Source organism: Caldimonas mangrovi (assembly GCF_023721835.1).
GTDB classification, from domain to species: Bacteria; Pseudomonadota; Gammaproteobacteria; order Burkholderiales; family Burkholderiaceae_C; genus Caldimonas; species Caldimonas mangrovi.
Genome location: NZ_JAMKFE010000006.1, coordinates 1 through 112261, shown reverse-complemented (window position 1 = coordinate 112261; position 112261 = coordinate 1). Strand labels below are relative to the sequence as shown.

Sequence of the window (112261 nt, the reverse complement as noted above, 5' to 3'; positions counted from 1 at the left end):
GCACCTTGGCCGGCGGGGCGTCGCGCCGCACCGAGACCAGCAGCTCCCGCCAGTCCCCGTGCAGCGGATCGCGGCCTCTCGGTACCTCCGCCCAGGCCCGGTTGCACCACACCACCCGACCGCCCGGGTCGGTCACCAGCACCAGGCTGCGGCTGTGCTCCAGCGCGCGCAGGACCGGCACGTGCGGCAGCACCGACGTCGAAGCTTCGGGCGGCACGGGAATGGGTGGCGGCGTGGAGATCACGATCGGGGCCGGCCTCGCGGCGCGGACAGGGCGCGGCGGGGTGCGGCCTTTGTAGCACCGCCCCCTGCACAAAGTGCGCACCTACCCTCAACGAAGCGTGTCGAAGTTCCCACAAACCCTCTCCTTGTTGCGGCGCAGCAGCACCGCCAGCCTCTTGCTAGACTGCCTGCCAAGGTACTCCACTGCCGGTCGGACAACAACAAGCAAAGGCCCCTACATGGCTGCTCCCCTCCCCCAGCGCCCCCGCGTCGTGATCGTCGGCTGCGGTTTCGGTGGGCTGGAAGCCACCCGCGCGCTGGCGCGCACCGATGTCGACATCACGCTGATCGACCGCACCAACCACCACCTGTTCCAGCCGCTGCTGTACCAGGTCGCGACCGCCGGCCTGGCTGCACCGGCAATCTCGGCGCCGATCCGCCACATCCTGCGGCGCCAGATGCAGCGAGGGCAGTTGACGGTGTTGCTCGGCGACGTGACCGGCATCGACGCGCAACGGCGCGAGGTGCAACTCGACGACGGTGCCTGCATCCGCTACGACCACCTGATCGTCGCCGCCGGCGCCACGCACAGCTACTTCGGGCGCGACGAGTGGGCGCGCCACGCCCCCGGCCTGAAGACGCTGGCGGATGCCTTCGAGTTGCGCAACCGGGTACTGAAGGCCTTCGAGCGGGCCGAGCGCTACCCCGAGCAGCGCGAGCACTGGCTGACCTTCGCCGTCATCGGCGCCGGCCCCACCGGCGTCGAGATGGCCGGCACGATGGCCGAGATCGCCCATCACACGCTGCACGACGAGTTCCGCCATATCGACTCGCGCCAGGCGCGCGTGGTGCTGATCGAGGGCGCCGACCGGGTGCTCGGCGCCTTCCCGCCCGACCTGTCGCGGCGCGCGCAAGAGCAACTCGAGAAGCTGGGCGTCGAGGTGCGCACCGGTTGCCGGGTGACGCACATCGATGCGCAGGGCGTCACCGCGCAGATGCAGGGCCAGGACGCGCCTTACGTGCTGCCGGCGCGCACCGTGGTGTGGGCGGCCGGCGTCGCCGCCTCACCGCTCGGCCAGGCGCTGCAGGCCAGCACCGGCGTGGCGCTGGACCGGGCTGGCCGGGTCGTGGTCGAGCCGGATCTGAGCCTCGCGGGCCACCCGGAGATCCAGGTGATCGGCGACCTCGCGGCCGCCAAGAGCCATCCCAAGCGCGGCGAACCGACACCGGTGCCCGGTGTCAGCCCCGGCGCCAAGCAGATGGGCCGCCATGCCGCGGCCAACCTCGTACGCCGGCTGCGCGGCGAGGCGACGCGGCCCTTCCGCTACATCGACTACGGCTCGCTGGCGACCATCGGCCGCAAGGCGGCTGTGGCGCAAGTCGACGTGCCGCTGATCGGCAACCTGCGTTTCAGCGGCTACTTCGCCTGGGTGTTCTGGCTGTTCGTGCACATCTATTTCCTGATCGGGTTTCGCAACCGGCTGATGGTGTTGATGGATTGGGGCTGGGCGTACTGGACGTTCCAGCGGCACGCGCGGGTGGTGGTCGAGCCGCCGCGGCATCGCACGGAGGAGGCGCCATGAATGACAGCATCGCGGCCTTGCAGCAAGGGCTGGACGCCACGCGCGGCGGCACTTTGCCGGTGAACGAGTTGGTGGGGCTGTTCCGCAGCCATGCGCCCCGGCTCGAAGGCCTGCCTGACAGATTCGGGCAGGTACTGGAATCGCTGTTGATGCAGCTTGAATCCGGCAGTCTCTTCACCGAAGAGAGTTGTTCGTTCAGTCAGCAGGATTTGCTGGAGAGCCTTTCGGTGTGGGTGGATCAGGCACAAGTGCGCCTGGGGGGGTGACCTGCTTCGTGCCTTTCGCGGTGGCTTTCGTGGCGGCTTTCGTGGCGGCTTTCGTGGCGGCTTTCGTGGCGGCTTTCGTGGCGGCTTTCGTGGCGGCTTTCGTGGCGGCTTTCGTGGCGCTTTTGATGATGTGTGCTCCGTTGGGCTGCCGCGCCGGGAGTCCGCCCCGGCGGGCGGGTAACTTTCATTTGCTGGCCCAAATGAAAGTCACCAAAGCAAAGGGCCCAAATGCAACACCATGCACTCTCACCGTTGCCCTTCTTCCCCTCGGCCCAGCGGGCGGTCGATCCCTGCCGAATGAGCTAGAACCACCTGCTCGTCCAACGCTACGGGTCCGCTGCGCGTGACCCTGGAGAAAGTCAGGATCGGCCAGGGCGATGCGTAGCGAGCCCGAGCAGGGCTGGCGCCGTTCGTCTTGTCTTCGGTCCCGGTATTCGGTCCGCTTCGGACCGAAACAACAGGTGTGCGGCTCATCGAGCCAGCACGGCTCTCACAGGCCGCCCGCTGGACCGAGTGCAAGAGGCACAACGGTCAGAGTGCATGGTGTTCTTCTTCAGGCCCTTTGCTTTGGTGACTTTCATTTGGGCCAGCAAATGAAAGTTACCCGCCCGCCGGGGCGGACTCCCGGCTCGGCAGTGCAATGTGGCACTTGACCACAAGAAGCAAGCCAAACAAGACGCCGCAGCGCAACGGAGCACATCAAAGGCACCTACCTCACCCCTTTGATGAAATCGACCACCCCCCGTATCGTCCCTTCGTCCTCATCGAACGCCCCATGCGTCGTCGCCGCACTCAAGCCCCCCGGCGACGCATGCACGGTCACGTTCGGCACCCCGGCCAGCACCCGGTCGGCATACTTCTGCATCCCCAGCAGCGGTACCGCCGAGCCCCCTTCGAACGCCTCGGAGACCAGGTAGAGGATCGACCGTCGGTACGGCCCGCAAGTGCCGTCGTCCAACTCGGCCCGATCGGTGAGGTGGAACTGCTGGTACCGCCGCACGGCCCCGCTCAGCAGGTGCGGCCGCACCAGTTGCTCGAAGGTGTCGACCCGCACTCCCGGCGCCATGAAACTGAGCGACTCGAACTGCATGCCGCGCTTCACCAGCCGCTGCACGATGTGGCTGTGCACGACGGCACCTGCCGAATGGCCGGCGAGGTGCATGCGCACCCGCCCGTGTTCGACCGACTGCCTGAAGTGCTGATACAGCAAGGTGCCGCCGACCTCGGCGTCGTGCTCGCTGCTGATCGCCTCGGCGTTCTGCTTGACCTCGCTCCACAGCAGCGTGCCGGGCCGCGCCAGCAGGCGCTCGAGGCGCTCGTTCCACCAGCGTTTGAGGCTGTCACCGAGACCGCCCGTCGTGCGGGGGATGCCCTTGACGGCGTCTTCGAGGGAGTTGATCACCGTGGTCCAGAAGTCGGTCTCCCACATCAGGAAGATCGGGAAGATGCGCTGCTCGTAAAGGCGCGGAACCCAGCGCGCGGCGACCGCGGACGCTTCGGATTCGCTGACGATGCCGCCGTGCGCATAGACGCAGACGTCGACCGGCTCGTTCTCGAGGCCCCAGCGCCGGCGCGCTTCGGCCAGGTGCACGTCGATCATCGCGCGCACGTCGTCGGGCTGGGTGCGGAACACGCCGCTGTTGCTCAGGCGGCCGTTGTTGCCGACGTTGAGGATGAAGGGTGACAGCTCACGGTCGCGCAGCACCTGGCTCGCCGCGAGCTGCACCTTGCCCTCGTCATCGGTGCGCAGGGTCGAGGCACGCGAGATCGCCCGATGCTCCTGTGTCACCACGCCGAGTTGCCCGACCCAGCAATCCATCGCATTGGCGAGCCAGTCGTCGTAGGTGAGGATCGCGTAGCCGTGCGTGCCCCACTCGGTGCCCCACGAGTTGTGCACCAGGAAGCCGTCCTCGTCGTAGCCGACGATGGCGAACGCATGGCCCGGGTGCGCTGCCTTGCCGCCTTGCAGCGGGATCGTCCAGATGCCGCGGCACGACGTCGGCCGCTCGGCACGTGGGGCGAGGTCGAAGCCGTCGTCCCAGCCGGCATGACAGCCGGCGCTCGCAAAGAGAATGCCGACCTCGTTGAGCGCGGCATGCATGTCGCTGATGTTGTCCGGTGCCACGCGGTAGTACGCGCCCAGCGGGCGCTTCACCGCGTCGAGCCACCAGTCTTCGCTGGGGTCGTTCGGCACGTTGGGCATGTCCAGCCGCGGCCCCCACAACGCATGCGAGCACACGCCGTGCTTGAACCAGCCTTTCAGCGCGCCGCGCAGGCTGGACCCTTCGTCCTGCGACGAGCCGGGAAACTCGTCATAACGACGCGCCATCGAGTACAGCATGAAGGGCGACACCTCGATCTGAGATTCACGCTGCGAGATCTTCAGCAGGTGCTCGACCACCGTCGACAACGCAAAACCGGTGCACGCGTTGGTCTCGCCCTGGTGCTTGATCGGCAGGCAGATCCCGGGGAACAGCCGGGCTTTCGGGGCCACCGAGATGTTGGGCGCGAACAGCCGGTCGCGGAAGTCGAGCGCATCCGGCCGGGCCATGCGCATGATGCCGCGCGGGCCGTGGCGATCGCCGGGAGTGACAGGAGAAGGTTCGCGGTCACCCGAGTGGCCGGCAACCATTGGGTCGGGCGTGGTGTGCATGGGGCGCTCCTCTTCGGTCGATGCATGGCATCGTGAGAAGCGCAGCTCGGCGCGTCAATCCCCTCCTCTTCGGGGCGTCGCAGGCCCGAATGAGCCTTGACAAACAAGTGCCCGTCGACAGGTGCTCTGCGCCGCGGACAGTCGCTTCGCCCCGTCCGCGTGCCCTTCGGATGCCGGGGCTCGCACGCCGTCCCTCAGCGACAAGGTGCAAGCCCGATCGCAATGCCCCTGCAGAGTCTTCGAAATGCGGATATTCCGACGCATCGCTTCCTCGGCCCCGCCTGCCAGGGCCGATGGCGGCCCCTCCGAACCGGACACCCGCACGCACCCGTTGGAAATGCAACCCCTCGCCCAGCGCCCGCGCCGTGGCGGTTCGACGGCACGGGACGTCTCGCGACAGCCTCGCAGTGCGACACCTTCCCGGCATAGCGTGGCGGCGTCCGACGGCCCGGACGCGGCCTACCGGCCGTCACCTTCCAGTGCAGTGCCGGAACCACCAGCCCCCTCGTCCCAACAGCGTGCGCCCGCCTCGACGCCGCAATCCGCAAGCTCCGTGACGTCCGACGCGCTCGACGCCAGGCGGTACCCGTTCGATCAAGCCACTGCGGCGTACATCACAAGGTTCTCGAGGTCGGACGAGTCCACCTCCTTTCACTCGGTCATGCAGACCGTTCGGCTGCTGGACCCGACGGACCGGGCGCCACCGATCCCGGGCCCGGCCCGCGTGGGCGGCGAGCTGTCGCTGTCGAGCCTGGGCACTGCGCTGCTGGGTCTGGGCCGGGCCGTCGTCCTGCGCGGCGACGATCAATGGCCGGAGCAGGTCACGCAGATCGTGCAGGCGGCCCGGGAACAACTGCCCCTGGACCAGCAGCACCACGTGATCGATGCCCTCGTCAAAGACGCCGCGCAAAAGGCCCCCAGCGATCGGGCGCTCGGCCAGTGCAGGCAACTCGCCCCCCGGTTGCCCGAACCGTACGGGGCGCACCTGCTGGCCGCATCGCCGCAAACCTGGGTCCACCAATACCCGGCAGGGTCGCTGTACGAACGCGCGTCTGCGGACCTGCTGCGCGAGATCCGGGAGTGCCGCGTTGCCTTCGAGGGTCTGCGCAATCAGGCGGCCGGGGCCGAAGGCGCAGCCAACAACGGGGTCCAGTCGTTCAAGGCGCAGGCGAAGCTCGATCTGATGAGCCGGCTCGGCATTGCGAACGTGCCGCCAGTACCGGACCTGCCACTGCGTTTCAAGAGCGCGGCTGCGGCCACGAACCGGCCCGACGACACCTGAACCGCCCAGCCGTCATGGCCCCGTCACCCGTGGCCTTGACGGCCACGGGTGGGACACGCGCAAGCGGCTTGCCTGAAGCGGCTCACCGCGTGATCGGCTTGTAGCGCAGGCGGTGCGGGCGCGCGCCCTCTTCGCCCAGGCGCTTCTTCTTGTCGGCCTCGTATTCCTGGTAGTTGCCGTTGAAGAACACCCACTTCGAGTCGCCTTCGGCCGCCAGGATGTGCGTCGCGATGCGGTCGAGGAACCAGCGGTCGTGGCTGATCACCATCACCGAGCCGGCGAACTCCAGCAGCGCGTCTTCCAGCGCCCGCAGGGTCTCGACGTCCAGGTCGTTCGACGGCTCGTCGAGCAGCAGCACGTTGCCGCCGGTCGCCAGCGTCTTGGCCAGGTGCAGCCGGCCGCGTTCGCCGCCGGACAGGTTCTTGACCAGCTTCTGCTGGTCGTTGCCCTTGAAGTTGAAGCGGCCGAGATACGCGCGTGACGGCATCACGAACTTGCCGACCGTCAGGTTGTCGAGCCCGCCGGAGACGTCCTCCCACACGGTCTTGTCGCCCTGCAGGTCTTCGCGGGTCTGCTCGACGGCCGAAACCTTGGCGGTGCGGCCGATCGCCACCTCACCGGAATCGGGTTGTTCCTTGCCCAGGATCATGCGGAACAGCGTCGACTTGCCGGCGCCGTTCGGGCCGATGATGCCGACGATGGCGCCGGCCGGCACCTGGAAGCTGAGGTCGTCGATCAGCAGGCGGTCGCCGAAGCTCTTGGAGACGTTCTTGAACTCGATCACTTCATTGCCCAGGCGTTCGGCCACCGGAATGAAAATTTCCTGCGTCTCGTTGCGCTTTTGGTATTCGAAGTCGGACAGCTCCTCGAAGCGGGCCAGACGCGCCTTGCTCTTGGCTTGGCGGCCCTTGGGGTTCTGGCGCACCCACTCCAGTTCCTTCTTCATCGCCTTCATGCGGGCGTCTTCGGACTTCTGCTCCTGCTCCAGGCGCGCTTCCTTCTGCTCCAGCCACAGGCTGTAGTTGCCCTTGTACGGAATGCCGTGGCCACGGTCGAGTTCGAGGATCCACTCGGCGGCGTTGTCGAGGAAGTAGCGGTCGTGGGTGATCGCCACCACGGTGCCGGGGAAGCGCCCGAGGAACTGCTCCAGCCAGTCGACCGACTCGGCGTCCAGGTGGTTGGTCGGCTCGTCGAGCAGCAGCATGTCGGGCTGGCTCAGCAGCAGCCGGCACAGCGCGACGCGGCGCTTCTCGCCACCCGACAGGTTCCGGATCGTCGCGTCCCAGGGCGGCAGCCGCAGGGCGTCGGCGGCCAGCTCCAGCTTGACGTCGGTGTTCTCGCTGCCGGAGGCGGTGATGATCGCTTCCAGTTCGGCCTGCTCGGCCGCCAGTGCGTCGAAGTCGGCATCGGGCTCGGCATACGCGGCGTACACCTCGTCGAGGCGCTTCTTGGCGGCCAGCACGCCGCCGATGCCCTCCTCGACCGCTTCGCGCACGGTCTGCTCGGGGTTGAGCTGCGGCTCCTGCGGCAGGTAACCGATCCGGATGCCCGGCATCGGCGTGGCCTCGCCCTCGATCTCCTTGTCGATACCGGCCATGATCTTCAGCAGCGTCGACTTGCCTGCGCCGTTGAGGCCGAGCACGCCGATCTTGGCGCCGGGGAAGAAGCTGAGCGAGATGTCCTTGAGGATCTGCCGCTTGGGCGGGACGGTCTTGCTCACGCGGTTCATCGTGTAGACGTATTGAGCCATCGCGTGTCCTGAGAGAGATTGGAATGCTGCCGGGAAGCCGCAGCCGGGAGGCCGGGCGAGGCGGCGGGAGCCGCCGAAGGGGGCATTATCGCCAATCGGCGCGGCCCCCCGCCGCGGCCGGGTCCAAGCCCTTGCGCGCTGCTCGCCCCAAGCACCGGCGCGGCCTGGGGTCTTCGCCCTCCCGGCCGCCACCGCAGGAACAATGAGCGCCACCATCTTCAGGAGGCATACGATGAAAACCAAAGCTGCCGTGGCCTGGAAGGCCGGCCAGCCGCTGACGATCGAGGAAGTCACGCTGGACGGCCCGCGCGAAGGCGAGGTGCTGGTCGAGGTGAAGGCGACCGGCATCTGCCACACGGACTACTACACGCTGTCGGGCGCCGATCCCGAAGGCCTGTTCCCGGCCATTCTCGGCCACGAAGGGGCCGGCGTCGTGCTGGAAGTCGGTCCCGGGGTGACCAGCCTGAAGCCGGGCGACCACGTGATCCCGCTGTACACACCCGAGTGCCGGCAGTGCAAATTCTGCCTGTCGCGCAAGACCAACCTGTGCCAGGCGATCCGCGCCACGCAGGGCAAGGGCCTGATGCCCGACGGCAGCAGCCGGTTCTCGCTGGGCGGCCAGCCGCTGTTCCACTACATGGGCACGTCCACCTTTGCCAACCACATCGTCGCCCCGGCCATCGCGATGGCGAAGATCCGCCAGGACGCGCCGTTCGACAAGGTCTGCTACATCGGCTGCGGTGTCACCACCGGCGTCGGCGCGGTGATCTTCACCGCCAAGGTGGAGGCCGGCGCCAACGTCGTGGTGTTCGGGCTCGGCGGCATCGGCCTCAACGTGATCCAGGGCGCCAGGATGGTGGGGGCCGACAGAATCATCGGCGTCGACCTGAACCCGGACCGCGAAGCACTGGCGCGCAAGTTCGGCATGACGCATTTCATCAACCCGAAGAACGTCGACAACGTGGTCGACGCCATCGTGCAACTGACCGACGGCGGTGCCGACTACAGCTTCGAGTGCATCGGCAACACGACCACGATGCGCCAGGCGCTGGAATGCTGTCACAAGGGGTGGGGCCAGAGCATCATCATCGGCGTGGCCGAAGCCGGCGCCGAGATCAGCACCCGGCCGTTCCAGCTGGTCACCGGCCGGGTCTGGAAGGGCTCGGCCTTCGGCGGCGCGCGCGGGCGCACCGACGTGCCGAAGATCGTCGACTGGTACATGGACGGCAAGCTCAACATCGACGACCTGATCACGCACACCTTGACGTTGGAGCAGATCAACGAAGGCTTCGACCTGATGAAGCGGGGTGAGTCGATCCGCTCAGTGGTGGTCTATTGAGCCTCCCCCTACGGCCTTTGGCCGCCCCCTCCCGAGGAGGGGGCGCCACCAGCGGACCGGCGGAGCCGGATCCGCGGTGGCTGTTGGGCCGGCGCAAGCCGTGCGCAATGGATCGAGCACATCGGTCGCCTCGTGTGCACATGGAACCGACCTTGAACCGCTCCCGGGATGGCTGCGATGACGGAATTTGAACTGCTCAGCGAGCACCGCTGCTTCGGCGGGGTGCAGCGCTTTTATCGACAGGCATCGCAGGTGATCGGTCTGCCGATGCGCTTCGGGGTCTATCTGCCGCCGCAGGCCGAATCCGGGCCGGTGCCGCTGTTGACCTATCTGGCCGGGCTGACCTGCACCGAGGAGACCTTCGCGATCAAGGCGGGGGCGCAGCGGCATGCGGCTCGCCTGGGTCTCGCGCTGCTGACGCCCGACACCAGCCCGCGCGGTGCCAACGTACCGGGCGAGGCGGACGCGTGGGACTTCGGCGTGGGCGCGGGCTTCTATCTCGACGCAACCCGCGAGCCGTGGCGGCGGCACTGGCGCATGGAGAGCTGGTTGCTCGACGAATTGCTGCCGAGTGTGGCCGCCGAGTTGCCGGTCGACGTGCAGCGCAGCGGGTTGTTCGGCCACTCGATGGGCGGCCATGGGGCGTTGACGCTGGCGCTGCGCCACCCGGGGCGCTTCCTATCGCTGTCGGCCTTCGCGCCGATCGCTGCGCCCTCTCGCTGCCCCTGGGGCGAGAAGGCGTTCTCGGGCTACCTGGGCGACGACCGCACACAGTGGGCCGAACACGATGCCACCGAGCTGATGGCCCGGCAGATGCAGCCGCCCTACCCCGGCGGCATCCTGGTCGACCAGGGCCTCGCCGATTCCTTTCTTGCGCAGCAGTTGCACCCGCATCTGTTCGAGGCGGCCTGTGCCGCCGTGGGTCAGCCCTTGACGCTGCGCCGGCACGCCGGCTACGACCACGGCTACTACTTCATCGCAAGCTTCATTGACGATCACCTCGCGCACCATGCCGAGGCGCTGCACCGCTGATCGCACACGAGCGCACCGCAACGAGGCGTGCCCGTACCCAGTGCGGTGCACCCTGTGAATTCACCCGGCGCCGTTCTCAAGTTCTCCGTCGTCCACCCGATAGGACTGCATGCCGCCGGCCTCGCATCGCCCGCGGCCGGTCGCGTGTGAAAGGCAGGCATGAGCAGCAAGAGAACGGTCAAGGGCATCGCGTTCGACAGTCACGTCGCGGAGCTGGTCGGGCACATGGAATCGGTCGGTGACTACCGTGAGTCGCTGCAACGGCTGCAAGACGTGTGGGACCAGCTGACGCTGCTCGGTGAAACCAGCGGCATCGCGGCCGACATCACCGCCACCGGCGGCGAGTTCCGGTCGCTGACCGACACGCTGCTCGATGCGCTGGCGCGCCGCCAGCTGGACAACACGCTGCGCCAGCTGCGTGGCCGTGCACAGGTGGCGATCGACCTGCTGGTGCGCAACCTGTTCGAGCGCACCGCCGACGTCGGTTTTCTGGCCGTCGATGCGGTGGTGCGCGCGCACGTGGAAGCGCGGGCATCGCAACGGCACACCGAAGCGATGCGCGGGGAGCTTGAGGCACGCTTTCGGGCCTACGTCGCCAAGTACTCGGTCTATGACGACGTCGCGGTGCTCAGCCGCGACGGCGAGGTGCTCGCCCGGCTGGACCGTTCGTGCCGCGCCACGCACTGCGCGCATGCGCTGGTGCAGCAGTCCCTGCAGGGCGAGGCCGGCTTCGTCGAGAGCTTCGGCGCCATCGATGTGCTCGACGGCCGTCGCGGGCTGGTGTACTCGGCGCCGATACGGGGCGGCCACAACGAGCGCGCACTCGGCGTGCTGTGCCTGTCCTTCCGTTTCGACGACGAGATGTCGCGGGTGTTCGAGCAGGTGGCGCCGGCCGGGCAGAGCGCCTGTGTGCTGGCGCTGCTGGCCGAAGACGGTACGGTGCTCGCGAGTTCGGACCCGTGGCAGATCCCCGCGAACGCTCGGCTGCAGGGCGGCCATGACCATCCGCATCTGCTGCGTTTCGCCGGCCGCGAGTACCTGGCGGTGCGCACCTCCGCCCATGCCTACCAAGGCTATGCGGGTCCCGGCTGGCAGGTCTGCGCGCTGGTGCCCTTGGCGCTGGCGTTCGGCCGCACCGGCACCACGCAGGCGAGCGACGTGCACATGCCGGCCGAAGCGCTCGACCACAGCCCGCTGTTCGACGAGGAACTGCGCCGCATTCCGGCACAGGCGCATCGCATCCAGCGCGGGCTGGAGCGCTCGGTGTGGAACGGTCGCGTGCGAGGGCGTGCCAAGGAGCACGGCGCAACAAGCCCGGGCCGCTTCGCGGCGGCGCTGCTGCGGCAGGTCACACAAACCGGCGAGCGCGTCGAACGCGTGTTCGAGCGGGCCATCGGCGAGCTTCAACAATCCGCCGTGGCCGGGTTGACCGAGGAGGTGCGCGCCAGCGCGGCACTGGCCGTCGACATCCTCGACCGCAACCTCTACGAACGCGCGAACGACTGCCGCTGGTGGGCGCTCGACCCCACGCTGCAGCAGGCGGCCGCAGGGCTCAGGCCGGCCGCGGAAGCGACGGGAGTGCTGGTACACATCAACAGCCTCTACACCGTGTACTCGCAGCTGGTGCTGCTGGACCGCGACGGGCAGTTGCTGGCGAGCTCAAGCACCGGCCAGCCCGACGACCGCGCCCGCCAGACGATCGAAGGCCGCTGGGTGCGCCCCGCTCTGGCGCTGCCCGACGCCCAGGCCTGGGCCCGCTCGCGCTTCGAGCCGCACATGCTCTATGGCAGCCGCCCCACCTACATCTATGCCGCAACGGTGCGTCATGACCAGCAGCCGTGCGGTGCGGTTGCCATCGTGTTCGACAGCGAACCGCAACTGCACGCGATGCTCGCCGATGCGCTGCCGCGCGACGCGAACGGCGCGCCGCTCGCGCAGGCCAGCGCCTTGTTCGTCACACGCGAGGGCCGGGTCATCGCGAGCACCGACCCCGCCTTTGCAGTGGGGCAGGACGTGCCGTTCCGCGACCAGCTCGCCACGCTGGCGCGCGGTGCGTCGCGGCAGCTGGCGCTCGAACTGTCCGGTACCTTGTATGCGGTGGGCTTCGCGATGTCCGCAGGCTACCGCGAATACGACAGCAGCCTGGAATGCGGCCCCGACGACGTGGCCGGCGTGATGCTGCTGCGGGTGTGCGCCCAGGCCTCGGCAGCGGCGCCGGCCCTGCCGGCAGGTTTCGAGCCGCCGCCGCCGGCACCCGGCGCCGCCACATGCGAGATCGCCAGCTTCCGTTGCGGCGGTCAATGGCTCGGACTGAAAACGGCCGACGTGATCGAAGCGGTCGAGGTGCCGCGCATCACGGCGCTGCCCGGCGATGCGCCTCACCTGGCCGGCGTCGTGCTGCGCGACGGCGAGCCGGTTCCGGTGGTGCAGCTGGATGCGCTGCGCGGTGCGGCGCAGCCGCAGCGCAGCGGACTGGTGGTGGTCTGCAGGACACCGGCCGGGCCGCTGCTCGGGCTGCTGGTCGACGAACTCGGTAGCGTCATCGAAGTGGGCGCCACCGCCTTGCAGCCCTTGCCTGCCTATCTCGCCGCGCACGATCCGCTGGCCACGGCCATCGTGCGAGGCGCCGACGGCCGCCAGCCGATGCTGACGCTGCTCGATCCGGCACGCATCGCCGCCGGCGCCTGCGCCCCGGCCACCGCCTTGCCGGGCAGCGCAGCGCTGCCGGCACAGGCTTGCGTCGTCGCCTGATGCTGCGAGCGGGAGCCCGGCAGAGGTCTCGCGTCAGCAGGTTTTTTCGCTTGCTGCTAGGGTGAGCGGCCTCGCCCTTTTTTCGCATCGAGCCTCGCATGCCTCGCCTTCTGCTGCTGTTTTCGCTCATCAACCTGATCATCGGCACCGGCGCCTTCGTCGTCGGCGGCATCCTGGGGCCGATCGCCGAGTCGCTGCAGGTCAGCGTGCCTGCCGCCGGCCAGGCCGTCACGGTCTACGCGCTGTCGACGGCGGTGCTGGCGCCGGTGATGCTCGTGCTCACCGGCGGCTGGCGGCGCAAGCGGGCCATGCAACTGGCGCTGCTGCTGTTCGCACTCGGCAACGCGGTGTGCGCGCTTGCGCCCAGCCTCGGCATGCTGCTCGCCGGGCGCATGCTGATGGGCTTGGGCGCGATGTTCACGCCGATCGCCGCCGGCATCGCGGTCGCGTCGGTCGAGCCGGCACGGCGCGGGCGTGCGCTGTCGGTGGTCTTTCTCGGCATCAGCCTCAGCTACGTGATCGGCATCCCGCTCGGCGCCTGGCTGGGCTTTCGCTACGGCTGGCATGCGCCGCTGTGGGTCGTCACGGCGCTGTCCTTCGTGATGCTCGCAATCGCCAGTCGATGGGTGCCGGCAGACATCGACGCGCCGGGCGCCAGCTTCCAGGGGCTGGGCCGGCTGCTGGCACGCGGCGTGGTGGCCTGGCCGCTGGCGCTGACGCTGCTGTACTTCACCGCCATCTTCTGCGTGTTCTCGTACATCGGCCCGGTGCTGCAGGCGCTGCTGCCGATGTCGAGCGAGCGGTTGTCGTTCACGCTGATGCTGTTCGGGCTGTCAGGCGTGGCCGGTACGCTGATCGGCGGCTGGGCCAACGACCATTTCGGGCCGCGCCGTTCGCTGCTGGTGCAGTTGACGACGCTCGGCACGATGATGGCGCTGGTGCCGCTCACCGAAGGCAGCTATGCGGCGGTCGTCACCGTGTTCGTGGTCTGGGGCATCGCCGGCTTCGGGATGATGACGCCGCAGCAATCGCGGCTGGCGGCCGCGTCACCGGCGCAAGCGCCGCTGCTGTTGTCGTTGAATACCTCGATGCTCTATTTCGGCACGGCCTTCGGCGCGGCGCTCGGCGGCGCTGCCAGCACGTCGATCGGCTTCGAGCGGCTGGCCTGGATCGGCGTCCCGCTCGCGCTGCTGGGTCTGTGCACGCTGGCGTTCGGCCGCGCCCACGCGCCGCAGCCGCTGCAGCCCCGGTCCTCAGCGGGCTGAGGCCGCAGCCTGCATCGACTCGCGCAGCAAATAGCCCAAGCCGCGCACCGTCACCAGCTCGACGCTCGCACCGGTCAGCTTGCGCCGCACACGATGGGCGACGACGTCGAGCGCCTGCGGCAGGATCTCGCATTCGAGCGCGAACACGGCCCTGAACAGCCGGTCCTTGGGCACCACGACACCGGCTTTGGCAATCAACGGGCGCAGGAAGGCCTGCTCGCGCGGGCTGAGTTCGAGGATGGCACCGCCGAGGTAGAACACGCCCGAGTCGAGCTCCAGGCGCAGTTCGCCGCACTGCTGGTGTGTCGCCCGCCGGCCGCTCGAGCGGCGCAGCAGCGCACGCAGCCGGGCTTCGAGCTCGTCCATGTCGAAGGGCTTGGACAGGTAGTCGTCGGCACCGGCGTTGAGCGCCTGGATGCGGTCGCCGACGCCACATCGCGCCGTCAGCACCATCACCGGCACGGCGCACTTCAGCGTGCGCAGGCGCCCCAGCACCGCCAGCCCATCCAGCCCCGGCAGGCCGAGGTCGAGCAGCATGGCGTCGGGCGCCTCATGGCGCAAACGCTGCAGCGCCTCGACGCCGTTGCCGCACGATTGCACCGTGTAGCCGCGCTGCTCCAGCGCCGCCTGCATGCCCTGCGCCAGATGGCGATCGTCCTCGACGACCAAGACTTTCATCACTGCGTGCGCCCCCGTCGCCTCCGTGAATACCGTGCCGTGATGGTGTCCGGCTGGCCACCGCGTCGCATCGGGGATGGTGCGGGGGCAAGGGCGGCAAGCTGTCGGCCCGCTGTCGCTCGCCGCCTCTGTGTCTTTCGAAAAGCTGTCGCGACAAAAAGCTGCCGGCGGCACGCCGCCGGCAGCAACCCCAGGAGCAATGGTCGGGATTCAGAAGGTGTGGATGACGCCGATGTCGTATCCGCTCTTCTGCTCGTCGAACTTCTTGTTGTCGTACCCGATGTCTGCGTACAGCTTGGTGCGCTTGGACAACGGGTAGCGATAGCCGACGCCGAACTTCGACGACGCCGTCTCACCGTCCACACGTGCGCGGCTGTAAGCCGCCAGCAGGTTGCCGCCGCCGAGCGGCACGTCGACGCCTGCGAGGTAGCCGCGCACCTTCACGTCGGCGGCATGGCGTCCGTCGCTGACGCCGCCCGACAGCGTCAGCACGCCGAAGTCGTAGCTGGCGCCGGCCGTCAGCAGCCGATCCTCGCTGTCGGCCGGGTTCTCGAACGACAGGCCCATCCACAACCCACCGGTCTTGTAGCCGCCCGCGAGCGCGAACGCGCGGTCGGACTTGTCGCCGGCATTGTCCGAACCCTTCTCGACGCCATAGGATGCGCCGACGTCGAAGCCCCCGCCGCTGTAGCGGTAGAGGATGGAATCGTTGACCCGGATCTTGCCGGTCCCGAGCAGCAGGTTGGAACGCGACTCGCCGACCGTGTCGCCGCCGAACGGGTCGATGTTGTTCTGCACGATGCTGAACGCCGGGTTGTATTGCCGCCCCAGCGTCACTTGACCGAAGCCGCCCTTCAGGCCGACGTATGAGAGCCCCTTCCAGAACGGCCCCTGCGCCTCGCCGGTGTCGGGGTCGAAGCGGTGTTCGATGCCGAACAGCGCCGATAATCCACCGCCCAGGTCCTCCGCGCCGCGAAAGCCGAGCCGGCTGCCGCTGGCGTCCATCATCGTCTTGGTCTTCGTGCCCAGGGCCTTGCCGAGCCCGAGGTCGAGCTTGCCGTACACCGTGGCCGTCGACTGCGCACCGGCGACGCCGGCCCACAGGCTCAACGCCGCCAGGGCGAGAAGCTGCTTTTTCATTGAATGTCTCCTTGGTTGAACTCACGGACCGGGGCTCACCCTCCCCGGCCGGCCCGCATGGCGCAGGCTGGCGGTATTGCAGCGACGCAGGCAGCACAGGACAAGGAAACGAGGCGTTTGACAGCGATCGGAAACCCAGGCGCCGGCAAACGACAGGTCCACGAAATGTGGGTTTGCGTCGCGGCAAACGGCACCGCGCGGGCAAAGCCGCGTAGAATCCGACCCGCGGCGCCACTTCCAGTCACGGCGCCGCAGTCGTTTTTGACCTTTCCGACACCCATCTGCCTACGACTGGTGCCCTCCTGATGAGCGGCAGCAGGCCGATCCGCAGCTCCTTGGCAGGAGCGACTTCCCACAATGACATTCGCTGAACTCGGCCTCGCCGAGCCCATCGTCCGTGCCGTGCGCGAGCAGGGCTACGAAACCCCCACCCCCATCCAGGCCCAGGCCATTCCCGCCGTCATCAGTGGCGGCGACCTGCTCGCCGGCGCGCAGACCGGCACCGGCAAGACCGCCGGCTTCACGCTGCCGCTGCTGCACAAGCTGAGCGCGGCCAAGCCCGTGCGCGACGCCAAGGGTCGCGTCGCGATCCGTGCGCTGATCCTCACGCCCACGCGTGAACTCGCCGCGCAGGTCGAGGAAAGCGTGCGCACCTACGGCAAGTACCTGCCGCTGAAGAGCATGGTGATGTTCGGCGGCGTCGGCATGGGCCCGCAGATCGACGCGCTGCGGCGCGGCGTCGACATTCTGGTCGCCACGCCGGGCCGCCTGCTCGACCACCACCAGCAGGGCACGCTGGACCTGAGCAAGATCGAGTACTTCGTGCTCGACGAAGCCGATCGCATGCTCGACATGGGCTTCATCCACGACATCAAGAAGGTGCTGGCCATCGTGCCGGCGCAGAAGCAGAGCCTGCTGTTCTCGGCCACTTTCTCCGACGAGATCAAGGCACTGGCCGACCGGCTGCTGAACAAGCCGCAGATGATCGAGGTCGCGCGCCGCAACACCACGGCCGAGACCATCGCGCAGAAAATCCACCCGGTCGACCGCGACAGGAAGAAGGACCTGCTGGCGCACCTGATCAAGCAGAACGACTGGCACCAGGTGCTGGTGTTCACGCGCATGAAGCACGGTGCCAACCGCCTGGTCGAGGCGCTGCAGAAGGACGACATCACCGCGATGGCGATCCATGGCAACAAGAGCCAGGGCGCACGCACGCGGGCGCTGTCGGAGTTCAAGTCGGGCGAGCTACGGGTGCTGGTCGCCACCGACATCGCCGCGCGCGGCATCGACATCGACCAGCTGCCGCACGTCGTCAACTACGAGCTGCCCAACGTGTCCGAGGACTACGTGCACCGCATCGGCCGCACCGGCCGCGCGGGGGCACAGGGCGAGGCGATCTCGTTGGTCTGCGTCGACGAAGAAGGCTTCCTGCGCGACATCGAGAAGCTGATCAAGCGCCAGATCCCGCGCGAGGTCATCGCCGGCTTCGAGCCCGACCCGCACGCGAAACCCGAGCCGATCAAGCTCGGCCGCATGACGCTGCATGGCGGCATCGGCGGTGGCGGCGGCAAGGGCCGCGGCGGCAACGGTGGCGGACAGCGCTCGAACGGCGGCTCGCGCAACGGCGACCGCCATGCCGAGCGCAACGGCCAGGGCCGGCCGGCATCGGCACAGGGCCCGCGCGGAAACGCACCGGCCAAGCCTCAGCAGCCCCAGGGGCAGCAACGCGGGCCGCGTCCGCCAGCACCGGCCAGCGCCACGCAGCGCCATGGCCATGAGGGCCGTCATGCCGCGCAGGGCGCCCGCCCGCAGCAGCCGACGTCGCCGGCCGGCAAGCCGGCGCAAGGCGGTGCCGCGCTGCTCGGAGGCAAGCCGCCGCGTCGCTGAAAACCGGTCCGGTGGTCCCAGGGTGGGCTCCGGCCTGCCGGTCGTCTTCGGTTTCGAAGCGATCGGCGGGCCGGAGCCCACCGTGCTTTGGGCAACGCCCACAACACGTTAAGCTCGGGCTGCCTCGAAAGGAAACGCAGCCGATGCCCGCCTCCTCCGCACGACGCGCCCTGCTCGCCGGTGCCACCGGTCTGGTCGGCCATGCGTTGCTGCCGCTGCTGCTGGACGACCCGGCCTGCACCGACGTGCATCTCCTGTTGCGGCGTCCCTGGAAGGGGCCTGCTCATCCGAAGCTGCATGCGCACGTGGTCGACTTCGACCACCTGGGCGACCTGCCGGCGGTCGACGACGTCTACTGCTGTCTCGGCACGACCCTACGCGCCGCCGGCTCGCAAGACGCTTTCCGGCGCGTCGACGCCACCTATGTGTTCGAACTCGCGCGCCGCGCCCGCCAGGCCGGTGCCTCGTGCTTCACCGTCGTCTCGGCGCTGGGCGCCGACGCCCGCTCGCGTGTCTTCTACAACCGGGTCAAGGGCGAGATGGAAGCCGCGGTGGCTTCGCTCGGCTATCCGAGCGTCGTGATCGTGCGGCCTTCGCTGCTCGTGGGCGACCGCCACGCGCTCGGGCAGCCTGCACGCTTTGCCGAGCGCCTCGCGATGCGTGCACTGGGGCCGCTGCAGGCGCTGCTGCCCGCCGGCGTCGGCCCGATCGAAGCACAGGCCGTCGCACGCGCGATGCAGGCCGCCACGCACGACGCCGGGCCCGGCGTGCGCTCGATCGGCTCCGCCGAACTTCGTCGGCTGGGCCGCGCCGCGCCAGGCACCGCGGCCGCGTGATGACGCTGCAGGAAGCCTGGCCCGGCTTGGCCGTTGCAGCGGGCAGCGGCCCGCAGCGTCAGCCTGCAGGCATCCGCAGCTTCACGCTGGCGGCTCTCGCGGGCGCCATGGCGCCGGCCCACGGAGAGCCGCTGCTGGTGGCCGCCGGCGCGCTCTCGGTGCTGGCCGATGCGCATGCACCGGTGGCGTCGACCGGCGCGCTGTTCGCCGCCGGCCGCCTCGACGACACCACGCTCGTGTGGTGCGTGCTGCTGGCCTGGAGCAGCAACGCCGCGTCACGAACGATCACCGCTGCGGTCGCCGGCGGTCCGCGCTACGCCGGTCTGATCGGCGCGAGCCTGCTGGCCAGCACCGGGCTGGCATGGGGCTTGGCAGCGCTGGCCGGCCACCTGCCTTGAGCCACAGAAAAAGTACAGGAACGATGGAGACCCTCACGAACTCCGCTGCGCCGAATGGCGCGCCGCCGAACCCCGCATGGGCCACGTTGACGATGGCCACCTGCAACCTGCTCAACCTGGCCCTGCCGGGACGCCTTTTCTACGAGAACCAGGAGCCGTACGACGCCGAGGAGTACCAGCGCAAGATCGCCTGGCTGGGCCTGCAATTGCGGCGGCTGAGCGCCGATGTCGTCGCCACGCAGGAAGTCTGGGACCTGGCGGCCCTGAGGGACGCCGTCACCGAAAGCGGGCTGCGCTATCCGGCGGTCATCGCGCCCGGCGCCGAGCAGGGCGCGCTCGGCACGCCGCGTGTCGGGCTGCTGACGCGGCTCGAGGTGGTGTCGGTCCGGTCGATCGCCGAGTTCCCGCCCGGCGCGGCGGTCGACGTGCCGGAGCTCGGGCCGCATGCGCATTTCGAACGGCCCGTGCTGCACGCCCTGCTGAGGCTGAAGCACGGGCAACCGCTGCACGTGCTCGTCGCACACCTGAAGTCCAAGCGGCCGAAGTTCCTGCAGAACGCACGCGGTGAATTGATCGAGGACCGCGACGACCCGCGCGTTGCCGCGCGCGCAACGCTGCGCTCGCTGGTGATGCGCGCTTCCGAGGCGGCCGCGCTGCGCGGCCACCTGGTCGAGCTGCTGCACCGCACCCGCGACCCGGTGGTCCTGATGGGCGACTTGAACGACGCGCCGCATGCCGTGACGTCGCAGATCGTCGCCGCCACCTCGTCGGTCGCCTACGACAAGCAGGCGCGCGACACCGCGCTGTTCCATGCCTACGAGGTGCAGAGCGAGCCCGCGCTGCGGCGAGACGTGGCTTATTCGCACGTGCACCAGGGCTGGCCCGAGACGCTGGATCAGATCTGGGTGTCGGAGGAATTCGTCAGCGGCTCGCGCTTCGCGCTCGGCGACGTGCGGCGCGTCGAGTATTTCAACGACCACCTGCACGAAAGCCGCGAACGCGTCCGCTCGGACCACGGCTTCGTGCGGGCGTTGCTGCGCGTGGCATTGCCGCCTTTCGAGCGCCTCCAGGGCCAGGCCGCCGCCGGCCCGCCCCCCGCGGGTGCCCAGCAGACCCGAGCCGGCCCTGCGCTTGCCTGAGAGCCCTCAGCGCCCTGGGCGCAGCAGCGCCTGGGCGACTGCGTCCAGCGCGGCCGGCTCCAGGCTGGGCAGATGCAGTTCTTCCGCGCGCTCGCCATAGTGCGCGCGGTGCGACCGCGCATAGCACGGGTCATAGTGGTTGTCGACGAGACGCTCAAAGAGCTCGTCGATCCTGCCGGCTTGCGCCAGCTCGCGCCACAGAGTCAGTTCCTGGCCGCCCACGAGCGGCTTCAAGGGCTCGAGCAAAGCGATCATGCGCAGCGGCTCACGGACGAAATGCTGGTATTCGTCACGGCACAACCTGACCCGCTCGCCCATCGGCGCAGAGACGAGCAGCGGGGTGGCCGCATGCATGGCGTCGTGCAACGCCTGCGGCAGTTGCAGATTGCCGATCTTCTTGCTTTCCGCCTCGACCCAGATCGGCTGCGCGGCGTCGAAACGGCGCATCACGTCGAACAACTGGCTGTCGAACCACTTCTGCGACGGCTGGGGCTCGTCGGGCAGTGCACCGATCAGGGAGCCCCGGTGCCTGGCCAGCCCCTCGAGGTCCAGCACCTGCGCCCCCGCTTGCTGCAGCGCCTGCAGCAAGCGCGTCTTGCCGCAGCCGGTCGGCCCCGCCAGGACCCGGAACTCGAACCGCGTGGGCAACTGCTCCAGCCCCTCGCGCACCCAGCGGCGGTAGTTCTTCCAGCCACCGGGCAGCACGTCGATCTTGAAGCCGATGCCGCGCAGCGGCTCGGCCCAGGCCCGGCTGCGCTTGCCGCCCCGGAAGCAGTACACCAGCAACCTGTCGGTCGGGCGGAAGTTCGAGATCACGTCCTGCACGTGACGAGCGATATTGTTCAGTGCATAGCGAGCGCCGACGAGATACGCCGCATGCGGATCCGTGGCATGCAGGGTGCCGACTTCCGCGAACTCGGCGTCGTCCGCGACCGGCAGATTCATGGCCCCGGGGATGTGGTCCTCGGCGTACTCGTGCGGGGTGCGTGCGTCGATGATCAACGCGTAGCGGCCGAACGCCTGCACGTCGAGCTGTGACTCCGTCGGCAACGGGAGGGATACGACTTCGTTTTCCGGCATGGGAGAGATTGTCGCCAAGTTCGGCGCCCTTGTCGGCGGCACAGGGGCCCTCAACCCCGTGACTCCGTGTCGTGCGTTGACAAGGCCAGAGCCCCCCGAAGGAGTCCTGCATGCCCCGCCTGTCCTCTGCCGCACGTCTTGCCGCCGCCCTGCTGCTCACCGTCCTGCTCGCGCCTGCCGCCTTCGCTGTCGGCCACTTGGTCGAGCTCGACATCGTCGACCGCGACAGCGGCGAGGTCTTGCCGGTCTACCGCCATGAAGGCAGGCACTACGTCGCCGGCCGGCCCGGCACGCGCTACGCCGTGGCGGTGCGCAACCGCACCGGCGAGCGGGTGCTGACCGTCGTCTCGGTGGACGGCGTCAACGTCGTCAATGGCGCGACGGCGTCCTGGCACCAGTCCGGCTACGTGCTGGCCCCGTGGCAGCGCTACGAGATCATCGGCTGGCGCAAGAGCGTGAAGCAGGTGGCTGCCTTCGACTTCACTTCGCTCGGCGACGCCTACGCGACCCGAACCGGCCGGCCTGCGCAGGTGGGCGTGATCGGAGTCGCGGTGTTCCGCGAGCACCGGCCCGAGCCGCCCCCGCTGGCGCCGCAGTGGAGCGAAAGCGAACGCCGCGAGGCCCCAGCAGCGGCCGACGCCGCCGGCACCACTGCTGCGCGATCTGCACCCGCACCGGCCGAAAAGCTCGGCACCGGCCACGGCCGGCGCGAGTCGTCGCGGGTGACGCACACCGGGTTCGAGCGGGCGCAGCCCCAGCCGGACGAAGTGATCACCCTGCACTACGACAGCCGCGAGAACCTGGTCGCTCTGGGGGTGATCCCCTCGCCCCACCCCGCGCCGCCGCGTCCCTTCCCCGATTCGCCCGATGAACGCCTCGGTTTCGTGCCCGACCCGCCTCGTCGCCGCTGAAACGCCGCCAGGCCCGTCTTTGCACCGCTCGCCACCGCACGGCCGCATCCGAGCACAATGGCGCTCCATGCAGGAGCGCCAAGCCATTGCCGAGCCGGACGCAGCCCCAGTGACCGACGAGTCGCTGATGCTCGCCTATGCCCGAGGCGACCTGCAGGCGTTCTCGCAGCTGTACGAGCGGCACGAAGGCGGGGTGTACCGCTTCATCCTGCGCTGCGTGGGGCAGCAGTCCGGCAGCGGGGTGGTCGACGAGTTGCACCAGGAAACCTGGTTCGCCGTGACCCGGCAGGCCGCACGCTACGAGCCCAGCGCGCGCTTCACGACCTGGCTCTACACCATCGCCCGCAGCCGCGTCATCGACCATGTGCGCCGCCAGCGGACGGCCGGCGGGCCGATGCGCTCGCTCGACGAGGACGACGCCGACGGTGCGACGCTGGCCGATGCGCTGCCCGCCGACGAAATGCACGAGCCGCTGCGGCAGCTCGAGACCCGCGAGCAGGCACGCGCCTTCCTGCAGGCGGTGGAGCAGTTGCCGGCCGATCAGCGTGAGGCCTTCCTGCTGCAGGCCGAGGGCGGCCTCAGTCTGGAGGAGATCGCCGCTGCCACGGGCGTGGGGTCGGAAACTGCCAAGAGCCGGCTGCGCTACGCGCGCACGAAACTGCGCCAGGCCCTGGCCGCCTGGTTGTGAAGGACTTGCCGTGAAGACCGTCCCGCCCCATCGCCCCGCCGACGACCCGCGCAACGCGCTGGCCGAGCGCTATCGCGAAGCGATGCGGCTTGCCGGCGACGACGAGCGCCGGCCGAGCGACGCCGTGCGCGCAGCCATCCTGGCGCAAGCCGAAGCGCAAGCGCACCTGCGCGAAGAGCCGGTGCAGCCGGTCGCGCCTGCGCACGTGCCGGCGGCCAACGACGGCCGGTGGCGAGCGAGCGCCGTCGCTTCGGTGATGGTGATGGCATTGGCGGGCCTGCTCGCGTGGCAGGTCGAGCGTGAACCGCAGAGCGACGTCCCGCAGGTGGCCATGGCGCCGGCGCCCGCCGCGGCGCCTCCCACCGGCGAAGCCGCCGTGCCCGCCCCGGCTGCGCCGGCACAAGCGGGCCGGGAGACCGCGCGCGAACGTGCCTTCACGCGGCAAGAGCAACGCGCCGCTGCAAAGGCCGCGCCGGAAGCCCAGCGCCGCGAGCGCGAGCCGGCGCGGGAGCGCTACGCGCCGCTCGCGGCGGCCGGCCCCCAGGAGGCCGAGCGCGCTGCACCACCCGCCGCCGCCGATGCGCAGGCGGGTTCGTCGGCAGCGGCACCGATGCCGGCACCCGCTGCGGCACCGATGCCGGCACCCGCTGCCGCACCGCCCGCGCCTGCCGTCGAAGAAGGCCTCTCGCGCCCGCAAGGCATGGCCGCCGACCGCGCGCTGCGCGCGCCGGCCCCCCGGTCGGTGCAGGCCCCGGCCAGCTTGTCGCAGGCCGCGGCGCGCGGCGACGTGCAGCGCGTGCAAGAGCTGCTGGCCACCGGGGCGTCCGCCGACACGCGCGATGCGCAAGGCCGCACGCCGCTGCTCGAGGCCGTGCTGCTCGGCGACGGCAGCCGCCGGTATGTCGACGCAGCACGACTGCTGCTGGAAGCACGCGCCGATCCGAACGCCGCCGATCGCGACGGCGTGACCCCGTTGGCGCATGCGCGCCGGCTCGGGTACGACGAACTGGCGCGACTGATCGAGTCGCACGGCGGCCACTGAAGCGGCACACCCGCCCGTCTGCGGTGTGCCGATCTGCCTGCGCTTTGGCATAGTCGCGGTTCTGCTGCCACCCGCAACGCCATCGTGATGTCTCCGCTGTCCGCCGCCGCCCTCGTCGCGCTGTCCGCCGCCAGTTTTGGTGCAATGGCGATCTTCGCGCGCCATGCCTATGCCGAAGGCGTGGACCTCTACGGCATCTTGCTGCCGCGCTTCGTGATCGCCGCGCTGGTGCTGTGGGCCGTGGCGCGCCTGCTGCGCACTCCGTGGCCGGGCCGCGCACGGGTGCCTGGCCTCGCGCTGATGGGCGCCGGGTACGTCGCGCAGTCGCTGTGCTTCTTCGCGGCGCTCAACTACATCCCGGCCGGCATGGTGGCCCTGCTGTTGTACCTGTACCCGCTGTTCGTGGTGCTGCTGTCATGGGCGGTCGGGCATGAGCGCCTGGGCGCACGCAAGCTGCTCGCACTGGCGATCTGCTCGGCCGGTACCGTGATGACGCTCGGCTGGGCCGATGTGGGTGCGCAGGCGTCGCTCGACTGGCGCGGCGTGGCGCTCGCGATCGGCGCCGCCGCTGTCTATGCGCTCTACATCGTCGGCGGCAGCCGGGCCACGCGCGGCGTCGAGCCGCTGGCAGCGACGGCCACCATCCTCGGCAGTTCGGCGCTGCTGCTCGCGCTCATCGTCGGCGCGCGCCTGGCGCTCGGCGCACCGGTCGCGTTTGCGCACGGCGCCAGCGCCTGGTCGGCGGTGCTCGCGATCGCGCTGGTCTCCACCGTCGTCGCCGTGCTGTTTTTCGTCGTCGGCTTGCGCCATCTCGGCGCGTCGAAGACCGCGCTGATCTCGACGCTGGAACCGGTCGTGACCGTCGCGCTCGCCGCCGTCTTCCTCAGCGAGCACCTGGGCGGTTGGCAGTTGGCGGGAGGCGCGCTGGTGCTCGCCGGCGCCCTGCTGCTGGCGCTCGAGCCCGCCGCCGCCAGCCCGCAGCAGCTGCCGGCCTGAGCGGGGGCGATACCCCGGGCTGGCGCAAGGCCGCAGTTTCGGGCACAATCTCGCCTCTTGAGTGCCGCAGTCTCCTGTATTGCAGGACGGCGGCACTTCTCGTTCATCCCCTCTGACCCTTTCAAGCCGGGCACCGCCGCAGGTGCAACACGCCGCGTCTTGAGTCCTGGTTGGCGGCGATGCCGTCGCGCCACCGACGCGGCCTTGAGCGGAATCCTTCACGGTTCCCCCTCGCCGGCCTTCCTCGATCAGCGACTTCACCCGAACGTCTCGGGCGACTTCTGTCGTGCCCGGCGTTCAAGCGGTGCCATGCCGTGGCCATTTGGCCACCGGGCGCCGTGCTGCTTGAAAGACTGTGATGACTTTTGCTTCCCTGGGCCTCAACCCCGCCATCCTGCAAGCCGTCGAAGCCGCCGGTTACACCGAGCCGACCGACGTGCAGGCGCGCGCCATTCCGCTCGCGCTCGAAGGGCGGGACCTGATGGTCTCTTCCAGCACCGGCAGCGGCAAGACCGCGGCCTTCGTGCTGCCCGCGCTGCAGCGCATCCTCGCGGCGCGCGGCGACAACGCCAAGCGGCGCGAAAAAGGCGTCGTGCACGGCCCGCGCATTCTGGTGCTGGCCCCCACGCGTGAACTCGCCATGCAGGTCGCCAAGGCCTTCGTCACCTACGGCCGCGACGTGCAGGGCCTGCGCGTGACGACGGTCGTCGGCGGCGTGCCGTACGCGGCGCAACTGAAGGCGCTGCGCGGCCCGCTCGACGTGCTGATCGCCACGCCCGGCCGCCTGCTCGACCACCTCGGCACCGGCGCCGCCGTGCTCGACAACGTCGAGATGCTGGTGCTCGACGAAGCCGACCGCATGCTCGACATGGGCTTCATCGACGACATCACCGCGATCGCCGAGACGGTGCCCGCCGGCCGCCAGACCGTGATGTTCAGCGCCACCTTCGCCGGCCACGTCGGCGGCCTCGCGCAGCGCCTGACGCGCGACCCGCAACGCATCGACGTCGCTTCGCACACCGACACCCACGCCAACATCGAACAGCGCCTGCATTGGGCCGACAGCATCAGCCACAAGAACTCGCTGCTCGAGAGCATCCTGGCCGAGCGCGGACTCGACCAGGCCGTGGTGTTCACCAGCACCCAGCGCGACGCCGACTGGCTGGCCGACCGCCTGGCCGAGATGGGCCACGCCGTGGCCGCACTGCACGGCGGCATGCCCCAAGGCCGCCGCAACCGGGTGCTGCAGGGCTTGCGCCAGCGCCAGCTGCGCGTGCTGGTCGCCACCGACGTGGCGGCACGCGGCATCGACGTGCCGACCATCACGCACGTCATCAACTACGGCCTGCCGATGAAAGCCGAAGACTACGTGCACCGCATCGGCCGCACCGGCCGTGCCGGCCGCGACGGCCTGGCCATCACGCTGGCCGAACGCCGCGACACCGGCATGATCCGCCGCATCGAGCGTTTCACGACGCAGCGCATTCCGGCCGCGACCATCGTCGGCCTGGAGCCCAAGTCGCCTGCACCGGTGGAACGCAAGAAGCCCGAGGGCTGGAAACCCGGCATGGGCAAGCCGACCGGCTTCAAGCCGAAGCGCGACTTCGCACCGCGCGGCGAGCAGCGCCCGTTCGACCGCACGCCCTCCGGCAGCGGTGCACCGCGCGATCGCAACCCGTTCGACGCGCGCGCCCAGGCGCCGCGACGCCAGCACGACGAGAACTGGTTCGAGCCGGCACGCAGCTTCGACGCGCCGCCGCACGCCCGCGACGCCGCTCGCGGCCATGGCCACAAGACGGCCGGCTTTGCCGGCAAGCCGCAAGGCGACCGCGGTGCGCGTCCGGGGGCACCCGGCGCCAAGTTCGGCAAGCCGGCCGGGCAGAAGTTCGGTGGCAAGCCGTTCGGGTCCAAGCGGCGCGAGGGTTGATGGGCAGGCCCATCCTGCGCTGAAAAAGGCCGGCTGCTTGCCGGCCTTTTTGTTTTCGCCCTTGCAGGCCGTGATCAAGCCGCCGCAAACAGCGGATGCCTCATCGCCTCCTCCATCCGCAACACCGGCGTCACACAACAGTCCGCCGGCTCGAACAGCGCTGTCCAGTACGCCTGCGTTTCCTGCGCGAACACCGCCGCCACCTCGGCCTGCAACGCCAGCGCATCGGCGCCGCCCACCTCCTGCCCCAGCATCCAGTGCTGCTCGCCCCACTCGGGGTGCCCCAGCACGCCGCAGCACATGCGCCAGAACTTCAGTTCCAGCGCGCCCACCGCCATCCAGCGTGCGTCGCGCGTGCGATAGACGTTGTAGCAAGGCACGCCACCGGTCAGCAGGCCCCGCGAAGGCGGCGGGCTGCGCCCGTCCCGCGCCACGCTCAAACGGGCCAGCAGGTTGTGCTCGTGCACCACGTGTGTCATCGAGATGTCGACGTGCCGCCCGCGCCCGGTGCGCTGTGCGGCGAACAGCGCGGCCAGGACGCCGCTGACGGCCGCCTGCGTGCCGCCGAACAGGTCGCCGATCTGGAAGTTGGGGATCACCGGCTGGCCATCGCGCGTGGCGATCTGCTCCAGCACACCGGCATAGCCGATGTAGTTGATGTCGTGGCCGGCCCGGCGCGCATGGGGTCCCTGCTGCCCGTACCCGCTGATCGAGCACATCACGAGAGCCGGGTTCACCGCGCGCAGTTCGTCCCAGCCGACCTTCAGCTTGTCCATCACGCCGGGGCGAAAGCCTTCGACCAGCACGTCGGCCTCGCACGCCAGCGACAGCAACTCTTCACGCCCGGCCTTCTGGGTCAAGTCGATGCGGTGCAACTGCTTGCCCTGGTTGAGCAGGCGGAAGAACAGGCTGGGCTCGCCCTGTGCCGCTTCGCCGGGGGTCTGCATCATCGTGCGGGCGTAGTCGCCGTCGCCCGGGTCCTCGATCTTCAGCACGTCGGCACCCATCCAGCGCAGGTGCAGTGTCGCGAAGGGGCCGGGCAGCAAGCGCGTCAGGTCGATCACGCGCACGCCGGCCAGCGGCAAGTCCTCCTGGGATGTCATTCGGTGGCTCCGACCATTTCGTTATCGATTTGCACAGGCCACTCTGACCAAGTGGCGCCGACGATCCGGCTCCGCCGGTCGGCTGGTGCCGCCCCCTCGGGGGGGTGCCGCAAGCGTTACGGGGCGGATCATTCAAATTGGCCTTCACGCAGCCACTTGGTCGCCACCCATTTCTCGCCTTCGAGCACCGGGGCGCCTCCGTGCAGCGTGCGCGTCACCGGGTGCGGCCGGTCGTAGCTGAAGAACACCGCGTTGCCCTTGACCGGCGCGACCTCCAGCTTCACGTCGGGGAAGGTGGTCGCTCCGCCCTTGGCCGGGGTGTTGAGGTACATCACCAGCGTGCCGACGCGCTGGCCGCCGCGCTTCAGGATGGTCGGCGTGCCGGGCTGCGCCGGGTCGAAGTAGTCGTAGTGCGGCTTGTACTCGGCGCCGGGCCGGTAGCGCAACACCTGCAGCCCCTCGCCGTTCTCGATCGGCCAGCGCAGCAGCGCAGCGATGCGGCGCTCGATGCGCTCGCACAAGGGGTTCTCGCCGCGCTGGAAGAACATGCCGTCGCTGGTGCGGGCCTCGTTGACCTCGCTGGTGCCGGTGTCGGTCTTGACCGTCTCGGACCGCGCCAGCCGCACGCTGGCCAGCGCCATCAGTTCGTCGCATTCCTCGTCGCTGAGCAGGCCGCCGAAGACGACCACGCGCGGGTCGTGCAGGGTCATCACGATCCGGACGTCGCGGTCGCCGGCGCGCACGGTGCACGGGGCGTCCGCCAGGTCGGGTTCGGGCAACGCCTTGCCGGCCGCCAGCGCAGGCGGCACCGGCAGGTCGCTCGCCGAGACGCCGCGCTCGTCAAGGTAGCTTTTCAACGTCTCTTCCATCGCCTGCGCGGCCACGTCTTCGTGCCAGCCGCTGTCGACCATCGCCTGCAGCACCGCACCGGCGGCGTGGCCGGCCGTTGCCTGGTCGATGATCCACTGGCGGAGTTCGGGGGTGATCTGCTGCGTGCTCATGGCGAGAGGGGGCAGGAGGGTCGCGGGGTGACAGACCGCAATTCTGCCGGACGGCTCACACGATCTTGCGCCGGAACACCAGACGGTCAGGCTGGGAGGCGGCCGCATCGTAAGCGTAGCCGTCCACCGTGAACCTCTGCAGCAGCGAGGGCTTGGACAGCCGCTTCTCGATGGCGTAGCGGGCCATCAGGCCGCGCGCGCGCTTGGCATGAAAGCTGATGACCTTGTAGGCGCCGCCCTTCCAGTCCTCGAACACGCACTGGATCACGCGCGCCTTCAGCGCCCGGCGGTCGACAGCCTTGAAATACTCCTCCGATGCCAGGTTCACGACCACGGGTGCCGGGTCCTCGGCCAGCCGCTGGTTCAGGTACGGCGCGATCGTGCTGCGCCAGTAGGCATAGAGATCCTTGCCCTTCGAGTTGGCGAGCCGGGTGCCCATCTCCAGCCGGTAGGGCTGCATCCGGTCCAGCGGGCGCAGCACGCCGTACAAACCGCTGAGGATGGCGACGTGCTGCTGCGCCCAGTCGAGCTGCTCGGCGCTCAGCGTGCCGGCGCCCAGCCCGTCGTAGACATCGCCGTTGAAGGCCAGCACCGCCTGCTTCGAGTTGGCCGCGGTGAAACGCGGCGACCACGCCGCATAGCGCGCGACGTTGAGCTGCGCCAGTGCGTCGCTCAGGCTCATCAGGCTGGCGACCTGGGCGGGCGACTGCTCGCGCAGCACGCCGATCAGCTCGGCGGCCTGCTTGGCGAACAGCGGTTTGGTGTGGGCAGCCACATGGGCCGGGGTCTCGTAGTCGAGCGTCTTGGCAGGGGACAGCAGAAACAGCATGGAACACGGTGTCGTTCAGAAACGGCGCAAGGTTACCAGCGGGCGCTGCGGCCCGGCGGCGTGGCGGTTTTGCAGTTACTTGCTTTTGTCAAGTAATATGGCGCGACTTCGGCAGAAGGAGGCCCGCATGTCCTTGTCGCCCACCCTCGAACGCCGCATCGACCGGGTGCGCGCCTTCAACCGCTTCTACACCCGCGCGATCGGCGTGCTCGACGAAGGCCTGCTCGCCAGCCCCTTCTCGCTAACCGAGGCGCGCGTGCTGTGGGAGCTGGCGCACCGCGCGCCGCTGACAGCCACCGCCCTCGGGCGGGAGTTGAAGCTCGACGCCGGCTACCTGAGCCGCCTGCTGCGCAGCCTGCGCGAGCGCGGCCTGGTGCGGGCACAGACTTCGCCCGACGACGCCCGGCAGCAACTGCTGTCGCTGACCCCCAGGGGCCAGCGTGCGTTCGCGCCACTGGATCGCCGCTCGCACGAGCAGACGGCCGGGCTGCTGCACGCGCTGGGCGAGACCGGGCAACAGCAACTGGTCGACGCGATGCAGCGCATCGAGTCAGTGCTCGGCACCCCGGCAGCGCCGGCGACCTGGTCGCTGCGAGCGCCGCGCCCCGGCGACATCGGCTGGGTCGTGCAGCGCCACGGCGAACTCTATGGCCAGGAGTACGGCTGGGACTGGCGCTTCGAGGCGCTGGTCGCACGCATCTGCGCGGACTTCGTCGACCACCACCGGCCCGAACGCGAAGCATGCTGGATCGCCGAGCAGGACGGGCGGCGCATCGGCTGCGTGTTCCTCGTCCAGGCGACTCCCACCATCGCGCAGTTGCGCATGCTGCTGGTCGAACCCGGCACGCGCGGGCAAGGCGTCGGCGCGGCGCTGGTGCAGCAGTGTGAGGCCTACGCGCGCCGGCAGGGCTACCGCAAGATCCGCCTGTGGACCAACAGCGTGCTGACGGCCGCGCGCCGCATCTATGAAAAGGCCGGCTATCGGCTGGTGAAGTCCGAGCCGCACGAGAGCTTCGGCCACCGCCTGGTCGGCGAGACCTGGGAGATGAAGCTGTGAACGTTGCTGCCGAGCCCTGCCCCTGCGGCACCGGCGTGCCCTATGGCCGCTGCTGCGGCCGCTGGCACGACGGCCCCGACCACTTGCAGGCCTCCAGTGCCGAAGCGCTGATGCGCTCGCGCTACAGCGCCTTCGTGCGGGGCGACGCCGCCTACCTGCTCGCCACCTGGCACCCGAGCACGCGGCCGGCGTCGCTGCCAGCAAACGAGCCGGGGCTGCGCTGGCTGGGGCTCGAGGTCAAGCGCCACGCGCTGCAGGACGCGAGCCACGCGACGGTCGAGTTCGTCGCCCGCAGCAAGCTCGGCGGGCGTGCGCACCGCCTGCACGAGCTGAGCCGCTTCGTGCGTGAAGACGGCCGCTGGTACTACGTCGACGGCGACGTGCGCTGACCCTCGACGCGAGGCCACCACACGGCCACCCGCAGCCCGCTGCCGGACTCGCGCCGCTCGATCTGCAGCACGCCGCCGTGCCGCTCGGCGATCGAGCGGGCGATGGCCAGGCCCAGCCCGGAGCCGCCGGCCGCCGTCTGGCTGCCGCGCACGAAGCGCCGTCCCAGCAGGTGCAGCTCGTCGTCGGACACGCCCGGGCCGGCATCGACCACGGCGACGCTGCAGCCGAGGCGGTCGGCCGCTGCACTGAGCGTGATCTCGCCCCCCTCGGGCGTGTAGCGAATCGCGTTGTCGGCCAGGTTGGTCAGGGCTTCGCGCAGCAGTTGCCGGTCGCCCTTGGCCTGCGCCAGCCCGGCCGGCACGTCGATGCCGAAGTCCTGCCCGCGGGCGCGGGCGCGCGGCAACAGGTCCATCGCCACCTCGCGCACCAGTTCCCCGATGTCGAAGCCGGTGCATTGCAGCGCAGCCGTGTCGGTGCGCGCCAGCGCCAGCAGCTGGTTGGTGCCGCGCGTCGCGTGGTCGATCTGCAGCGACAGCGCCTGCAGCGTCCGACGCAGCTGTGCCGGGTCAGGCTCGCGCAACGCGTAGTCGACCTGCGTGCGCAGCGTCGCCAGCGGCGTGCGCAACTGGTGCGACGCGTCGTCGAGGAACTGCCGTTGCTGGCGCACCAGCGCCTGCGTGCGTTCGAGTTGCTGGTTGATCGCATCGACCAGCGGCTGAATGTCGGCCGGCAGCCCTTGCGCTTCCAGCGGCGCCAGGTCGGTCGCCGTGCGTCCCCTCACCTGCTCGGCCAGCCGCGACAGCGGCCGCAGCCCGAGCGCGACCATCGCCACGATGGCCACGGCGGTCAGCAGCAGCACGACGCTGTCGCGCACCGCCGCCCGCGCGACGAAACTGCGCGTGAAGGCCTCGCGCGACTGGATGCTCTCGGCCACCTGGATCACCAGGTGTTGCGCGCCCGTGGCCGACAGCGGCCGGTCGAGCGCCCGCATGTAGGCACCCAAGCGCACGGCGTCGCCGAAGTAGCTGGCGTCGTAGAACACCGGCACGCCCAGCTGCAGCGGCCGGGGCGGCGGCGGCAGGTCGGCGCTGCCGATCTCCACCAGGCCGTCGACGGTGGCGACGCGAAAGTGCACCGCGCCGCTCGCGGTGAGCTGGAAGAACTCGAACTGCGCATACGGCAGCTCCACTGCCAGCCCGCCGGACGCGGTGGAGACGTTGGCATCGATCGACTTGATGGCGCCGAGCAGCGAGCGGTCATAGGCGGCGTTGGCCGCCTCCAACGCGTCGCGCCGGGTCATCCACAGCTCCACGGTCGTCACCGCGGCGATGGTGGGCAGAAGCAGCAGCAGCAGGCTCTGCCGCAGACTGAGACGGAAACGCATCAGCCCTCGAGCGCGTAGCCGAGCCCGCGCAAGGTGACGATGCGCACGCCGGTGTCCTCGAGCCGCTTGCGCAGCCGGTGCACCAGCACTTCCACGGCCTCGGGCAGCACGTCCTCTTCGTCGGAGAACACGCGGTCGAGGATCTGCTGCTTCGACAACGGCTCGCCGCTGCGCTGTATGAGCGCCTTCAGCACGGCCTGCTCGCGCGGCGACAGCGCCAAAGGCTCGTGGTTCAGCGTGAACTGGCGCGTGACGGTGTCGAACACCAGCGGCCCGCAGGCGAAGCGCGGGTGCTCGACGCCGCGCGCACGGCGCACCAGCGCCGTCAGCCGAGCCTCCAGCTCCGCCAGCGCGAACGGCTTGGCGAGGAAGTCGTCGGCGCCTTCGTTGAGCGTGCTGACGCGCTCGGCCAGCGAATCGCGCGCGGTGAGGATCAGCACCGGCAGGCGCCGGTCCTCGGCGCGCAGGCGCTGCAGCAGTTCGTGCCCGCCGCGGCCGGGCAAGCCGAGGTCGAGGATCATTGCGTCGAAGTCGTGCTCGGCGAGCGAGCGCTCGGCCAGGCGGCCGTCATCGACCCACACGACCCGGAAGCCGGCCTGCTCCAGTGCCTTGGACAACCACTCGCCCAGGGCGTGCTCGTCTTCTGCCAGAAGGATGCGCATGGCCATTCGCCCGTCGTTCATCGGAGACCCGGGAACGCACTGTACCCCTGCCGCGCGCCGCGACAATGCGGGTCGACATGGAACTGCCCCTCCTCTTTCGCGACGAGCACCTGGTTGCGGTGAACAAGCCGGCCGGCATGCTGGTGCATCGCACGCCGCTGGCCGCGCGCGACGAGCGCTTCGTGCTGCAGACGCTGCGCGACCAGCTCGGCCGGCACGTGTTCCCGGCGCACCGGCTCGACCGCGGCACCTCGGGCGTGCTGCTGTTTGCGCTCGATGCGCTCACGGCCCGGCGCCTGACCGCCCGCTTCGAGGCCAAGGCCGTGCACAAGCACTACGTGGCGCTGGTGCGCGGCTGGCCCGACGTGGCCGGCGACATCGACCACCCGCTGGCCCGGCTCGACGACGAGCTGCCGCAAACCGACCGTGGCGTCAGCGACGCGCCGCAGCCGGCGCTGACGCGCTACCGGCGGCTGGCGACCATCGAGCTGCCCGTCGCGCTCGGTCCGCACCCGACCAGCCGCTACGCGCTGCTGTCGCTGTCGCCCGAGACCGGCCGGCAACACCAGCTGCGCCGGCACCTGAAGCACGCGAGCCATCCCATCATCGGCGACGCGACCTACGGCAAGGGTGTGCACAACCGCTGGTGGGCCGACCAGCTCGGCGTCGCGAGGCTGTGGCTGCACGCCTGCCGGCTGCAGCTGTGCCACCCGGTGAGTGACCAGCCGCTGCACATCGAGGCACCGGAAGGCGCCGAGTGGCAGGCGCTGCGTGCGATGCCCGGCTGGCATGAAGAGGCTTCGGCGGCCGTCACGCCACCTTGAGCCGCAGCGCGCGCCGGCGCAGCAGCGGCGGCAGCAGCACCACGCCGAAGGCCAGCGCCCACAGCGCCAGCGTCACCGGGCTCGACCACAGGATGTGCAGCTCGCCGTTGGTCATCGACAGCGCACGGCGCAGGTTCTGCTCCATCATGTCGCCCAGCACCACGCCGAGCACCAGCGGCGGCATCGGCACGTCTAGCTTGCGCAGGAAGTAGCCGATCACGCCCACCGCCACCATCATCAGCAGATCGAAGGTCGACGCACTGATGGCATAGACGCCGATGAAGCTGATGCACAGGATGCCCGGCACCAGCAGCCAGCCGGGAATCGACAGCATCGCCGCGAACACCCGCACCATCGGCACGTTCATCACGAACAGCATCACGTTGGCGACGAACAGCGACGCGATCAGACCCCACACGAGTTGCGGCTGCGAATCGAACAGCACCGGCCCGGGCGTGATGTTGTAGAGCGTCAGCGCACCCATCATCACCGCGGTGGTGCCCGAGCCCGGCACGCCGAGCGTCAGCATCGGGATGAACGAGCCGGTCGCGGCGCTGTTGTTGGCGGATTCGGGGGCGGCCAGCCCACGCAGGTCGCCGCGGCCGAACTTGGCGTCCTGGTCCTTGCTTTCGCACAGGCGCTTTTCGTTCGCATACGCCACCGCCGAGGCCACGCTCGCCCCCGCACCGGGCAGCACGCCGATGGCAAAACCCATCAGCCCCGCGCGCACCGTGCTCCACCACGTGAAGACCAGTTCCTTCAGGTTGAACAGCTTGCGACTGCTCGGCGGCACCTCGACCTTCTGGCCGGTCAGCAGGTTCTCGAGCATCTGCATCATTTCGGCCACCGCGAACAGGCCGATCACGATGACGACGAAGTCGATGCCGTCGGCGAGTTCCGGAGAGTCGAAGGTGTAGCGGTAGACGCCCGAGTTGGCGTCCACGCCGACGGTCGAGATCGCCAGGCCGATCGCCGCAGCCAGCACCCCCTTGACCGGCTTGTCGCCCAGCAGGCTGGTCAGCGCACAGAAGGCGAACACCATCAGCACGAAATATTCCGCCGGGCCGAAGGCCATGGCCCACTTGGCGAGAAACGGCGCAAACGCCACGATGCCGACGATCGCGATGGTCGAGCCGACGAAGGACGACCACGCCGACAGCGACAGCGCGACGCTGCCCAGCCCCTGGCGCGCCAGCGGGTAGCCGTCGAGCGTGGTCATCACTGCGGCCGCCTCGCCCGGCACGTTGAGCAGGATGGACGTGATACGCCCGCCGTATTCGGCGCCCACGTACACCGCGGCCAGCAGGATCAGCGCGGTCTCCGGCGGCAGCCCCATCGCGAACGCGATCGGCAGCAGCATTGCGACGCCGTTGATCGGGCCCAGCCCCGGCAGCACGCCGACGATGGTGCCGAAGAACGACCCCAACGCCGCCACCAGCAGGTTGACCGGCGTGAAGGCGACGCCGAAGCCGATGCCCAGGTGTTCGAACACGTTCACAGCAGGCCTCCCAGGATGCCGGTAGGCAGCACCACGTCCAGCAGCTTGTCGAACAACAGGAAGAACAGCACCCCCATCGAGACGCCGCCCACGACACAGTTGCGCCACGTGCCGCCGAACAGCCGCCCGACGACCGTCACCATCAGCGCCGTGGCGATCACGAACCCGAGCCACTGGAACAGCAGCGCATACCCCGCCACCAGCCCCACCAGCAGCGCGATGCGCCCGTTGGCCCCCGGCGGGTTGCCTGCAGCGACAAAGCGGCCCTTGACCAGCAGCCACGCGCCGCACAGCGCGATGACCAGCGCCAGCAGCAACGGAAAGGCACGCGGCCCCACCGGCTCATACGCGAAAGGCGCCTGCAACCCCCAGCCCTGCCAGGTCAGATATGCGGCCAGCAGCAGCGCCGCGGCCCCGAGCACACGATCGTTCAATGTCATGGGAATCTCCACGGCGCACCTCGACGAGCAGCCGCATCACGAGGACGAGAGGGGTGCGAACAGCCCGGCGAAGCCCGGGCCCCTTCGAGTGACGCCGCGGATCCGGCTTTGCCGGTCCGCTGGTGTCGCCCCTCGAGGGGCGCGCGAAGCGCGTAGGGGTGGTCTTATTTCATCAACCCGAAGGACTGCGCCAACTCGGCATAGGCCTTGGTGCGCTCCTTCACGAACGCATCCAGCTCCGGCCCGGTCTTGTTGAACGGGAACAGGCCCTGTTGCTGCTGCAGTTGCGCAAAGCCGGCACTGCCCATCGTCTTGCCGAACGCGTCGACCCACCACTTGTAGTCGGCATCCGTAACCTTCGGCCCGACATAGAAGCCGCGGATGATGGGCCACTCGATGTCGAAGCCCTGCTCGGTGGCGGTCGGCACATTGGCCAGCTTGCCCGGCAAACGTTCCTTGTGATACACGGCGAGTACCCGGATCGGCGCGCCGCCTTCGAGCATGGTTGCCGCTTCGGCCGCATCGCCCATGTAGGCCTGGATGTGGCCGCCGCGCAGTGCGGTCACGGCTTCGCCACCGCCTTCGAAGGCGACGAAGCGCATGCGCTTGTAGTCGACGCCTGCGGCCTTGGCCGTCAATGCCGCCTTCATCCAGTCCTGGCTGCCGATGGAGCCGCCGGCGCCGAGCACGATTTGCGTCGGGTCCTGCTTGAACGCGGCCATCAGGCTCTTCAGGTCCTTGTACGGCGAGTCGTCGCGCACCACGGCCACGCCATAGTCGGCGCCGATCGCGGCCACCCAGCGCACGTCGTCGACCGTGTACTTGCCGAACTTGCCCTGCGCCAGGTTGAGCAGCGAGCCGCCTGAGAACGCAACGATGGTGCCGGCCTCGCCGGGGCGTTGCGTGACGATGTTGTTGTACGCCACGGCACCGATGCCGCCCGGCATGTAGACGATGCGCAGCGGGCTTTTCAACGCGCCGCTGTCCTTCAGCGCGCTTTGTGCCAGACGGCAGGTCAGGTCGAAGCCGCCGCCGGGCTTGGCCGGAGCCACGCATTCGGGCCGGGCCGGTTCGGCCGCAGCGGCCAACGGGCCGAATCCCGCCAGGCCGGCGGCGACCAGCACCGCGGCGCCGAAGCGCAGGGTCGAGCGTTTGTTCATTGCCTTGTCTCCTTTGAGTGCAGGTGCGGCCGCTACCGGGCAGCCGCCGAAAGGCCGTCGAAGCGGCTTGCTGCGGAGACTACGAAAGCGCTGCTTTCCGATTCCTTTCAGTGGGGCACGCCGGATGCGCGAAGGGCCGAATCCCAGGGTAAACACTGAGATTCGGCCCTGCTGGCGAGCCCGAAAGAGCCGGCACGGCTTACTGTGCGGCCAGCACCTGCGACGCCGCGTTGACCACCGCCGCGATGCGGCCGATGTCACGCAGTTGCTGCGTGCTGTAGCCCTCCTTCTTCAGCAGGTCGTAGTGCGACTTCACACAGAAATGGCACTTGCCGACGATGGAAGCGGCCAGCGCATAGGCCTCGAACTTCTTCTTCTCGACGCCGCCGCTGGTGGCATAAGCGTTCATGCGCAGTTCGGCGCGCACGGTCTTCAGCTCGTCGTCGCCGGCCATCTCGATATACGGGTACCACGCGTTGTTCATGCCCATCAGCGCGGCAGCCGTCAGCGCGGCGTTGCCTTCGGCTTCCGGCGTGTTGGCCTTCAGCACGTCGATGATGGGCTTGCTCTTCGCCGCGAATGCCGCCGCGAGCGCACAGCCCAGCGCGTCTTCAGCGGGCAGGCTCGAGCGGGCGATGACCGCGTCGATGTTCAGGCGGATGTCCTTGGCGTAGTCGGGAATTTGGTCTTTGATCGAAGACAGAAAGTCCATAGATTTCTCCTAATTCATTGGGCCGAAAAAACCCGCCGCAGCGGGTTTCTCGCAAGGTGCTTACAGCGTCGAGCCGCCGACACCACGGTTGCAGGGGCACAGCTCGTCGGTCTGCAGGCCGTCCAGCAAGCGCAGGATTTCTTCCGGCGAGCGGCCGACGTTCAGGTTGTTCACCGAAACGTGCTGGATGTTGTTGTCCGGGTCGACGATGAAGGTGGCACGCAGCGCAACGCCGGCTTCACGGTCGCGCACGCCGAGCTGGTCGACCAGCGAGCCGGTCACGTCGGCAAAGCTGTAGTGGTTCAGCTTGGACAGGTCCTTGTGCTCACGGCGCCAGCCGAGCTTGCAGAACTCGTTGTCGGTCGAGCCGCCCAGCAGCACGGCGTCGCGGTCGGCGAAGTCCTTCTGCAGCTTGGCGAAACCGACGATCTCGGTCGGGCACACGAAGGTGAAGTCCTTCGGGTAGAAATAGATGATCTTCCACTTGCCGGGGAAAGACTGCTCGGTGATCGTCTCGAACGCGGACTGACCGTTTTCTTCGTGGTTGTTGAAGCCAGGCTTCACGGCCACCACGGAAAAAGCTTCGAGCTTGTCGCCAATCGTTTTCATCAATAACTCCTTGTTTGTCGGTAGAAGGAAGCGATCCACGAATGATAGGCCATGCGTGGGAACCCTCGCATTGGTTTTCCCTAACAGCCTCATTGGATGCGCCAACCGGTGACGTCTTGTTGACGACCGACACGCCCGTCGCGGCGCCGCGCCTGTGCGGCAAGCGCCGTGCCGCGCTCAGTTCACGCCGGGCAAGGACCGCAGGTAGAGATGCAGCGCACCGACGTCGGTGTCGTTCAGCTCCTTCAGCGCCAGGAAGGGCATCACCGGGCTCACCGGCGTCCCGTCGGGTCGCTTGCCGGAGCGCATCATCTCCGCGAACCGCTCGACGCTTGCATAAGCAGACATGCCCCCGCCCGCCACCGCGGTGAGGTTGGCCGCGGGCGGCCAGTCGGGCGGTGCGCCGGGAATCTTGCCGCCGGCGAGCGACGCGCCATGGCAGCCGATGCACATCTGGGCGACATAGGCGCCATGCTCGACGCTGCGCCCCTCGGCCACCGGCTGCGGCGGCGGCAGGCGATGGTCGATCTTCTGCGCAGCGTCCTTCAGCACATGGAACCCGTACAAGGCCTTCACCGGCAGCGGCAGCGAGATCACCGCCGGCCTGCCCTCGGCCGGCGGCATCTGGCGCAGGTAGGCCACCATCGCGGCCAGGTCGGCGTCGGTGAGCCGGTTGTAGTCCTCGCTGGGCATGATCATCGCCGGCCGGCCGTCGGGCTTGACCCCATGACGGATCGTGCGCACCCAGTCTTCGGGCCGGTAGGCGGCCACCGAGCTGCGCGGGCCCGGCGTGATGTTCGGCGCCCGCAGCACCAGGCCCTTGCCGTCGTTGACGAACTCGCGGCCGGCGCCGTCGACGCCATGGCACTCGGTACAGCCGCGCGACAGGTAGAGGTAGCGCCCGCGCTCGACGGTCGCCGCCGTGGCCGGCTGCTCCAGCGCCGGCAGCCCGGGCACGTCGAGCTGCACGACGCGCTGCGCCTTGCGCTCCCCCAGGTAGACGCCCAACCCCAGCGTGCCTGCGGCCAGCACGGCCAATGCCGCCACCACGACGGCACCGATCTTCAACATGCGTTTCATCCCGTACTCCGGTGTCCCCGAAGCACAGGCTTGCGGGCGATGCAGGGCGGGATGCTAGGCGGCGGGCGGGCGTGTCGCCACCCCCGCAAGGGCGTCTCTCCCTAGGGCTGGGGAGCGGTTTCCGGCCGCTGTCCCTCCTTCGCGGGACAGCGGCGGCTCAGGGCAGCAGGTCCGCTCGCAAGGCCTGCAGCGTCTCGGCGGCCAGGCTGATCTCGGCCAGGTACTCGGGATGGTCGACGCCCAGCCTCACGCCGGCACCGGCCAGAACCGCCGCCTGCATGTCGGGGGTGAATTCGAAGCGCAGGAAGTGCACCGACGACGTCTTGTCGGCGCGCTCGCGCGGCAGGTCTTCGTCGGCCAGGGCATACATGCGCGAATAGTCGCTGACCTGCACGTAGACACGATCCTCGATGCCGATCAACCGGCCCAGCGCCAGGCGCCGCTGCTCGACGTCGGTGTACTCGAGCATCATCGTCGCCTTCCAGTTGCTGCCATCGGGCACCAGCGGCAGGTAGGCGTCGAGCTCGTCCTGGATGCCGGTTTCCTCGAAGATCTTCTCGATGCGCAGCATCTCCTGGATCTGGTAGCGAATGGTGGTCTCGTCCTCGAACTGCAGCATCAGGTGTTCACCGAGACAAACCGAGCGCAGGCGCCGGTGCGGGATGACCTGCGCCTTCATCGCGGCTCGCTGCCTGGCATAGGCCTCCAGTGTCAGCAGGCTGTCGCGGGTGATCTTGGGTGCGGTGCTCATGCCTCAATCCTCCAGGCCGTAGGCGATGCGAACCAGGCTCAACGGATGCCTGAGCGGTGCGGCCGGCAGCGCGTTGCGGGCCATGCCCTGGGCGAGGTGATGGCCCGCCAGCGCGCAGTCGGAGCTGATGTAGTCCGGCCCGCGGCCACCGTCATCGGTCTTGCCCATGGCCTTGAAGACCGGCCGGCCGATCTTCATCGCAACCTCGTGGTAGGGCTTCTTCACGCCGTAGGTGCCGGCGTGGCCGGAGCAGCGCTCCACCGTGTTCAACTGCACGTCGACCCGGGTGCCGACCAGCTTCAGCAGCTCTTCGGTCTTGCGGCCGATGTTCTGCACCCGGCCATGGCAGGGGATGTGGTAGCTGACCCGCCCCAACGCCTGCGTGAAGTCGATCTTCAGCAGCCCGTCCTTGTGGCGCGCGACGAAGTATTCGAACGGGTCCCACATCGCCGCCTGCACCTGCTTCACGTCGGGGTCGTGCGGGAACAGCAGCGGCAGCTCCTGCTTGAACATCAGCGTGCACGAAGGAACGGCGCTCACGATGGCCCAGCCTTCGCGCGCGTACGTCGCAAGCACCGGGACGTTGGCGTCCTTGTGCTTCTCGACCGCCTGCAGGTCGCCCAGCTCCAGCTTGGGCATGCCGCAGCACGCCTCCTTGTCGACCAGCTCGTACGGGATCTCGTTGTGATCCAGCAGCTTCAGCAGGTCATGCCCGATGCCCGGCTCATGGTAGTTGACATAGCAGGTCGAGAAGACGGCCACCTTGCCCGGCGTGCGCGCCCCGTTGCGCACCGGGTGGGCTGGCGCGTGCGCAGCGCTCCACCGGAAACGCCGGCTCGCCAGTGACGGCATCCACGCATCGCGGTGCACGCCCAGCGTGCTTTCCATTGCCGTGCGGGCCACGCGCGTGCCGTTGATCGCATTGACCATCTGCACCACCACCGGGATGCCGGCGAACTGCCCGTGCACGTCGGTCGACGCGAGAAACCGCTCACCCGCCTTCACCTCGCCCTTGCGGAACTTGACCGCCTTGGCCCGCAGCATCGTGTGCGGGAAGTCGAGGTTCCATTCGTGCGGGGGCACGTACGGGCACTTGGTCATGTAGCACAGGTCGCACAGGTAGCACTGGTCGACCACCTTCCAGTAGTCGCCCCGGTCGACCCCGTCGAGTTCGCCGGTCTTGCCCTCGTCGATCAGGTCGAACAGGGTCGGAAACGCGTTGCACAGGCTCACGCAGCGGCGGCAGCCATGGCAGATGTCGAAGATGCGCCCCACCTCGGCCAGGCAGGCTTGCTCGTCGTAGAACCCGGGGCTCTTCCAGTCCACCGCGTGACGGGTGGGCGCCTCCAGGTTGCCCTCTTTCGGACTGGGCACGCTCATCGTTGTCTCCTGTGGCTCGCGGTGCTGGCGAGTGTGCTGTCCCGCAGGTTGGTGGAACCAATGTCGAGCGCAGGCAGCGGGTTGCGAAGTTCTGGCGAAAACGGCTGCAGGCTAGGCGCAGCGCACAGCCGGGTGGGGCCACCCGGCGAGCACTGCAACGACGCATGCAGGTGTTTCTCGCCTGAACTTCTTCCACGAACTTGCGGGGCAGCACACTAGGGTGGCGCCCGGCCAGCGGGCACACGCGACAGCCCCGCCGGAGCTGCCGTTCGACGTCGATGGGAAGGCCTCAGTCCTCCAGTGCGTCCAGCGCCTTCTGGTAGCGGTTCGCATGCGAGCGCTCGGCCTTGGCCAGCGTCTCGAACCAGTCCGCGATCTCTTCGAAGCCCTCGTCGCGAGCCATGCGCGCCATGCCGGGGTACATGTCGGTGTACTCGTGGGTTTCACCCGCCACCGCGGCCTTCAGGTTGTCGCGCGTGGCGCCGATCGGCAGGCCCGTGGCCGGGTCGCCCACCGTTTCCAGGAACTCCAGGTGGCCATGTGCATGGCCGGTCTCGCCTTCGGCGGTCGAGCGGAACAGGGCCGCCACGTCGTTCTGGCCTTCCACGTCGGCCTTGTTCGCGAAGTACAGATAGCGGCGGTTGGCCTGCGACTCGCCCGCGAACGCGTCCTTGAGGTTCTGCTCGGTCTTCGAGCCCTTCAGTTGCATGTTCGTCTCCTGTGTGGATCAGCGTGGGATGCGCGCCGCGTGTAGCTCTTGCGAGGCGCGTGTAAAAACTACTCCACGCCGCCGGGAGCGTCCAATAGCCCGCTGCTATACGCCATATAGCAGCGGGCAATCCCTGAGTGCGAGACGATGAAGGCTTGGGGCGTCAGCGCTCGCCCAGCAGTTCCAGCGCCACGGCATGCAGCCGCGAACCCGGCTCGCCCAGGGCGTCGAGCACATCGAGGTGGTGCCGCCCGGGGACGGCCTCGCACACCGGCACCGCACGGGCCCCCCAGGCCTCGCGGATCAGTTCGTTCTGCCGCAGGAACTCCTCGCTCTCGTCGCCTCCGACCAGGGCCGCCAGCGGCACCTGCGGGGCAGGGAATCCCGCCGGGCTGAGCTTGCGCACGGCGTCCGGCGTCAGCCGCAGGTCGGCCTGCAGGAATGGGGTCTGCCGCACCGGCTCCAGGTCGAACAGCCCGGAGATCGCCAGCGCCCCCTGCACCGCCCGCTCCGGCAGGTCGGCGCCCGCCTGCTGCCATCGGCAGCACGCGAGCATGGCCGCCAGGTGCCCACCGGCCGAGTGGCCCGCCACGACGATACGCCGCGGGTCGCCGCCATAGGCCGCGATCTCGCGCACCGTCCAGGCCACGGCGCGCACCATCTGCAGCGTGATGTCCTCGATCGTCGCCGCCGGGCACAGCGTGTAGTTCGGCACCACCAGCGTGACGCCCGCCTGCACGAACGCCGGTGCCAGGAAGGAATGGTCCGCCTTGTCGAGCGCCCGCCACCAGCCGCCGTGGATGAACACCAGCACCGGCGCCCGCGGACCGACGGCGGCAAAGACGTCCAGCGTTTCTTCGGCGGCGGGGCCGTAGCGCACGTCCAGCGCCGGCGACAACGCCTGCCGTGCCCGGCGCGAGTCCTCGGCCCAGCGCGCGAAGATCTGGGGGTGTTCCGGGATGCGCGCGCGGTTGTTGTACTGCGCGTCGAGCCAGGCCGGGTCGAAGGTGGGGGGCATGCGATGTCTCCTGCTGGGTGTGTCAGTGGTCGAACGACCGCATGGTTTCTATACTGCAAGCCTCCAGTCCGCCAGAGGGGCACCCACGATGAACGTCACCGTGCTTGGCATCGGCCTGATGGGGCTGCCGATGGGCAAACGCTTGCGCGAAGCCGGTTTCGCCGTCACGGCCTGGAACCGCACGCAGGAAAAAGCGTTGCGCCTGGCTTCACATGGCGCGCGGGTGGCGCACACGGCCGCGCAGGCCGTGCGCGAGGCCGATGTCGTCATCACCATGCTCGACAACGGCGACGTCGTCGAAAGCGTGCTGTTCGGCCAGGGCGTGGCCCAGGTGCTGAAACCCGGCACGCTGGTGATCGACATGAGTTCCATCAAGCCGGCACAGGCCCGCCACCACGCCAAGCGTCTGGCCGACTACCACGTGGCCCACCTCGACGCGCCGGTGTCCGGCGGCACCGTGGGCGCCGAGGCCGGCACGCTGGCCATCATGGCCGGCGGCGACGCCGCCGACTTCGAGCGCGCCCTGCCCGTCTTCGCCCCGCTCGGCCGCGCCACGCACGTGGGGCCGCACGGCGCGGGCCAGCTCGCCAAGCTGGCCAACCAGATGATCGTCGGCATCACCATCGGCGCGGTCAGCGAAGCCTTGCTGCTGGCAGCCAGGGGCGGCGCCGACATGGCCAAGGTGCGCGAGGCCATCCGGGGCGGCTTCGCCGAAAGCCGCGTGCTGGAAGTGCACGGCCAGCGCATGGTGGAGCGCGACTTCGCGAAGCGCGCCGCGCTGACGGTGCAACTGAAGGACATGCGCAATGCGCTGGACACCGCGGGCGAACTCGACTTCCAGGCGCCGATCACCCAGCTGTTCGAAGACTTGTATGCCAGTGCGGCAGAACACGGCTACGCCGAACTCGACCACAGCGCGCTGTTCCGCGAACTGGCGCGACGCAACGGCATGCCGTGAGCCTTTGAAGCGGCTTGGGAATTTACGTTAGAATGCCGGTCTTTCTGGGGACGTAGCTCAGCTGGGAGAGCGTCGCGTTCGCAATGCGAAGGTCGGGAGTTCGATCCTCCTCGTCTCCACCAGACACTGAAAAGGGCCGCTCTGTGGAGTGGCCCTTTTTCTTGCTGTCGCCGCCCGTCGGCATGCAGCGGCCATCTTGACCGTTGGCGCGCACAGAGAACTGTCGTTGTCGTCAGCCGAATGCAGCCAGCCGACTTGAAATTCTTCAACCACCACGGGTATCTGCGGCTGGAGGGATTCCACCCCAGGCATCGGATGGCGGCCATCAGGCAGAAGCTGCTCGACGAGTTGCAGCGCCTCAGGATCTGGGTCGCCGGCAAGAAGCTGCCGGGCCCAGTGCACAACCTGCCCCCGTTTCAGCAGATCGCCAAGCTGTCCACGCTCGTGAAGCTGCCCCATGTGCATGAAGCCTGGATGACGCCCGAACTGCTGACCGGCATCGGCCGGCTGTGCGGGCGCCCGGCATCCCTGCTGCAAGGGTCGCAGTGGCTGCTGTCCCTGCCGGGCCAGGGCGACTGGACGCTGGACGGTTTGAACTGGCACGTCGATGTGGCAGCGCGGCCCCCCGACGCACTGCCCGGCATCCAGGCCTTCGTGTTGATCGACGACGTCGCGCCCCGCGGAGGCGCCACGCTGGCGCTCGCCGGGTCGCACCGCCTGAGCGGCGCCCGGGCTTCCCTGCGCGAAGTGCTGAACGCGTCGACCCACCTGGAGACCGACCTTCGGGCGCTGGGCGTCACCGTCCTCGAGATGTGCGGCCGAGCCGGCGACGTCTTTCTGATGGACATGAGGCTGCTGCACACGCCGTCCGTCAACTCGACGAGCCGGCTGCGGATGATGGCGACGTCTCGTGTGCTCCTGCGGTCCTGAGTACGCCCCGTGCAAGCCATCGGCCGTGCGCGGATCAGTGCGCGAACCGCCGGCCGCGCCGGTTCGGATTCAGTCCTCGATCGCCTCGACACCCAGTTGCTCGAGCCGCGCAAGGTGGTCCTTCATGGCCTGGAGCTGCTCGGGGGTATGCCCCGTCCACGCCGCCACCTCGCCGATCACCCGCAGCGGGTCTCGGGAGCGGTACGACTTCGTCGGGTTGCCGGGGAATTTCTTGTCTGTCAGATTGGGGTCGTCGGCGATCGGGCCGGTCGGCTCCACGACGTAGATCCTGCCCGGCCCTGCGCCTTGCGCCAACTCGGCGCCCCAGATCGCGGCCTCCAAAGTGGCGGTCAGGTAGACGTAGGCCGCCTTCTTCCTGCTGCCGTAGTTGGAGTCGAAGCCTGGCCGGATCAGGTCACCGGGTGTCAGGTCGGCCTTGGTGCCGTGGTAGTAGCGCTGCGAGTTCGGTTCAACGGTTGCCATCGGTTCTTTCGTCATGCCGTGAGTGCGGGGTGACGCGCCGCGAGAACAACAAGGACCCAGAGCCCGAGCACGGCCAGGAAGTTGACCATGAACACGATGCCCCTGAGCCGGACGTTCGGCGTCAGGATCTGAACGGCACTGTGCACCCCCCTGCCGACGACGAAGATCCACGCCAGCACCACGGCAGCAGGGTGAGTTTGAAACTGCGCAAGTATCAAACAAGCCACGTGGAAGAACAGCGGCCACTCGAACTGGTTCGACAGGTTGGCGCTGATGCGTGGCTCGACGGCGGCCCAAGGGTTGCTGCCATCCGGGCGGCGGCCGATGCCCCACACGCCGGGGGCGCGTGCGAGCGTGAGCAGGGCATAAAGGCAAGCCGCAAGCGCGACGTGCGCTGCCATGGGAAGGATCAGGACTTGCGACATGCCACGCGCATTTTGCCGTGCAACACGAGCGAGCCGACGTGCTTGCGCCAGCGAACGCGCCGCTACGCCCGCCCGATCGGCATCTGTTCGCTGGCGCTTTCCGGTGCCCCGAGACGGAACATGGCCACCATCTCGCTCAGCACCCCGGCCTGACTCTTGAGGCTGTCCGCCGCGGCGGAAGACTGTTCGACGAGCGCCGCATTCTGCTGCGTCATGCTGTCCAGTTGCCCGACCGCATGGTTGATGCGATCGATCCCGCTGGCCTGCTCGCTCGACGCCGCGGTGATCTCGCCGATGATCTGCGTCACGGTGCCGACGCTCGACACCACGTCCGTCATCGTCGCTCCGGCCTCGGCGACCAGATGCGCTCCTGTGTCGACATTCGCGCTGGACGCCGCGATCAGTGTTTTGATTTCCCGGGCGGCTTCGGCAGACCGCTGGGCCAGCGCGCGCACCTCGGCGGCCACCACCGCAAACCCCCGGCCCTGCTCCCCGGCACGCGCGGCTTCGACCGCAGCGTTGAGCGCCAGGATGTTGGTCTGGAAGGCGATGGCGTCGATGACGCCGGTGATGTCGGCGATCTTCTTCGAACTCGCGCCGATCGCACCCATGGTCGACACCACAGCGTCCACCGCCTGCCCGCCGCGCTGGGCGACACAGCCCGCGGCAGCCGCGAGGCGGTTGGCCTCGGCGGCGGCTTGGGCATTGCTGCGGACGTGGCTGGCCAGCTGCCCCATCGAGCTGGCGGTTTCCTGCAGGCTGGCCGCCGCGGTTTCCGTGCGCCGGCTCAGATCGACGTGGCCCAAGGCCACCTCCACGCTGGCCTCGCGGATGCTGTCAACCGATGCCCGGATCTGCGCCACCACCCGGCGCAGCCGATCCTGCATGCGGCCCAAGGCGCTCAGCAGGCGCCTCGCTTCGTCATCTGCAGCAGCCTCGATGGGCACCCCCAGGTCGCCTGTCGCAATGCGCTCGGCGACGGCAATCGCCTGCTCCACCGGCCTGCGCACGCTGCGGGTGATCTGCCACCCGAGCAAGCCACCAAGCCCGATGGCTGCCGCCGCAAGCACGGCTGCGGTTTGCATCGCCCGCGCCTGTCCGCGACGAACTTCAACGTAGCTGGCGTGGTTCAAGCGCTGCTCCAGCGCGACAAGTTCACCCACCTTGCTGCGCCAGAGGGCCTCCCTCGGCCGCACGTCCCGCATCAGCGTCATGCTGGCCTCCATGTTCGCTCCTTCCTGTCCTTCCTGGGCCGCGCGCAGCACCAGCGGCAGGGTCTCGGCCGCCGAGCGGCGGATGTCCTGGAACAGCAAGGCCTCTTCTTCGGTGGCGGCAGCATCGCGCAGCAGCGCCGCCAGCTCGCTCTCGACCGCCGCATAGGCGGCCTGTGCACGCTTCAACTGCGCCACCTCTGCGAGCACGTCCTGCGGATCGGTCAGCAAGGAGATGGAGCGCGCCTGCACGGCCAGCTGGTTGATCTGGTCCTGCATTTGGTAGGCCCGATCGACCTTGCGGTTGTTGACCTCGACCAACTGCCCGAACCGCGCGCCCAGGTTGCGGAACTCGACCGCGTTGACGGCCACCACCGCCAGCAGCAAGACGACCAAGCCGGAAAAGCCCATCGCCAGCCGGCTGGCGATGGAGCGGGCGCGGACAGCGGGCAGGCGCCCGAACACTCGTCGTGCTTTCTCGAACATGCGTACCCCTTGTCGAGTCGATGGAGCGACAGCCGCTCTTTCATCGATTCTGATACGCAGTATCGGTTAGTGATACAACAAACTGAAGTGGTTTTTCCTCGCGTCTCGACTCGGCATGCCGGTCAGGCAAAAACGGATGCCCAGCCGGGCCGCAATGCACCGCTGCGCAGTGACTGCGCACCGGTCTCGCCACCCGCGCCGCGGGCGCGTACTCAGCCGAGGACGGGCTTTTTCGCCGGGCGCTTCTTCGCGGCCGTCTCGTTCGCGGCGACCCGCGTCGGAGCGGCGTGCGCATAGCCCAGTTCGCGCGACAGTTCGCCGGCGCTTCTGACGACTTCCTGCGCCACCATGTCCATGCCTTCGGCGGGGACCCGGCTGGCGGGCACGGCAATGCTGAGCGTGGCGCTCACCTGGCCGGCGCTGTCCCAGATGGGCGCGGCCACGGCGACGATCTCGGGCACCACTTCGGCGTTGGACACCGAGTACCCCTGCGCCTTGATCCTGGCCAGGTCCTGCGACAGTTTGCTGCGCTGGTGGATGGTGCTCGGGGTGAAGCGCTCCATCTCGGCGGACAGCACCGCCTGGCGAATTTCCTCCGGGGCATAGGCGAGCAGCACCTTACCGGAAGCGCCCGCGTGCAGGGGGCGGGGTTGCCCGATGTCGCTGCGGATGCGCAGCTCGTGGGTGGTTTCCCAGCGCGCCACACACAAGGAATGCAGGCCGTCACGCACGCGCACCTGCACGTTCTCGTTGAAGCGCTCGCCGAGGCGGCTCATGTATTTTTCAGCCAGGTGCACCAGGCTCACCTGCTCGCGAGCCGCCAGGCCGATCAACAGACTCTTGTGCCCCAGCCGGTAGGTGGCCGCATCGCCGCTGCGCTGCACGAAGCCGCGTTGCTCGAGCGTACAGAGCAGACGAAATGCGCGAGCCTTGGTATTGCCCGAACGCTTGGCCAGTTCGGTGACCCCGAGGCCGGGGTGGTCGGCAACCAGAATCAGGAGCCCGAGGGCTTCATCGACCGCCGCGACGGTGTATTCCATAGTGCTCCGCGATCACGCCACCCGGAAAGGTGGCAACAAAATCAGCGCAGCATCTTACCGTCCCGGCTCAGTATCGCGATGTCCACGTAGTCGGACCCGCTGCGTCGAGTGGCCGAGTAGCTGATGGTGAAACCGCCCACGTCGAAAGAGGACAAACCTTCCAGCGCCTGGCGTACCCGCGCGCGGGTCGGCTGCGGCCCGGCCCGGCGCAGGGCTTCCACCAGCACTTTCGCGGCCACGTAACCCTCGGCAAAGCCCTGGTTCAATTGCCCGGGCCGTACCGCACCCGCACGCTCCAGCGCCTGCAGTTCGCGCGACAAAGGCAACGTCCGGCTGGCCGGGTCCGGGGTCACGTGGGCGATGCCGAGCCCGCGCGCCGCCTCGGCGCCGATGCGCCGGACCATCAATGCGCCGTCAGCCGTCGACAGCGCGACCACCAGCCCTGGGCCGCCACCCGCCTTGTAGGCTTGGTAGAAGTCGGCGGCCGCCTCGCTGCTGGCCGCCACCAGCACGGCATTGGCGCCGGACCGGATGACGCGCTGCGCCGCTTCTTCGGACAACTGCTCGTCGGGCTTGTAGCTCACCTTCTCGACCAGCGCGACACTCGTCGCCGGCAGTGCTTTCTCCACCAGCGCCAAGGCCTCGGCGCCGAAAGCGGTTTCCTCGTAGTACACCGCCATCCGGCGTGCGCCGATGGTGTCGGCATGCCGGAGGATCTTGCCCACCTCGCCTGCGTAGTTGGCGCGGGTGTGGAACAGCCATCGGCTGCGATCCGGACGGTGCAGTACGGTGGCCCCGGTGCGAGCGCCAACCAGCGCGATGGCCGCCTCGTCGAGGACCTTTGCGTTCAGCAAGGCCTCCATGGGCCCCGTCCCCATGAAGCCGATGAGTGCGATCGGGTTCTCTTCGGACAGCAGCTCCCGCGTCTTCGCCACCGCCTCTTCGGCTCGCGTGCCGCGGTGCCTGGCAGCAAGTCGCAAGCGTGCGCCATGCACCCCACCCTTGCGGTTGACCTGTTCGAAGTAGACCTCGACCCCGGTGCGAAGCTGATGGCCGATGGAGGCGGGATCCTCCATCGGTGCCACTTGCCCCACCACCAGCTCGGCGGCCGAGGCCGGCACCGCAGAGCCGGCCAGCAAAGCTGCGCACGTCCACATCGCGACCAGCCGGCGCTGGACACGCGCTCCACCCATGCGCACAACGAACAACAACACGGCTGTCTTCCCTTCTTGCAATGGCGCAGCACCTGCTGCCGGCCGGCTCGGACGCTCTCTGCGGCGTCAGAAGTTGTGGCGTATGCCCATGTCGATGCCGTGGCGCGTGCTCAAGTCGGCGATCTCGCTGTTGCTGGTCTTCGCGCGCCCGAGGTCGACGTACAGACGCGTGCGCTTCGACAGGTGGTGGTGATAGCCCAGACCGAGCTTCACGGTGGTGGCGCGATTGGCAGGCTCGTCGGTGGTGGCTGTCGTCTTGTCGGTGAGCCGGCTCAACATGGCGAGGATCTCGCCCGAGCCAACCTTCACGACCGCACCCAGACCGATGTGGCGGCGCTTGGACTCCGCGGCCGCGCCGGCATCCACCGCGGCCTCGCCAGGGTCCGACATGCCACTGGCAAAGGTGGCTGTCACGCGCGCCGTGCCGAAGTCCCAGCCGCCCGCCAGTATCCACACATCGACCGTCGGGTTCGCCGCGCCTTCCGCGCCGGCGCGCACCGGGCGCTCGTAGCCCAATGCCGCATAGGCAGGGCCTTGCGCGTACTCGACGTTGAAACCCATGCCGTCACGGGCGCCGGTCGTCGCGGTCTCCTTGAAGGAGTACTGCAGCCGGCTCGTCACGCCATTGAACGACGGCGTCTGGTACATCACCATGTTCGCCGCACGCGAGACGGTACCAGGCACAGCGGCCGCCGAGCCCATCTGGCCGATGGTCGAGAAGCCGAACGGGTCGATCTCGTTTCCCACGTACCAGGCGGGCGTGTAGTCCCGGCCGAGCGACACGGTGCCGAAGCCGCCCGACAGCGCCAGGATCGACTTGCCGTTCCAGAAGGTGGACGAGGTCGAGGCGCCGGTGTCGACGTTGAACCGGTGCTCGATCTGGAACTGTGCCTTCAGGCCGCCGCCCAGGTCTTCCACGCCGCGAAAGCCGAGACGGCTGCCGGAGTTCTGCCGCATCTGCAGCGCGTCCGAGCTGTTGACACCCCCCGCAAGATCGGTGGTGCCGTCGTTCTCTTTCGAGATCCCGGCGTCGACGCGCCCGTAGACCGTGACCGTCGATTGCGCCTGCGCAACGGCAGGCAACAGAAGCAGCGCTGCAGCCGCGCGGAGCAAGGTTCCATTCATCAGTTCTCTCCTTGGTTCAGATGCACCGGACCGGTGACCGCCACCCACATGGCAGTGACCCGAGGTTACGTTCTACTGTTTCAGTGGTCAATACGATGTTTCATTGAATGAATCTAGAGCCGGAATGCGATTTCAGTTCCACAAAGTTTTTGTAGAAGAAATCCAGCAACGATGACGCGTAGCTGCAGGCTTCTCCATGTGGTGATGCAGAAACGATGTTTCTCCCAAAGAAACGCAAGGGACGTGACGATTCGACCCACGAGTGCGCAGCCGCCACCGGCGCCGGGGATCGGCTCACAACCGGGTCGAAGAACGGGGACCGAAGGACGAGACGGCAGCCGCAAGGCACGCGGTGTGCGGCTCGGCCCTCAGTGGTGCGGTGCGGTGCGGGCGCGTACAGGAGCGCGCCGACGGGCGCGTCTCAGGAAGCCTATAAGCTGGTTACGGGCGCGACCAAGGCTGCAATTGGTGTGGGTGCACCAGCGGCAGCACAAGCCGGGACGGATATCGCGGCCCGATGTGGACAGTGTTGGCGGCGACCTGGCATCGACGGGCGTCCACCGCGTTCTCGCCCGTGTTCGGATTGACGTCGTACTTGGGGAAGTTGCTCGACGAGATGTCGAGCCTGATGCGGTGACCCGCCTTGAACAAGTTCGCCGTTGCGAACGCCTCGACGCGGATCTCGCAGACCTCGCCAGCGACCATCGGTTGCGGGTGGTCCCAGCTCTTGCGGTAGCGGCAGCGAAGAATTCCGTCGGTGAGATTCATCGCAAAGCCTTGCGGGTAGTCGCTCGTGGGTGGGTGCACGTCGATCAGCTTGATCGTGAAGTCGGTGTCCACGCAGTTCGACGAAACAAAAAGATGGGCTGCCACGGGACCGACCACCGCCATGTCGCTCGGCAGCGGGGGCGTTTCGAACACCACCACATCGGGTCGTGCCGACAACGGCAAACCGATCGCGTGGCAGCCAAAGAAGCGCTCGCCCTCTCGCTGGTCGAACGCTCCACCCTCGAAGATCGGCTTGCCCGACGTCAATGCGCCGCCTATCGTCGGCACCGGCCGCATCGGGTCGAAGTCGTACGTGAACTGATGGCTTGCGGGTTCCGACGCATCGGTCGCCAGCGTGTGATCAGACCGCAGATAGAACGGGGTCGGTCGTGCCGCCAGCAACGGCCACGCATCGGCACCGACCCACGTCCCGCCGTGCTCCAGACGCCCCGCGGCATTGCGGCAGCCCGAACCGCCCCCCATCAGGAACAGCAGCACCTTCGGCTGATCGTCGATGCCGTTGTTCACGCCTTTCAGCCAGCGGTCAAACCACTGCCGGCGATAGGCGCGCCAGCTTTCGGCCACGTTGGCATCGAACGATGCCTGCGGACCGAACTCCACATCGCCCGCATGCGTGATGTTGCGGTCGCCATGCAGCCACGGTCCCATGATCAGCCGGGCACACGGGCTGCGGCTTTCCAGGCCGATGAAGTTCTCGAGCGTGGAGCGCACGTAGACGTCGTACCAGCCCGACATGTGTACTTGCGGCACCGCGGGAATCCGTGCATACGCCCCCTTCGCGTAGAGCCCCGGCTGTCGCCAGTAGTCGCCGAAGTCGGTGTTGGCCCATTGCTCGAACAGATACCGCTCGTATTCGGGTGCCCAGCGCAGCGGCGAGTGGCGCTTGCGCCACGGCAGCGCCTTGAACCAGGCGTGCAGGTCTTCGTTCTCCAGCGCTTTGCTCATGACGGGGTCGCCGCGCAGGGCTTCCTTGGCCTGCTGCACGGCCCAGGTCGCCTGCTTCATCTCGAAGGCGCCACCTTGCCGGATGCCGCACTGGTATGCGTCGGAGAATCCACCGCAATCGAGCACGAAGGTCTGCAGGCCCGGCGGTGCTTTGGTCGCCAGCGCCAACTGGGTGTGTGCAGCGTAGCTGAGCCCCATGGTGCCGACCCGGCCATTGCACCAGGCTTGCTTCGTCAACCAGTGCAACGTGTCTTCGCCGTCGTCGGCCTCGCGCAGATACTTCTCGAACCGCCCTTGCGAGCCGTGGCGGCCCCTGCAGTCCTGGTACACGACCACGTAGCCCTGCTCGACGTAGTAGGCCGCCAGTTGGTGCCGCGAATACGGCTGCCTCGCCCCGCGGTCCACTTCCGCGCGGGACGGTTCGGTCTTGCCGTAGGGCGTGCGCTCGAGAATCACCGGGAACACCCCGTCCACCGCCACACCGTCGAGTGCGGGCCGGTAAACATCCGTCGCGAGGCGCACGCCGTCTCGCATCGGCACCATCACGTCGGCGACGCGCAGCACGCCGAATCCCGTCTGCATCATGAAACTTTCCTGTCGTTGCCGCCGCGCATGCCTGGCATCCCGCCCAGGCGAACCGGTCAGGCAGCGAGCCTCGGGCCCGCGGCGAGCGACGTCTCGACGTAGTCGGCCAACTCGCGCGTAAACAAGTCCAGGTGGCCTTGCAGCCGATCGAAACCGGCGTGCTTCACGACAGTGGCTTCGTTTATGTAGAGCGCGCGGTTGATTTCGATCTGCACGCTGTGCCGCTGCTCGTGCGGGCGACCATGGGCGTGCACGATGTCGCCCCCCGTATACGGCGTGTTGATGGCCACCTTGTAGCCGTAGCGGCTCAGGCGGTCGGCCACCCACCGGGTGAATTCGTCGGACGCGCTCGGTTCCCCCCGCGGGCTGTTGCTGACGACGATGTCGGGGCGCGGTGCGCCGCAGTCAACATTCATCGCATTGCCGACCGACTTCATCGAATGACAGTTCACGTGCCACACGGTGCCGAAGCGTGCATGTGCCTTGCCGATCGCTTCGCCCAGCGTGCGCCGATACGGTCGATAGCAACCCTCGATGCGGTCGCGCACTTCGCCGACGCTGAGGCGTCGTCCATACATCGGCACGCGGGGCAATGCATAGCGCCGGATCAGACCCATGCCGCGCCGGCTCATTTCGCTGCGTTCGATCGGCTCCGGCCAGACGCCGTCGATGAGGTCGGGGTCGATGTCGCGCTCGTGGCGATTGGCGTCGATGTAGGCACGGTGAAAGCGCGCCGCGAGCAATGCGCCGCCGACCGCCGTCACGCCGCGCCACAACTCGTCCACGTACGCATCGCAACTCGTCATCAGCTGCTCGGTCCGGGCGACAGTCTCCACGTCGGCTGGCCAGTGCGGCCAGCTGTGCGGGGAGTCGAACACCAGCGGGATGCGCGGCTCTGCCGCCTGCGGCAGCCAGTGGTACGGCACGGTCGAATCAGTTTGCAGCGGTGGGGTCATGTTGGAATTTGGGCGGAATGAAACGGACGATCGATTCGCGCGCATCGTTGAGATGGCAGGCCGACAGGTGGCCGGGTGCCAGCTCGACCAGTGCCGGACGCTCGCTCCGGCAACGTGGCATGGCGTGCGGGCAGCGCGGGTGGAACGCGCAGCCCGACGGCGGCTTGTACGGGCTCGGCAGTTCACCCTGGATCGGGCGATGCGTGCTGTGCCCCTTGTCGAGCCTGGGCGCATCGGAGATGAGCGCCTGCGTGTACGGGTGATTGGGCGCACGAAACAGCGATTCGGTGTCGGCCAGCTCGACGATGCGGCCGAGATACATGATCGCCACGCGGTCCGCCAGGTACTCGACCACCGCGAGGTTGTGGCTGATGAAAAGATACGTCAGCTGGTTCGACTCGCGCAGGTCGAGGAACAGGTTCAGGATCTGCGCCTGTACCGACACATCGAGCGCCGAAACGGCCTCGTCGCACACCACCACTTCCGGATGGAGCGACAGCGCCCTGGCGATCGCGATGCGCTGGCGCTGCCCGCCGGAGAACTGGTGCGGGTAGCGGTCTGCGTAGCTGGGATCGAGGCCCACCTGGCGCAGCAGCGCCGCCGCATGGTCGCGCACGACGCGCTTTTCCACCAGGCCGTGGTGCACCGCCGCTTCGGTCAGGATCTGGTCGATGCGCATGCGCGGGTTCAGCGATGCATACGGGTTCTGAAACACCATCTGCACGCGACGGTGTACGCTGCGTGCGCCGTGCCGCTGGGTCGCCGCGCCGTCGATGCGCAGGATGCCGGCGCTGGGCTCCAGAATGCCGGCGACCATGCGGCCCAGCGTCGACTTTCCGCACCCGGACTCCCCCACCAGCCCCAGCACCTCGCCCCGCTGCACCTGCAATGACACATCGTTGACCGCATGCACCGCCTTCGGCAACGGCATGTCCATGCCGACACGGCGAGCGAGCCGGGTCAGCAGACCTGGGGGCGGCGAAAAGCTCTTGCGCAGGTTCTCGATTTCGACAATGGGCTGCATGGTGGTCAGACGGGATGGAAACACCGGAACGACCGCCGGCCTTCGGTGCAGGTCGGCGGAACGGACTGGCATTGCACGCTGGCGGCAGCGCAGCGCGGGGCGAAGGTGCAGCCCGGCGGCAACGACTGCAACGGTGGCGTGGCGCCCGGTATCGGCCGCAGCCGGCGCCCCGTGGCACGCCCGCTCGGCAGCGACTCGAGCAGGCCGCGTGTGTACGGATGCCGAGGGTGGCGTATCACCTCGGCGACGGGACCGTGCTCCACCACGCGGCCGGCGTACATCACGCAAAGGTCGTCGGCCAGGTCCTTCACGACGGCAAGGTCGTGGGTGATCCAGATCATCGCGGTGCCGCTCTCGCGCGAGAGCCGACGGGCTTCGAACAGGATCTGCGCCTGGATGGTGACGTCGAGCGCGGTGGTGGGCTCGTCGGCGATGACGAGTTCAGGCCGGTTGATGATGGCGTTCGCGATGGCGACGCGTTGCCGCATGCCGCCCGACAACTCGTGCGGGTAGGCGTTCATGCGTTCTTCCGGCGCGGGAATGCCCACCGTGCGCAGCGCATCGACCGCGCGCGCACGGGCCTCGTGCTTGCCGGCATGGCCGTGCACCAGCACCGTTTCCATCAGTTGCGCACCGACGCGCATCACCGGGTTCAGCGACATCATCGGGTCCTGGAACACCATGGCGATGCGCCGGCCGCGGATGGCGTTCCACTGCCGCGGTGTCGCCCCTTGCAGCGACTCGCCGCAAAAGCGCAGTTCGTCGGCCTCGACGACGGCCGGCGGGTCCAGCAGGTTCATCAGCGACATCGCGGTCACCGACTTGCCCGAGCCGGATTCACCGACGATGCCGAGGATGCGTCCCTTGTCGAGCGAGAAGGACACGTTGTCCACGGCCGTCACCCAGCCGGCGGGCGTCTTGAAGCGGGTCCGCAACCCGCCGACGGTCAACAGACTCATGGCGTCAGGCCTCCGTCTTGGGGTTGAGCACGTCGCGCAGCCGGTCGCCGACGAGGTTGATCGACGCCACCAGCGTGACCAGCGCGATGCCGGGATAGATGCTGATCCACGTCTGGCTCGACAGCGCATGCTCGAACCCGTTGGCAATGAGCAGGCCCAGTGACGGCTGCGTCTGCGGCAAGCCGATGCCCAGGAAACTCATCGTGGCTTCCATCGTGATGGCATGGGCCGTCTGCAGGGTGGCGGTCACCAGCAGCGGCGCCATGCAGTTGGGCAGCACGTGCCGGAACATGATGCGCAGCGCCGGCAGACCCTGACCCATCGCCGCCTCGACGTATTCCTTCTGCCGCTCGACCATGGCGCTGGCCCGCACGTTGCGTGCGTAGTACGCCCACTGCACGATGATCAGGGCCAGCAAGGTCTTGTCGACGCCCTGCCCCAGCGACGCGAGCAGCATCAACGCGACCAGGATGGTCGGGAAACTCAGCTGCAGGTCGACCACCCGCATGATGACGGCGTCGACGCGGCCACCGAAGTGCGCTGCCGTCAGCCCCAGCGAAACGCCGATGACCACGGCGGCAGCCGCGCTGAACAGGCCGACGACGATGCTGATGCGCAGCCCGTAGAGGATGGCGCTGAGCAAGTCGCGGCCGGCGCCGTCGGTGCCGAGCACGAACAGCAGGCTGCTGTCGGCGCTGCGCGACATCGGCGGTTGTTCGGCATCGAGGATGGACACCACGCCGAGGTCGTAGGGGTCCTGCGGCGCGATCAGCGGTGCAATCAACGCCAGCAGCATCAGCGTGCACAGCACGGCCAGCGCTGCCACCGACAGCCGCCGTGCCGAGAAGCGGCGCCACAGCGCGATCCAGGGCGGCTCGGCCGCCTGTACGGGCGCCGGCGCGGCCAGCTGCGGATGGCGAGAAGGCGCGTCGACGCGGTCTCGGGGTTGGGCCTGTGCCATGGTCACTTGCCCTTCACGCGAAGACGCGGATCCAGAACGACATACAAGGCATCCACGATGAAGTTGAGGGTCATGAAGATCAGCAGCGTGACCAGCAGATAGGCCACCACCACCGGGCGGTCGAGCTGGATGATCGAATCGATGATCAGCTTGCCCATGCCGGGCCAGGCGAACACCGTCTCGGTGACGACCGAGAACGCAATGAGTTGACCGAACTCGAGGCCCATTGCCGTGACGACGGGAATCAGCACGTTGGGCAGCACGTGCCGCCACAACAGCCTCGCGCCCGACACCCCCTTGGCGCGTGCAAAGCGCACGTATTCCTGCGACATCACCTCCCGGGTGCCAGCTTCGGTGAGCCGGATGACGATGGCGATCTTGAACAGCGACAGCGTCAGCGCCGGCAGGACCAGGTGGCGCAGGCCGTCGACGCTCGCGAAGCTGGTCGACCAGCCCAGCAGTCGCCCGGGCTCGCCCCGCCCGCCCGAGGGCAACCAGCCGAGATTGACCGAGAACAGCAGGATCAGCAGCAGCCCGAGCCAGAACGCGGGGACCGTCACGCCGACGATGGAGCCTCCCATCACCGCACGCCGCACGATGCCGTTGGCATGGAGCCCCGCGATCAGGCCGAGCGGAATGCCGATGAGCACAGACAACCCAAGCGCTGCGAACGCCAGCTCGAGTGTGGCGGGCACCCGCTCGAGGATCAGCTCGAGCGCCGGGCGCCCGAACACGAAGGACTCGCCGAGATTGCCCTGGAGTGCCGCGCCGACGAAGCGCAGGTACTGCTGCGGAATCGGCAGGTCGAGGCCCAGTTGCTGCCGCACCTGCTCGACCTCCTCCTGGCTGGCCGTCTGCGGCACGAGCAGGTGCACCGGGTCGCCGACGAGGTTGATGCCGACGAACGCCAGCACCGACATCAGCACCAGAACAACCCCGCTCTGGAGCAGCCGCTTGAGAATGGCATCAAGCATCGAAAGGGCACGTCCTGGTTACTTGACGCTGGCATCGCGAACGTCGGTCGCGAAGGTGAATCCGTCGGCGCGTGGCGTGATCGTCAGACCCTTGCGCAGGGCCCATGACGATTTGAGGTGGTGCACCGGGATGATCCCGAGGTCCTGCGCCACCAGACGGGCGGCGGACCTCTGCAAATTCTCGCGCTCGGCCGGGTTCATCGCGGTGGCGGCCTTGTCGATCAACTGGTCGATTTCGGCATGGCTGTAGCGTCCGTAGTTGTTGGCGCCCTGCCCCTTTTTCTTGTCGTAGCTCTGCACCACGGCCCGCAAGGGCGCGAGCGAGTCTCCCGTGACGGCGCCGATGCCCAGCATGTACAGGCTCACATCCGGCTCGGCGGCCGCCACGCGCGACAGCAGCACCGAATAGGGCATGGCTTGCACGGCCATCTTCAGGCCAGCCTGCGTCAGCATCTGCCCGATCGCTTCGCACACCTTGGCGTCGTTGAGGTAGCGGTCGTTCGGGCAGTGCAGCGTGACCTTGAAACCTTGCGGATAGCCCGCCTCGACCAGCAGTGCGCGGGCCTTGGCCAGGTCACCGGCCGGAGCCACCAGCGCTGCATCGTGCCCGAAGAAGCCGGCCGGAACGATCTGCGCCGTCGGCACGGCGTCGCCCTTCATCACATGGCGGGCAATCGCCTCGCGGTTGATCGCAAGATGGATCGCCTGGCGCACCTTCAGGTTCTGGAAGGGGTTTGCAGGCAGTGCGCGCCCGTTCACGTCGGAAACATGCGGCGAGCTGGTGCGGTGCTGGTCGGTGCCCAGGTAGTTCAACCAGTACGACGGCGTGGAGGCCTGCGTGACCCTGCCGGAGCTGGCGAACGCGTCCGCCATGCCCGCGTGGGTGCCGTCGATCAGGTCAACCGCGTCCGACAGCAAGGCCGAAGCGCGCGCCGGTTCCTTCGGGATGAACTGGAACACCACCTTGTCCCATGGCTCGCGTGCGCCCCAGTACTTGTCGTTGCGCACCAGCACCACGCGCTCGCCGCGTGCCCATTCCGAAAATCGGTAGGGGCCGCTGCCCACCGCCGCGTCGCCCCTGGAAAACGCGTCTTCATCCGCCTGGGCCTTGCTCTTGGGAATGATTGCGATCAGGCTGATGTTGTCGGGCAGGGCCGGGCTTGGCTCCTTCGTCTTGATATGCACCTTCAACGGGTCGGCCACCACCACGCTGTCCACGTCCTGCAGGTAGGTGCGATAGGTGCGCGGCCCGCTCAGGTTCTTGGCCCGATCGATCGACGCCTTCACGTCTTCAGCGGTCAGCGGGCTGCCGTCGTGGAAGGTGACGTTGGGGCGCAGCACGAACTCCCAGGTGGTCGCATCGATTGCCCGCCAGCCCCGCGCCAGCCGCGGCACCGCACGCAGGGTCGCGTCCTGCCCCACCAGCGTGTCGTAGACATGCAGCCACACGTTGCGGTTGGAGGGCGCCAGCACATGCGGGTCGGCGGCGGTCACTTCCGACTTGATGCCGATGCGCAGGTCGGCAGCGGGAGCCGCCACGGTCGTGGCGGCCAGCATCGACATGGCAAGCAGCCGCTTCCATGTGCTCTTCAAATTCGTGAACATCATCCATGGCTCCTGCAGAGCGCGAACCCCACCGGGTCGCATCGAACCGAAAGGGCCCTCACCGAGTGCGATGACCAAGCGAGAGCCCCTTGTCGCCGGCGCGAGCACTGCATCCTGATGGAAAGTTGCCCTGGTCGCCTGCGTGTATCAACAGTCGATACATTGTCTCGTTTATCGATACGACAAATACTGGGGTTTTCCCTGGGTCGACGGGCCGGTGCCCAGCCCCATCCCGTGCCTTGCAAGACCGGGTCTGACGAGGCTCCGGTATGCTGGGCCAGCATGTCTTCCCGCTCCGTACGTACCGTTCTGCCGCTCGCCCTGGTCACCTGCACCAGCATGCTCGCGATGGACCTGTTTCTTCCCGCCTTGCCTGCGTTGCAGCGGGGGCTGGACATCACCGTCGCGCAGGGTCAGTGGGCCGTGGCTCTGTTCCTGGCAGGCTTGGCCGGATCCCAGTTGTTGTGGGGCGAGGCGCTCGATCGCTTCGGCCCGCGCAAATGCGTGGGCGCCGGCATCGTCGTGCTGGTCGTCTCGAGCATCGCGTGCGCGCTGGCAGGGGACTTGACCGAACTCCTCGCGATGCGTCTGCTGCAGGGCGTGGCGGCCGGCGCGTCCACGGTCGTCGCCCCGAGCGTGATCCGCGCGACATTGCCCGATGCCGACGCGATGAAAGGCATCGCGTCCATCGCGATGATCGAAGCCGTGGTGCCGGCAGCCGCGCCGGTGGCCGGGGCAGCCATGCTGCTGGTGGCCGACTGGCGTGCCACCTTCTGGGTGGTGGGTGGGCTCGCGCTGGTGGCGCTGCCCTTCGTGCTGCGTGTCACACCGCAGCAGTTGCCAGGACTCGAGCCGGCGACGCGCACCGGCTACCGGGCGCTGTTGCGCGATGGCCGGTATCGGCGCATTGCCGCCTCGCACGCCTTGTGCTTCGGTGCGTTGATCACCTTCGTGGCAAGCGGCCCGCAGATGCTTGCGAATGCCCTGGGGCTCGGGCCTTCGGCCTTCGCCGCCGCGCAGGTGGTGGGCGTCACCACGTTCATCGTCGTGGCCAGCCAGGCGGGGCGCATCGGCAAACGCATCGGCGCGCCCGGCGCCGTCACCCTCGGCGCCCGGCTGCACCTGCTGCTCTGCAGCGGCTTCCTGCTGCTCGTGCAGCTCGGGCTGGTCGGCTTTGCAACGCTGCTCGTCTTCTGGAGCCTGTTCTGCGGTGTGCTCGCGGTGCGGGGGCCCGCCGCGTTCAGTGAAGCGCTGGCGGTGCCGCCGGCCCAGATGGGCCGCGCGTCGGCGCTGCTGGTGCTTGCGTTGCTGGCAGCCGGTGCCGCGGGCACGCAGATCGCCGCACCGTTCCTCGACCGGGTCGGATTGCCGGCCGTGATCGCCGTGATGACGGTTATGACCGGGCTCAGTCTGCTGAGCGTGACGCCTTACCCCGCGACGGGGCTGGCGAACCCGCCGGCCATGGAAAGCTGACCGGCCATGCCCGCCGACGCGCCCCTGTTGCGACTTGCGCGTGCCCGGGCCTTGCTGTGCGACGTCGCCGTGGAATCCATGCCGCTGGATGCCGTGGCCCGGGAAGCAGGCCTGTCGACCTCGCAATTCATCCGGCGCTTCCATGCGGTGTTCGGCGAAACCCCGCACCAGATGCGCATCCGCATGCGACTCGAGGCGGCAAAACGTCTGCTCGTACTGCACGGCGAAACCGTCACCGCGGCCTGCATGGCGGTCGGCTTCTCGAGCCTGGGCAGCTTCAGCCATCTCTTTGCACAACGCTACGGCGAGCCGCCTTCGGCATACCGCCGGCGCCTGCTGGCCGCGCCCGGGTTGCCGCAGCTGCTGGTGCCGGACTGCGTGAGCCTCATGAATGCCGCGTTCGCAGCCGGGATCGGACCGCAATTTTCGAGAAGCGTCCCGCCTGCAGCCGTCGCAGAATCGACGGCAGGGGTCGCCACGCCGGCGGCACGTATCCCGCAGGAGAAACTTCCATGAAAGTGACGCTGTCGAGCATCCACGTCGACGATCAGAACAAGGCGCTCAGGTTCTACACCGAGGTGCTCGGGTTCCTGCCGAGCCAGGACATCCCTGCCGGCGAATACCGCTGGATCACCGTGAAGTCGCCTGAAGGCGTGGGGGCGGAGCTCTCGCTCGAGCCCAATGCCAACCCGGTGGCTCTTGCCTACCAGCAGGGACTCTTCGAGCTGGGCGTGCCTGTCAACTCGTTCGAAGTAGGGGACCTCCAGGCGGAGTACCGGCGACTGAAGGAGCGTGGCGTGGTGTTCACCCGTGAGCCGGCACAGACCGGGCCGGTGTGGACGGCCGTGTTTTCCGACACCTGCGGCAACCTGATCCAGATTCACCAGGCGACCTGAATGCCGTGTCGCCGGGGCAGGAGCAGCCGGCCGGTTTCACGACGATCTTGTTACTCCCCCTCTGTGCGGCCCCTTGCGTAGAGTGGCCCTCGCGGCGCCGCCCCCCGGTGCGCGCCTCAAGGACCTCCACGACAAGGACACGACACTGATGAGCCCAGCCTATACCGGCGGTTGCGCGTGCGGCGCCATCCGCTATGAGATTTCCGTCGAACCGCTGATGCAGAACGACTGCCAATGCCGCGACTGCCAGCACAAGAGCGGCACCGGCCACGGCTCCTACCTCAGCTTCCCACGCAGCGGCGTGAAGCACAGCGGCCCGGTCACGCGATGGGACGTCGTTGCCGACAGCGGCAACGTCAAGACCCGGGCCTTCTGCCCGACCTGCGGGTCGCCGGTGTACATGACCTTCTCGGACATGCCCGACGTCTTCACCGTGCATGCGGCCAGTCTCGACGATCCCGGCCGATACCAGCCGCAACTGGTGACGTACACCGTGCGCGGGCACGCATGGGATGTGCTGGACGCGGCCTTGCCGAAGTTCGACCGAATGCCGACGATGTGAGGGCCCGCGCAGGCTGCGTGCAGGCCGAGCAATTTCCGCACCTCAAGGTCTGCGGGGACTTGGAAGCGCAGCAGCGAATCTCGTCGACCGGTGAGCCAAGATCAGGTGCCTGCCACCGCAGACCGACCCGCGGCGACAGGCCCCCCTGGAAACTGCGCCAAGGAGATGGCTCATGGAGACCGGTGTGCGGCATCGCCGCGTCATGGTCGGCAAGGTCGACACCTTCTACCGCGAAGCCGGGCCGGCCACTGCACCGGTGGTCCTGCTTCCGCACGGCTACCCTTGCTCGTCCTACGAGTTTCGCAACCTCATGCCGCGTCTGGCCGACCGCTGGCGGCTGGTCGCACCTGACTTTCCCGGCGCCGGCTACAGCGCCACGCCCGAGGACTTCGACTACAGCTTCGATGGCTATGCCGACTTCCTCGACCGTTTCGTGAATCAGCTCGGCGTGCAGCGCTTCGCGCTCTACCTGCATGACTTCGGGTCTCCGATCGGCGCGCGGTTGGCGATCAAGGCACCCGAGCGGGTGGTGGCCCTCGTCATCCAGAACGGCGACATCCCCTACGAAGACGCGTTGGGGCCGAAATACGCGGAGATCGAGAAGACCTGGACCCTCCCCGCCGACGAGATGCGAGCCAAGCTGGCCGAAGCGGTCAACGAGGAAGCGTTCAAGGAGGAGTTCCTCAACGCGCTCAGGCCCGAGTTGTCCGATCGCATACCGCCGGACCTGTGGAAGTTGCACTGGTCGCTGGTCACACCGAAACGCCGGGAGATCGCGGCCGGCCTGATCGCCGGCCTGAAGGACAACCGCGCCTGGTTTCCTCGGCACCGCCAATACCTCAGCGAACACCGGCCACCTGCGTTGATCGTCTGGGGGCCGCAGGACCACTACATGCCGCAAGCATCGGCGCGTGCCTATCTTCGGGACCTGCCCGACGCCGAGCTGCACTTGCTCGACGGCGGCCACTGGTTGCTGGAGACCCACGTCGAAGAGGTGGCCTCGCTCATGCGGGACTTCCTTGGTCGCGTTCACGCACAGTGTGCGTGAGTCCGATGCAGAGGTTTCCCCAGGGTCAGCGCAGACGCAGGGTCAAGCGCCGTCAGGGCATCGCCACGAAGTCGGGGTACCGACGACAGATCTCGTCCACCTGGCTGAGCGTTCCGGACAGATGTTCTCGCAGGCCGTCCTGTGCACGCACGGCATCGCCACGCGCGATCGCGTCGACGATCTTCTTGTGATCGCGCACCACCTTCTGCGCCTTGCCTTCGGCCGGCAGATGGCGGCCACATCGACGTCGACGACCGCCCGATCGCAATGCCGGGCGCTCGTCTGCGAGCAAACGGCGTCAAGGCCGCGCAACGCACGCTTGCGGCTTGAGCACACGTTGCGTGGAGGCCGGGTTGCCGGCCAGTTTCTCGGCCGGGCGCCGGGGCCTCACCACCAGTTCCCCGCCGCAATTGGGGCACGCACCCGCGAGCTTGACCTCGGCGCAGCTCACACAGAAAGTGCATTCGAACGAGCAGATTCGGGCGTCGGCACTCTGCGGCGGCAGATCGATGTCGCAGCATTCGCAGTTCGGTCTCAGTTGGAGCATGTCGGCCCTCCGTTGTCGGTGCACGAGGCTAGCTCGAAGAACCCTCTTCGGGCGGCCCGGTTTCGGACACGAACCGCGCGGATCCGGACACGACGCGACAGTTCGGCGCCCGTCGTTGCACGGCCGCAGGCGGTGGCCTGACGGGGTGTTGCCGAGTCGGCGTGCGTGACATTGCGGATGCGCCGGCGAAGGCAGGGGTGCCATGCTTGTGTTCACCCCGCCGGCGATGGCGAGGCGTGGCCCTTCGCACACTGAGGGCCAACCAGGAGGCTCATGAACTGCCCCGTTTGCCAGTCCCCCCGCACCGTCGAAGGCCGTGTGATTTCAGATGGCTCGGAGGACGGCCGGGCGGAGAAGTTCTTTCCGAGAGGTCTGAAACTCTTCAAGCTCAGACGTGCCGTGCGCCTGTCCGGCGGACACGCCTTTCGCGCATGCTGCCAGTGTGGGCACGTGTGGAATCAGCTGGACCCGAAGGCGCTCAGGGCATTGATCGAAGCTTCGGGGAACGACGCCCTGAAGGACCACGTTCGAGGCGACCATCCGCTCGCCGGTGCCTCGTGATCTGCATCGCGCCGGGCCCGCCTGAAGTGCTCATGACGCCAGCACGAGCGTGTTGCACTCACGCCTTCGCGGGCTCGGTGCGCAGGAATGGCATGACGTTGCGCATGGCGCGCTCGACGTAGTCGTCCTTCTCTCCCACCGGTGCCACATAGTGCATGGCACTTCTGGCCGCTTCGACACCTTCCAGCCGGGCGATCACCCAGGCGGCCAGATACTGCGAAGCGAGGCATCCGCCCGCGGTCGCCACATTGCCCCCCGCAACGAAGGGCTGGCTCAGTACTTCGACGCCGGCTTCCTCGACCCAGGGTTTTGTCGTCAAGTCGGTGCACGCGGCCAGACCGCCGAGCAACCCCAGCTTGGCCAGCACCAGCGTGCCCGAGCACTGTGCGCCCAGCAGCTGGCGCGAAGGATCCAGCTGCAGCTGCGCCATCAGGGCCGCGTCGGCCACCACCTCGCGCGTGCGCATGCCGCTGCCGACGATCACGGCGTCGGCGGCATTCGCCTCGCTCAGCGAGGCCTGGGCTTCGAGCACCACGCCGTTCATCGAGCGCACGCGAGCCGTCGGGCTGGCGATCGACACGCGCCAGCCCGGCTTCCTGATCCGGTTGAGGATGCCCAAGGCAATGAGCGAATCGAGCTCGTTGTAGCCTTCGAAAGTGAGGATGGCGATGTGCATGGTGTCGTCCTGTCGGGGCCGTCATGGGCCATGAGGCATCGTAAGCACGAGCATCAATACAATCAAATGATTGTCATGGATACATCGCCACATGGCCCTCGCCCGCTACAAGCAGTTGGTCGACACGCTGGCCGCCGAGATTCGAGACGGCCGCCTGGCGCCGGGCACCCGGCTGCCCACGCACAGACAGCTGGCCGCCCAGCACGGCCTGGCGCTCGTGACGGCCACACGGGTGTATGCGGAGCTTCGGACGATGGGCCTGGTCAGCGGCGAGACCGGCCGCGGCACCTTCGTGCGCGAAGCCCTGCTGCCGCGCGGTCTGGGCATCGACCAGCAGGCGGCAGCCGCGGGCATGGTCGATTTGAACTTCAACTATCCGTCGCTGCCCGGGCAGTCGGAGTTGCTCCGGGCCGCGCTGCGCCAGCTGGCCGCCTCCGGCGACCTGGAGGCGTTGCTGCGCTATCAGCCGCACGGTGGCCGCTCGCATGAGCGGGCCATCGTGGCGGGCCACCTGGCATGCCGGGGCCTGGCGGTAAGTGCCGACCAGGTCGCGATCGTAGACGGCGCGCAGCACGGCCTGGCCACCACGGTGATGGCGCTGCTGGGGCCCGGCGATGTGGTCGCATGCGATGCACTGACCTACCCGGGGTTCAAGGTGCTCGCCGAGGCGCATCGCCTCGAACTGTTGCCCCTGCCGGCAGCGGGCCAGGGCCCCGATCTGGACGCACTGGAGACCTTGTGCAAACGGCGGCGGGTGCGTGCCGTGTACGCGATGCCCACGCTGCACAACCCGCTCGGATGGGTGACGGCTGCGAGCCGGCGACGGCACCTGGTGGCGATCGCTCGCCGGCACGGGCTGCTCCTCATCGAGGACGCCGCCTATGCCTTCCTGGCACCGGACCCGCCTGAGCCGCTCGCAGCGCTGGCACCGGAAGCGACGGTCTACATCTCGGGGCTCTCGAAGAGCGTGGCCACCGGCCTGCGGGTCGGCTTCGTCGCTGCGCCGACTGCCTGGCTGGCGAAGATCGAGCGGGCGATCCGCGCCACGACCTGGAACACACCCGGCGTGATGACGGCGATCGCCTGCGGGTGGCTGGAAGACGGCACGGTCGCGCGGCTCGAGGCTGAAAAACGCCAGGACGCGGTCTTGCGACAGAAGATCGCCGACGCCGCGCTCGCCGGGCTTCCACACGTCCGCCATCCCGGCTCCTATTTCGTCTGGCTGCCTTTGCCAGAAGAAGCGCGCGCCGACAAGGTGGCGATGGCGCTGATGTCCCATCGCATTGCTGTGTCGACGGCCGAGCCGTTCGCCACCTCGGCGCAGGTGCCTCACGCGCTGCGCCTGGCACTCGGCTCGGTGGCGCCGAGCGCCCTTCGGGATGCATTGGAAACGGTCCGGCGCGTGATCATCGACCAGACGTACTGACTTCGCGTGGCAGCACCGGTTCGGTCTGCTTCTACTCGGCCAGCGCGATCGTGCGGCGCAGGTCTGCGTCTCGCACCGCGGCCCGGCTGCCGCGATGGCTACTCGCCGCGTGGCGAGCAGGACGATGCCGCCCCGCGCCAAGCCCATCGAAAGCACGCCGGCCGACGTGGTGGCTCGCGTCGATGCCGCACGGCCTGCCTCCAGATCGAGCACTGCGGCGCAGCCGGACACCTGGCGCCCGAAGACCGGCCCGAAGCGATTGCCGGGGCACTGACGGCATGGGCCCGCCGCCACAGGCTGCAAGAGCCTCGCGTCGAACACCGGTCGCGACTGGCCGGCCCAGGTCCGGTCAACGCATCAACCGACGCCGCACACCTCGGCCGCGTTCTGCGCGTGCCCCTGCGCGCCTTTGGCGCGCGCCACCTGCACTTCTCCGGGTAGCGCCACGCCGTTCTTGACGGCCAGGATCTCGGCCATCACGCTGACCGCGATCTCGGGCGGCGTCTTGCTGCCGATGTAGACGCCGATCGGGCCGCGCAGGCGCTGAAGCTGTGCTGCGGTCAGGCCGAAGTGCTCCATCATGCGCAGCCGCCGGGCCTCGTTGTTGCGCCGGCTGCCGATGGCACCGATGTAGAAGGCCTCGGTCTGCAGTGCCTCCAGCAGCGCCAGATCGTCGAGCTTGGGGTCGTGGGTCAGCGCGACCACGCAACTGCGGCGGTCGGGCCTGAAGGCCGTCACCACGTCGTCGGGCATGTCCTTCACGAGCGTGGCGCCCGCCACGCTCCAGGCACCGCGGTACTCCTCGCGCGGGTCGCACACGGTGACCGCGAAGCCGCTGAACAAGGCCATGGTCGCCAGGTATTCCGTCAACTGGCCGGCCCCGATGAGCAGCATGCGGTACTCGGGCCCGAAGGTATTGGTCACGCTGTCTTCGGTCATGCGCAGCTCGGCCGGCGCCGTCGCGTCCTGCAACTCGACTCGGCCGTCGGCCAGCCGCACGGTGCGGCTGACGAGACGGCCGGCCGCCAGCGCCTGGGTCAGCAGACCCAGCGCATCGGCATCCGGGTCGAACTCGAGCAGCAGCTCCAGCGTGCCGCCGCACGGCAGTCCGAAACGGTGCGCCTCGTCGGCGCTGACACCGTACTTCACGAAGACCGGGGCACCGCCGGGCAGACGGCCGCCGCTGTCGCGCGCCCCATAAGCTTGCGTGTAGCGGTGGATCAGGTCGTCCTCGATGCAGCCGCCGCTCACCGAGCCCACCACCGCGCCGTCTTCCGCCATCGCCATGATCGAGCCCACCGGGCGTGGCGACGAGCCCCAGGTGCGCACCACGGTGGCCAGCAGTGCGCGCTTGCCGGCCCGGCGCCAGGCGAGCAGCGTGCGCAGCACCATCACATCGAGATTCTCCACGTCACGCTCCTTTCAGCCGTGCACCTTCACCGGTGATCAGCCCTGCTAGGCCTTCAGCGTTTCAGGCGTGATCGGCAACTGGCGCGCACGCTTGCCGGTGGCGGCGGCCAGCGCGTTTGCCACGGCCGGTGCCAGCGGCGGCACGGCGGGCTCGCCGATGCCGGTGGGGTTGGCAGCGGACGGCACGATGTGCACCTCCACGCGCGGCATGTCGCTGATGCGCGCCACCGCGTAGTCGTGGAAATTGGACTGCTGCACCCTCCCGTCCTGCAGCGTGATCGCGCTGTACAGCACCGTCGACAGCGCAAAGCCGACCGAGCCCTCGACCTGCGCGCGAATCACGTCGGGGTTGACGGCGACACCGCAGTCCACCGCGCACACGACACGGTCGACGTGGTAGCTGCCGTCGTCCTTCACCGTCACCTCGGCCACCTGCGCCACATAGGTGTTGAAGGACTCGTGCACCGCCACGCCGCGCCCGCGCCGCTCGCCGGCCTGTCCGGCGGGCAGCGGCGAGCCCCAGCCGGCCTTGTCGGCCGCGAGCTTGAGCACGCCGGCATGGCGCGGATGCTGGTCGAGCATTTCCAGGCGCCAGGCCACCGGGTCCTTGCCGGCCGCCTGCGCCAGTTCATCGATGAAACACTCGGTCGAGAAGGCGGTGTGGGTCGAGCCCACCGAGCGCCACCACAGCACCGGCACGCCGACATCCTTCGGCGTGTGCAGGTCCACCAGCAGGTTGGCTATGCCGTAGGGCAGGTTGGCCGCGCCCTCGACCGAGACCGGGTCGATGCCGTCTTTCATCATCATGGCCTCGAACGGCGAGCCGGCGATGATGGACTGGCCCACCAGGCGGTGGCGCCAGCCGACCAGCTTGCCGTCGCCGTCCAGGCCGGCCGACAGGCGGTGGTGGAACGCCGGCCGGTAGTAGCCGGCGCGCATGTCGTCCTCGCGCAGCCACACCAGCTTCACCGGGGCACGCCCCTTGATGGCCTTGACGATATGGGCGTTCTCCACCAGGTAATCGGAATGCTTGTTGGCACGCCGCCCGAAACTGCCGCCGGCATACAGCATGTGGATGGTCACCTGCTCGGGTTTCAAGCCCAGCACCTGCGCCACGGCGGCCTGGTCGACGGTCTGGAACTGCTCGCCGTTCCAGACTTCGCAGCCGTCGCGGGTCAGGTGCATCACGCAGTTCAACGGTTCCATCGCGGCATGCGACAGGTACGGAAAGTCGTAGGCCGCCTCCAGCTTGCGCGCGGCGCCTGCGAGCGCGCCGTCCGCATCGCCCTCGCGGCGCGCCACCGCACCGGGCGACTGGGCCAGTTCCCGGTACTTCTCGAGGATCTGGGGCGAGCCCAGCTTGAACGCCGCGCTCTCGTCCCATTCGACGCGCAGCGCGTCGCGGCCCTTCTTGGCGCTCCAGGTGTCGCGCGCGAGCACCGCCACGCCGGTGGGGATGCGCACCACGTCGACCACGCCCTTCACGGCCTTGGCCTGGCTGGCGTCGAACGATTTCACGGTGGCGCCGAAGCGCGGCGCGTGGGCCACCACGGCGGTCAGCATGCCGGGCAGGTGCACGTCCTGGGTGAACACCGCGGAGCCGTCGGTCTTGCCGGCGCTGTCCTTGCGCGGCAGCGGCTTGCCGATCAGCTTGAAGTCCTTGGGGTCCTTCAGTTTCACGTCGGCCGGCACCGCTTGCTCGGCGGCGGCCTTCGCCAGTTGGCCGAAGCTCGCCTTGCGGCCCGAAGCCCGGTGCAGCACCTCGCCGTCGGCCACCGCGATCTCGGCGGCCGGCACCTTCCACTGTGCGGCAGCGGCGGACACCAGCATGGCACGGGCCGTGGCGCCGGCACGGCGCAGTTGCTCCCAGGAGTTGGCAATGGCAGTGCTGCCGCCGGTACCCTGCACCGGCCCCCAGTTGACGTTGTTGTAGCGCTGGGCATCGGCCGGCGCACCTTCGACGTGCACCTGCGGCCACGCGGCGTCCAGCTCCTCGGCGACGATGGTGGCCAACCCGGTGTAGGTGCCCTGGCCCATCTCCAGGTGCTTGGCCACCACGGTGACGCTGTTGTCCTCGCCGATGCGCAGGAAGGCGTTCGGTGCGAAGGCCGCAGGGCTCACCGCGCCGGCCGCCGCACGGGCGGGTTTCGCGGCCGCGGCGACCGGCAGATACAGGGCCAGCGTGAGGCCCGCCGCGCCTTGCAGCAGCCGGCGGCGACTGACGTTCTCGAGAGGGATATCGGTCATGGCGTGGCGCTCCTTCAGGCCAGAGCCTGGGCGGCTTCGTGGATGGCAGCGCGGATGCGCACGTAGGTCGCGCAGCGGCAGACGTTGCCGCCCATCGCCGCGTCGATATCGGCGTCCGACGGCCGCGGATTGGTTTCCAGCAGCGCCACCGCGCTCATGATCTGGCCCGACTGGCAATAGCCGCACTGCACCACGTCGAGCCGGCGCCAGGCCTCCTGCACGGCCTGGCCCACGCGGGCACGCCCGACCGCCTCGATCGTGACAACCTTCTTGCCGGCGGCGGCAGAGACCGGCGTGCTGCACGAGCGAACAGCCTGACCGTCCATGTGGACGGTGCAGGCGCCGCACAATGCCATGCCGCAGCCGTACTTGGTCCCGGTCATCTGCAGGGTGTCGCGCAGCACCCACAGCAAGGGGGTGTCGGGTTCGGCCTCGACGCGCTGCGCCTGGCCGTTGATGTTGAGAGTGATCATCGTGAGTGCTCCGTCTGAAGGGCCAGCGGTGAGGTGCCGATTCTTCCCGCACCCGCGCGCGCACCGATAGACCAGTCCTCTCGATTTCTTGCCTGATCCTCCGCCGCACTGGACCGGAGTGCATGGCTTGAATTACCGTTGCGACACCGTGAACAGGAGAACCGCGTGAACCGATCCGCCGCGAATGGCGCCGTCAGTGGAGCCGCCCATGTTCCCGCCCGGGCCGCCCCGCCCGAGGACGTACACCAGTCCTTGGCGGCGTGCGCCGCCCGCTGGACGGCCGGCGGCGAAATCGTCGCCACCGCGGTGCCCGGCTTGTCGCTGTTTCGCAAGGAAACCTCGACCGAGCCGACGAGCTGCATGTACGAACCGAGCCTGGCGCTCATCGTGCAGGGCGCCAAGCGCGTGCTGCTCGGCGAGGAAGCGTACGAGTACCGTGCCGGCCAGTTCCTGATCACGTCGCTCGACCTGCCGGCCTTGGGCCAGGTGGTCGAAGCCACCCGCGAACAGCCCTGCCTCGGCATCATGCTCAAACTCGACCCGCGCGGCCTGGCCGAGATGCTGCTGGACAGCAGCCTGGCCGGCCAGAGCGGCCTGCCGGCAGGCCGCGGCATGGAAGTGGGCCAGGCCCGGCGCCCGCTCCTCGACGCATTCCGCCGCCTTCTTGAGCTGCTCGACTCGCCCGCCGACATTCCCGTGCTGGCGCCGCTGGTACAGCGCGAGATCGTCTACCGCCTGCTGATGAGCGACCAGGGCGGACGCCTGCGCCACATCGCGTCGGCCGGCAGCCAGGGCCACCGCGTGGCGCGCGCGATCGACTGGCTCAAAGGCCACTTCGCCGAGCCCTTGCGTGTCGAAGACCTGGCGGCGCACGTGCAAATGAGCGTGTCGACCTTTCATCACCACTTCCGCACGCTCACCACCATGAGCCCGCTGCAGTTCCAGAAATGGCTGCGGCTCAACGAGGCGCGCCGGCTGATGCTGATCGAGCACTGCGATGCCTCGACTGCCGCCGCGCAGGTCGGCTATGAAAGCCCGTCGCAGTTCAGCCGCGAGTACAAGCGCCAGTTCGGCGTGCCGCCCCGGCGTGACATGGAAGGCTTGCGCCGGCTGCACGGCCTCGGCGAGGCGGGCGCACCGGCCCAGGCCGCCGCCGTTCACTGAGGCGGCGCGCCGCTGCATGGGGCTGCTGGCGCCGGCGGGCGCCGCGCGCCCCGTGAGAACTGACAGGCTCGCCTACCCTGGGGGCGCTTGTGGACTCGGTGTCCGGCGCCTATCGTCGTTCCATACAAACCCAGGAGGACGCGATGGACACGCAAGACCTGCAACCGGGCGACCCGGTCGACCCCTGCCACGACGACCCGACCCTGCGTGCCCGAGCCCCCGGCAAGGGCAGCCCTCCCGACGACCTGGCCCGTTCGACCGGCTACACCAGCCGTGGCTACGTGCAGCACTTCCTGCCGGATCGCGAAGTCAACCTCGCCCAGCTGAACCAGGCCCTGGCCGACGTCTTCGGCGAGCCGGCCTTGCGCATGCTGGACATGAAGCTGACCATCGACGAGGAATACTGGCGGCAGCTGTGCGGCAACCCTTGGAGCGGCAACGTCTACCAATACCGCTTCTTCGCCCCGCGCCAGAACGAACTCGACGAAGTGGCCCGGCTGAGTGCCGAAATGCAGAAACTTGCCGCCGAGGTCCAGGCGCTGAAGCAAGGCTGAACGCCCTCTTTTCCGATCGACAGGGACGCCCGGAGCGGGAGGGTGCGATGCAATTCGTCAACATCGTCAAGCCGACGCATATCTGCAATCTCGATTGCACCTACTGCTACAACGACGACGTGCGCGACCCGGTGATGCGCGCCGAAACGCTGCGCCGCACCGTGGAGCAGACTTTCGCCTACGTGCGCGGCCACGGCTCGATGAGTGCCGCGGAATTCATCTGGCACGGTGGCGAGCCGACCGTCGCCGGCCTGCCGTTCTTCGAGACCGCGGTGGCATTGCAGCGCGAGTTGTCCGATGGCGTGGCATGGCAGAACTCGATCCAGACCAACGGCGTGCTGCTCGACGACCGCTGGATCTCGTTCCTGGCGCGCGAGCAGTTCTCGCTCAGCATCTCGCTGGACGGCCCCGAGCACATCAATGACCGCTACCGCGTCACGCACCGGGGTGGCGGCAGCTTCGCGCGGGTTTTCAAGGCGGTCGCGCGTGCACGCGAGGCCGGCCTGCCGTTCGGTGTGTGCATGGTGCTGAGCCGCGCCACCGCGCCGCACGTCGACGAGATCTACGACTTCTTTTCGCAGCACCAGCTGCCGTTCAACGTGATTCCGATGACACGCTCGGGTGCCGCGCGCGATCGCTTCGAGGACATCGGACTCGATGCCGACGAATACGCCCAGGCCTGGACGCGCATGTACGACCGCTGGCTCGAGTCCGGCGACGGCGGCCACTACGTCTACGTCCAGGACTTCGCGCTCAAGACGCGTGCCATTGCCTCGGGCAAGGCGGCCGATTGCATCGGCCTGGCGAACTGCTCGCACTTCAACGTCTCGACCGACCCGGTCGGCGATGTCTATCCATGCGCGTCACTGTCGGGCAACGCCGCGATGTGCTACGGCAACCTCAACACGCACAGCCTGGCCGCGCTGCTGGACACGCCGCTGGCACGCTCGCTCAAGCACCGGGCCGTCGACCCGCAGTGTGCGCAGTGCAAATGGCAGCACGTGTGCCACGGCGGCTGCGCCTCGCGCGCCTACAAGTTCCACGGCGACGCCGATCAGCGCGACCGCTATTGCCCGGGCCTGTTCCAGATCTACGAGCACATCGACCGCCGGCTGCGCGAACGGAAGGTACCGAGTGGGCTGCGCCATCCGCAGCACATGTCGGACGGCATCGACGGCGAAACCTACCGCGCGCTCGCCGGCCCGCCGCCGACACGAGCGCAAGCAAGTCGGCGAGTGATACCGCTTCGGGCTGCCTGAACTGCGTGCATCGAGCACGGCGAATGAAGGTCGCCGCGTCAGGCCAGGCCTCGCAACAGCAGTTGCAGCGCAGCTTCGAATTCCACTTCCGGCCGGCTCTCGAGTTTCGGCGGTTCGCCGGCTGCCCCGTCTGCAGCTTCCACTTGATGACGATGAGCCGCCGTCACCCTGAGAGACAGGCGGCCGGCCTCCGCCAGGTCGCATCGAAGTCCCTGCGAAAGGCACTTCTTGCAGCGCGTGCACCGCGCGGGTGTACTATCCGCCTCGCAGACATGCACAAGACCGTTTTCTCAGGTCTCCTCTGTTTCCCGCCGCTCGCGGCCGGCTCCGGTCGAACTCCCCGATGATGAACTTGGCGTTTCTGCACTGCGTCAGCATGTGCGGCGCAGCATTCATTGGAAGACATCGACATGACGACGCAAAGCGGAACCGTGAAGTGGTTCAACGAGAGCAAGGGCTTCGGCTTCATCACCCCCGATGACGGCAGCCAGGACCTGTTCGCCCATTTCAGCGAGATCCAAGGCGGCGGTTTCAAGACCCTCGCCGAGAGCCAGCGTGTCACCTTCGAGGTGACGCAGGGCAAGAAGGGTTTGCAAGCTTCGAACATTCGACCGGTCTGAACCGGACGGCTCACACCTGCCTGAGCACGACCGCGGCCACGAGCCGCGGTTTTTTCTTTCTGGGCCCTTGATGAACAACCTGCAAGAAGCGACCGAGAAGATCTGCGAACTGAAGGGCAGCCTGGTCGCGCTCGACGCGTTGGTCAGTGCCATGCTGCGGGTGATGCCATCCGAGGCCAAGGAGATGCTGCAGCCGGTGTTCGATCAGCATGCCGAGGTGGCACGCACCGTGCTGCTGCATGCGCCGATCTCCGAGCACTCGATCAGTGCATTCGAACGCGACGTGCAGCGCAGCGTGCGCCTGCTCGACAGGCAGGTGAACGCATCGTCGGCGGCCTCTGGCCACGCGTGCGATGGCGTCCTGCTGACGGTGGCGCGCATCGAGGCGTTCGCCGGCTCGGACCCGTTGACCGCAGCGACCGGATTCTTCTTCGAGCGCGAGGGCCGCCTCTACCTGGTCTCGTGCCGGCACGTGTTCATCGACGAGCCCACCGACCACCGGCCCGACCGCATCGAGATCGAACTGCACACCGATGGCGGCGACCTGACCCGGGCCACGCGGCTGTCCGTGCTGCTGTATCGAGGCGGCCTGGCCCGCTGGCGGCAGGCATCCGACGCGGGGGGCGAGGTCGACGTCGCCGTGCTCGAACTGGATCGCGAAGCGCTCCCGCCGAATTGCCTGCTGCAAAGTTGGACGCCTGCGCATCTGGAGACCCACCCTGCTGCCGTGCAAGTCGGGGCACCGCTGGCGGTCGTCGGTTTTCCTCTGGGGTTTCATGACACGCTGCATCACCTGCCGGTGGTGCGCCAGGGGCTGGTGGCGTCGTCGTTCGGTCTGCGGTTTCAGGGACAGGGCTACTTCCTGACCGATGCGCGTACGCACCGCGGGACCAGCGGCGCCCCCGTGTTGCGCAACGAGCGCGGCGCGTGGAAATTGCTGGGCATCCATGCCACGCGGCTGGACATGAACACCCGGAATGTCGACGAAAACGAATCGCTCGGGCTGAATTCGGCCTGGTACGCGGGTGTGCTGCTCGCGCTGACCGAGCCGTCCTGAGCCGCGCCGCTGCCCGTTCCCGGGCCTGGGAAGTCTTACGTCAGCCGGGCGAACAGCTGCTTGCAGACGTTGTCGCCGACGGTGGTCAGCCGCAGCGTGCCGCCGTGCCATTCCAGCCAGTCGAGCGCCACGTAGTCGTCGATGTCGCGTTCCGGCACATCGGCCGCGCGGCGACGCCGCAGCAGGTCGACCGTCGCCAGCAGGGCGTCCCGGAGAGCGTCCCGCCGTAAGGCCGTGAGCAACGTGCGAGGAGAGGTCATGAGGACTCCGGTGGTGAGGGTCCACCTTACCACTGTATCGTGCCGATGGATCATCGGCGGTGCTTCTCCACCGTGGCGTCTGCGACACCGCTCTCTGACAGGTTCAGCCGCCCCGGGCCCCCGGGAGCTCCCCGGTCGGCACCCGGGTGCGCCCCCCTTTGGGGGAAACGCGACGGTGGCATCTTGCACGCGCTCGCCGGTGCGGCACACTTTCGGCTTCGACCGGCGGCGGGATGCCGATGTGCACGCCGTCGACCGTCCTCGTCGGGCCTCGTTGAGAAGAATCGATGTATTCCATCCTTCCGGTCGTCGTCGCTGCGCTCTTTCTTGCTTGCGGACTGTACGTCGCGGTCGACCGCGGCCGCAGCCGGGTCACGAATGCCTTCCTGCTGCTGTGCCTCACGACGGCGGTGTGGCAAGGAACCTGGGCGGTGCTGTTCCAGGTGGACGACCCCGACACGGCCTCGGTCCTCGTGCGGCTCGGCTATCTGTTCATCCTGTTCCTGCCCACCACGCTTTACCAGTTCCTGGCAGAAATCGCCGAGGTGCGATCGGAGCGTCCGTACGTCCGTGCGTCGTATGCCATGGCCTGCGGTCTGGCCGTGGTCCTGGTGACGACGGACCTGTTCGTCGCGGGCTACTACGACTATTCGTGGGGGTACTACCCGAAGGCGGGGCCCTGGCACTGGGTCCACATGCTGCAGACCTCTGTCGTGGTCCTGCGGGGGCTGTATCTGACGTCGGTGCGGCAGGCGCATGCCGCGCCCCTGCAACGGACGCGACTGCAGCTGTGCATCGCCAGCATGTTCGTCTACTTCTTCGCAGCCACGGACTACCTCTGCAACTACGGGTTCGACTTCTATCCGGTCGGCGTGCTGTTCAACGCGGCGAGCCTGGCGATCATCGTCGTCGCCATCCTGAAATACGATCTCATGAACAGCGATGTCGTCGTTGCTACCGCCGCGCATGAGGTGCGCACGCCTCTGGCGACCATCCGGCTCCATGCCGAGGCCGTCGAGCGCTCCTGGCCTGAGGTTCTGGCCGGCTACCAGCTGGCGGTCGATCACGGCCTCTGCGCCGCGATTCCTGCCGGGTCGATCGAGGAAGTCGGGCTGTTGCCCGCAAAGATCGCGCGGGAGGTGGACCGATCGAACATGATCGTCGACCTGATGGTTGCTTCGTCGCGGCTGAACCGCGTCGACGAAAGCGACTTCGCGCCGACCCGTGCGCTGGCGTGCATACACGAGGCGATCGAGACCTACCCGTACGGCACCGGAGAGCGTGAGCGCGTACGTTGCGAAGCCCACGAGGACTTCGCGTTCTTCGGCTCGCACGCGCTGCTGGTCAACGTGCTTTTCAACCTGATGAAAAACGCGTTGCATGCCATCAGGCTGTCAGGACAAGGAGACGTCACCATCGAAACCCGCGTGACCGGCCGCTACCCGTGCCTGATCGTGTCCGACTCCGGGCCCGGCGTCGCACGGCACATGCAGCGCCAGCTGTTCCATCCGTTCGCCACCACCAAGAAGGGCCGTGCGGGCGGGCTCGGCCTGGCCTTCAGCCGCAGCGTCATGCGCGCCTTCGGGGGAACGATAGGCTGCACGTCGCAGCCGGGACGCACCGTCTTCACGCTGCGGTTCCCAGCCGCACGAGACACCCGAAGGTGATTCCCGGTCGGTCGTCGCCTGCGGCTGCGCCGGCGGGCGACGTCAGGCTTGCAGCCGCTCCTCCGGAATTTCGTACTCGCGAATTCGCGCCAGGACCTCCTCCGGCAATCGCTGTATGCGTTTGTCATCGCGGGCGAAAACGATCTGCTGATAGCCCGTCGACACGAGCGCATCATCGACCTGGAAGCGGAAGATCAGGTAGAACGAGCAGCGCGACACCTGAAACGTGTTGAGCTGGCAATCCACGGTCTGAAAGGGAAAGGTCTCGTGCACGTACTCCTGGTGCGCGCGCTTCGTGATGAAAACACCCTGAGAACGAAGCAGATCCGGCGCAATGCACTGGTAGAACCAACGTTCGCGACAGACGCCTTGCCACTCGAAGTAGCGCGAGAAGTAGGTATTCGCATAGGCGTTCGAATCCTTGAGATAGATGTCGATGGCGTGATGGAACGTCTTGGGTTCGACGGCCCCCGGACTCTTGCCGAGGAGAACCTGGCGATGTGGGACTTCGGTGCCGTGACGGGTGAGTTCGAGGAACATGGAGGACTCCTTGGAATGTAGATAAAGCCGTGGCGAACGGCGCGAACCGCGGCCGCGCGCCACAGGGATACTGTGAACTCAAGGTCTGCCTCCTGGGAAGAGCCGGCGATGCAGGTGACCGAAAAGGGTCGATCCGGCGGTGGTGCCGTGCCGTCGCACGGCGCAAGCTGCCGGTGGCCGTCAGCGCCACGCGAAGACGTAGCGGATGCGGTGCTCCCAGACCCCGCCCGGCTGCAGCCAGCACGGCGGCTGCGGCCACTCGGGGTGGTTGGGGCTGTCGGGCAGGAACTGCGGCTCCAGCGCGATGCCGGCGCAGTTCGTGTAGACGCCGCCATGCCTCGACGGGATGCCTTGCAGGTGCTGCCCGCCGTAGAACTGCAAGGCCGGCAGCGTGGTGGCGATGCTCATCGAGAGCGCGCCGTCGCCTGACCACAGCTCGACGGCCGGCTCGCGCATCTCAGCGCACCCCGGGTCGAGCAGAAAGGCATGGTCGTATCCCAGGCTGGCCGTCTGCCCCGCATCGGCCAGCCAGTCCTGCGCGATGGGCTTGCCGGCGCGAAAGTCGTAGCTGGTGTGTGCCACCGGCGCCAGCTGGCCCAGCGGAATCAGCTCGGCATCGACCGGCAGGTAGTGCGGCGCGGCAATGCGCAGCCGGTGCGCCCGCACGTCGCGCGCGTCGCCGTCGAGATTGAAGTAGGCATGGTTGGTCAGGCACACCGGCGTCTCGGCGCTGGTGACGGCCCGCAGCGCGATCTCCAGCACCATCGGCTCGACCAGCGTGTACGCCACCCACGCCCGCAGTTCGCCCGGAAACCCCTGGTCGCCGTCGGGCGAGACGAGGGACATCGCCACCTGGGTCTCGTCGACCGTATCGACGCGCCACTCGCGTGCGTGGAAACCGCCGTCCCCCCCATGCAGCTGGTGGGCCGAGCCGGCGTTCGGTGCGAGCCGCACCACGTGCCCTCTGTGCCGGTAGCGCGCATGATCGATGCGGTTGGCATAGCGGCCGATCGTGGCGCCCAGGAAAGCGCGCTGCCGCATTTGCTGCTCCTGCGTCGGACAGGCCAGCACGACGCTGCGGCGTGTGCCGTCAGGCATCGGCACGTGGCAGCCCAGCCAGGTGGCGCCCCTGCTGGAGAGCTCCAGCTCCACGCCGTTCGGCCGCCGCAAACAGAGGGTGTGAGACGTCATGGGGTCCTGCGTTGCGTCCGGCGTCGCGTGCTCATGCGTATCGGTTGACGATGTTCTCGAGCCGCTCCTGCCGGCCCGACACAGGGCGCGGGTCCAGCCCCTGCGACTCGACCCGTGCGGCCAATGCTTCGAGGCTGGCGCCTGCCTCGATGGCGCGGCCCAGCTCGCCATCCCACCCTGCATAGCGGGCGCGCCGCATGGCGCACAGCTCGCCCGACTCGAACAGGGCAGCAGCGGACAGCAGCGCACGTGCCAGCGTGTCGAGCCCACCGACGTGCGCCTCGACGATGTCTTGCGCGTCGATGCTCTGGCGGCGCACCTTGGCGTCGAAGTTCATGCCCCCGGTGGTGAAGCCGCCGGCCCGCAGGATCTCCAGCAGCGCGGGGACCAGTGCGACATGGTTGTTGGGGAACTGGTCGGTGTCCCAGCCCAGTTGTTCGTCGCCGCGGTTGGCATCGAGCGATCCGAAGATGCCCAGTGCGCAAGCCGTGGCCACCTCGTGCTCGAAGCTGTGGCCGGACAGCGTGGCATGGTTGACCTCGATGTTGACCTTCAGTTCGTTCTCCAGGCCGTAGCGCTTCAGGAAGCCGTAGACCGTCGCGGTGTCGAAGTCGTACTGGTGCTTGGTCGGTTCCTTGGGTTTGGGCTCGATCAGCAGCGTGCCCCTGAAGCCGATCTTGTGCTTGTGCTCGACCACCGCGGCGAGGAAGCGGCCATAGTGGTCGAGCTCTCGCGACAGGTCGGTGTTGAGCAGCGTCTCATAGCCTTCCCGCCCGCCCCACAGCACATAGTTCGCGCCCTGCAGGCGATGCGTCCACTCGAGCACGTGCTTGACCTGCGCGGCGGCATACGCAAACATTTCCGGGTCGGGGTTGGTCGAGGCGCCCGCCATGTAGCGCGGGTGGGAGAACAGGTTGGCGGTGCCCCACAGCAGGCGCACCTTGCCGTCCTGCATCTTGCGTGCAGCGGCTTCGAGCAAGGTGTCGAGCCGCGCGTTCGACTCGCGCAGCGTCGCGCCCTCGGGCGCGACGTCGCGGTCGTGGAAGCACCAGAACGGCATGCCGAGGCAGGCGAACAGGTCGAACGCGGCATCGAGCTTCAGCCGCGCCGCGGCCATCGCGTCGGTGTCGTCGAACCATGGACGCTGGAACAGCGGCGTGCCGAGCGCGAACGGGTCTTCGCCGCGCCAGCAGAAGCTGTGCCAGTAGCACACGGCAGGCCGCAGGTGTTCTTCGAGCGTCTTGCCGAGCACGACGCGCTTGGCGTCGTACCAGCGGTAGGCCAGCGGGTTGCGGCTGGCGGCGCCTTCGTAGCGGGCCGGTTCGATGGCGGAAAACACAGAGGACATGGAAGACTTTCTGGTGAGTTCGGGAAGACGGTTCAGGACAGCGCGCGCACCGGCGCATAGGCTGCCCGAAAGCGCTGCAGGCGGTGCTCGCGCTCGTCGGCGCGCCGGGGGTCGGGTTCGAAGCTGCAGGCGATGCGCGGCGGCGCGACCACCTCGGCCAACGGCCGGCCGAGGCCCAGCCATGCCAGCCGGGCGGCGCCGAGTGCCGGGCCGACTTCGGCGCCGGCCGGCCGGTCGACCGGCAGGCGCAGCGTATCGGCCAGCAACTGCAGCCACGCATCGGAACGGGCACCGCCGCCGATCGCGAGCAGGCGCTGCGGGCGGCTGCCGGCTTCATGCAGCGCTGCCAGCCCGTCGGCGAAGACGTGGGCCACGCCTTCGATCACCGCATAGCTGAGGTCATCGCGACCATGGGCATGCGTGAGGCCGAGGAAGCTGCCGGTGGCGCCGGGGTCGGCATGCGGCGTGCGCTCGCCGCTGAGATAGGGCAGGAACATCGGCGCCGCCGCACGCGCCGGCTCCGCGGGCAGTGCGGCCAGCAACTCGGCCGGCGCGGCGCCGGTGATGCCGCTCCACCACGACAGCGCACTCGAGGCCGTGAGCATCACCGCCATGTGGTGCCACAGGCCGGGCAGCGCATGGCAGAAGGTGTGCACGCCCCGCTCGGGATACGCCAGCGGTTCGGCGACAGGGCTGAAGACGACGCCCGACGTACCGAGCGACAACAAGGCCTGGCCGGGCCGCACCACCCCCACCCCGATGGCGCCGGCCGCGTTGTCGCCCGCGCCTGCGGCGACGCGCACGCCGGTCGGCAAGCCCCACCGCTCGGCCCATTCGGTTCGCAGTGCGCCGACGAGATCCGGCCCCTCGTGCACCGCCGGCATCTGCTCGGACCGCATGGCGCAGGCCGACAGCATCGGCTCGCTCCACTGCCGCCGTGCAACGTCGAGCCACAGCGTTCCCGCCGCATCCGAGGTGTCGGTGCTCATGGCGCCGCACAGGCGCCAGACCACCCAGTCCTTGGGCAGCAGGACCTTCGCCGTTCGCTCGAACACGGCCGGCTCGTGGCGTGCCACCCACAGCAGCTTGGGGGCGGTGAACCCCGCCATCGCACGGTTGGCGGTGATGCGGCGAGCGCCGGGCTCGCGGGCTTCGAGCTCGGCACATTCGGCCTGGCTGCGGCCGTCGTTCCAGAGGATCGCGGGCCGCAGCACCTCGCCGGCCGCGTCGAGCAGCACCGCGCCGTGCATCTGCCCGGCCACTGCCATCGCGCGCACGCGCTGCCAGCGCTCGCCCGCTGCCGCGCGCAATTGCAGCATGGCCGCGTCGACCGCCTGCCACCAGTCCGCAGGCGACTGCTCGGACCACATCGGTTGAGGCCGCGACACGTCGAGCGCGGCGACCGCTTCGGCACCGAGTTCGCCCTGCTCGGACAGCATCACGGCTTTCACGCCCGAGGTGCCAAGGTCGAGTCCGACCACCCAGTCCTGCCGTTCGTTCAGGCTCATGCCGGCTCCATCTCGTGCCGTTGCGCCACCCGCGTGAGCGGGCGCCCGCCGATGATCATCGCGAGCACCTCGTCCTCGGTGACATCGGCGGTGCGATAGGTGCCGACGGTGCGGCCGTTTTTCATCACGCACAACCGGTCCGACAGCGCGAAGACGTCGGGCATGTCGTGCGAGATCAGGAAGATGCCGACCCCCGAGGCTTTCAGCGCACGCACCAGGTCGTGCACCATGCGCGTTTCTTCCGGGCCCAGCGCGGCGCACGGCTCGTCCATGATCAGCACGCGCGCGTTGAAGGTCAGCGCGCGCGAGATCGCCACCACCTGCCGCTGCCCGCCCGACAGCGAGCGCACCGGCACGCGGATGTTGCGGAAGTGCGGGTTCAGGCGCCGGAACACGTCCCGCGCTTTCGACTCCATCGCGTACTCGTCCATCGTGCCCCAACGCGTCGTCAGCTCGCGCCCCAGGAACAGGTTGGAGACGCTGTCGAGGTTGTCGGCCAGCGCCAGCGTCTGGTGGATGGTCTCGATGCCCAGCGCCTGCGATGCGGCCGGGCTGGCGATGTGCACCGGCGTGCCGTCCACCAGGAACTCGCCGCTGTCGACGGGGTAGGCGCCGGCCAGCATCTTCATCAGCGTCGACTTGCCGGCGCCGTTGTGGCCGAGCACGGCCACCACCTCGCCGGCATGCAGTTTCAGGTGCACGTCGGCCACCGCCTGCACGCCGCCGAAGGCCTTCGACACGCCGCGGATTTCGATCAGGGGAACCTCGCTCATGCCACCCGCTCCCCGGTCCAGCGACGGAACAACACGTCGAACACCACGGCGACGATCAGCACCTGGCCGATGATGACCATGCGCTTGCCGATGCTCACGTCCATCAGCAGCAGGCCGCTGTCGAGGAACTGGATGATCAGCGCGCCGAGCACCGAGCCGAGCACGCTGCCGCTGCCGCCGCTGAGAGCGACGCCGCCGATCACCGCGGCGGCGATCACGTACAGCTCCATGTTGGTGCCGAGCGAATTGGTGCCGGCGTTCAGGCGGGCCACCGAGACGATCGCCGCCACCGTCACCAGCAGCGACAACAGCAGGAACAGCTTGAGCATCACCCGCCGCACCGGTATGCCGACCAGCAGCGCGGCTTCGGGGTTGCCGCCGATCGCGTAGACATAGCGGCCGAAGCGCGTGCGGCGCACCAGGAAGGCCACGGCGATGACCACGGCGGCCCAGATCACCACCGGGATGGGAACGCCCTGCCCCGGCAGTTCGTCGGTGATGCGGTAGGCGTTGAGGGTGGCCACGAAAGCGAGCAGCACGGCGATGAAAAAGCCGGTGAGCAGGCCGTCCCACCACAGCGGGCGCAGCGGGAACCCGTGCTGGCGGGCACCGCGCCGCCGGGCGGCCGTCAGCCACACCAGCAGGCCCGACAGCGCGATGCCGAGCGTCCAGGACCACGCGGGCCCGAGCGAGCCGTCGATGCCGCCGCCGAGCGCCAGGAACACCGGGTCGGTGATGGGCTGGGTCTTGCCGTCGGCCACCAGGAAGGCTGCACCCCGGAAGGACATCAGCCCGCCGAGGGTGACGACAAAAGACGGCACGCCGATGTAGGCGGTGAGCCAGCCCTGGTACAGCCCGATGCACAAGGCCAGCGCCAGACCGGCAAACGACGCGGCCACCCAGTGCCAACCGTGCGTGTACATCAGGAAGGCGACCAGCACGCCGACCACGCCCATCACGGAGCCGACCGACAGATCGATCTGCCGCGCGACGATGATCAGCGCCACGGCGGTCGACACGATGCCGACCACGGCGGTCTGCTGTGCGATGTTGTAGAGGTTCTCGGGCGTCAGGAAGCTGCCGGTCCCGACATGGAAGACGATCGCCATGGCCGCGAGCACGCCGGCCATGATGGCCAGGCGCAGGTCCTGCACGCTGACCTGCAGCGACTGCGCGGCCGGCACCGCAGCGGGTGCCACCGCGCCGGAAACCGCCGGCGCGGTTTCCGGCGCGGTGCTGGCCGGCACGGAGCTCACTTGCATGCCGCCGGCCCGGTGGCCTTGTCGACGCCGCGGCACAGCTCTTCCTTGCCGATGTGCTCGGCCTCGAGCACGACGTTCAGGTTGTCGCGCGTGATCGGCACGGCCTTCAGGAAGATCGCCTGCATCGGCACCTTCTTCTCGCCTTCGGCCCAGGTTTGCGCGCCTTCGACCTTCTTGCCGGCGGCCAGCGTCACGGCAGCGGTCGCCGCCTGGCGGCCCAGGTCGCGCGCGTCCTTCCAGACCGAGACGGTCTGCGTGCCGAGCGCCACGCGGTTCAACGCAGCATGGTCGCCGTCCTGCCCGGACACCGGCACGCCCTTGAGCCCGCGTGCCGACAGCGCGGCGACCACACCGCCGGCGGTGCCGTCATTGGAGGCCACCACCGCGTCGACCTTGTTGCCGTTGCGCGTGAGGATCTGCTCCATGTTCTTCTGCGCCACCTCGGGTTTCCAGCCGTCGGTGTACTCCTCGCCGACGATGCGGACGTCGCCTCGCTTGAGCGCGTCGGCCAGCACGTCCTGCTGCCCGGCGCGCAGGAAGTCGGCATTGGGATCGGTCGGCGAGCCCTTGATCATCACGTAGTTGCCCTTGGGCTTGGCCGCCAGCACCGCGCGCGCCTGCATGCGCCCGACCTCGCGGTTGTCGAAGGTGATGTAGAACACGCCCGGCTGCTCGATCAGGCGGTCGTAGGCGATCACCGGAATCTTGCGCGCGCGGGCCTTGGCCAGCGCCGGCACGATCGCGTCCTTGTCCATGGCGAGGATGATCAGCGCCTTCGCGCCCTTGGCGATCAGGCTGTCGACGTCGGCCAGCTGCTTCTCGGGCGAGCCGGCAGCGTCTGCGCTGACATAACTGGCGCCCAGCTTGGCGAGCTGCTCCTTCACCGCCTTTTCATCGGTCTTCCACCGCTCTTCCTGGAAGTTGGACCAGCTCACGCCGACGACGGTCTGTGCTGTCGCCAGGCTGCTCAGACCGGCCAGGATCAGGGCGGCGGCCACCCGGGTCTTGTTCAACATGGTGTCTTGTCTCCTGTCGTTCGTAGGGTGCCGGCGGCGGACGGGCCGACGGCGTTTCATCAGAAATCGGGCCGTCTCCCGTTGCTTTCCCTGTCGAAACCATGGCGGGCGACCGACTCGATGATCTCGGCCGATTCGTCCACGCGCTGCAGCACCAGCGAGGCGGCCCCCCGCGCCCATACTTCGTCGCCCTGGTGGTCGATGACCAACGGCACCTTGCCGCGGTGAGGCAGCGCCATGGCCTGCTCCATCGCCACGCGCAGGCCGGGCAGGAACAGGTCGGACGCCAGCGGCGGGCCGCCGCTCAGGATCACGAGCTGCGGCGACATCAGGTTCACGACGTTGCCGATCCACTGCCCGAGCAGGCGGCCCTGCTTCTCGAAGATCGCGTGCGCCCCGGCATGCCCTTCATGGGCCAGTTGCGCGAGCCGGAAATAGGCGCGTTCGGGCGCCGCGCTGGAATGGTCGTCCATCGCGATCAGCCCGGCCTCCTGCCCGGCCGCGGCCACGGCGTAGTGCGCGACGTAGGCTTCCAGGCAGCCTTGCTTGCCGCAGCGGCAGGCGCGGCCTTGCGCTTCGATCTGCAAGTGCCCCAGTTCAGCCGCCAGGCCCGAGTGGCCGCGGTACAGCTCACCGTTGACCACCAGCCCGAGACCGAGGCCGTGCTCGAGCGTCACCACCGCGACATGAGACGCCCGCCCCGAGCGCCCGTACCATTGGTCGGCCAGCGCCAGCATGTTGGCGTCGTTCTCGATGAAGACCGGCACATCGAGGCGCGACGAGAGCGCGTCGTCGAGCGGCGGCGCGTCGGCGCCGGTGCCTTCGGGCGTCAGCACCGGCGACCACAGCACCCGCCCGTGCGGGGAATCGACGAAGCCTGGCACCGCCACGCCGACGCCCGCCAGGCGGCTGCGTTCCAGCCCCGGCACATCCTCGAGGCAGCGCTGTACGGCAGCGGCCAGCGCGTCCAGCAACGCTGCCGGCGACACCGGCGTGCTCCATTCGACGTCTTCGCTGCTGCGCATGCGCCCGGCGAAGTCGGTCACGGTGATGGTGAAGTGGTCCATCGACAGCTTCACGCCGATCACCCAGGCGAAGCCGCCGTTGATTTCCAGTTCGCGCTCGCGACGCCCGCTGCCACTGGACGGCCGGGCCCCCGCTTCCTTCAGGGCGCCGCTTTCGAGCAGGCGGCGTGTCAGCGACGACACCGCCGGCTGGCTCAACCCGGTCGCTTCGGCGATCTCAGCCCGCGAGACCGGGCCGTCCGCCAGCCGCACGGTGTGCAGCACCTGGTACTGGTGCAGGTGGGAGATCTGCCGGGACTGCAGGCGCGCCATCGGGTGTCCAATTTGATTTCGCCATTTTATTTAGGTGTGATTTTTTAGCCTCCGGGTTTTCCTGGGGCCTGCCCGGCCCTGGGTGCCGCCAAGCAGGGGTCCGGGGGCGGGCTCGCCCTCGCGGCTGTCTACAATGCGGCCCCTTTTTGCACCCACAGCCCTTCCCATGGACATCGTCGTCAACGAAGACCTGCAAGCCTATATCGACCCGTTGACCGCCGAGGAGCACGAGGCGCTGGAGCGCAGCCTCCTGGCCGAAGGCTGTCGCGACGCGCTGGTGCTGTGGGGCAACGTGCTGGTCGACGGGCACAACCGCTACGGCATCTGCCGCAAGCACGGACTGCCGTTCCAGACGGTGCAGAACACGCGTTTCCAGTCGATCGAGGACGTGCACCTGTGGATGATCGACCAGCATCTCGGGCGGCGCAGCGTCTCGGACTTCCAGCGCGGCGTGCTGGCCTTGCGCAAACGCGAGATCGTCGCGAAGCGGCGCACCGAGACTCCTGCGGCGCCGCGAGAAGCCGCGCTGGCCTCGCCCGCCGAACTGCCGGCGGCCGGCGGTTCGCCGCCGCCCGAACGGCTCGACACCCGTGAAGCACTCGCGAAGGCCGCGCGCGTCAGCAGCAACCAGATCGTGATGATCGAGAAGATCCGGAAGCAGGCGGCCCCCGAAGTGGTGGCGGCGGTGAAGTCCGGCACCATCTCGATCAATGCCGCCGCCGCGGTGGCGACCCTGCCCGCCGAAGAGCAGGTGGCCGCGGCGGCCGCCGGCAAGGACGAGTTGAAGCAGGCGGCCAAGCGCGCGCGCGAGGCCAGGCGCAAGCCGCGCGGCGAGGCAGCGACCGCCTCGCAGGACACCGCGGAAGCGGCGGCCGACTCGCACGACACGCTGGAAACGCTGCGTCAACGCGTCTCGATCTTGACGGCCGAGAATCGGGCCTTGCGCGAACAGGTGGCCACGCTGCAGCAACAGCTGCAGGCTCGCATGGGCGCCGTGCCCGAGTCGGAGGACGCGGCCTCACCGTTCTGAGCGCTCCCCCATCGTCCCGACCGTGATGGTGGGTCGCCCGGCGCGCGACGAGGTCAGGCTGAACAAGGCCGCCGAAGCGGTCGCGACGCCCGCAAGAAACAGCACCAGGCTGCCGGTGCCCGCAAACGCGAGCAGCACCAGGGCCGCCACGGTCGGGCCCGCCGCCTTGGCAATCAGCACGGGGGTCGCCATCGCCCCGTTGACGGCGCCGTAGACCTCACGGCCATACAGCTCGGCCGGCACCGAACCGCGCACGATGGTCATGATGCCGTTGCCCGCCCCATACAGGGCCGCGAACAGCAGCAGCCCGCCGATCTTCGCGTCGGCTGCGAACAGCAGGTACAGCGAGGCCGGCAACAGCCACATCGCGATGGCGCCCACTCGCGAGGCCGGCGCGCGCGCCAGGAAGGTGAACTCGAGGATGCGACCGAGCACCTGCATCGGCCCAATCAGCGCCCCCACCCACGCTGCCTGTGCGATCGACAGGCCCTGGCCCTGCAGTACCGGGATGAAATGCACCGACACCGCGGAGAACACCAGCGCGTTGCCGGTGAAGGCAGCGCACAGCCAATAGAAGGACGGGTCGCGCAGGATCGCGCCGAGTGCGCTGCGCTGCTCGGGCGCCGCCCCTTCAGGCGCGGCGGCGCGCCGGGTGTCGGCGGGCACGGCCCACACATGCAGCGGCACGCACACCAGCAGGTTGATCAGCGCCAGCGTCCACAGCGCCGCCTGCCAGCCGTGCCGATCCATCAGCACCTGCGTCAGCGGCCAGAACACCGTGCTGGCAAAGCCGCCGAACAGCGTGACGCCGGTGATGGCGCGGCGGTGCCCGTCGCGGAAAGAGCGCACCAGCACCGCAAAGGCAGGGTCGTACAGCGTGGCCGCCATGGCCACGCCGATGCCGGCCCACACCAGGTACAGGTGCAGCGGGGTTTGCACAAAGGCCAGCGCCGCCAGCAGCGCCGCAGCGGCGGCAGAGCCGCAGGTCATGACCCAGCGGCCGCCGTAGCGGTCGATCAGCGCGCCGACCGGCGACGACAGCAGCCCGCAGACCATCAGCGCCACCGAGAAGGCGCCGACCGTGACCGCCCTGCTGGCACCGATGTGCGCCCCCAACGGCTGCATCAGCAGCGAGAACGCGTAATACATCGAGCCCCACGACACCACCTGCGTGATGCCGAGCGCGACGACCAGCGGCCATTGCCGCCTGCTGGCGGCCGCCGTGGCGCTCACCGCAGGCGCCGTCCCTGCCGGTCGACGACCGCCTCGCCGTCTTCCTTGCTGAACGCGCCCTGCTGCGGCGCCGGCAGCAGGTCGAGCACCGCTTCGGACGGGCGGCACAGCCGGGTGCCGAGCGGCGTGACGACGATGGGCCGGTTGATCAGGAGCGGGTGCTGCAGCATCAGGTCGATCAACTCGTCGTCGGTCCACCTGGGGTCGTCCAGACCCAGTTCGTCGTACGGCGTGCCCTTGCGGCGCAGCACCTCGCGCACGGGCAGCTGCATCGCGTCGATCAGGCGCTTCAGCGTGTCGCGGTCGGGCGGAGTGAGGAGGTATTCGACGATGTGCGGCTCGAGGCCGGCGTTGCGGATCATCGCCAGCGTGTTGCGCGAGGTGCCGCACGCGGGGTTGTGATAGATCGTGACCTCCGGCGAGGCCGGGTCGGGAGATGAGGGTTTCATCGAGCGGCAGCTCCTGTTTCGTACCAATGCTGCGAGCGATTGACGACGCGCACGACGAGCAGCATCACCGGCACTTCGATCAGCACGCCGACCACGGTGGCGAGCGCCGCGCCGGAGTCGAAGCCGAACAGGCTGATCGCGGTGGCAACCGCCAGCTCGAAGAAATTGCTCGCGCCGATCAGTGCCGAGGGGCCGGCCACACAGTGTGCAACACCGAGCTTGCGGTTGAGCCAATAGGCCAGCCCCGAGTTGAAGAACACCTGGAACAGGATAGGCACCGCGAGCAGCGCGATCACCATCGGCTGGCGCAGGATGGCCTCGCCCTGGAAGGCGAACAGCAGCACCAGCGTCAGCAGCAATGCAACGATCGAGTAGGGCCCCAGCCGGCTGGCCACCGACTGGAAATGGCCGATGCCGCGCCGCAGCAGTTGCCGCCGCCACAGCTGTGCCAGCACTACCGGCACGACGATGTACAGCCCCACGGACGTGAGCAGCGTGTCCCACGGCACGACGATCGACGACAAGCCGAGCAGCAGCGCGACGATGGGCGCGAAGGCCACCACCATGATGGCGTCGTTCACCGCCACCTGCGACAGCGTGAAGTACGGGTCGCCCTTGCACAGCTGGCTCCAGACGAACACCATCGCGGTGCAGGGTGCAGCAGCCAACAGGATCAGGCCGGCGATGTAGCTGTCGAGCTGCTCGGCGGGCAACCACGGAGCGAACACGTGGCGGATGAAAACCCAGCCGAGCAGCGCCATCGAGAACGGCTTGACGGCCCAGTTGACGAACAGCGTGACGCCGATGCCGCGCCAGTGCGCCTTCACCTGCCCGAGGGCGGAGAAATCGATCTTCAGCAGCATCGGGATGATCATCACCCAGATCAGCACGCCGACCGGCACGTTGACCTGCGCCACCTCGAACGCCGCGACCGCCTGGAAGGCGCCGGGGAAAACCTGTCCGAGCGCGATGCCGACAACGATGCACAACGCCACCCACACGGTCAGGTAGCGCTCGAAGAAACCGATGGACGGGGCAGCCTGGGGCGCGACGTTGCGCGCGAGTGGGGAAGTGGTCATCTTGCGTCAGTTGTGGGCGATGGCATCGAGCGCGCGCTGCAACTCGGCGTCGGTCAGCGTGTCGAACGTCAGCTGGAGCAACTGCAGCATGCGGTAGCCGATGGCTTGGCGCGTCAGCTCGAAGGCCAGCCGCTTGCCGTCGTCGCCGCCCGACGCGTGGGACGGGTCGGCATAGCCCCAATGCACCTTCACCGGGCTGCCGGGCCAGTACGGGCAGTGCTCAGCGGCGGCGCTGTCGCACACGGTGACGACGATGCGCATCTGCGGTGCACCGTCTGCCGTGAACTCGTCCCAGCTCTTGCTGCGGTATCCCGCCGTGTCGATACCGGCCTGGTTCAGCGCCTCGACGGCGTAAGGATTCAAGCGGCCGCTCGGCGCGCTGCCGGCGCTGTAGGCTCGCACGTTCTTGTTCAGGCGCTGCGCCCAGTGATTCAGCATGCCCTCGCCGAGCACGCTGCGTGCGGAGTTGTGGGTGCACAGGATCAGGACGTTGGTGGTCATGCAAGTGGCCTCACTGGCGTCCGATCTGCTGCACCTCGCGCTGCAGCGACAGGCGGTCGAGCGTGTCGATGGGCAGCGCCAGCATCAGGTCGATGCGGCGCTTGAGCGTCACCGCTGTGTCGATGAAAACGCGCAGGCGCTGCTCGTCGGCGCCCTCCGCAGCGACCGGGTCGGGCACGCCCCACTGTGCGGTCATCGGCTGACCCGGCCACACCGGGCAGACCTCGCCGGCCGCCTTGTCGCAGACCGTGAAGACGAAGTCGAGGAGCGGTGCGTCGGCCGTGGCGAACTCGCCCCAGCTTTTGCTGCGCGCACCTTCGGCCGGCACCTTCAGGTGCTGCAGCGCGCGCAGGGCCAGCGGGTCGATGCTCCCCTTGGGCTGACTGCCGGCGGAATAACCGACGAAGCGGCGCCCGCCGGCATGGTTCAGCAAGGCCTCGGCCATGATGGAACGGGCCGAGTTGCCGGTGCAGACGAACAGCACGCGATAGGTCTTGTCGGACACGGCCACCTCGTCAGCAGCACGAAGACGAAGACGACTTCACGGCGATGCCCAGCGGCTTGCCACGCACCGTCGGCGCACCCGGTGCGCAGCAGGCGAACCCGCTGTCGGCAGGAGCCGCGGCTTCGCTGAAGACCGGCACATTGCCCAGCGTGTGGAAATGCTCCCACGCGATGCCCTGCGGGTCGGTGACCCAGTGCTTTTCGCTGCGCGCGTAGCAGCAGGTGGTCTGGCCCTCGTCGAGCAAGGCCATGTCGGCCGCCTGGGCGCGGGCCTTCAACTCGGCGAGTTCAGCGGGGTCGTCGGTCTGGATGCCGAGGTGGTCGATCCCCGATTGGCTCCCGCGCGTGGAGATCGCGAAATTCACCGGCGGATCCTGGAGCATCCACTTCGCATAGTCGCTCTCGGTGCGGGCCGGCTCGACGGCGAAGAGCTTCGAATAGAAGCCGATGCTCTGCTGCAGATCGTCGACGTGCAGGTGGACGTGGAATCGTTTCATGGCGTCAGGCTCCTTCAGCAATCGCAGGTGGGCGGCACCGCACACGGCTCGCCTTGGCAGCAGTGCGCAGTGAGGTAGGCGAGCAGGTCATTCATCTGCTCGTACGAGGCGCGGTAGATCAGGTAGCGGCCGTCGCGCTGCTGGCTGGCGAGGCCGGCAGTGGTCAGCTCCTTCAGGTGGAAGGACAGGCTGGTCGCTGGCACGTCCAGCTGCTCGCACAGTTGCCCGGGCGTCAGCCCCGATGGGCCGGCGACGACCAGGCTGCGGAAAATGCGCAGGCGCAGCGGCTGGGCCAGGGCAGCGAGAGCGCGGATGACTTCCGTTTCTTCCATATTACGAATATATTTGAACTATTGAATAGTTGCAAGGCCCTCACGCGGGCGTTGCACCCACGCTTTGCCCGAAGCCCTGACATGAACCCGACGCTCGCCCCTTCCCCTGCCGCCTGGCTCAACGGCGCCTGCCACTGCATCCGGCTCGATCGGGCTCGCCTGCGCGACAAGCTGGCCGAAGGCCCGCTGGGCGATGCCGTGCTGTCGGCGCTGGCGTCCCGTCCCGGCCTGTTCTCCGACACCGCGGTGTTCATCGATCATGCCGACGCATCGGCCATGGTCGATGCGGTGTCGGACATCGATCGGGTGATGCGCAGCGTGCCGTTTCAGCAGGGGGTGCTGGACGCTGCGCCCGAACTTGCCCGGCACGCACGTGCCAGCCTCGGCGGCATCCTCGGATTCGACTTTCACCTGTCGGCCGAAGGCCCGCGGCTCATCGAGATCAACACCAACGCCGGCGGCATGCTGCTGAACCTGGAGCTGGGTCGTGCCCAGGCCGGTTGCTGCAGCGAAGCCGACCGCCAGTTGCCACCGCTGGCGCCCGAGCAGGGGCTCGCGTGGCGGGTGATCGAGACCTTCCGCCACGAATGGCGTCTCGACCGCGGCGACGCGCCGCTGCGCACGGTGGCCATCGTCGACGACGACCCGCAACAGCAATACCTGTATCCGGAGCTCCTGCTGTTCCAGCAGCGCTTCCAGTGGATGGGGTGGTCCGCGGCGATCGTCGATCCGTCCGGGCTGACGTTTCGCGATGGCGTTCTATGGCACCAGGACACGCGCATCGATCTCGTCTACAACCGGTTGACCGACTTCTACCTCGACGAGCCGCGCCATGCGGCGCTGCGTGCGGCCTACGAGGCGCATGCCGTCGTGCTGACACCCCACCCCGGCGCGCACGCCCTGTGCGCCGACAAGCGCAACCTCGCGATGCTGCGCGACGGCAACCTGTTGGCGGCGTGCGGCCTCGGCGACGACGCAGCGCGCCGCCTGCAGTCGATGATTCCGGCCACCGAACGGGTCGTGCCTCAACTGGCCGACGCGCTATGGCAGCGCCGCAGGCAGCTGTTCTTCAAGCCCGCCTGCGGTTACGCCGGCAAGGCGGCCTACCGCGGCGACAAGCTGACGCGCGGCCGCTTCGCCGAGATGCTGGCCCACCCCTACGTCGCCCAGGCGCTGGTACCCCCTTCCGCCAGAACGGTGTGGCTCGATGGCGCGCCCGCCTCGCTGAAGGCCGACGTGCGCTGCTACGCCTATGAAGGACGCGTGATGCTGATGGCGGCGCGACTGTACCAGGGGCAGACCACCAATTTCCGCACCCCGGGGGGCGGCTTCGCTCCGGTGCTGAGGGTGCCGCCCGCGTTGCACCCCGCGGTACAGCCCCAAGCCGCAGGCGCCTGTTGCAGCGGCTAGCCGCGCTCAATGCGCAAGTGTCTGAAGCGAACCGCATCGCCGTGGTGTTGCAGCACCACATGTCCCTCGCGCTCTTGCGCAAACGTCGGGAAATCCTTGAACTTGCTGCAGGCGATGCGCTCGCGCAGCTCCGGATCCGAGAGATCGCACGCCAGCACGCAGTGCGGGCCCAGCCAATGCTCGACACGCCAGCCGCTCACGACGATGCGGCCGGCAATGAACCGGTCGGCCGCGATGACATCGACCGGCCGCGGCGCCAGCAACCCGTACAGCGCACCGCAGCGGGTGGTCGGTTCGCGCCCGTCGGGATGGCGTGCGTCGTCGAGCAACTGCATTTCGGGGCCGCTCTGCCAAGCGGCTCCGGCCGTTTCTCGCACCCGGTACAACACGCCTGAATTGCCACCGGCCGGCAGCGCCCATTCGAACTCGAACGTGAAGTCGCCATAGCAGGCACGCGACACCAGGTCGACCCGCGGTGCCTCGGGGACGGCCTCGAACACGCCTTCGTGTACGCACCAGCTGGTAGCGGGGAAGGCCTCGGCGCCAAAGCCGTGCCAATGATCGTGCAGGCCCAGATCCTGGCGAGCGCTCAAAGCCGCTCCTCGCGTCGGGCGCGATCGCATGCCCCTTTTGCAAGTAGCACGCCCGTTGCCGGGCAGCGCCGCGCCCGGCACGATATTGGCCCGCATCTCGAGTGCTGCATGTTGCGACGGGAGCCGCACGAATGAACGTCGATACCGAGGTCTATGCCCGCATATCCGAGATCGAGGGAATGGTCGAGGTGGCACGCGCTGCGTGCGACGAGCCGGGCATTCCGCCTCCTGTGGCCGACGGCGTGCAACGGCTGACCGAATGCGCGCACCGCCTGCGCTCGGTCCACCTGCTGGGCGGCGGCAATGCACAGTTGAGCCGCACCCTGGACGAACTGGAACGGATCAGCCGCGACGCGCTGGAACTGGCCGGGAACGACCCGCTGGCGCAGCATGCGATGGCGGCCACGCTCGAGGACGCGCACGCCGAGATCCGCGATCTGCACCGGCAGGTGCACGGCGCATGAGTGCCGCCCAGGCATGCCGTGCCCAGGGTGTCGAAGGAGCGCCGGCACGGCCGGCTCAGGGCAGGTCGTAGGGGCGGCCCGGCCTGCGGGCAGCCGCGAGCAACGCGACAGCGGCCACCGGTGCCGCCAGAGCCACCAGCGGCAGTGCCGCGCCCCTGGCACTGCTGCCGCGCGGCGCGCGGCCGCTGCCCTGCAACTGCGAGATGCCTTGCGCCGACGCATGCGCCGACAGCTGGTTGTCGATGCCGCGCACGCCCCGCATCCCCGATACCGTCGTCAGCAGGTCGTCGAGTTCCTGCGCCAGGAGATCGCCGCGCAGACACACCTGCCCGCCGACGACATCCACCTGCACCGCTCGCGGATGGCTGATGGTGCGGCCCAGACGGGAACGAATGCGCTCGCGCAACTGGGCATCGCTGCTCGGCGCCGACGAACCGGCGATCTGCGCCCACGCGCCCTTGAGCCGGTCGCCCGCGCGCCGGCCCTTGGCCTGTGCAAAGTCACCGGCATCGTGCGAGACCGAGACCAAGCGGTCCCGCGCGACGGCCCTGCGGCGGCGGCCCATCTGCGGGTCGAGGTAATACATCGCGGCGGCACCCGCAGCGAGTGCGGCAAGGGTCGAAAACAGATCTCTCATGAGGTTCTCCTTCCTGGGCCTGTCAGTGACAGTGATCGACGCTGGCGCCCGTCGACGCCAGGCCTATTCGTCGCGTCGCGCCGACGCCGCCGGCACGAAGCGCTCGAACCAGGCCGCGGCCAGCCGCACCACCGCGTCCAGCGTCCCGGCCTCCTCGAACAGATGCCCTGCGCCCTCGACGATCGACAGCTCCTTCTCGCACCGCAGCTGGTCGTAGGCCTGCCGGTTCAGCGGGATCACGGGCGCGTCGAGGCGGCCCACGATCAGCAGTGTCGGCGCCCGCACCTTGGACAGTGCCGGGCCGGCCAGGTCAGGCCGCCCGCCGCGCGACACGACCGCGGCAGCGCCGTTCTCGCCGTGAGCCGCCGCGACGAGGGCCGCCGCAGCCCCGGTGCTGGCACCGAAGTAGGCGACAGCCAGCGGTGCCGTGCGCTCGTCGGTGCGCGCCCATCTCGTCGCGCTGCCGAGCCGTGCCGCCAGCAAGGTGATGTCGAACACGTTCTCGCGCCGACGCTCCTCGTCGGGCGTCAGCAGGTCGAGCAGCAAGGTCGCAAAATGCGCGCGCTGCAGCTCGGCGGCCACATGCCGGTTGCGCGGGCTCATGCGGCCGCTGCCGCTGCCGTGGGCGAAGGCCACCAGGCCACGCGCGCCTTCCGGCACGGCCAGCACCCCGGCCAGACCTTCGGGCGGGATCAGCACTTCTTCCTGCAACTGGCGCCCCACCCGCTCACTCCCGCCGCGCGGGCGCGGCCGCCGAGAACGCAGGCCGAAAATCGGCCTCATGGGCCGCCGGCACGCCACCGTGCGGCAGCGCCAGCACGGCCGGCTGGACCTGCTGGCGTGCGGTCCATGCGCCCGTCGGACGCTCGCCGGTGCCGTGGCGGCCGGCCCGGCCCCCTTCACGCTTGAACAGAGTAGACGGCGCCTGCATGCATGGACAACGGCAACACCTGTGCCCAGTCCGCAAAGGTGGCCCGGCCCCGGGCCAGGTGCGAAGGGCGGTAGGGGCTACACCGCGGTGTAAAAAGTCCTCGCCCGCCGCCGCGGCGGCACGCTCACGCTGACGCCTGCTTGCCTTCGATCAGCTTCACCAGCGTGTACAGCACGCGGTTGGCCGGCGTCGGCACGCCGAGCGCCTCGCCGCGTCGTACCACCAGGCCGTTCAAATGGTCGATTTCGGTGCGTTTGCCGCGCGCCAGGTCTTGCGCGGTCGACGAGTATTGCGCCGGCATGGTCTCGGCGATACGGCGCACCGCCACGGCAACCTCGCCGGGCACCTGCACGCCGTCGGCACGGGCCACGGCGAGGCATTCGGCCACCACGTCGTGCATCACCGCCTCGACGCCATCGCCCTGCACCAGACGGCCATACGGCAGCTGCGAAACCGCCGACAGCGCGTTGTAGGCGCAGTTGAGGACCAGCTTGGCCCACAGCGAGCCGCGCACGTTGTCCGAAATCTCGGTCGGCACACCGGCGCCGGCCAGCATCTGCGCGACCGCCGCACCGGTGCTGGACGGCTCGATCACCAGTTCGCCGCGACCGTGATGCCTGACATGCCCGGGACCGGCCATCTCGGTGGCGACGTAGACGACCGCGGCGGCCACTTCCTGCGTGACCACCGCGCGCAAGCGGTCGGCGTTGTCGACACCGTTCTGCAGGCTGAGCAGCAAGGCGTCAGGGGCGAGGCTGCGCTTCATCTGCTCACCCGCGGCTTCGGTGTCGGTGGACTTCACGCAGAACAGCACCAGGTGCGCACCTTGCACGGCGCTCGCCTCGGTACTTGCCGCCAGCCGCACGCGTTCGTCGAAGGCACGTGTCTCCAGGCGCAGGCCCTCGCGCTCGATCGCCTGCACGTGCTCGGGCCGGCCGATCAGCACCACCTCGTGACCGGCGCGCGCGAGCATGCCGCCGTAGTAGCAGCCGACGGCGCCGGCGCCCATCACGGCGATCTTCCAGCGGCGGCCGTCGCGCGGCCCTGGGGGTGACGGTGTTTGCATGCCTGCCTCGTGCGGGAAAGTCGGTCCGCCGCGATGGTAAGGCCGGCGCTGCGCGGTTGCAGCGCACTGCCCCGGCATGGTGCCCGAAACTTTGTAGGGATACCTGCGCCACGCCTGCGAGGCGCAGCGAGAATGCGCGCCTTTCCCCCACCGCATCCTCGATGACGACGCAAGCATTCCAGGCCGAACCGGCGACCGCTCCGGCCACCCTGCTCCACCACGTTCAAGTGCGCAACAGCCCGGTGCACGGCCTCGGTGTCTTCGCGCTGCGCCCCCTGCCCGCCGGCCGCGTGATCGGCACCTACGAAGGGCGGCGCTACTCGGAAGCCGAGGCGAAATCACGCCGCTGGAACCAGTCGCTGACCTACGTCTTCGGCCTGTCCGACGGCTCGCTGATCGACGGCTCCGAAGGCGGCAACGCGACGCAGCACATCAATCACTCCTGTGCACCGAACTGCGCGGCCTACGAGGTCGACGGCGACGACGGCGTCCCGGTGATCTGCATCGAGACGCTGCACGATATCGAGCCCGGCGAGGAGCTGTTCCTCGACTATTCGCTCGACGCCGAGGCGCCGGAACCGTCGGCGTTCGTGTGCTGCTGCGGAGCCGCCGAGTGCCGCGGCTCGATGCTCGCGGCGGCTTGAGCGCCTCAATTCGCCGCGCCGCGCCGGTTCCGGTAGACGTCGAAGTGCGACACCGGTTCGGCGTCGTTGCCCCAGGCCCCGCGCACGTAGGTGACGACCGCGGCCACGTCGGCGTCGTTCAACACCTGGCTGAACGGCGGCATGCCGTAGGGCCGCGGGTTGCCCGTCGTCGCTGGCGGGTACCCACCACTGAGCACCACGCGGATCAGGTTGGCGGGCACGGCCATCGTCACCGCGCGGTTGCCGGCCAGCCGCGGGTAGGCACCGGCGGCGCCTTCGCCCGACTCGCCATGGCACTGCGCGCAGTGCTGCTCGTAGAGCTTGCCGCCGCGTGACATCTGCTCCCGGTCGCGCACGATGGGCTCGTCGCGCGGCTCGGGTGGCGGCGCCTGCGGCAGGTCTTTCAGGAACACGGCCATCGCCTGCGCGTCGGCGTCGCTCAGATGCTGCGTGCTGCGAAACACCACTTCGGCCATCGGCCCCATCACCGACGCCTGCGGCGAGACGCCGGTCTTCAACAGCTGTGCGACGTGGGCGGCGTCCCAGGCCGCGACGCTCGCTTCCTGCGCGGCCGCGAGCGACGGTGCATACCAGTTCTGCATCGGAATCAGCCCGCCGCCGAGTTCCAGCCCACCGCCGATCGCACCGAACAGGTTGCGTGCACCGTGGCAGGCCGTGCAGTGGCCGAGGCCTCGCACCAGATAGGCCCCACGGTTCCAGGCAGCCGTTTTGCCGGGCTGCGGCTCGAACTCGCCGGGCGAGAAGAACAAGGCCCGCCAGACGGCCAGCGACGCCTGCAGGTTGTACGGGAAGCGCAGCGCATGCGGCCGGTTTTCCTGGGCCACCGGCGGCAGGCTCAGCAAGAAGGCGAACAGCGCGTCGGCGTCCTCGCGGGTGACCTGCGTGTAGTTGGGGTACGGAAAAGCCGGGTACAACAGGCGCCCGTCGCGCGAGCGCCCGTTGTGCAGCGCGCGCCAGAAGTGGTCGGGCGTCCAGCGGCCCAGGCCGGTGTCGGCGTCCGGCGTCAGGTTGCTGGCATAGAGGGTGCCGAACGGCGTGTCGATGCCGCGCCCGCCAGCGTATTCGGCACCGCCGCGCGCGGTGTGGCAGGCGACGCAGTTGCCGGCGCTTGCCAGATAGCGGCCGCGTTCGATCTGCGCCGGCGTCGGCGCGAAACGCTGGTGCTCGCGCACCGGCGACTCGTCGCGCTGGTTGAGCGCCCAGACAGCCGCCGCAGCCAGCACGCACACCGCCAGCACGCCGATCAGTGCATGGCGCCAGCGCCGCTTCATCGCGCCGCCTCCTCGGTGGACACGCCACCGCAAGGCATCGGCAACCGGCCCGGCAGAGCGCCGGCCGGCTTGGCACCTGCACGCACCGGCTGCGACGACAGCCACGTCGAGACCGAGGCGATCTCGTCGGGCGTCAGCGCCGCGGCGATCTTCGCCATGCAATCCGGTGCGGCGGCGCGGCGCTGCCCGGTCTTCCAAGCGCCCAACTGGCCGTTGAGGTAGTCGCGCGGCAGGCCGAGCAGGCCGGGGACCGCCGGGCTCACGCCCATCAGCGCCTCGCCGTGACACTGGACACACGCCGGCAGCCGGCGCGCCGGGTCTCCGCGCAACACCAGCGCTTCGCCGCGTGCGAGCACCTCGGGTGCGGCGGCCACGGTTTGCGGCGGCGGATAGGGAAGGTCCAGCGCAGAAAAGTACTGCGCGATCTCCATCAGGTAGTCGTCGCTCAGGTGCTCGACCAGGTAGGTCATCAGCGCGTAATGGCGCCGGCCCTCGCGGAAATTGAGCAGTTGCTGGTAGAGGTAGCCGGCGGGCTTGCCGGCGATGCGCGGGAAATAGCCTTCGTTGGTGGCCCGGCCTTCCTTGCCGTGGCACACGGTGCAGGCACGCACCCGCTCGGCGATGGTGTCGGGCACCCGGGCCCCGGCAGGTTGTGCAGCGGCTGCGCCGGCGCCGCTCAGCAGCGCGGCCGCCAGCCCCAGGAGAAGTGAAGCGCGAGGCATGCAGCGACGATACCAGCGTGGCGGCCCGCACACGCGCTTGTCCCTGCTGCCCTGCGTCGTCCGGCGCCGACACCCTGCCGTCCGGGGGGCCGACATCGTCCGGCGCGTGCCCGTGGCAGCCTGTCGCCATCCTCAAGGAGAACCCTCCATGTTCATGCGCAAACTTCTCGTCTTCGCGATCACCTCCGGCCTGGCCGGCAAGCTGTGGCGCGCCTACCGCGGCAGCCCTCGACGCGCCGCGCCGCCGCGTCGACGCTGACGGCGCTCCCCCCGGGTGCCCCCTTCGGTGGAACCCCGCGGCTTCATCGCAATAGAAGGTGGAACTTGGCTGCAGCGCGTATCACTGCAACAGCCGGCACCGGCGTAACTTCGTCTCCCCGTAGTACCTCTCGAGAAAGAGGAGGAGACAGGCATGAAGCTCCACCCCTGGGCGCTGGGCGCCGCGCTGCTGGTCCCGCCGGGCGCGGGTGCCGTCGAACTTTCGATCGCCACGGTCGACAACGGCCACATGATCCGGATGCAGGCGTTGACGCCGCACTTCGAGAAAGCAAACCCGGGCATCCGGGTGAAGTGGGTCACGCTGAGCGAAGGCGACCTGCGCGAGCAGGTCAGCGCCGACATCGCCGGCAAGGGCGGCCGGTACGACGTCGTCACCATCGGCATGTACGAAGTGCCGATCTGGGCGCGCAAGGGCTGGTTGCGCCCGTTCCAACCCGACGACCGATACGACGCCGGGGACCTGCTGCCGGCGATGCGCAAGGGCTTGTCGCTGGACGGCAAGCTCTACGCCGCCCCCTTCTACGGCGAAAGCTCGATGCTGATGTACCGCCGCGACCTGCTGCACAAGGCCGGCGCCGCGCTGTCCTACCAGCCGACCTGGGACGAGGTGAAAAAGGTGGCGGCCAAGCTGCACGACCCGGCTGCCGGCGTCTACGGCATCTGCCTGCGCGGCAAGCCGGGCTGGGGCGACAACATGGCGCTGCTGACGACGATGGTGAACACCTTCGGCGGGCAGTGGTTCGACATGTCGTGGCGCCCTCGCATCGACAGCGAACCGTGGAAGCGCGCCATCGGTTTCTACGTCGACCTGCTGAAGAACTACGGCCCACCGCAGCCGGCACACCACAGCTTCAACGAGAACCTCGCGCTGTTCAACGCCGGCAAATGCGGCATGTGGATCGACGCCACCATTGCTGCGTCGTTCGTCAGCGATCCGAAGCAGAGCAAGGTGGCCGACAAGGTGGCGTTCGCGCAGGCGCCCACGGCCGTGACGCCCAAGGGTGCGAGCTGGCTGTGGGCCTGGTCCCTGGCCATACCGGCCGGCACCACCCGGGCGGACGCGGCGCAACGCTTCGTCAACTGGGCCACGTCGCGCGAATACATCGAACTCGTCGCGCGCACCGATGGCTGGGCGCGCATCCCGACCGGCACGCGCACCTCGACCTACAAGCGCCCCGAGTTCCTGCAGGCAGCCGGCTTCGCCTTCCACGAAGCGATGGCGATCGCCTTCACCGACCCCGGCAACAGCACGCTGCCGAAGTCCCCCTACGTCGGCGTGCAGTTCGCGTCGATCCCGGAGTTCCAGGCCATCGGCAACGAGACCGGCCGGCGCATCGGCGCGGCACTGGAGGGGCAGATGTCGGTCGACGAGGCGCTCTCGGCGGCGCAGAAGATGGCCGAGGCCGAAATGCGGCAGGCCGGCGGCCAAGCCGCTGCGAAGTGAGGTGCGGCCGGCCGACGCGCGTCAGGCCGGCTGGCCGAAGCGTGCTTCGGCCTGGCGCCTGAACTCTTTCGGCGTCACCCCTTTGATCTGCAGGAAGCGGCGGTTGAAGTTGGCGACGTTGTTGAAGCCGACGTCGTAGCACACGTTGGTGATGTAGCGGTCGGTCTCCATCAGCAGCTGGCAGGCCTTGTTGATGCGCAGCCGGTTGACGAAGTCGGTGAAGGTGTTGCCGGTGGCGCGGCTGAAGAAGCGCGAGAACTGGCTGGGCGTCATGCCGACGCGCGCGCTGACCTCGGGCAGCGACAGCGGCTCGGTGCAGTGCTCGGTGATGTAGTCGACGATGCTGCTGATGCGCGCGAGCGTCGAGTCGTCCTCGGTGCTCTGCAGCTGCACGGTCGACAGCAGGCGGTAGTCGGTGCAGCTCGCCAGTTCGCCGAGCAGCTCGAGGAAGCGACCCAGCCGCTTCACGCCGTGGCTTTCCTTGATGCGCTGGAAACGCTCGCGCACCTGCTGGCTCATGCCGAAGAACTCGACGCCGTAGCGGGCGCGCTCGAACATCGGCAGCACGTCGCGCAGCTCGGGCAGCGTGTCGGTGGCGTCGCGGATCGGCGCGTCGGGGAACTGCAGCACCACGTCGCGCAGCGGCACGCCTTCCGCGGGCGTGTCGGTGGAGATCCAGTTGTGCGGCAGGCGTGGGCCGGTCAGCACCAGGTGGCCGGGCTCGAAATGCCCGATGTAGTCACCGACGAACACCTTGCCGCGCGTCGCGACGATGAGGTGCAGCTCGTACTCCTCATGGTAGTGCCAGCGCACCAGCTGGTTCGGAAACCCGTGTTCGAGGCAGCGCACGCTGCCGAAGCTGCCCTGCGGCTCATAGCCGAGCTGGGGGTTGCGTGCCAGCTCGTGTTCGAGCTCGGGGGCGCGAGGACGATGAAGGTTCATGTGCCCGCTCCTGCCGGTCCTTGATGTCGTTCGGTTCAGCTCATCACACTACCGCCATCGACGTTCAATGTCTGTGCGGTAATGTACGAAGCCTCGTCGCTCGCGAGAAACACCGCCGCGCCGGCCATGTCGGCCGGCCGGCCCATGTAGCCGAGCGGCACGGCCTTGCCAACCGCCACCTTCTTCTCGCCCGGCGCCAGCCGTTCGTAGCGCGCGAACAGCGCATCGACCTGGTCCCACATCGGCGTGTCGACCACGCCCGGCGCGATGCCGTTGACGCGGATGCCGTAGGGCGCCATCGCCAGCGCCGCCGACTGCGTGTAGCTGATCACCGCCGCCTTGCTGGCGCAATAGTGCGACACCAGCGCCTCGCCGCGGCGCCCGGCCTGCGAGGCCAGGTTGATCACGCTGCCCTTGAGGTCGGCCTCGATCATCTGCCGCAGCACGGCCTGCATCACGAAGAACATGCCCTTGACGTTGACGTCGAACAGCCGCTCGTACATGCGCTCGTCGGACTCCAGCAGCGGCGCCATGTCGAAGATGGCGGCGTTGTTGAAGAGCACCGCGACCGGCCCGAAACGCCCGCGTGCAGCGGCCATCATCGCGTCGATCGACTCGCCGAGCGAGACGTTGGCACTCACATAGTGCAGTTGTGCCGGGTAGCGCTCGATCAGGCCGGCGATCGCCGGGTGTGGCTCGCTCGGCAGGTCGGCCGCGGTGCACCGGGCGCCCTCGCGCAGATAGGCCTCCAGCACCGCCAGGCCGATGCCTCCTGCGGCGCCGGTGATCAGCGCGTGACGGTCCTTCAATCTCTGGCTGTCAGCCATGCAATGCTCCTGCAAATGTCGTGTGCACTTCGTCGAACGCGCCACGCACCGCTGCGGTCAGTCGGGCATCGCCCGCCAGTTCGTGCCACAGCACCGGGTCGGCGCACAGCGCCGCGACCGGGTCGGCGCTCGCGCAGATGGCGCGGGCCGCCGCCGGGTCCATGCCCTGGTCCTGGTAGGCATAGGGCAGCTCGTCCCGGTGCCAGCGCTGCAGGAAGGCGAGAAACAGCGCCGGCAGCCGCGCGACGCCCGCGATCGGCTGCCCGGCCGCCAGGCGCTCGCGCACGGTGGGCGCGATGAACCCCGGGATCTTGGAGTAGCCGTCCATCGCGACGCGCTGGTTGGTGTCGCGGATCGCAGCGTTGCCGAAGCGCGCCAGCACGGTGTCGCGGTACGCCGCGAGGTCGATCGGGCTGGGACTCTCGGGGGAGTGCAGGCACGGGATCACGTCGTCGGTCACGTAGTCCATCGCCATGCGGCGGATCGCCGGCACGCTCAGGCCCTCATGGATGAAGTGACAGCCCGCCAGCGTGCCGGCCCATGCGATGCAGCTGTGCGTGCCGTTGAGGATGCGGATCTTGGCCTCTTCGTAAGGCTGCACCGACGCCACCATCTGGACGCCCACCGTCTCCCAGGCCGGGCGGCCGGCACAGAAGTCGTCCTCGATCACCCACTGGATGAAGCTTTCGCCCATCACCGGCACCGCGTCGTGCCGGCCGGTGACCAGCCGCACCCGCTCGGCAACGTCGGGCGACGGCCGCGGCGTGATGCGGTCGACCATGCCGTTCGGGCAGGTGGTGTGCGCCGCCACCCAGTCGAGCAGCCCGGGCTCGTCGCGCCGCTCCAGGAATTCGAGCAGGCCGGCGCGGAAACGCTCGCCGTTGTGGCGCAGGTTGTCGCAGTTCAGCAGGCTCACCGGGCCGGCGTCGCGGCGCATGCGCTCGCGCAGGATCGCCGCCACCCCGCCGTAGACGGTCTGCTGCGTGCGCCCGTCGAGGTCAGACGCAAGTTCGGCGTTGGACAGGTCGAGCCGGTTCCGCCCGTCGAGGTAGTAGCCGCCCTCGGTCACCGTGAACGAGATGATGCGGGTGCGCGGGTCGGCACCGACGTCGATCAGCCCGGCCAGCGACGGCTCGTAGGGCAGCACGTGGCGGATCGACGTGATCCATTCATAGTCGCGGGTGCCGTCGGGGGTGACGGTCTCCAGCGTGTAGCGACCGCCTTGCCCCGCCAGCGCGGTCAGCGTGTCGGCCATGTCGGGGCGCAGGTTGCCGCCTGCCAGCACCCAGCGTTCGTCGCCGCTGGCGATGAGCCGGTGCAGGTAGACCGCCTGGTGCGCGCGGTGAAAGGAGCCCAGCCCCAGGTGCAGCATCACGAGCCGGTCGGGCAAGAGCGAAATGGCGGTGTTGGAAGATGACATCGCGCAAGCAGGTGTAGGGGTCACACGGCCGGGCGCAGCGCGCGGCCGTCCCGGTCGAAGAAATGCAGCGCCGAGGCGTCGATGTCCACGCCGATCTCGTCGCCGGGGCGCAGCTGCGTGCGCTCGCTCTGGCGTGCAATCAGCTGCACGCCACCGGCTTCGGCGTGGATCAAGGTGTCGGCGCCGAGTGCCTCGACCAGCTCGACGCGGGCCTGCAGCCGGCCGGCGCCGCGCGGGCGCACGAACACGGCTTCGGGCCGCACGCCGACAGAACCGCCGGGCGGCACCCGCGATCCACCGTCGGTGCCGAACTGCGGCACGGCCTCGGCCGCCAGCAGGTTCATCTGCGGCGTGCCGATGAACTGGGCGACGAACTGGTTGGCCGGCCGGTCGTACAGCTCCAGCGGCGAGCCGACCTGCTCGATGGCGCCGTCGCGCAGCACCACGACGCGGTCGGCCAGCGTCATCGCCTCGACCTGGTCGTGCGTCACATAGATGGTGGTGGCGCCCAGCTCGCGGTGCAGCTTGGCGATTTCGACGCGCGTCTGCCCGCGCAGCGCGGCGTCGAGGTTGGACAGCGGCTCGTCGAACAGGAACACTTTCGGCGAGCGCACGATGGCGCGGCCGATCGCGACGCGCTGGCGCTGCCCGCCCGACAGCTCGCGCGGGGTGCGGTGCAGGTAGCGCTCGAGATTCAGTGTCTTGGCGGCGTGCTCGACCTTGTCCTTGATGGTGGCCTTGTCGACCCCGGCGAGCTTCAGTGCGAACGACATGTTGTCGAACACGCTCATGTGCGGGTACAGCGCATATGACTGGAACACCATCGCCAGGTCGCGTTTGGCCGATGGCAGCCGCGTGATGTCGCGCCCGTCGAGGTGCAGGCTGCCGCCGTCGATGTGCTCCAGACCGGCGATCAGGCGCAGCAGCGTCGACTTGCCGCAACCCGAGGGTCCGACGAACACGATGAACTCGCCGGGCTCGATGGACAGGTCCACGCCCTTGATCGCGCGGTGCGGGCCGAAGAACTTCTCGACGCCGCGCAGTTGAAGGAAAGCCATGTTGATGTCTCCGTATACGAGGCGCGTCACTTCACGGCGCCGAAGGTCAAACCCTGCACCAGCTGCTTCTGGCTGAACCAGCCGAACACGACGATGGGCGCGATCGCCAGCACCGAGGCGGCGGACAACTTGGCCCAGAACAGGCCTTCGGGGCTGGAGTACGACGCGATCAGCGCGGCCAGCGTGCCGGCTTGTGCCGACGTGAGGTTGAGCGACCAGAACGCCTCGTTCCAGGCCAGCACCAGGCACAACAGCCCGGTGGACGCAAAGCCGCCGACCGACAGCGGCAGCACGACGTGGCGGAACTCGTGCCACACATTGGCACCGTCCATGCGCGCGGCTTCGAGGATGTCGTTGGGGATGTCCTTGAAGCACGAGTACAGCATCCACACCATGATGGGCAGGTTGGACAGCGTGAAGACGATGGTCAGGCCGGTCAGCGTGTCGAGCAGGCCGCTCCACTGCGACAGCACGTAGATCGGCACCAGTGCGCCGACCGCCGGCATCATCTTGGTCGACAGCATCCACATCAGCAGGTCCTTGGTGTGCCGGGTGCGGAAGAAGGCCATCGAATACGCCGCGGGCGCGGCGATCAGCAGCCCCAGCAGCGTCGACACCACGCTGGTGATCAGCGAGTTGCGTGCATACAGCGCGTAGTCGCTGCGCAGGTTCACCTCGGCAAAGCTCTCCAGCGTGGGCGTGAAGAAGAGCTCCGGCGGGATGGAGATGGCCTGCATCTCGGTCTTGAACGCGGTCAGCAGCATCCACAGCAGCGGAAAGAACAGCAGCAGCGTGGCGCTCCAGGCCGCGATGGTGCGCGCGATCAGGGTGATAGGTGGGGTGTGGGTCATGCGGGCCTCACCGGTCCAGGTTTTTGCCGACCATGCGGATCAGGAAGACGGCTGCGATGTTGGCCAGCACCACCGCGAACAGTGCACCGGCCGACGCCACGCCGACGTCGAAGTTCATCAGCGCCTGCGTGAAGATCAGGAAGGCGACGTTGGTGCTCGCGTATCCCGGGCCGCCGCTGGTCGTCGTGTAGATCTCGGCGAACACGCTCATCAGGAAGATCATCTCGATCATCACGACCACCGCCATCGGCCGCCCCAGGTGCGGCAGCACCAGGTACCAGAAGCGCTGCAGCGCGTTGGCGCCGTCCATGCGGGCCGCTTCCATCTGTTCGCGGTCGAGCGACTGCAGCGAGGTGATGAAGATCAGGCAGGCGAACGGCAACCACTGCCACGAGATCATCACGATGATCGAGAACAGCGGCAGGTCGGTGAGCCAGTCCACCGGCTCCAACCCGAAGAAGCGGGCCACCTGCGCCAGCACGCCGTAGATCGGGTTCATCATCATGTGCTTCCACAGCAGTGCATTGACCGTGGGCATCACGAAGAAGGGCGAGATCAGCAGCACGCGCACGATGCCGCGGCCGGGGAACGGCTCGTTGACCAGCAGCGCGAGCGCCACGCCCAGCACCAGCGTGATCACGATCACCGAGCCGAGCAGCGCGATGGTGTTGAATACCGCCGAGCCGAAGGCAGGGTCGGTGACGAAGTATTCGAAGTTCTCGAGCCCGACGAAGGGTTTGTCGCCGGGGTTCAGCAGGTTGTAGCGGACGGTGGAGAAATACACCGTCATCAGCAGCGGCACCAGCATCCACAGCAGCAGCGTGACGACGGCCGGCGACAACAGCAGGCGAGGCAGCAGGCGGCTGGCGCCGGAGGCCGGGCGGCGGGAGGGCGCGGCGCCCTCCGCTTCGGCCGCTGGCGTCACCGGTGTGGCGGTGACGATGGTGCTCATTTGTAGTAGCCCGCCTTCTTCATTTCACGCTCGGCCACGGTCTGCGAGGCGGCGAGCGCCTTGTCCACGGTGGTCTTGCCCGACAGCGCCGCGGCCATCTGCTGACCCACCGCCACGCCGATCGCCTGGAACTCCGGGATCGCCGCAAACTGCACGCCCACATACGGCGACTTCGGCTTCGTGCTGTCGTTCGGGTTGGCCGAGAAGATCGCCTTGCGCTCGGCTTCCGCGAACACCGCCGCCTTCAAGAACTCGGGGTTGGTGTACGTCGAGCGCCGCGTGCCGGTCGGCACCCGCGCCCAGCCCGACTCCTTGGCCACCAGCTGGATGTACTCGCGCGACGTCGCCCAGCGCACGAACTTCTGCGCCTCGTCCACCTTCTTCGAGCTCGCCGGAATCGCCAGCGCCCACGCCCACAGCCAGTTCGCCCCCTTGGGCGTCACCGCCACCGGCGCCTGCGCGAACGCCACCTTGTCGGCCACCTTGCTCTGCTTCGGGTCGCTCACGAACGACGCCGCGATCGTCGCGTCCACCCACATGCCGCACTTGCCTTCGTTGAACAGCGCCAGGTTCTCGTTGAAGCTGTTGGCCGACGCCCCCGGCGGGCCGTACTTCTTCATCAGGTCGACATAGAACGTGATCGCGTCCTTCCACGGCTGCGTGGTCAGCTGCGGCTTCCACTCCATGTCGAACCACTGCCCGCCGAAGGTGTTCACCATCGTCGTCAGCAGCGCCATGTTGTCGCCCCAGCCCGGCTTGCCGCGCAGGCACATGCCGTACACCCCCGCCTTCGGGTCGTGCACCTTGGCCGCCACCTCGCGCACCTGCTCCCACGTCGGCTGGTCCGGCATGCTCAGGCCTGCCTTGGCCACCAGGTCCTTGCGGTACATCAGCATCGAGCTCTCGCCGTAGAACGGCGCCGCATACAGCGTGTTGTTCACCGACAGCCCCGCCGCAATCGGCGGCAGCAGGTCTTCCGGCGCGTAGTTCACGTCCGGCTTGATCGGCACCAGCCAGCCGCGCTTGCCCCAGATCGGCGTCTCGTACATGCCGATCGTCATGATGTCGAACTGCCCGCCCTTGGTGGCAATGTCCGTCGTCACACGCTGCCGCAGCACCCCCTCCTCCAGCGTCACCCACTTCACCGTCGTGCCCGGGTTCGCCGCCTCGAAATGCTTCGTCAGCTTCTGCATCTCGATCATGTGGCCGTTGTTCACTGTCGCCACCACCAGCTCGCCCGCCTGCGCCCATCCGCTCAGGCCCAGGCCCAGCGCCAACGCAGTCATTGATTTGCGTTTCATGCGTGTCTCCTCTGTTTGGAACGGCATCCGATCACGTTGTCGGTAGGCATAAAGATATCTGTCACCCCCCGGGACCGCCGATATCGATCGCGCACAGACCGGTACTTTTTTGCCGGGTTCGGCTAGGAATTCCCCGGATACGGGCAATCCTGGTACATGTGGATACCGGCGTCCGGCGCAACCCCTGCGCTCGCACGCACCCATGGTTCAGGCCTGGGCGGGCGGCCGGCGGCGCGCCGGTGAACCAAAAAAAAGGCCGCGGATGCGACCTCTTCAAGCCGCCCGGCCCCGGCCGGGCGGTTCGCTCTCCCCTCTCGCCCGATCAGAAGTTGTGCCGGATGCCGGCATCGAAGCGGTTCACGCGCTTGCTGCCATCGGTCTTCTCCACGCCGAGGTCGGTGTACAGCACCGTGCGCTTGCTCATGTCATACCAATAGCCGACACCCAGGTTTTTCGTCTTCACGTCGTCGCCCGCGGTGTCGATCTTGTCGTGGTTGAACTTCGCGCGCAGCGAGCCCGGGCCCATCGGCACGATGGCACCGAGGTCGAAGGTGCTGCGTTCGACGTCGCTGTGGTCGCCGTCGTTGTGAGCCACTGCCAGCAGGGCCTTCGCAACGCCGAAGTCGTAGGTGCCGCCCAGCGCCCACGCCTGGTCGCGGTTGGCACGGCGCGCGAAGGACACGGCAGCGGTCAAGGGGCCGGCGGCGTACTTCAGCACGCCGCTGAGGCCGGTCTTCAGCCCCGGGGCGCCCTCGGACAGCGAAGCCCCCACCGCCGCGCTGAAGCCGTTGAAGTCGGGCGTGCCATAGACGATGCCGTTGTTGTACTTGTCGTCGGCGCCAGCCTTGCGCTCGCCGCGGCCGCCCACGGTATCACCGCCGAAAGCGTCCGGGTCCGGGGCCGCACCGAACGGCCCGCCCTGGCGGCCGAGCTTGATCTCGCCGAAGCCGCCGCGCAGCCCGACGACGGAAATCTCGTCCCAGAACGGCGTGTTGGCCACGCCGGTGCTTGCGTCGAAGCGGTGCTCGATGTGGAAGAAGGCCGACAGCCCGCCGCCCAGGTCTTCCACGCCCTTCAAGCCGAACGCATTGAACGAGCCGGCGACGATGTGGTGCTTGGCGCCACCCGGGCGGCCGCTGTCGTAGCGGTAGCCCTGGTCGACACGGCCGTAGAGCTGCACGTCCTGTGCACCGGCAGCGGCGGCAAAACCGGCCAGCAGCGTGGCGACGGCAGTGGAAACGATGGTCTTCATGAGAGTCTCTCCGATGTGGTGGTGTATGCACTTCGACGGTTTTTCTGTGTGAGGGCTTCCCCCGTCGCTTGGGAAAGGCCGACCCGCACGCACGAGCGCACCCACCGGCGACGCCATCGGCGGCCGTGAGAACAGTCGTGTGTTGGGGAACGGGCCCGGCGGCAAGTGCCGGCCGCCGGACAGAGGCTTGGATCGCGCGAATGCGCGGTTGAACAGCGTGGCTGGGACGGGCAGCGGCGAGCCGCCCTGCGCGGCTTACTTGTTGTAGTAGCCCGCCTTCTTCATTTCACGCTCGGCCACGGTCTGCGAGGCGGCGAGCGCCTTGTCCACGGTGGTCTTGCCCGACAGCGCCGCGGCCATCTGCTGACCCACCGCCACGCCGATCGCCTGGAACTCCGGGATCGCCGCAAACTGCACGCCCACATACGGCGACTTCGGCTTCGTGCTGTCGTTCGGGTTGGCCGAGAAGATCGCCTTGCGCTCGGCTTCCGCGAACACCGCCGCCTTCAAGAACTCGGGGTTGGTGTACGTCGAGCGCCGCGTGCCGGTCGGCACCCGCGCCCAGCCCGACTCCTTGGCCACCAGCTGGATGTACTCGCGCGACGTCGCCCAGCGCACGAACTTCTGCGCCTCGTCCACCTTCTTCGAGCTCGCCGGAATCGCCAGCGCCCACGCCCACAGCCAGTTCGCCCCCTTGGGCGTCACCGCCACCGGCGCCTGCGCGAACGCCACCTTGTCGGCCACCTTGCTCTGCTTCGGGTCGCTCACGAACGACGCCGCGATCGTCGCGTCCACCCACATGCCGCACTTGCCTTCGTTGAACAGCGCCAGGTTCTCGTTGAAGCTGTTGGCCGACGCCCCCGGCGGGCCGTACTTCTTCATCAGGTCGACATAGAACGTGATCGCGTCCTTCCACGGCTGCGTGGTCAGCTGCGGCTTCCACTCCATGTCGAACCACTGCCCGCCGAAGGTGTTCACCATCGTCGTCAGCAGCGCCATGTTGTCGCCCCAGCCCGGCTTGCCGCGCAGGCACATGCCGTACACCCCCGCCTTCGGGTCGTGCACCTTGGCCGCCACCTCGCGCACCTGCTCCCACGTCGGCTGGTCCGGCATGCTCAGGCCTGCCTTGGCCACCAGGTCCTTGCGGTACATCAGCATCGAGCTCTCGCCGTAGAACGGCGCCGCATACAGCGTGTTGTTCACCGACAGCCCCGCCGCAATCGGCGGCAGCAGGTCTTCCGGCGCGTAGTTCACGTCCGGCTTGATCGGCACCAGCCAGCCGCGCTTGCCCCAGATCGGCGTCTCGTACATGCCGATCGTCATGATGTCGAACTGCCCGCCCTTGGTGGCAATGTCCGTCGTCACACGCTGCCGCAGCACCCCCTCCTCCAGCGTCACCCACTTCACCGTCGTGCCCGGGTTCGCCGCCTCGAAATGCTTCGTCAGCTTCTGCATCTCGATCATGTGGCCGTTGTTCACTGTCGCCACCACCAGCTCGCCCGCCTGCGCCCATCCGCTCAGGCCCAGGCCC

General features: G+C 68.6%; 110 protein-coding genes and 1 tRNA gene (1 of these 111 cut by a window edge). 40 read left to right on the top strand and 71 right to left on the bottom strand.

Going from position 1 to position 112261, the window contains the following annotated elements:
- Window positions 1–244, bottom strand: the 5' portion of a protein-coding gene (locus M8A51_RS11835) for a PAS domain-containing hybrid sensor histidine kinase/response regulator (protein WP_251778654.1). Its footprint begins 2225 nt before the window's first position; only the first 244 of its 2469 coding nucleotides appear in the window; the start codon lies at window positions 242–244; its stop codon lies off the left edge, out of view.
- A 217-nt stretch (window positions 245–461) separates the two neighbouring features.
- On the opposite strand from M8A51_RS11835, the gene M8A51_RS11830 reads away from it, so the two are divergent.
- Together M8A51_RS11830 and M8A51_RS11825 are read left to right on the top strand one after the other, a co-directional pair.
- On the top strand, window positions 462–1805 hold the full coding sequence (locus M8A51_RS11830) for an NAD(P)/FAD-dependent oxidoreductase (protein ID WP_251778652.1): 1344 nt from the start codon (window positions 462–464) through the stop codon (window positions 1803–1805).
- Window positions 1802–2071, top strand: a complete 270-nt coding sequence (locus M8A51_RS11825; protein WP_251778650.1) for a hypothetical protein — start codon at window positions 1802–1804, stop codon at window positions 2069–2071. The genes M8A51_RS11830 and M8A51_RS11825 overlap by 4 nt, the downstream gene beginning before the upstream one ends.
- Before the next feature lie 709 nt (window positions 2072–2780).
- Here M8A51_RS11825 and M8A51_RS11820 read toward each other — a convergent pair.
- Window positions 2781–4724: a C1 family peptidase gene (locus tag M8A51_RS11820; RefSeq protein WP_251778648.1), complete on the bottom strand. Its 1944-nt coding sequence runs from the start codon at window positions 4722–4724 to the stop codon at window positions 2781–2783.
- A 661-nt stretch (window positions 4725–5385) separates the two neighbouring features.
- Here M8A51_RS11820 and M8A51_RS11815 point away from each other — a divergent pair.
- Window positions 5386–6006: a hypothetical protein gene (locus tag M8A51_RS11815; RefSeq protein ID WP_251778646.1), complete on the top strand. Its 621-nt coding sequence runs from the start codon at window positions 5386–5388 to the stop codon at window positions 6004–6006.
- Between the two features lie 82 nt (window positions 6007–6088).
- On the opposite strand, the gene ettA is transcribed toward M8A51_RS11815, so the two are convergent.
- Window positions 6089–7756: an energy-dependent translational throttle protein EttA gene (ettA, locus tag M8A51_RS11810; protein ID WP_251778644.1), complete on the bottom strand. Its 1668-nt coding sequence runs from the start codon at window positions 7754–7756 to the stop codon at window positions 6089–6091.
- Between the two features lie 232 nt (window positions 7757–7988).
- Between ettA and M8A51_RS11805 the strand changes: the two genes are divergently transcribed.
- The 4 genes from M8A51_RS11805 to M8A51_RS11790 all read left to right on the top strand — a co-directional run bounded on the left by M8A51_RS11805 (window position 7989) and on the right by M8A51_RS11790 (window position 14143).
- Window positions 7989–9095, top strand: coding sequence for an S-(hydroxymethyl)glutathione dehydrogenase/class III alcohol dehydrogenase (locus M8A51_RS11805; RefSeq protein ID WP_251778642.1), 1107 nt, complete (start codon window positions 7989–7991; stop codon window positions 9093–9095).
- A 177-nt stretch (window positions 9096–9272) separates the two neighbouring features.
- Complete coding sequence (gene fghA / locus M8A51_RS11800; RefSeq protein WP_251778640.1) at window positions 9273–10127, top strand: S-formylglutathione hydrolase; 855 nt, start codon at window positions 9273–9275, stop codon at window positions 10125–10127.
- 159 nt (window positions 10128–10286) lie between these two features.
- Entirely contained in the window at window positions 10287–12878 is a 2592-nt protein-coding gene (locus M8A51_RS11795; RefSeq protein ID WP_251778638.1) for a chemotaxis protein CheW, read from the top strand.
- A 98-nt stretch (window positions 12879–12976) separates the two neighbouring features.
- A complete protein-coding gene (locus M8A51_RS11790) occupies window positions 12977–14143 on the top strand; it encodes an MFS transporter (protein ID WP_251778636.1) in 1167 nt (388 codons plus the stop codon).
- On the opposite strand, the gene M8A51_RS11785 is transcribed toward M8A51_RS11790, so the two are convergent.
- On the bottom strand, window positions 14132–14821 hold the full coding sequence (locus tag M8A51_RS11785; protein ID WP_251778635.1) for a response regulator: 690 nt from the start codon (window positions 14819–14821) through the stop codon (window positions 14132–14134). The genes M8A51_RS11790 and M8A51_RS11785 overlap by 12 nt on opposite strands.
- A gap of 210 nt (window positions 14822–15031) precedes the next feature.
- Window positions 15032–15961: a porin gene (locus M8A51_RS11780; protein ID WP_251778633.1), complete on the bottom strand. Its 930-nt coding sequence runs from the start codon at window positions 15959–15961 to the stop codon at window positions 15032–15034.
- A gap of 357 nt (window positions 15962–16318) precedes the next feature.
- Here M8A51_RS11780 and M8A51_RS11775 point away from each other — a divergent pair, with 357 nt between their 5' ends.
- The 4 genes from M8A51_RS11775 (at window position 16319) to M8A51_RS11760 (ending at window position 20224) form a co-directional block, all read left to right on the top strand.
- Window positions 16319–17851 carry a DEAD/DEAH box helicase gene (locus M8A51_RS11775; protein WP_251778631.1) on the top strand — a complete coding sequence of 511 codons (1533 nt, stop codon included), beginning with the start codon at window positions 16319–16321 and terminating at the stop codon, window positions 17849–17851.
- Between the two features lie 143 nt (window positions 17852–17994).
- Entirely contained in the window at window positions 17995–18687 is a 693-nt protein-coding gene (locus tag M8A51_RS11770) for an NAD(P)H-binding protein (RefSeq protein ID WP_251778629.1), read from the top strand.
- Window positions 18687–19085, top strand: coding sequence for a hypothetical protein (locus tag M8A51_RS11765; RefSeq protein WP_251778627.1), 399 nt, complete (start codon window positions 18687–18689; stop codon window positions 19083–19085). The genes M8A51_RS11770 and M8A51_RS11765 overlap by 1 nt, the downstream gene beginning before the upstream one ends.
- A 23-nt stretch (window positions 19086–19108) precedes the next feature.
- Window positions 19109–20224, top strand: coding sequence for an endonuclease/exonuclease/phosphatase family protein (locus M8A51_RS11760; protein WP_251778626.1), 1116 nt, complete (start codon window positions 19109–19111; stop codon window positions 20222–20224).
- Window positions 20225–20230: 6 nt separating this feature from the next.
- Here the strand turns inward: M8A51_RS11760 and mnmH are convergent, their stop codons facing one another.
- On the bottom strand, window positions 20231–21304 hold the full coding sequence (mnmH, locus tag M8A51_RS11755) for a tRNA 2-selenouridine(34) synthase MnmH (protein WP_251778624.1): 1074 nt from the start codon (window positions 21302–21304) through the stop codon (window positions 20231–20233).
- 110 nt (window positions 21305–21414) lie between these two features.
- On the opposite strand from mnmH, the gene M8A51_RS11750 reads away from it, so the two are divergent.
- The 5 genes from M8A51_RS11750 (at window position 21415) to M8A51_RS11730 (ending at window position 26868) form a co-directional block, all read left to right on the top strand.
- Window positions 21415–22215 (top strand): hypothetical protein, encoded by an 801-nt coding sequence (locus M8A51_RS11750; protein WP_251778622.1) that lies wholly within the window; start codon window positions 21415–21417, stop codon window positions 22213–22215.
- A 67-nt stretch (window positions 22216–22282) separates the two neighbouring features.
- Window positions 22283–22903, top strand: a complete 621-nt coding sequence (locus M8A51_RS11745; protein ID WP_251778620.1) for an RNA polymerase sigma factor — start codon at window positions 22283–22285, stop codon at window positions 22901–22903.
- A gap of 10 nt (window positions 22904–22913) precedes the next feature.
- Window positions 22914–23945: an ankyrin repeat domain-containing protein gene (locus M8A51_RS26520; protein WP_251778618.1), complete on the top strand. Its 1032-nt coding sequence runs from the start codon at window positions 22914–22916 to the stop codon at window positions 23943–23945.
- An 87-nt stretch (window positions 23946–24032) separates the two neighbouring features.
- The gene (locus tag M8A51_RS11735) at window positions 24033–24941 is read left to right on the top strand and encodes an EamA family transporter (RefSeq protein ID WP_251778616.1); all 909 of its coding nucleotides are present in this window, start codon (window positions 24033–24035) and stop codon (window positions 24939–24941) included.
- Window positions 24942–25299: 358 nt separating this feature from the next.
- On the top strand, window positions 25300–26868 hold the full coding sequence (locus M8A51_RS11730; RefSeq protein ID WP_251778614.1) for a DEAD/DEAH box helicase: 1569 nt from the start codon (window positions 25300–25302) through the stop codon (window positions 26866–26868).
- Window positions 26869–26942: 74 nt separating this feature from the next.
- Here the strand turns inward: M8A51_RS11730 and M8A51_RS11725 are convergent, their stop codons facing one another.
- The 3 genes from M8A51_RS11725 to yaaA all read right to left on the bottom strand — a co-directional run bounded on the left by M8A51_RS11725 (window position 26943) and on the right by yaaA (window position 29801).
- Window positions 26943–27971: a CaiB/BaiF CoA transferase family protein gene (locus M8A51_RS11725; protein ID WP_251778612.1), complete on the bottom strand. Its 1029-nt coding sequence runs from the start codon at window positions 27969–27971 to the stop codon at window positions 26943–26945.
- 128 nt (window positions 27972–28099) lie between these two features.
- On the bottom strand, window positions 28100–28972 hold the full coding sequence (locus tag M8A51_RS11720) for a 2OG-Fe(II) oxygenase (protein WP_251778611.1): 873 nt from the start codon (window positions 28970–28972) through the stop codon (window positions 28100–28102).
- Between the two features lie 55 nt (window positions 28973–29027).
- A complete protein-coding gene (yaaA, locus tag M8A51_RS11715) occupies window positions 29028–29801 on the bottom strand; it encodes a peroxide stress protein YaaA (RefSeq protein WP_251778609.1) in 774 nt (257 codons plus the stop codon).
- Between the two features lie 127 nt (window positions 29802–29928).
- Here yaaA and M8A51_RS11710 point away from each other — a divergent pair, with 127 nt between their 5' ends.
- Window positions 29929–30858 (top strand): bifunctional helix-turn-helix transcriptional regulator/GNAT family N-acetyltransferase, encoded by a 930-nt coding sequence (locus M8A51_RS11710; RefSeq protein ID WP_251778608.1) that lies wholly within the window; start codon window positions 29929–29931, stop codon window positions 30856–30858.
- Window positions 30855–31247 (top strand): YchJ family protein, encoded by a 393-nt coding sequence (locus M8A51_RS11705; RefSeq protein ID WP_251778606.1) that lies wholly within the window; start codon window positions 30855–30857, stop codon window positions 31245–31247. The genes M8A51_RS11710 and M8A51_RS11705 overlap by 4 nt, the downstream gene beginning before the upstream one ends.
- On the opposite strand, the gene M8A51_RS11700 is transcribed toward M8A51_RS11705, so the two are convergent.
- Window positions 31223–32632: a sensor histidine kinase gene (locus M8A51_RS11700; RefSeq protein ID WP_251778604.1), complete on the bottom strand. Its 1410-nt coding sequence runs from the start codon at window positions 32630–32632 to the stop codon at window positions 31223–31225. The two genes, M8A51_RS11705 and M8A51_RS11700, sit on opposite strands and share 25 nt — an antisense overlap.
- Window positions 32632–33294: a response regulator gene (locus tag M8A51_RS11695; RefSeq protein ID WP_251778867.1), complete on the bottom strand. Its 663-nt coding sequence runs from the start codon at window positions 33292–33294 to the stop codon at window positions 32632–32634. The genes M8A51_RS11700 and M8A51_RS11695 overlap by 1 nt, the downstream gene beginning before the upstream one ends.
- Window positions 33295–33371: 77 nt before the next feature.
- Between M8A51_RS11695 and M8A51_RS11690 the strand changes: the two genes are divergently transcribed.
- Entirely contained in the window at window positions 33372–34118 is a 747-nt protein-coding gene (locus M8A51_RS11690) for a pseudouridine synthase (protein ID WP_251778602.1), read from the top strand.
- Here the strand turns inward: M8A51_RS11690 and M8A51_RS11685 are convergent.
- From M8A51_RS11685 to M8A51_RS11640, 10 genes are all read right to left on the bottom strand, one after another.
- On the bottom strand, window positions 34105–35616 hold the full coding sequence (locus tag M8A51_RS11685) for a tripartite tricarboxylate transporter permease (RefSeq protein ID WP_251778600.1): 1512 nt from the start codon (window positions 35614–35616) through the stop codon (window positions 34105–34107). The genes M8A51_RS11690 and M8A51_RS11685 overlap by 14 nt on opposite strands.
- Entirely contained in the window at window positions 35613–36050 is a 438-nt protein-coding gene (locus M8A51_RS11680) for a tripartite tricarboxylate transporter TctB family protein (protein WP_251778866.1), read from the bottom strand. The genes M8A51_RS11685 and M8A51_RS11680 overlap by 4 nt, the downstream gene beginning before the upstream one ends.
- Window positions 36051–36220: 170 nt before the next feature.
- Window positions 36221–37216 (bottom strand): Bug family tripartite tricarboxylate transporter substrate binding protein, encoded by a 996-nt coding sequence (locus tag M8A51_RS11675; protein ID WP_251778599.1) that lies wholly within the window; start codon window positions 37214–37216, stop codon window positions 36221–36223.
- Window positions 37217–37415: 199 nt separating this feature from the next.
- Window positions 37416–37928: a carboxymuconolactone decarboxylase family protein gene (locus M8A51_RS11670; RefSeq protein WP_251778597.1), complete on the bottom strand. Its 513-nt coding sequence runs from the start codon at window positions 37926–37928 to the stop codon at window positions 37416–37418.
- A 60-nt stretch (window positions 37929–37988) separates the two neighbouring features.
- Window positions 37989–38537: a peroxiredoxin gene (locus M8A51_RS11665; protein ID WP_251778595.1), complete on the bottom strand. Its 549-nt coding sequence runs from the start codon at window positions 38535–38537 to the stop codon at window positions 37989–37991.
- Between the two features lie 177 nt (window positions 38538–38714).
- Window positions 38715–39617: a c-type cytochrome gene (locus tag M8A51_RS11660; protein WP_251778593.1), complete on the bottom strand. Its 903-nt coding sequence runs from the start codon at window positions 39615–39617 to the stop codon at window positions 38715–38717.
- A 157-nt stretch (window positions 39618–39774) separates the two neighbouring features.
- The gene (locus tag M8A51_RS11655; protein WP_251778591.1) at window positions 39775–40368 is read right to left on the bottom strand and encodes a DUF3501 family protein; all 594 of its coding nucleotides are present in this window, start codon (window positions 40366–40368) and stop codon (window positions 39775–39777) included.
- A 3-nt stretch (window positions 40369–40371) separates the two neighbouring features.
- Window positions 40372–41748, bottom strand: a complete 1377-nt coding sequence (locus M8A51_RS11650) for a (Fe-S)-binding protein (protein WP_251778589.1) — start codon at window positions 41746–41748, stop codon at window positions 40372–40374.
- 289 nt (window positions 41749–42037) lie between these two features.
- Complete coding sequence (locus M8A51_RS11645) at window positions 42038–42457, bottom strand: rubrerythrin family protein (RefSeq protein WP_251778587.1); 420 nt, start codon at window positions 42455–42457, stop codon at window positions 42038–42040.
- Between the two features lie 163 nt (window positions 42458–42620).
- Window positions 42621–43475, bottom strand: coding sequence for an alpha/beta hydrolase (locus M8A51_RS11640; protein ID WP_251778586.1), 855 nt, complete (start codon window positions 43473–43475; stop codon window positions 42621–42623).
- A gap of 88 nt (window positions 43476–43563) precedes the next feature.
- Between M8A51_RS11640 and M8A51_RS11635 the strand changes: the two genes are divergently transcribed.
- From M8A51_RS11635 to M8A51_RS11625, 3 genes are all read left to right on the top strand, one after another.
- Window positions 43564–44433, top strand: a complete 870-nt coding sequence (locus tag M8A51_RS11635) for an NAD(P)-dependent oxidoreductase (RefSeq protein ID WP_251778584.1) — start codon at window positions 43564–43566, stop codon at window positions 44431–44433.
- A gap of 46 nt (window positions 44434–44479) precedes the next feature.
- Window positions 44480–44555, top strand: a tRNA-Ala gene (locus M8A51_RS11630).
- Window positions 44556–44688: 133 nt separating this feature from the next.
- A complete protein-coding gene (locus M8A51_RS11625) occupies window positions 44689–45363 on the top strand; it encodes a phytanoyl-CoA dioxygenase family protein (RefSeq protein WP_251778582.1) in 675 nt (224 codons plus the stop codon).
- A 69-nt stretch (window positions 45364–45432) separates the two neighbouring features.
- Here the strand turns inward: M8A51_RS11625 and arr are convergent, their stop codons facing one another.
- The 13 genes from arr to M8A51_RS11555 form a co-directional block, all read right to left on the bottom strand.
- Complete coding sequence (gene arr / locus M8A51_RS11620; RefSeq protein WP_407062225.1) at window positions 45433–45861, bottom strand: NAD(+)--rifampin ADP-ribosyltransferase; 429 nt, start codon at window positions 45859–45861, stop codon at window positions 45433–45435.
- Window positions 45858–46271, bottom strand: coding sequence for an MAPEG family protein (locus M8A51_RS11615; RefSeq protein ID WP_251778578.1), 414 nt, complete (start codon window positions 46269–46271; stop codon window positions 45858–45860). Before M8A51_RS11615 ends, arr begins: the two co-directional genes overlap by 4 nt.
- A 62-nt stretch (window positions 46272–46333) precedes the next feature.
- Window positions 46334–47968, bottom strand: coding sequence for a methyl-accepting chemotaxis protein (locus tag M8A51_RS26370; protein WP_280926084.1), 1635 nt, complete (start codon window positions 47966–47968; stop codon window positions 46334–46336).
- 212 nt (window positions 47969–48180) lie between these two features.
- Window positions 48181–49008, bottom strand: a complete 828-nt coding sequence (locus M8A51_RS11600) for an IclR family transcriptional regulator (protein ID WP_251778576.1) — start codon at window positions 49006–49008, stop codon at window positions 48181–48183.
- A 41-nt stretch (window positions 49009–49049) separates the two neighbouring features.
- Window positions 49050–50222 carry an ABC transporter substrate-binding protein gene (locus M8A51_RS11595; protein ID WP_251778574.1) on the bottom strand — a complete coding sequence of 391 codons (1173 nt, stop codon included), beginning with the start codon at window positions 50220–50222 and terminating at the stop codon, window positions 49050–49052.
- A 66-nt stretch (window positions 50223–50288) separates the two neighbouring features.
- Window positions 50289–51347: a porin gene (locus M8A51_RS11590; protein ID WP_251778572.1), complete on the bottom strand. Its 1059-nt coding sequence runs from the start codon at window positions 51345–51347 to the stop codon at window positions 50289–50291.
- Between the two features lie 441 nt (window positions 51348–51788).
- The gene (locus M8A51_RS11585; RefSeq protein ID WP_251778570.1) at window positions 51789–53666 is read right to left on the bottom strand and encodes a CocE/NonD family hydrolase; all 1878 of its coding nucleotides are present in this window, start codon (window positions 53664–53666) and stop codon (window positions 51789–51791) included.
- Window positions 53667–53722: 56 nt separating this feature from the next.
- Window positions 53723–54622 carry an N-formylglutamate amidohydrolase gene (locus M8A51_RS11580; protein WP_251778567.1) on the bottom strand — a complete coding sequence of 300 codons (900 nt, stop codon included), beginning with the start codon at window positions 54620–54622 and terminating at the stop codon, window positions 53723–53725.
- Window positions 54600–55646 (bottom strand): ABC transporter ATP-binding protein, encoded by a 1047-nt coding sequence (locus M8A51_RS11575; RefSeq protein ID WP_251778566.1) that lies wholly within the window; start codon window positions 55644–55646, stop codon window positions 54600–54602. The genes M8A51_RS11580 and M8A51_RS11575 overlap by 23 nt, the downstream gene beginning before the upstream one ends.
- 5 nt (window positions 55647–55651) lie before the next feature.
- Window positions 55652–56605, bottom strand: coding sequence for an ABC transporter ATP-binding protein (locus M8A51_RS11570; RefSeq protein WP_251778564.1), 954 nt, complete (start codon window positions 56603–56605; stop codon window positions 55652–55654).
- A 4-nt stretch (window positions 56606–56609) separates the two neighbouring features.
- Window positions 56610–57566, bottom strand: a complete 957-nt coding sequence (locus M8A51_RS11565) for an ABC transporter permease (protein ID WP_251778562.1) — start codon at window positions 57564–57566, stop codon at window positions 56610–56612.
- A gap of 2 nt (window positions 57567–57568) precedes the next feature.
- Entirely contained in the window at window positions 57569–58540 is a 972-nt protein-coding gene (locus M8A51_RS11560; protein WP_251778560.1) for an ABC transporter permease, read from the bottom strand.
- A gap of 18 nt (window positions 58541–58558) precedes the next feature.
- The gene (locus M8A51_RS11555; RefSeq protein ID WP_251778558.1) at window positions 58559–60148 is read right to left on the bottom strand and encodes an ABC transporter substrate-binding protein; all 1590 of its coding nucleotides are present in this window, start codon (window positions 60146–60148) and stop codon (window positions 58559–58561) included.
- Window positions 60149–60262: 114 nt separating this feature from the next.
- On the opposite strand from M8A51_RS11555, the gene M8A51_RS11550 reads away from it, so the two are divergent.
- The 5 genes from M8A51_RS11550 (at window position 60263) to M8A51_RS11530 (ending at window position 64124) form a co-directional block, all read left to right on the top strand.
- Window positions 60263–61618 (top strand): MFS transporter, encoded by a 1356-nt coding sequence (locus M8A51_RS11550; protein WP_259371960.1) that lies wholly within the window; start codon window positions 60263–60265, stop codon window positions 61616–61618.
- Between the two features lie 6 nt (window positions 61619–61624).
- Window positions 61625–62134 (top strand): helix-turn-helix transcriptional regulator, encoded by a 510-nt coding sequence (locus M8A51_RS11545; RefSeq protein ID WP_251778555.1) that lies wholly within the window; start codon window positions 61625–61627, stop codon window positions 62132–62134.
- A complete protein-coding gene (locus M8A51_RS11540; RefSeq protein ID WP_251778553.1) occupies window positions 62131–62514 on the top strand; it encodes a VOC family protein in 384 nt (127 codons plus the stop codon). Before M8A51_RS11545 ends, M8A51_RS11540 begins: the two co-directional genes overlap by 4 nt.
- 148 nt (window positions 62515–62662) lie before the next feature.
- Window positions 62663–63076, top strand: a complete 414-nt coding sequence (locus tag M8A51_RS11535; protein ID WP_251778551.1) for a GFA family protein — start codon at window positions 62663–62665, stop codon at window positions 63074–63076.
- A 172-nt stretch (window positions 63077–63248) separates the two neighbouring features.
- On the top strand, window positions 63249–64124 hold the full coding sequence (locus M8A51_RS11530; protein WP_251778550.1) for an alpha/beta fold hydrolase: 876 nt from the start codon (window positions 63249–63251) through the stop codon (window positions 64122–64124).
- A 52-nt stretch (window positions 64125–64176) separates the two neighbouring features.
- Here M8A51_RS11530 and M8A51_RS11525 read toward each other — a convergent pair whose 3' ends face one another.
- Window positions 64177–64392 carry an FCD domain-containing protein gene (locus tag M8A51_RS11525; protein WP_407062230.1) on the bottom strand — a complete coding sequence of 72 codons (216 nt, stop codon included), beginning with the start codon at window positions 64390–64392 and terminating at the stop codon, window positions 64177–64179.
- Window positions 64393–64422: 30 nt separating this feature from the next.
- Complete coding sequence (locus M8A51_RS11520; RefSeq protein ID WP_251778548.1) at window positions 64423–64671, bottom strand: DUF1272 domain-containing protein; 249 nt, start codon at window positions 64669–64671, stop codon at window positions 64423–64425.
- A 273-nt stretch (window positions 64672–64944) separates the two neighbouring features.
- Here M8A51_RS11520 and M8A51_RS11515 point away from each other — a divergent pair, with 273 nt between their 5' ends.
- Entirely contained in the window at window positions 64945–65232 is a 288-nt protein-coding gene (locus M8A51_RS11515; RefSeq protein WP_251778546.1) for a hypothetical protein, read from the top strand.
- Between the two features lie 58 nt (window positions 65233–65290).
- Here the strand turns inward: M8A51_RS11515 and M8A51_RS11510 are convergent, their stop codons facing one another.
- Window positions 65291–65908, bottom strand: coding sequence for a DJ-1/PfpI family protein (locus M8A51_RS11510; RefSeq protein ID WP_251778544.1), 618 nt, complete (start codon window positions 65906–65908; stop codon window positions 65291–65293).
- 91 nt (window positions 65909–65999) lie between these two features.
- On the opposite strand from M8A51_RS11510, the gene M8A51_RS11505 reads away from it, so the two are divergent.
- Window positions 66000–67334: an aminotransferase-like domain-containing protein gene (locus M8A51_RS11505; protein ID WP_251778543.1), complete on the top strand. Its 1335-nt coding sequence runs from the start codon at window positions 66000–66002 to the stop codon at window positions 67332–67334.
- A gap of 357 nt (window positions 67335–67691) precedes the next feature.
- Here M8A51_RS11505 and M8A51_RS11500 read toward each other — a convergent pair whose 3' ends face one another.
- The 3 genes from M8A51_RS11500 to M8A51_RS11490 are packed head-to-tail and all read right to left on the bottom strand — an operon-like array spanning window position 67692 to window position 71464.
- Window positions 67692–68744, bottom strand: a complete 1053-nt coding sequence (locus M8A51_RS11500) for an XdhC family protein (RefSeq protein WP_251778541.1) — start codon at window positions 68742–68744, stop codon at window positions 67692–67694.
- Between the two features lie 45 nt (window positions 68745–68789).
- Window positions 68790–70991 carry a xanthine dehydrogenase family protein molybdopterin-binding subunit gene (locus M8A51_RS11495; protein WP_251778539.1) on the bottom strand — a complete coding sequence of 734 codons (2202 nt, stop codon included), beginning with the start codon at window positions 70989–70991 and terminating at the stop codon, window positions 68790–68792.
- 14 nt (window positions 70992–71005) lie between these two features.
- Window positions 71006–71464 (bottom strand): (2Fe-2S)-binding protein, encoded by a 459-nt coding sequence (locus M8A51_RS11490; RefSeq protein ID WP_251778537.1) that lies wholly within the window; start codon window positions 71462–71464, stop codon window positions 71006–71008.
- 165 nt (window positions 71465–71629) lie between these two features.
- Between M8A51_RS11490 and M8A51_RS11485 the strand changes: the two genes are divergently transcribed.
- From M8A51_RS11485 to M8A51_RS11465, 5 genes are all read left to right on the top strand, one after another.
- Window positions 71630–72628 (top strand): AraC family transcriptional regulator, encoded by a 999-nt coding sequence (locus M8A51_RS11485; protein ID WP_407062224.1) that lies wholly within the window; start codon window positions 71630–71632, stop codon window positions 72626–72628.
- Between the two features lie 143 nt (window positions 72629–72771).
- Window positions 72772–73182 carry a hypothetical protein gene (locus M8A51_RS11480; RefSeq protein ID WP_251778536.1) on the top strand — a complete coding sequence of 137 codons (411 nt, stop codon included), beginning with the start codon at window positions 72772–72774 and terminating at the stop codon, window positions 73180–73182.
- Window positions 73183–73229: 47 nt separating this feature from the next.
- A complete protein-coding gene (gene dynA / locus M8A51_RS11475; protein WP_251778534.1) occupies window positions 73230–74441 on the top strand; it encodes a dynobactin maturation radical SAM/SPASM protein DynA in 1212 nt (403 codons plus the stop codon).
- Between the two features lie 410 nt (window positions 74442–74851).
- Window positions 74852–75061 carry a transcription antiterminator/RNA stability regulator CspE gene (gene cspE, locus M8A51_RS11470; RefSeq protein WP_251778532.1) on the top strand — a complete coding sequence of 70 codons (210 nt, stop codon included), beginning with the start codon at window positions 74852–74854 and terminating at the stop codon, window positions 75059–75061.
- Between the two features lie 70 nt (window positions 75062–75131).
- A complete protein-coding gene (locus M8A51_RS11465) occupies window positions 75132–76118 on the top strand; it encodes a S1 family peptidase (RefSeq protein WP_251778530.1) in 987 nt (328 codons plus the stop codon).
- Between the two features lie 35 nt (window positions 76119–76153).
- Here the strand turns inward: M8A51_RS11465 and M8A51_RS11460 are convergent, their stop codons facing one another.
- Complete coding sequence (locus M8A51_RS11460; protein WP_251778528.1) at window positions 76154–76378, bottom strand: hypothetical protein; 225 nt, start codon at window positions 76376–76378, stop codon at window positions 76154–76156.
- Window positions 76379–76665: 287 nt separating this feature from the next.
- On the opposite strand from M8A51_RS11460, the gene M8A51_RS11455 reads away from it, so the two are divergent.
- Complete coding sequence (locus tag M8A51_RS11455; RefSeq protein ID WP_251778526.1) at window positions 76666–78045, top strand: sensor histidine kinase; 1380 nt, start codon at window positions 76666–76668, stop codon at window positions 78043–78045.
- 42 nt (window positions 78046–78087) lie between these two features.
- On the opposite strand, the gene M8A51_RS11450 is transcribed toward M8A51_RS11455, so the two are convergent.
- From M8A51_RS11450 to M8A51_RS11415, 8 genes are all read right to left on the bottom strand, one after another.
- Window positions 78088–78585 (bottom strand): acyl-CoA thioesterase, encoded by a 498-nt coding sequence (locus M8A51_RS11450; protein ID WP_251778524.1) that lies wholly within the window; start codon window positions 78583–78585, stop codon window positions 78088–78090.
- 180 nt (window positions 78586–78765) lie between these two features.
- Entirely contained in the window at window positions 78766–79860 is a 1095-nt protein-coding gene (locus M8A51_RS11445; protein WP_259371969.1) for a galactose-1-epimerase, read from the bottom strand.
- Window positions 79808–81124, bottom strand: a complete 1317-nt coding sequence (gene xylA / locus M8A51_RS11440) for a xylose isomerase (RefSeq protein WP_251778521.1) — start codon at window positions 81122–81124, stop codon at window positions 79808–79810. Before xylA ends, M8A51_RS11445 begins: the two co-directional genes overlap by 53 nt.
- Before the next feature lie 32 nt (window positions 81125–81156).
- Window positions 81157–82632: a xylulokinase gene (gene xylB / locus M8A51_RS11435; protein ID WP_251778519.1), complete on the bottom strand. Its 1476-nt coding sequence runs from the start codon at window positions 82630–82632 to the stop codon at window positions 81157–81159.
- On the bottom strand, window positions 82629–83405 hold the full coding sequence (locus tag M8A51_RS11430; RefSeq protein WP_251778517.1) for an ATP-binding cassette domain-containing protein: 777 nt from the start codon (window positions 83403–83405) through the stop codon (window positions 82629–82631). Before M8A51_RS11430 ends, xylB begins: the two co-directional genes overlap by 4 nt.
- A complete protein-coding gene (locus tag M8A51_RS11425; RefSeq protein WP_251778514.1) occupies window positions 83402–84667 on the bottom strand; it encodes a sugar ABC transporter permease in 1266 nt (421 codons plus the stop codon). Before M8A51_RS11425 ends, M8A51_RS11430 begins: the two co-directional genes overlap by 4 nt.
- Complete coding sequence (gene xylF / locus M8A51_RS11420; protein ID WP_251778512.1) at window positions 84658–85683, bottom strand: D-xylose ABC transporter substrate-binding protein; 1026 nt, start codon at window positions 85681–85683, stop codon at window positions 84658–84660. The genes M8A51_RS11425 and xylF overlap by 10 nt, the downstream gene beginning before the upstream one ends.
- 59 nt (window positions 85684–85742) lie before the next feature.
- Window positions 85743–87020, bottom strand: a complete 1278-nt coding sequence (locus M8A51_RS11415) for an ROK family transcriptional regulator (RefSeq protein WP_251778510.1) — start codon at window positions 87018–87020, stop codon at window positions 85743–85745.
- Window positions 87021–87186: 166 nt separating this feature from the next.
- Between M8A51_RS11415 and M8A51_RS11410 the strand changes: the two genes are divergently transcribed.
- Window positions 87187–88050 carry a ParB N-terminal domain-containing protein gene (locus tag M8A51_RS11410; protein WP_251778508.1) on the top strand — a complete coding sequence of 288 codons (864 nt, stop codon included), beginning with the start codon at window positions 87187–87189 and terminating at the stop codon, window positions 88048–88050.
- Here M8A51_RS11410 and M8A51_RS11405 read toward each other — a convergent pair.
- Genes M8A51_RS11405 through M8A51_RS11375 form a run of 7 tightly spaced genes read right to left on the bottom strand, consistent with a single transcriptional unit; the run spans window position 88039 to window position 92645 of the window.
- Window positions 88039–89283, bottom strand: a complete 1245-nt coding sequence (locus M8A51_RS11405; protein ID WP_251778506.1) for an MFS transporter — start codon at window positions 89281–89283, stop codon at window positions 88039–88041. The genes M8A51_RS11410 and M8A51_RS11405 overlap by 12 nt on opposite strands.
- Window positions 89280–89732 carry an arsenate reductase (glutaredoxin) gene (arsC, locus tag M8A51_RS11400; protein WP_251778504.1) on the bottom strand — a complete coding sequence of 151 codons (453 nt, stop codon included), beginning with the start codon at window positions 89730–89732 and terminating at the stop codon, window positions 89280–89282. The genes M8A51_RS11405 and arsC overlap by 4 nt, the downstream gene beginning before the upstream one ends.
- Window positions 89729–90811: an ACR3 family arsenite efflux transporter gene (gene arsB, locus M8A51_RS11395; RefSeq protein ID WP_251778502.1), complete on the bottom strand. Its 1083-nt coding sequence runs from the start codon at window positions 90809–90811 to the stop codon at window positions 89729–89731. The genes arsC and arsB overlap by 4 nt, the downstream gene beginning before the upstream one ends.
- A gap of 6 nt (window positions 90812–90817) precedes the next feature.
- Window positions 90818–91312 (bottom strand): arsenate reductase ArsC, encoded by a 495-nt coding sequence (locus tag M8A51_RS11390; protein WP_251778500.1) that lies wholly within the window; start codon window positions 91310–91312, stop codon window positions 90818–90820.
- 10 nt (window positions 91313–91322) lie between these two features.
- Window positions 91323–91817 carry an arsenate reductase ArsC gene (locus M8A51_RS11385; protein ID WP_368408542.1) on the bottom strand — a complete coding sequence of 165 codons (495 nt, stop codon included), beginning with the start codon at window positions 91815–91817 and terminating at the stop codon, window positions 91323–91325.
- Window positions 91818–91827: 10 nt separating this feature from the next.
- A complete protein-coding gene (locus M8A51_RS11380; RefSeq protein ID WP_251778498.1) occupies window positions 91828–92313 on the bottom strand; it encodes an ArsI/CadI family heavy metal resistance metalloenzyme in 486 nt (161 codons plus the stop codon).
- A gap of 14 nt (window positions 92314–92327) precedes the next feature.
- On the bottom strand, window positions 92328–92645 hold the full coding sequence (locus M8A51_RS11375; RefSeq protein WP_251778496.1) for an ArsR/SmtB family transcription factor: 318 nt from the start codon (window positions 92643–92645) through the stop codon (window positions 92328–92330).
- A gap of 81 nt (window positions 92646–92726) precedes the next feature.
- On the opposite strand from M8A51_RS11375, the gene M8A51_RS11370 reads away from it, so the two are divergent.
- Entirely contained in the window at window positions 92727–94055 is a 1329-nt protein-coding gene (locus M8A51_RS11370; protein ID WP_251778494.1) for a hypothetical protein, read from the top strand.
- On the opposite strand, the gene M8A51_RS11365 is transcribed toward M8A51_RS11370, so the two are convergent.
- A complete protein-coding gene (locus tag M8A51_RS11365) occupies window positions 94052–94648 on the bottom strand; it encodes a 3-keto-disaccharide hydrolase (protein WP_251778492.1) in 597 nt (198 codons plus the stop codon). The genes M8A51_RS11370 and M8A51_RS11365 overlap by 4 nt on opposite strands.
- A 131-nt stretch (window positions 94649–94779) precedes the next feature.
- Between M8A51_RS11365 and M8A51_RS11360 the strand changes: the two genes are divergently transcribed.
- Window positions 94780–95112 (top strand): hypothetical protein, encoded by a 333-nt coding sequence (locus M8A51_RS11360; protein WP_251778490.1) that lies wholly within the window; start codon window positions 94780–94782, stop codon window positions 95110–95112.
- Between the two features lie 55 nt (window positions 95113–95167).
- Here the strand turns inward: M8A51_RS11360 and M8A51_RS11355 are convergent, their stop codons facing one another.
- From M8A51_RS11355 to M8A51_RS11345, 3 genes are all read right to left on the bottom strand, one after another.
- Entirely contained in the window at window positions 95168–95749 is a 582-nt protein-coding gene (locus M8A51_RS11355; RefSeq protein WP_251778488.1) for a BON domain-containing protein, read from the bottom strand.
- A 63-nt stretch (window positions 95750–95812) separates the two neighbouring features.
- Window positions 95813–96472 carry a dienelactone hydrolase family protein gene (locus M8A51_RS11350; protein ID WP_251778486.1) on the bottom strand — a complete coding sequence of 220 codons (660 nt, stop codon included), beginning with the start codon at window positions 96470–96472 and terminating at the stop codon, window positions 95813–95815.
- Window positions 96473–96804: 332 nt separating this feature from the next.
- Window positions 96805–97746: a ketopantoate reductase family protein gene (locus M8A51_RS11345; protein WP_251778484.1), complete on the bottom strand. Its 942-nt coding sequence runs from the start codon at window positions 97744–97746 to the stop codon at window positions 96805–96807.
- A 161-nt stretch (window positions 97747–97907) separates the two neighbouring features.
- Between M8A51_RS11345 and M8A51_RS11340 the strand changes: the two genes are divergently transcribed.
- Window positions 97908–98390 carry an SET domain-containing protein gene (locus tag M8A51_RS11340; RefSeq protein ID WP_251778482.1) on the top strand — a complete coding sequence of 161 codons (483 nt, stop codon included), beginning with the start codon at window positions 97908–97910 and terminating at the stop codon, window positions 98388–98390.
- A 5-nt stretch (window positions 98391–98395) separates the two neighbouring features.
- Here M8A51_RS11340 and M8A51_RS11335 read toward each other — a convergent pair whose 3' ends face one another.
- The gene (locus M8A51_RS11335; protein WP_251778480.1) at window positions 98396–99682 is read right to left on the bottom strand and encodes a cytochrome c; all 1287 of its coding nucleotides are present in this window, start codon (window positions 99680–99682) and stop codon (window positions 98396–98398) included.
- On the bottom strand, window positions 99679–100404 hold the full coding sequence (locus tag M8A51_RS11330) for a c-type cytochrome (protein WP_251778478.1): 726 nt from the start codon (window positions 100402–100404) through the stop codon (window positions 99679–99681). Before M8A51_RS11330 ends, M8A51_RS11335 begins: the two co-directional genes overlap by 4 nt.
- Window positions 100405–100816: 412 nt before the next feature.
- Between M8A51_RS11330 and M8A51_RS11325 the strand changes: the two genes are divergently transcribed.
- The gene (locus tag M8A51_RS11325; protein ID WP_251778476.1) at window positions 100817–102127 is read left to right on the top strand and encodes an ABC transporter substrate-binding protein; all 1311 of its coding nucleotides are present in this window, start codon (window positions 100817–100819) and stop codon (window positions 102125–102127) included.
- Window positions 102128–102148: 21 nt separating this feature from the next.
- Here M8A51_RS11325 and M8A51_RS11320 read toward each other — a convergent pair whose 3' ends face one another.
- The 9 genes from M8A51_RS11320 to M8A51_RS11280 all read right to left on the bottom strand — a co-directional run bounded on the left by M8A51_RS11320 (window position 102149) and on the right by M8A51_RS11280 (window position 112257).
- Complete coding sequence (locus M8A51_RS11320; protein WP_251778474.1) at window positions 102149–103069, bottom strand: helix-turn-helix domain-containing protein; 921 nt, start codon at window positions 103067–103069, stop codon at window positions 102149–102151.
- A gap of 35 nt (window positions 103070–103104) precedes the next feature.
- Entirely contained in the window at window positions 103105–103896 is a 792-nt protein-coding gene (locus M8A51_RS11315) for an L-iditol 2-dehydrogenase (protein ID WP_251778472.1), read from the bottom strand.
- On the bottom strand, window positions 103889–105268 hold the full coding sequence (gene dalD, locus M8A51_RS11310; RefSeq protein WP_251778863.1) for a D-arabinitol 4-dehydrogenase: 1380 nt from the start codon (window positions 105266–105268) through the stop codon (window positions 103889–103891). Before dalD ends, M8A51_RS11315 begins: the two co-directional genes overlap by 8 nt.
- A 68-nt stretch (window positions 105269–105336) precedes the next feature.
- A complete protein-coding gene (locus tag M8A51_RS11305; RefSeq protein ID WP_251778470.1) occupies window positions 105337–106374 on the bottom strand; it encodes an ABC transporter ATP-binding protein in 1038 nt (345 codons plus the stop codon).
- A 26-nt stretch (window positions 106375–106400) separates the two neighbouring features.
- The gene (locus M8A51_RS11300) at window positions 106401–107225 is read right to left on the bottom strand and encodes a carbohydrate ABC transporter permease (RefSeq protein ID WP_251778468.1); all 825 of its coding nucleotides are present in this window, start codon (window positions 107223–107225) and stop codon (window positions 106401–106403) included.
- Window positions 107226–107232: 7 nt separating this feature from the next.
- Window positions 107233–108033: a carbohydrate ABC transporter permease gene (locus tag M8A51_RS11295; RefSeq protein WP_251778862.1), complete on the bottom strand. Its 801-nt coding sequence runs from the start codon at window positions 108031–108033 to the stop codon at window positions 107233–107235.
- Between the two features lie 140 nt (window positions 108034–108173).
- On the bottom strand, window positions 108174–109478 hold the full coding sequence (locus tag M8A51_RS11290) for an ABC transporter substrate-binding protein (RefSeq protein WP_251778466.1): 1305 nt from the start codon (window positions 109476–109478) through the stop codon (window positions 108174–108176).
- Window positions 109479–109800: 322 nt separating this feature from the next.
- A complete protein-coding gene (locus M8A51_RS11285) occupies window positions 109801–110730 on the bottom strand; it encodes a porin (RefSeq protein WP_251778465.1) in 930 nt (309 codons plus the stop codon).
- A gap of 255 nt (window positions 110731–110985) precedes the next feature.
- Window positions 110986–112257 carry an ABC transporter substrate-binding protein gene (locus M8A51_RS11280; protein WP_251778861.1) on the bottom strand — a complete coding sequence of 424 codons (1272 nt, stop codon included), beginning with the start codon at window positions 112255–112257 and terminating at the stop codon, window positions 110986–110988.
- Window positions 112258–112261: the final 4 nt, after the last annotated feature.

Coding starts and splice junctions, on each gene's coding strand:
- M8A51_RS11830 (WP_251778652.1), top strand. CDS start 462: ATGGCTGCTCCCCTCCCCCAGCGCCCCCGCGTCGTGATCGTCGGCTGC.
- M8A51_RS11825 (WP_251778650.1), top strand. CDS start 1,802: ATGAATGACAGCATCGCGGCCTTGCAGCAAGGGCTGGACGCCACGCGC.
- M8A51_RS11820 (WP_251778648.1), bottom strand. CDS start 4,724: ATGCACACCACGCCCGACCCAATGGTTGCCGGCCACTCGGGTGACCGC.
- M8A51_RS11815 (WP_251778646.1), top strand. CDS start 5,386: ATGCAGACCGTTCGGCTGCTGGACCCGACGGACCGGGCGCCACCGATC.
- ettA (WP_251778644.1), bottom strand. CDS start 7,756: ATGGCTCAATACGTCTACACGATGAACCGCGTGAGCAAGACCGTCCCG.
- M8A51_RS11805 (WP_251778642.1), top strand. CDS start 7,989: ATGAAAACCAAAGCTGCCGTGGCCTGGAAGGCCGGCCAGCCGCTGACG.
- fghA (WP_251778640.1), top strand. CDS start 9,273: ATGACGGAATTTGAACTGCTCAGCGAGCACCGCTGCTTCGGCGGGGTG.
- M8A51_RS11795 (WP_251778638.1), top strand. CDS start 10,287: ATGAGCAGCAAGAGAACGGTCAAGGGCATCGCGTTCGACAGTCACGTC.
- M8A51_RS11790 (WP_251778636.1), top strand. CDS start 12,977: ATGCCTCGCCTTCTGCTGCTGTTTTCGCTCATCAACCTGATCATCGGC.
- M8A51_RS11785 (WP_251778635.1), bottom strand. CDS start 14,821: ATGAAAGTCTTGGTCGTCGAGGACGATCGCCATCTGGCGCAGGGCATG.
- M8A51_RS11780 (WP_251778633.1), bottom strand. CDS start 15,961: ATGAAAAAGCAGCTTCTCGCCCTGGCGGCGTTGAGCCTGTGGGCCGGC.
- M8A51_RS11775 (WP_251778631.1), top strand. CDS start 16,319: ATGACATTCGCTGAACTCGGCCTCGCCGAGCCCATCGTCCGTGCCGTG.
- M8A51_RS11770 (WP_251778629.1), top strand. CDS start 17,995: ATGCCCGCCTCCTCCGCACGACGCGCCCTGCTCGCCGGTGCCACCGGT.
- M8A51_RS11765 (WP_251778627.1), top strand. CDS start 18,687: ATGACGCTGCAGGAAGCCTGGCCCGGCTTGGCCGTTGCAGCGGGCAGC.
- M8A51_RS11760 (WP_251778626.1), top strand. CDS start 19,109: ATGGAGACCCTCACGAACTCCGCTGCGCCGAATGGCGCGCCGCCGAAC.
- mnmH (WP_251778624.1), bottom strand. CDS start 21,304: ATGCCGGAAAACGAAGTCGTATCCCTCCCGTTGCCGACGGAGTCACAG.
- M8A51_RS11750 (WP_251778622.1), top strand. CDS start 21,415: ATGCCCCGCCTGTCCTCTGCCGCACGTCTTGCCGCCGCCCTGCTGCTC.
- M8A51_RS11745 (WP_251778620.1), top strand. CDS start 22,283: ATGCAGGAGCGCCAAGCCATTGCCGAGCCGGACGCAGCCCCAGTGACC.
- M8A51_RS11735 (WP_251778616.1), top strand. CDS start 24,033: ATGTCTCCGCTGTCCGCCGCCGCCCTCGTCGCGCTGTCCGCCGCCAGT.
- M8A51_RS11730 (WP_251778614.1), top strand. CDS start 25,300: ATGACTTTTGCTTCCCTGGGCCTCAACCCCGCCATCCTGCAAGCCGTC.
- M8A51_RS11725 (WP_251778612.1), bottom strand. CDS start 27,971: ATGACATCCCAGGAGGACTTGCCGCTGGCCGGCGTGCGCGTGATCGAC.
- M8A51_RS11720 (WP_251778611.1), bottom strand. CDS start 28,972: ATGAGCACGCAGCAGATCACCCCCGAACTCCGCCAGTGGATCATCGAC.
- yaaA (WP_251778609.1), bottom strand. CDS start 29,801: ATGCTGTTTCTGCTGTCCCCTGCCAAGACGCTCGACTACGAGACCCCG.
- M8A51_RS11710 (WP_251778608.1), top strand. CDS start 29,929: ATGTCCTTGTCGCCCACCCTCGAACGCCGCATCGACCGGGTGCGCGCC.
- M8A51_RS11700 (WP_251778604.1), bottom strand. CDS start 32,632: ATGCGTTTCCGTCTCAGTCTGCGGCAGAGCCTGCTGCTGCTGCTTCTG.
- M8A51_RS11695 (WP_251778867.1), bottom strand. CDS start 33,294: ATGCGCATCCTTCTGGCAGAAGACGAGCACGCCCTGGGCGAGTGGTTG.
- M8A51_RS11690 (WP_251778602.1), top strand. CDS start 33,372: ATGGAACTGCCCCTCCTCTTTCGCGACGAGCACCTGGTTGCGGTGAAC.
- M8A51_RS11675 (WP_251778599.1), bottom strand. CDS start 37,216: ATGAACAAACGCTCGACCCTGCGCTTCGGCGCCGCGGTGCTGGTCGCC.
- M8A51_RS11670 (WP_251778597.1), bottom strand. CDS start 37,928: ATGGACTTTCTGTCTTCGATCAAAGACCAAATTCCCGACTACGCCAAG.
- M8A51_RS11665 (WP_251778595.1), bottom strand. CDS start 38,537: ATGAAAACGATTGGCGACAAGCTCGAAGCTTTTTCCGTGGTGGCCGTG.
- M8A51_RS11660 (WP_251778593.1), bottom strand. CDS start 39,617: ATGAAACGCATGTTGAAGATCGGTGCCGTCGTGGTGGCGGCATTGGCC.
- M8A51_RS11655 (WP_251778591.1), bottom strand. CDS start 40,368: ATGAGCACCGCACCCAAGATCACCCGCGACAGCCTGCTGACACTGGAG.
- M8A51_RS11650 (WP_251778589.1), bottom strand. CDS start 41,748: ATGAGCGTGCCCAGTCCGAAAGAGGGCAACCTGGAGGCGCCCACCCGT.
- M8A51_RS11645 (WP_251778587.1), bottom strand. CDS start 42,457: ATGCAACTGAAGGGCTCGAAGACCGAGCAGAACCTCAAGGACGCGTTC.
- M8A51_RS11640 (WP_251778586.1), bottom strand. CDS start 43,475: ATGCCCCCCACCTTCGACCCGGCCTGGCTCGACGCGCAGTACAACAAC.
- M8A51_RS11635 (WP_251778584.1), top strand. CDS start 43,564: ATGAACGTCACCGTGCTTGGCATCGGCCTGATGGGGCTGCCGATGGGC.
- arr (WP_407062225.1), bottom strand. CDS start 45,861: ATGACGAAAGAACCGATGGCAACCGTTGAACCGAACTCGCAGCGCTAC.
- M8A51_RS11615 (WP_251778578.1), bottom strand. CDS start 46,271: ATGTCGCAAGTCCTGATCCTTCCCATGGCAGCGCACGTCGCGCTTGCG.
- M8A51_RS26370 (WP_280926084.1), bottom strand. CDS start 47,968: ATGTTCGAGAAAGCACGACGAGTGTTCGGGCGCCTGCCCGCTGTCCGC.
- M8A51_RS11600 (WP_251778576.1), bottom strand. CDS start 49,008: ATGGAATACACCGTCGCGGCGGTCGATGAAGCCCTCGGGCTCCTGATT.
- M8A51_RS11590 (WP_251778572.1), bottom strand. CDS start 51,347: ATGAATGGAACCTTGCTCCGCGCGGCTGCAGCGCTGCTTCTGTTGCCT.
- M8A51_RS11585 (WP_251778570.1), bottom strand. CDS start 53,666: ATGATGCAGACGGGATTCGGCGTGCTGCGCGTCGCCGACGTGATGGTG.
- M8A51_RS11580 (WP_251778567.1), bottom strand. CDS start 54,622: ATGACCCCACCGCTGCAAACTGATTCGACCGTGCCGTACCACTGGCTG.
- M8A51_RS11575 (WP_251778566.1), bottom strand. CDS start 55,646: ATGCAGCCCATTGTCGAAATCGAGAACCTGCGCAAGAGCTTTTCGCCG.
- M8A51_RS11570 (WP_251778564.1), bottom strand. CDS start 56,605: ATGAGTCTGTTGACCGTCGGCGGGTTGCGGACCCGCTTCAAGACGCCC.
- M8A51_RS11565 (WP_251778562.1), bottom strand. CDS start 57,566: ATGGCACAGGCCCAACCCCGAGACCGCGTCGACGCGCCTTCTCGCCAT.
- M8A51_RS11560 (WP_251778560.1), bottom strand. CDS start 58,540: ATGCTTGATGCCATTCTCAAGCGGCTGCTCCAGAGCGGGGTTGTTCTG.
- M8A51_RS11555 (WP_251778558.1), bottom strand. CDS start 60,148: ATGATGTTCACGAATTTGAAGAGCACATGGAAGCGGCTGCTTGCCATG.
- M8A51_RS11550 (WP_259371960.1), top strand. CDS start 60,263: ATGGAAAGTTGCCCTGGTCGCCTGCGTGTATCAACAGTCGATACATTG.
- M8A51_RS11545 (WP_251778555.1), top strand. CDS start 61,625: ATGCCCGCCGACGCGCCCCTGTTGCGACTTGCGCGTGCCCGGGCCTTG.
- M8A51_RS11540 (WP_251778553.1), top strand. CDS start 62,131: ATGAAAGTGACGCTGTCGAGCATCCACGTCGACGATCAGAACAAGGCG.
- M8A51_RS11535 (WP_251778551.1), top strand. CDS start 62,663: ATGAGCCCAGCCTATACCGGCGGTTGCGCGTGCGGCGCCATCCGCTAT.
- M8A51_RS11530 (WP_251778550.1), top strand. CDS start 63,249: ATGGAGACCGGTGTGCGGCATCGCCGCGTCATGGTCGGCAAGGTCGAC.
- M8A51_RS11520 (WP_251778548.1), bottom strand. CDS start 64,671: ATGCTCCAACTGAGACCGAACTGCGAATGCTGCGACATCGATCTGCCG.
- M8A51_RS11515 (WP_251778546.1), top strand. CDS start 64,945: ATGAACTGCCCCGTTTGCCAGTCCCCCCGCACCGTCGAAGGCCGTGTG.
- M8A51_RS11510 (WP_251778544.1), bottom strand. CDS start 65,908: ATGCACATCGCCATCCTCACTTTCGAAGGCTACAACGAGCTCGATTCG.
- M8A51_RS11505 (WP_251778543.1), top strand. CDS start 66,000: ATGGCCCTCGCCCGCTACAAGCAGTTGGTCGACACGCTGGCCGCCGAG.
- M8A51_RS11495 (WP_251778539.1), bottom strand. CDS start 70,991: ATGACCGATATCCCTCTCGAGAACGTCAGTCGCCGCCGGCTGCTGCAA.
- M8A51_RS11490 (WP_251778537.1), bottom strand. CDS start 71,464: ATGATCACTCTCAACATCAACGGCCAGGCGCAGCGCGTCGAGGCCGAA.
- M8A51_RS11480 (WP_251778536.1), top strand. CDS start 72,772: ATGGACACGCAAGACCTGCAACCGGGCGACCCGGTCGACCCCTGCCAC.
- dynA (WP_251778534.1), top strand. CDS start 73,230: ATGCAATTCGTCAACATCGTCAAGCCGACGCATATCTGCAATCTCGAT.
- cspE (WP_251778532.1), top strand. CDS start 74,852: ATGACGACGCAAAGCGGAACCGTGAAGTGGTTCAACGAGAGCAAGGGC.
- M8A51_RS11465 (WP_251778530.1), top strand. CDS start 75,132: ATGAACAACCTGCAAGAAGCGACCGAGAAGATCTGCGAACTGAAGGGC.
- M8A51_RS11460 (WP_251778528.1), bottom strand. CDS start 76,378: ATGACCTCTCCTCGCACGTTGCTCACGGCCTTACGGCGGGACGCTCTC.
- M8A51_RS11455 (WP_251778526.1), top strand. CDS start 76,666: ATGTATTCCATCCTTCCGGTCGTCGTCGCTGCGCTCTTTCTTGCTTGC.
- M8A51_RS11450 (WP_251778524.1), bottom strand. CDS start 78,585: ATGTTCCTCGAACTCACCCGTCACGGCACCGAAGTCCCACATCGCCAG.
- xylA (WP_251778521.1), bottom strand. CDS start 81,124: ATGTCCTCTGTGTTTTCCGCCATCGAACCGGCCCGCTACGAAGGCGCC.
- xylB (WP_251778519.1), bottom strand. CDS start 82,632: ATGAGCCTGAACGAACGGCAGGACTGGGTGGTCGGACTCGACCTTGGC.
- M8A51_RS11430 (WP_251778517.1), bottom strand. CDS start 83,405: ATGAGCGAGGTTCCCCTGATCGAAATCCGCGGCGTGTCGAAGGCCTTC.
- M8A51_RS11425 (WP_251778514.1), bottom strand. CDS start 84,667: ATGCAAGTGAGCTCCGTGCCGGCCAGCACCGCGCCGGAAACCGCGCCG.
- xylF (WP_251778512.1), bottom strand. CDS start 85,683: ATGTTGAACAAGACCCGGGTGGCCGCCGCCCTGATCCTGGCCGGTCTG.
- M8A51_RS11415 (WP_251778510.1), bottom strand. CDS start 87,020: ATGGCGCGCCTGCAGTCCCGGCAGATCTCCCACCTGCACCAGTACCAG.
- M8A51_RS11410 (WP_251778508.1), top strand. CDS start 87,187: ATGGACATCGTCGTCAACGAAGACCTGCAAGCCTATATCGACCCGTTG.
- arsC (WP_251778504.1), bottom strand. CDS start 89,732: ATGAAACCCTCATCTCCCGACCCGGCCTCGCCGGAGGTCACGATCTAT.
- arsB (WP_251778502.1), bottom strand. CDS start 90,811: ATGACCACTTCCCCACTCGCGCGCAACGTCGCGCCCCAGGCTGCCCCG.
- M8A51_RS11390 (WP_251778500.1), bottom strand. CDS start 91,312: ATGACCACCAACGTCCTGATCCTGTGCACCCACAACTCCGCACGCAGC.
- M8A51_RS11380 (WP_251778498.1), bottom strand. CDS start 92,313: ATGAAACGATTCCACGTCCACCTGCACGTCGACGATCTGCAGCAGAGC.
- M8A51_RS11375 (WP_251778496.1), bottom strand. CDS start 92,645: ATGGAAGAAACGGAAGTCATCCGCGCTCTCGCTGCCCTGGCCCAGCCG.
- M8A51_RS11370 (WP_251778494.1), top strand. CDS start 92,727: ATGAACCCGACGCTCGCCCCTTCCCCTGCCGCCTGGCTCAACGGCGCC.
- M8A51_RS11360 (WP_251778490.1), top strand. CDS start 94,780: ATGAACGTCGATACCGAGGTCTATGCCCGCATATCCGAGATCGAGGGA.
- M8A51_RS11355 (WP_251778488.1), bottom strand. CDS start 95,749: ATGAGAGATCTGTTTTCGACCCTTGCCGCACTCGCTGCGGGTGCCGCC.
- M8A51_RS11345 (WP_251778484.1), bottom strand. CDS start 97,746: ATGCAAACACCGTCACCCCCAGGGCCGCGCGACGGCCGCCGCTGGAAG.
- M8A51_RS11340 (WP_251778482.1), top strand. CDS start 97,908: ATGACGACGCAAGCATTCCAGGCCGAACCGGCGACCGCTCCGGCCACC.
- M8A51_RS11335 (WP_251778480.1), bottom strand. CDS start 99,682: ATGAAGCGGCGCTGGCGCCATGCACTGATCGGCGTGCTGGCGGTGTGC.
- M8A51_RS11330 (WP_251778478.1), bottom strand. CDS start 100,404: ATGCCTCGCGCTTCACTTCTCCTGGGGCTGGCGGCCGCGCTGCTGAGC.
- M8A51_RS11325 (WP_251778476.1), top strand. CDS start 100,817: ATGAAGCTCCACCCCTGGGCGCTGGGCGCCGCGCTGCTGGTCCCGCCG.
- M8A51_RS11320 (WP_251778474.1), bottom strand. CDS start 103,069: ATGAACCTTCATCGTCCTCGCGCCCCCGAGCTCGAACACGAGCTGGCA.
- M8A51_RS11315 (WP_251778472.1), bottom strand. CDS start 103,896: ATGGCTGACAGCCAGAGATTGAAGGACCGTCACGCGCTGATCACCGGC.
- dalD (WP_251778863.1), bottom strand. CDS start 105,268: ATGCTGCACCTGGGGCTGGGCTCCTTTCACCGCGCGCACCAGGCGGTC.
- M8A51_RS11305 (WP_251778470.1), bottom strand. CDS start 106,374: ATGGCTTTCCTTCAACTGCGCGGCGTCGAGAAGTTCTTCGGCCCGCAC.
- M8A51_RS11300 (WP_251778468.1), bottom strand. CDS start 107,225: ATGACCCACACCCCACCTATCACCCTGATCGCGCGCACCATCGCGGCC.
- M8A51_RS11295 (WP_251778862.1), bottom strand. CDS start 108,033: ATGCTGGTGCCGCTGCTGATGACGGTGTATTTCTCCACCGTCCGCTAC.
- M8A51_RS11290 (WP_251778466.1), bottom strand. CDS start 109,478: ATGAAACGCAAATCAATGACTGCGTTGGCGCTGGGCCTGGGCCTGAGC.
- M8A51_RS11285 (WP_251778465.1), bottom strand. CDS start 110,730: ATGAAGACCATCGTTTCCACTGCCGTCGCCACGCTGCTGGCCGGTTTT.